This is a genomic window from Allobosea sp. GW822-FHT03F07 (assembly GCF_058801345.1).
On sequence record NZ_JBXAND010000001.1, the window covers coordinates 1451372 to 1562439 of the forward strand.

Sequence of the window (111068 nt, forward strand, 5' to 3'; positions counted from 1 at the left end):
TCAAGATCAATGAGTTCCTGAGCGCAGGCGGGGAGGGCACGCCGGCGATAATCAAGGCAAGCTTTTGACTGCCAAGCGGCGCCGTTCATAATCCCAAGGTATTCACCGACGGCCCGGCGCAATCAATAGCCGGCGACACTGGAGGATCCCGGAACCACTCAGATTGCTCGCTGCCGGCACCCGCGTTCGATGCTGGTTTGGAGGACGAGCGACGCCCGGTGGTGCCGAGCGTCGCCTATCTGATTGCGGACCTCGACCGACAATCGCGGCAATACTATGCCTCTCTCTTCATGAGGTTAGTTTGCATATTCAATGGCACCCGATTTCCTGTCAGCAACCTTTTGCACTTTGAACCTGTACCAAGACGCCGATTGCTCAATTTCATGTCGATTCTGTAGGATCTGAGGCGTGGTGAGGATAATCCGGGCTTGCACACAAGGCTTGCCCGGCTACAGCGCTATTGGGCGCGCCGGGCAAGCCTTGTGCACAAGCCCCAGTCGTCGTGTAAGCGAAAGCTGCAGTCAAAGCGCTTCCGAATTACTCACCCCAAAGGGAGACGCAGCCATCATAGCGATTCGGAGCAAAACAGGGTTGGCCGGAAAACCGTTCAACATCGCGAACTATGCGCTGGTGGCGCAGGTGATGGGGCTTGCCGTCGGCGAGTTCGTGCATTCCTTCGGCGACATGCATCTCCATGTGAACCATCTCGACCAGGCGAAGCTGCTGCTTGCGCGCGAGTTGCGGCCGCTGCCGACGCTGACGCTGACGCTGAATCCGGATATGACGCGGCTGGAGGATTTCAACTTCGCCGACGTGACGATCGAGGGCTATGACCCGCATCCGGCGATCAGGGCGCCGATTGCGGTATGAGCCTCGTTATACGTTCCGCGCGACCGGGCGAGGCCGGGCTCGTCCTCGGGTTCATCAAGGCGCTCGCCGACTACGAGCGGCTGGCGCATGAGGTCGTTGCCACAGAGGCCGAGATCACCGAGGCGATCTTCGGCGCGAACCCGCGCGCCTTTTGCGACATTGCCGAATGGGATGGCGAGCCGGCCGGCTTCTCGGTGTGGTTCTACACCTACTCGACCTTCAGCGGCCGGCACGGCATCTGGCTGGAGGATCTGTTCGTGCACCCGCATCTGCGCGGCAAGGGCATCGGCAAGGCGCTGATCGCGGCGCTGGCGAAGCGCTGCGTCGCCGAGGGGCTGCCGCGCCTCGCCTGGTGGGTGCTGAACTGGAACGAGCCCTCGCGCGTGTTCTACCGCTCGATCGGCGCGAAGGCGCAGGACGAGTGGACCGTGAAGCGGCTCGATGGCGAGGCGCTGGCGCGGCTGGCGGGCGAGGGTTGAACGATGACGCAGCTTCCCGTCGTCCTGATCGCGGCGATCGCCGATAACGGCGTCATCGGCGACGACAACCGCCTGATCTGGCGGTTGAAGACTGACCTCAGGCGCTTCCGCCACCTGACTACGGGCTGTCCGATCATCATGGGACGCAAGACGTTCCATTCGATCGGCAAGCCGTTGCCCGGGCGCGAGACGGTGGTCCTGACGCGCGACACGCATTTCAGCGCGGAAGGCGTTCACGTCGCGCATTCTCTCGAGGCGGCCATGGCCAAGGCGCAAGTGCTGGGGCAGGCGATGAGCGCGCATTCCGTCATCATTGGCGGCGGCACCGAGATTTATGCCCAGGCGCTGCCTTTGGCCGATCGGCTGGAGCTGACGCTGGTCCATGCGACGCCGGAAGGCGACGCGCTGTTTCCCGAATGGGACCGTTCGGCCTTCGCTGCCGAGGGGCGCGAAAGCCACCCGGCCGGCCCCGAAGACGAGCATCCGTTTACCTTCGCGACGTTTCGCCGCCGGGCCTGAACGGGTTTGCGTTGATGATGAATGCCTTGCGTCGTTGACGAATCCATGGCCCATGCCCAATTCAGCCCAGCACGCTCCGGCTGTGGGCGCTGACAAACGACCGCCATTCGCCTATTGCAGGGCGGTCGGCTGAGAAAGGGAACGGCGCGAGTATGCCTTGGAGCAACCAGAGCGGCGGCGGCAACAACGGGGGCGGACCCTGGGGCCAGCGCGGGGGAAGCGGCGGCGGCGGAGGCGGTCCCTGGGGCGGCGGCTCCGGCGGCGGCAATAGCGGCCCGCCCGATCTGGAGGACATCCTGCGCCGCAGCCAGGATCGGCTGAGGAACATGATGCCGGGCGGCAATCTCGGCAGCCGCGGCCTCATCTTCGGCATTCTCGCCCTGATCGCGGTCTGGCTGCTGACGGGCTGGTACATCGTCCGCCCGAACGAGGTCGGCCTCAACCTGCGTTTCGGCCGTTTCATCGGCAAGACCGGCGAAGGCCTGAACTATAACTGGCCCTATCCGATCGGCAGCGTGATCAAGCCGCAGGTGACGAACGTCATCACCACCGAGGTCGGTTTCCGGACCGTCGAATCCGTGCGCGCCTCGCGCCAGTCCGACGTGATCGAGGAAAGCCTGATGCTCACCGGCGACGAAAACATCGTCGACATCGACGTGATCGTGCAGTGGCAGATCGATCCGGCCGCGCCGGAGAACTACGTCTTCAACATCCAGGATCCGCCGGGGACCGTGAAGGCCGTGGCCGAGAGCGCGATGCGCGAGATCATCGGCCGGCGCAACATTCAGCCGGTGCTGACGACGGACCGCGCCGCGATCGAGACCGAGGTGCGCCAGCTCATGCAGGAGACCCTGAACAGCTACAATGCGGGCGTGCAGATCCGCCTCGTGCAGCTCCAGAAGGTCGATCCGCCGCAACAGGTCATCGACGCCTTCCGCGACGTCCAGGCGGCGCGAGCAGACCAGGAGCGGCTGCGCAACGAGGCGCAGACCTATGCCAACCGCGTCGTGCCGGAATCGCGTGGTCGCGCGGCCCAGCTCGTCCAGGCGGCCGAAGCTTTCAAGGAGCAGACGGTCGCTGAGGCGCTCGGACAGGCGAGCCGCTTCAATGCGGTCTATCAGCAGTACAAGAAGGCTCCGGCCGTGACCCGCGAACGTCTCTTCCTCGAGACGATGGAGCGCGTCCTCGGCGGCACCGACAAGGTCATCCTCGACAATTCGGGCAGCGGGCAGGGCGTCGTCCCTTATTTGCCGCTCGACCAGTTGCAGCAGCGGCGCCCCGCTCCTGGCGCCCCCCAGACGGGAGCTGTCCGATGAACGGCGGCATCATCCGCATCGGCCTGCTCGTCGTCCTCGCGATCGTGGCCGTCGTCTTCTACGCCATGACCTTCGTGGTCCAGCAGACGCAGTCGGCGCTCGTGCTGCGCTTCGGCGCGGTGCGCAGCGTCGTCACAGAGCCCGGCCTCTATTTCAAGCTGCCGGCGCCGTTCGAGCAGGTGACCCTGCTCGACAACCGCATCCTCGATCTCGACCTGCCGGCACAGGAAATCATCGCCTCCGACCAGAAGCGCCTGGTGGTCGATGCCTTCACGCGCTATCGCATCTCCGATCCGCTGAAGTTCTACCAGGCGGTCAACAACATCCCGCGTGCGAACTCGCAGCTCGCCTCGATCGTGAACGGCAATGTCCGCAGCGTCCTGGCGGAGGCGAGTTTCACCTCGATGGTCCGCAACGATCGGGCACGCCTGATGAACCGCATCCGCGACGAGGTGAACCGTGAGGCGGCCCGCTTCGGCATGACGGTCGTCGATGTCCGCCTGCGCCGCGTCGATCTGCCGGCGGCGAACTCGGCGGCGGTGTTCCAGCGCATGCAGACGGAACGCCAGCGCGAGGCGGCCGAAGCCCGTGCGCTCGGCGCCCAGCAGGCGCAGGAGATCCGGGCGAGAGCCGACAGGGAGTCCACCGTGATCGTCGCCGAGGCGCAGCGCCGCTCCGACGAGATCCGCGGCGAGGGCGAGGGCGAGCGCAACCGCGTCTTCGCCGAAGCCTTCGGACAGGACGAGGAGTTCTTCACCTTCTATCGCTCGATGCAGGCCTATGAGGCCAGCATCAAGCCGGGCGATACCAAGATGGTGCTGTCTCCCGATTCGCCGTTCTTCCGGTTCTTCAACGGCCCCAATGCGCCCCGGCGTGATGCGGCTCCAGCCACGCCGGCGACGCCGGCGCCGGCACGGCCCTGATTCCACCATAGGCGTCGCGTATGTTCGATTTCATCGCGGCGCTGGGCCTGGTTTTCGCGATTGAAGGCATCCTGTTCGCAGCGGTGCCGAACCTCGCCAAGGATGCGCTTCGCAGCGCCGCCGAGACGCCGCCGGAACGCATGAGACTGATCGGCCTCGGTTCGGCGGTGCTCGGCGTCCTGCTGGTCTGGTTCGCCCGGGGCTGAAGCCGCGACGGGCGCACGCGATCGTGTTCGATAGCATGCTCGTGTGTCGACCTTCCGCCGCAATTCGGGGTTCAATCTAGGTTAGCGCTTCATTTTAGGTTAGCTTTTCGCGCCGAGCGGCTCGCCCGAATTTTCTTTCACGAGGACACTGATGGCAAATTATCTCGCCTCTGCTTCCGGCTCTCCGGCTTCGGCCTCGCCCTCCCTGGCGTCCCGCGCGCGCCGGGCCATGCTGGTGGCGAGCGTTGGGGGACTTTCCCTGCTCGCGGCCCCGGTGATGGCCCCGGCCCAGACGGCGTCGGCGCCGATCCTCGAGGGACGGGTGTCGCTTGCCGATCTCGCCGAACGGGTGATGCCGGCAGTGGTCAACATCGCGGCGGTGACGACGAGCGATACGCGCGGCCGGACCCTGCCGCAGATTCCGCAGCTCGGCCCCGACACGCCTTTCGGCGATCTGTTCGAGGAATTCTTCAACCGTCGTGGACAGGGGCAGCAGGGCCAGCAAGGCCAGGGCCAGGCGCCTCAGCAGCGCCGTTCGCAGTCGGCCGGTTCAGGCTTCGTGATCGACGCGTCCGGCATCGTCGTCACGAACAACCATGTCATCGGCGACGCCAACGAGATCACCGTGATCTTCAACAGTGGCCTGCGCCTCAAGGCCGAGGTGATCGGCAAGGACGCGAAGGTCGATCTCGCGGTACTCAGGGTGAAGCACGACAAGCCGCTGCCGGCGGTGAAGTTCGGCGATTCCGACAAGATGCGGATCGGCGATCCCGTCATGGCGATCGGCAACCCGTTCGGGCTGGGCGGCTCGGTCTCGTCGGGTATCGTCTCGGCGCGCAATCGCGACATCCAGCAGGGTCCCTACGACACCTATATCCAGACCGATGCTGCCATCAACAAGGGCAATTCGGGTGGGCCGCTGTTCAACATGGCGGGTGAGGTGATCGGCATCAACACGGCGATCCTGTCGCCCACCGGCGGTTCGGTCGGCATCGGCTTTGCCGTGCCGTCGGCCTTGGCCAGCAACATCGTCGACCAGCTCAAGGAATTCGGCGAGACCCGTCGCGGCTGGCTCGGCGTGCGTATCCAGAGCGTCGACGACGCGACCGCCGAGGCGCTGGGCCTGGGCACGGCGCGGGGCGCCCTCGTCGCCGGCATCGACGACAAGGGCCCGGCCAAGCCGGCCGGCCTGGAGGTCGGCGACGTCGTGACCAAGTTCGACGGCAAGGAGGTCAAGGATTCCCGCGACCTGCCGCGCATCGTCGCCGCGACGCCGGTCGGCAAGGACGTGCCGATCACGATCATGCGCAAGGGCAAGGAAGAGGTGAAGACGGTCAAGCTCGGCCGTCTGGAGGACGGCGAGAAGGTCCAGCCGGCTTCGGCCCGGACGCCGGCCGAACCCGCGAAGCCCGCCGTCACCACCGCGCTCGGGCTCGAATTCTCGCCGCAGACCGAGGAGCTCCGCAAGCGCTACTCGATCAAGGACGGCGTCAAGGGCGTGATCATCACCAAGGTCGATCCCAACTCCAACGCCGCCGACAAGCGTGTGCTGGTCGGGGAGCTGGTCGTCGAGATCGGTCAGGAAGCGGTGAATTCGCCCGAGGACGTGACCAAGCGGCTCGATGCGCTCAAGAAGGAGGGCAAGAAGTCGGCCCTGCTCCTGGTCGCGAACGCCCAGGGCGAAGTCCGTTTCGTCGCCGTGTCGATGAACTGACCGAATTCGGTCATTCCTGTTTGGAGAGGCGCCCTGCTGCAGGGCGCCTTTCTTTTTGCGCGCCGCGGTTGCAATCGGGGCTGATGGATGCTTAATTCGGGTTATGATGACGGTAGGTCAGACGGCATGGCTGCCGGCACCGACCAGTCTCGCATCGTGGCCGCACTGGATCGCCCTACATGCCGCTCGGGATCGACTGGCGGGGATGGATCGACCGCTTCAAGGCGGCCGTCGGTCGCTTTTTGACCTGGGCGAGAGGCGGGAGCGTCCGCTATTACCGCCACGCCTTCCTCATCCTCGCGCTGGCCCTGCTGCTCGTCGTCGCCTTTCGAGTCCTGAGCAAGCGCAGCCTCGACCTCGAGCAAACCGAACTCGCAGAGGTCTGGAATACGAGCATCGCAAGGCTGGGCATCACGCCTGTGTTTCCCCCGGCGGAGGACATCAGGGTCGGCGATGTGTGGGCCGTTGTCGCCGGTGCCGAGGAGAGGCCGTTGCTCGGGCGCGGCGTCCGGATCGGCCATATCAATCTGCGCCCCGACATGGTGGCGGAGGCTGCCGGGCGGCCGGTCTTTGCCGCCACGGCGGAACTGAAGCCGGGGCAATCGGCACGTGGCCTGATGGAAACCGAGGAGGGGGGCGACAAGCCGAACGATCGGATACGGTTGTCGCTCGCGGCCTTTCCGGGCGTCACGATCACGCGGACCCTGCAGGGCGGCGGCCAGTTCTCCGCGTTCTGGACCGCTCTCGGCTTCGCCGAAAGCCAGTCCGATGTCGAGGAACTGCGCATCCCGGTGGCCGAAACCTATGGCGTCTCAGCGCCGGTGGCCGCAGGCAGGCTCGATGAATGGTGCGCAGCGGAGGAGACACAACTCTACTGTCGCGACGAGTTCCTGCGCCGGGTGATGGCGTTTGCCGTTGGCGACGTCGTCCTTGCCACGCGCAATGGCGGCTATCAGGTCAAACTACAATTGCGGCTGATCAGCCACGTCTTCATGACACGGGAGATCAAGCAGCGGCGCGGACGGGACGCGCTGCAGGCGGTTGCGGTCGGTCAAGCCGCGAGCCGGCCCGCGGGAGAGGCCGGCGCGGTTCCTTCCGTTGGCTACGGACGCGGCAGTGGCGAGACGGCTCAGCTGGATCAGGTCTTCAACCGGCCCGTGGTCTTCGGATTTCGCGCCATCTCGGCGGCGGTGAAGCCATCGCAGCCGCAGAAGGAGGCCCTGCAATGAAATGCGCCGCTCTCGCTGTCTTGTGCTGCCTCGCTTTGGCTTCGCCCGGCCGGGCCCAGCAGGCGCCTACGCAGCCACCCGCCGATCAGGCCAATCCTCCGGCGGCGGCCGAACCGCCGATCTGCAAGCCTTATCCGGCCTGCCGGACTTCCATGTCGCCGCTTGTTCCGAGCGCGCCTCCCGGCGCGCTGGTAACTCAAGGTCGGCGGCCCGATGATCTGCTATTCAAGGAATGGGCGGGACGCCTGCAAGTCGACCCGCATTCATTCAGGCTCCCGTCCCGAACGGAAACCTGATCGGGCCTCGACGTTCGATCTTTCCGTCACTCGGCGCCATGCAGGGATGACGGCGATGCGCTTCTGTTCCGCTCGCGTCGGTGGCAAAGTCGCGTGATGGCGGCCCGCCGGCGGAGCGTTTCCATGCGAATCAGCGACATTCCCTTCGTCACGACCGACTGGTCGACGATTCCCGCCGAGCGGCATGCGGGCGAGGTCGGCGAAGCGATCTGGCGCACCCAGTATTTCGGGCCGGAGGAGAACCGGATCCGGGTCCGGATGGTCGAATACACACCGGGCTACGTCGCCGATCACTGGTGCTCGAAGGGCCATATCATCCTGTGCCTCGAAGGCGCGATGGAGACGACGCTGGAGGACGGGCGGGTGATGCCGCTCAGGGCGGGCATGACCTATCAGGTCGCCGACGGCGCCGAGGCGCATCGCTCCAGCACTGCGACCGGCGCGAAGCTGTTCATCGTCGACTGATCAGCGGACGATCTGCGCGCCCGTATAGCCCTGGGCGTAGAGCAGGGCGGTGAGATCGGCATGGTCGAGCCGGGCATCGGCGGCGGCGGCGACCGCCGGCTTGGCGCGGAAGGCGACGCCGAGGCCGGCCTCGCCGAGCATGGCCAGATCATTGGCGCCGTCGCCGACGGCCAGCGTCTGTGCGGGAGCAAGGCCCCGTTGGGCGCGCAGTTCGACGAGGGCATCGAGCTTGGCTTGCTTGCCGAGGATCGGATCGGCGACCTCGCCGCGCAGGATGCCGTCATCGGCCAGCAGGATATTGGAGCGATGCTCGTCGAAGCCGATCGTCGCGCCGATCGGGCCGGTGAAGACGGTGAAACCGCCCGAGACGAGGGCCGTATAGGCCCCGTTGGCACGCATCGTCATGACGAGCTCGCGCCCGCCGGGCGTCAGCGTGATGCGCTGCGCGATGATCTCGTCGACCACGCCGAGCGGCACCCCCTTGAGCAACGCGACACGCTCGCGCAGCGCCGGCTCGAAGGCGATCTCGCCGCGCATGGCGCGCTCGGTGATGCCGGAGACCTTCTCCTTCAGCCCGACATAGGCGGCGAGTTCGTCGATGCACTCCTGGCCGATCATGGTCGAGTCCATATCGGCGAGGAACAGGGCCTTGTGCCGCGTGGCGGCCGGCTGGACGATGATGTCGATCGCGGCCTCGCCAAGCAGCACGCGCAGATCAGCTTCGAGCTTGCGCGCGTCGCCGGCTTCCGCGAAGAGATCGGCGGCGATCTCGCCGTCGAGGCGGTGGCTGCGCAAGGCGCCGGGCAGGGCGCTCTCGACATGCTTCAGCAGCGCATTGTCGATCAGAGCCTGTCCATGGGCGGAAACCAGTGTCGCGACGAACATGTGAAGGGCCGGGGCAAGGTGACAATGGAACGGGCGGGGATCAGGGCGGTGCTCATCGCAGGTCCGACCGCGAGCGGCAAGTCCGCTTTGGCGATCGAGATCGCCCGAGGACTGGGCGGCACGGTGGTCAACGCCGATTCCATGCAAGTCTATGCCGATCTGCGCACCCTCACGGCGCGGCCGACATCAGAGGAGGAGGCGCGTGCTCCGCACCGGCTCTACGGCCATGTCGATGGTGCAATCAACTATTCGGCGATGCGTTATGCGGAGGATGTCGCGACAGTGCTCGCGCAGCTTCGCGAAATCGGGTCTCTGCCGATCCTGGTCGGCGGAACGGGTCTCTATTTCAAGGCGCTGACCGAAGGGTTCTCGGCAATTCCGCCCGTGCCAGAGGCTGTGCGGAGCGCCTTCCGCGCCCGCGTCGCCGAGCAGGAGACGAGCCTTCTGCATGCCGAACTCGGCCGTCTCGATCCGGTCATGGCGGAGCGGCTCAAGCCCACGGACCGGATGCGCGTCATGCGGGCGCTGGAAGTCCATCTCGCGACCGGGCGGTCGATCGCCAGCTTCCAAGGCGAGCGCCATCCCGGGCCTCTGGACGGCGTGCCGATGCTGAAGCTCTTCATCCACCCGGAGCGCGAGGAGGTGCGCCGGCGCATCGACCGGCGCTTCGAGCAGATGATCGCGCAAGGCGCGCTGGACGAGGTCGCGGCCTTGCGGGAGCGCCGGCTCGATCCGCTGCTGCCGGTCATGCGCGCCCATGGCGTTCCGGGCCTGATCGCCCATCTCGACGGGACGATCAGCCTCGACGAGGCCATTGCGCGCGGCCAGGGGGATACGCGCGCCTATGCCAAGCGGCAGGTCACCTGGTTCCGGCATCAGATGGCGGGTTGGCAGTCGGTTTCCCCCGACGTCGCGCCCGAGGTCGCGTTGCGTGCCCTCACGGACGGGGCCTGAGAGATCAGGCCGCGGCCGAGACGCCCGGATCGGAGATGCGGATGCAGCCTCGGCCTTCGTTCTTCGCACGATAGAGGGCGCGGTCGGCGCGCTCGATCAGAGTCGCCAGCGTCTCCGGGCTCGACCGTGTCGCGATACCGAGGCTGGCGGAAACCTGCAGCGCCAGTGTTTCGGAAACTGGCAGGCTGCGGGAGGCGAGTTCGTCCTCGATGCGCATCGCGATGCGCAGCGCGGCGTCGAGATCGGCGCCGGGCAAGAGGATGGCGAACTCCTCGCCGCCAAAGCGGCCGACGAGATCGCGATCGGTTCGGACGAGGCCGAGCAGCACATCGGCGAAGGCCCGGATCACGGCGTCCCCGGCCGGGTGGCCATAGCTGTCATTCACCGACTTGAAGTGGTCGAGATCGACCACGATCAGCGAGATCTCGGTTCCGGTATCCTCGGAATCGAGGATTGCAGCATTGCCCTTCTCGGTGAAGGAGCGGCGATTGAGCAATGCCGTCAGCGGATCGGTCTCCGCCAGGCGGCGCAGTTCCTTTTCCCGCGCCTCGCGCTGCTCGATGTCCTGCGATAGGGCGCGGCGGGTGGCGCGCTCGCGGCCGATTTCCAGCGCGAGCGTCGCGGCGCGGCTCTGCAAGGTCTGGTTGGCTACGATAAGGTCGGTGACATCGGTGATCGTCAGGACGAGCCCGTCGCCGAGCGGCGCGACCGCGATCTGCAGCCAGGCTGTTCGGCCATTGTTCGAAAGGCAGGTCTCGATCATGTCGGGGCGGCGCAGGTCGAGCGCATAGAGACAGCGCCGCCAGACCATGGGATCGGCAAGGAAGGGCAGGCTGGCCTGGGCGTCCTGGTCGAGCAGATCGTCATCGGGACGTCCCGCGATCGCGGCGGCGCGGCGGTTGACGGTGATGATCATGGTCCGTTCGACATGGCCGTCGGCGTCGCGGACGGCGCGCAACGCGACGATGCCGGAGGGCGATGTCTCGAGAACCGTCGTCAGCAACTCCTCATGGAACTGCAGCGGACGGCTGAACGCGATCAGGTAGCGGCTGCCGTCGGCCGAGGTGGCTGGCATGAGGAGGCGCTCCCAAAGCGCGACCCGGACGGTCGCCTTCGAGCGATGCACGGTGTAGGTCGGCTTGCCGCTGGCCAGGGCCTGGTCGCAGCAAGCGATGGTGAAGCGCGCCACCTGCGGCGTCATCGCCGATACGCGTTGCCGGAGGCGGTTGCCGCCGACATAGCGGATGATCTCGCGGCCGTAATGGATGAAGGCATAGTCGCCGTCGTCGGTCGGCGCCAGGATCATCAGGTCGGCACCGAACCGGGGCATGACCTCGTCGAAAAAGCTCTCATAGGGAACGCCGGCCGAGCCGTTGACGCTGAGCAGGAAGCGCTGCAGGAGCTCCGCCACCTCCGGCGCATGGGCGCGGGCAGCGATGTTGTCGGTATGAACTTCCTGATACATGGCCGTCCTGTCGAGAGTGTCAGGAGGCTAGCAACCCCGGGTTGAAAAAGTGTTCCGTTGCGGCATCGGATTCGCCGCAGCGCGCCCGAATGCCCTGTGCCAGCGCCGTCCGGGTTTGCGCTTGACCGGCGCGCCTGCGTCGATTAGCGTCCCGCAACATCTGCAAAGGGTCGTGGCGCGATGCGCAAGCTTATTATCGTACGGGTGCGCTGGTAGGGGCCGGTTCTGAAACGAACCGCGTCAACCCCGACGCCAGCGCACGCCCAGGCCCCTTCGAGGGCCTTTTTTATTGCCCGCTTTCCGACCTCGATCTCAACCGAACTGCCGCAGGAGACCGTTATGAGCGAGATGATGACCGGCGCCGAGATGGTCGTCCGCGCGCTTCAGGACCAGGGCGTCGAACACCTGTTCGGCTATCCCGGTGGCGCCGTGCTGCCGATCTACGACGCGCTGTTCCAGCAGGACAAGGTCAAGCATGTCCTCGTCCGCCACGAGCAGGGCGCGGTCCATGCCGCCGAGGGCTATGCCCGCTCGAGCGCCGGCAAGGTCGGCTGCGTCCTCGTGACCTCGGGGCCCGGCGCGACCAACGCCGTCACCGGCCTGACCGACGCGCTGCTCGACTCGATCCCGCTCGTCGTCATCACCGGCCAGGTTCCGACGCATCTGATCGGCTCCGACGCCTTCCAGGAATGCGACACGGTCGGCATCACGCGCTCCTGCACCAAGCACAACTATCTGGTGAAGAGCATCAGTGATCTGCCGCGCATCCTGCACGAGGCCTTCTATGTCGCGGCCAATGGCCGGCCCGGGCCGGTCGTCGTCGACATCCCCAAGGACATCCAGTTCGCCAGCGGTATCTACAGCCGCCCGCGGGACAACCAGCACAAGACCTATCGGCCGACGGTCAAGGGCGATCTCGGCGCGATCAAGGCGGCAGTCGCGCTGATGGCGAGCGCGAAGAAGCCGGTTTTCTACACCGGCGGTGGCGTCATCAATGCCGGTCCGCATGCATCCGCGCTGCTGCGCGAGCTCGCTCGGCTGACCGGCTTCCCGGTCACCTCGACGCTGATGGGGCTCGGCGCCTTCCCGGCGGCGGACAGGCAGTGGCTCGGCATGCTCGGCATGCACGGCACCTACGAGGCCAACCTCGCGATGCATGACTGCGACGTCATGATCAATATCGGCGCGCGCTTCGACGACCGCATCACCGGCCGGATCGACGCCTTCTCGCCGCGCTCGAAGAAGATCCATATCGATATCGACCCGTCCTCGATCAACAAGAACGTCAAGATCGATATCGGCATTGTCGGCGACTGCGCCCATGTGCTGGAAGATATGGTCCGCATCTGGCGCGAGACCTCGCCGCAGATCGACAAGACGGCGCTGACGGCGTGGTGGACGCAGATCGATGGCTGGCGGGCCCGCAAGAGCCTCGCCTACAAGAAGTCGGATTCGGTCATCAAGCCGCAATACGCGCTGGAGCGGCTGCATGCGCTGACCAAGGACCGCGACACCTACATCACGACCGAGGTCGGCCAGCACCAGATGTGGGCGGCGCAGTATCTCCAGTTCCAGGAGCCGAACCGCTGGATGACCTCGGGGGGCCTGGGCACCATGGGCTATGGCCTGCCGGCGGCGATCGGCGTGCAGATGAAGCATCCCAAGGCGCTGGTCATCGACGTCGCCGGCGAGGCCTCGATCCTGATGAACATGCAGGAGATGTCGACGGCGGTGCAGTACCGCCTGCCGGTCAAGATCTTCATCCTGAACAACGAATACATGGGCATGGTGCGCCAGTGGCAGGAACTGCTGCATGGCGGCCGCTATTCGGAGAGCTATTCGCAGTCGCTGCCCGATTTCGTGAAGCTGGCCGAGGCCTATGGCGGCCACGGCATCCGCTGCGACGACCCGGCCAAGCTGGATGAGGCGATCATGGAGATGATCGAGACGCCGAAGCCCGTGATCTTCGACTGCCTCGTCGCCAAGGAAGAGAACTGCTTCCCGATGATCCCGTCCGGCAAGGCCCATAACGAGATGATCCTCCCCGATTTCGAGGGCGACACCGGCGAGATCATCGACGCCAAGGGCAAGCAGCTCGTCTGAAGTCAAGTCCTGTAACAGTCATCCCGGACAAGCGGCGAAGCCGCGCCGATCCGGGGTCCATTCCTGAACCGTTCCGGAATGGATCCCGGGTCTGCGCTTCGCTCCGCCCGGGATGACCTCGAGAAGTGAATTGGGACAGAGCATGACCACGATTGGCCTGATCGGCGGAATGAGCTGGGAGTCGACGGCGGTCTATTACCGCCTGCTCAACGAGGGCGTGCGGGCGCGCCGGGGCGGGCTGCACTCGGCCGATGTCCTGCTGCATTCGCTCGACTTCTCGCCGATCGCGGAGATGCAGGCGAAAGGCGCCTGGGATGCCGCCGGCGATGTGCTGGCCGAGAGCGCGCTGCGTCTCGAGCGGGCGGGGGCGGGCTGCATCGTCCTCTGCACCAACACCATGCACAAGCTGGCGGAGCGGATCACGGCCGCGACCCGCGTTCCCTTCCTCCATCTGGCGGATGTGACTGCCAAGGCGGTTCGGCAGAGAGCGTCGCGGCGTCCGCTCCTGCTGGCGACGCGCTTCACGATGGAGCAGCGCTTCTATCTCGGCCGGCTCGCCGCCTTCGGCATCGAGGCGGTCGTCCCCGGGGAGGCCGAGCGCGGAGAGGTTCACCGCATCATCTATGAGGAACTCTGCCGCGGCCGGATCGAGGCTTCGTCGAAGGCGCGCTATCTGTCGATTATCGCCGAGGCCGCCGCGCAGGGAGCGGATGGCGTCATCCTCGGCTGCACCGAGATCGGCCTGCTGATCTCCCAGGCGGATACGGCGCTGCCGGTGTTCGACACGACCGCGCTGCATGTCGAGGCCGCGCTCGATTTCGCCCTCGCCTTTGAAAGCCAGGCCGCATGAAACTCGTCATAGCGAACAAGAACTATTCCTCCTGGTCGCTGCGTCCCTGGCTGCTGCTGACCGAGTTCGGGATCCCGTTCGAAGAGACCCTGGTGCCGTTCGGCAAGACTTTCGACGATCCCGACTGGAAGCGCGCGATCTCCGCCTTCACGCCGGCCGGCAAGGTTCCGGCGCTGATCGACGGCGAGATCAGGGTGTGGGAGTCGCTGGCGATCATGGACCATGTCGCCGATACGAGGCCGGACCTCGCGATCTGGCCGCGGGAGCCGGCCGCGCGGGCCATGGCGCGCTCGATCGCAGCCGAGATGCATGCCGGTTTCCAGGCCTTGCGCGGCGCCTGCCCGATGAATCTCGCCTGGGTCCATCCGGAGCGTGACCGCGGCCCGAAGGTCGCCGCCGACGTGGCGCGGATCAGCGCGATCTGGCGGGAGGCGCGCGAACGCTTCGGCGCGGGCGGGCCGTTCCTGTTCGGAGCCTTCACCGCGGCCGACGCCATGTTCGCGCCGGTGACGGCACGCTTCACCGGCTACGGGATCGCCCCCGATCCCGTCAGCACCGCCTATTGCGAAGCCGTCCAGGCAACGCGGGGCTTCCAGTCCTGGCGGCTGGGCGCTCTCGCCGAACCCTGGATCATTGCCGAGGATGAGGTCGACGAGCCCGTCCTGACCGATTTCCGCCCTTCTCTCAGCCGCAGCCGAGCCTCCTCATGAACACCTCGACGCACTACCCGAATGCCCCCGTCGCGCAGCCTGTCGCCCGCCACACGCTGGCGGTCATCGTCGACAACGAGCCGGGCGTGCTGGCTCGCATCGCCGGTCTGTTCTCCGGCCGCGGCTACAACATTGAGAGCCTGACCGTCTCCGAGACCGAGCATGAGAAGCACATCTCGCGCATCACGGTCGTGACCTCGGGCACGGCCAACGTCATCGACCAGATCAAGGCGCATCTCGACCGGCTGGTGCCGGTTCACCGCGTCGTCGACCTAACGCTGCAGGGCGAGGCGCTCGAGCGCGAACTCGCTCTGGTGAAGGTCGTCGGCAAGGGCGAGCACCGGGTCGAGGCGATGCGGCTGGCCGCTGCCTTCGGCGCGCGCACGCTCGACGCCTCGCTGACCTCCTTCGTCTTCGAGTTGACCGGCTCGACCGAGGAGATCGAGCGCTTCATCAAGCTGATGACCGTAGTCGGGCTGACGGAGGTCTCGCGCACCGGCATCGCCGCGATGGGGCGCGGCCCGGACGCGATGTGATTGGCGGCCGATGACTCCCGAGACCCTCAACATGGTTGCGCTTGGTCTGGGCATCGTCGGCTTCGGCTGCTTTGCCTGGCCGATCGTGCAACGCCTTACCGGTAAAGCGCCGCCGGAAGTGCCCGGCAGCGGCAAGAGCCTGCGCTCTCCGCTCTGGTGGGCAGGTTTCGTGCTGACGATCGCGGCGATTTTCCTGCAGCGTATGGCGGCCCAGCAGGCGGCGGGGCTGTAGCGGCAGCTCTTCGCCGGGGGCCGATCGCAAAGATCGCGCGGGCGACGACGACCTCCCTTGCGAAGGCGAGCGCGCTGCGCTAGAGAGCCGAACCGTAACGTACGGTACGGCGATTTTACCGGTTCCAGACGATCATGGCGGCAACGCGAAGCACAGCGGAGACGGAAGAGCCGACGGCCCGCCAACAGGCCGTGCTCGACGCCGTTCTGTCGCTGATGGTGGAGGAGGGCGACCAGCTCACCATGACCGCCGTGGCGCGCCGGGCGAGCTGCTCCAAGGAAACGCTGTACAAGTGGTTCGGTGATCGCGACGGGCTGCTGACGGCGACCGTGCGCTGGCAGGCCGCCCGTGTTCGCGCAGGCCGCTATGATCGCCCGACGCTCGACATCGCGACGTTGCGCGATAGCCTCAAGGGCTTCGCCGCGACCTGGCTCGCCGTCATCTCCAGCCCGACCTCGATCGCGCTGAACCGTCTCGCCATCGGCCATGCCGCCTCGCGCAAGAGCAATCTCGGTGGCATCGTTCTTGAGAACGGGCGCTTCGCCATCGCCGAGCGGCTTCGGCCGGTGCTGGAGGCTGGGCGCGAGGCGGGGTTGCTCGACTTCGACGCGTCCGAGACGGCGTTCCGCACCTTCTTCGGCCTGGTGGGGCGCGACGTGCAGATCCGGCTCCTGCTCGGTGACGCCCTGACGCTTGCTCCAGACGAAATCGAGCGCGACGCCGCCCGGGCCACCGACCAGTTCCTCGCACTTTACGGGCGGACGACCTCCGCACGGCAAGCCTGAAGAAACCACCCAGACGATCCAAGGAAGGACTTTTTGATATGCGCGTTTATTATGATCGTGATGCCGACATCAACCTGATCAAGGGCAAGAAGGTCTGCATCGTCGGCTACGGCAGCCAGGGCCATGCCCATGCGCTCAACCTGCGCGATTCCGGCGTCAAGGACGTCGTCATCGCGCTCAAGGCCGGTTCGCCGACCCGCAAGAAGGCCGAGGAGGCCGGCTTCAAGGTGATGACCCCGTCCGAGGCCGCCAAGGTCTCCGATATCATGATGATGCTCACCCCCGACGAGCTGCAGGGCGACATCTATCGCGACGAACTGCATGGCAACATGAAGCAGGGCGCGGCGCTGCTCTTCGCCCACGGCCTCAACGTGCATTTCAACCTGATCGAGCCGCGCAAGGACCTCGACGTGTTGATGGTCGCCCCGAAGGGCCCGGGCCACACCGTGCGCTCCGAGTATCAGCGCGGCGGCGGCGTGCCGACCCTGATCGCGATCCACCAGGATGCAACCGGCAACGCGCATGACCTCGGCCTGTCCTATGCCTCGGCCAATGGCGGCGGTCGCGCCGGCATCATCGAGACGACCTTCAAGGAAGAGTGCGAGACCGATCTCTTCGGCGAGCAGGTCGTGCTCTGCGGCGGTCTGGTTGAGCTGATCAAGGCCGGCTACGAGACACTGACCGAGGCCGGCTACGCGCCCGAGATGGCCTATTTCGAGTGCCTGCACGAAGTGAAGCTGATCGTCGACCTGATCTATGAGGGCGGCATCGCGAACATGAACTACTCGATCTCGAACACGGCCGAATATGGCGAGTACGTCACCGGCCCGCGCATCATCACGGCCGAGACCAAGGCCGAGATGAAGCGCGTCCTGAACGACATCCAGTCGGGCAAGTTCACCCGCGACTGGATGCTCGAAAACAAGGTCAACCAGACCTCGTTCAAGGCGACCCGCGCGCGCTATGCCGCTCATCCGATCGAGGAAGTCGGCGCCAAGCTGCGCGACATGATGCCCTGGATCAAGGCCAAGGCGCTGGTCGACAAGTCGAAGAACTGAGGCTCGATCCACGGCCGCCCGGCTGCGCGACGGCCCGGCTTGCCGCCGGGCCTTTGGGATCAAGGCCAAGGCGCTGGTCGACAAGTCGAAGAACTAAGCCAAGCTCTTCGGCGACGGCCGGTTCGCAGATTGAATCAGCTCCTTGCGGGACTGATTCAATCGCCGGGTGCAAGTGTTTGTAATATCGTCGTCTTTTCAGGCGGTGCCCAGGCGGGTGCAGAAATGCGCCCGCCTTTTTGCGTTGGGACAGCTCTGCGCCTGCGATCTTGCGGGAACCGATCCTGCAGCGGCGCGTTTTCCTTGCCAGACAGGGCAATCGGGAGCGGAGCTCATGACGCGGGATGACGAGGCGGCCAACCAACGGCATCGCAGTGAGATCGACCGGATGGTCCGGCCTCGTGTGAAGGTCGCCCAGCAGGATGAAGTCGAGGATTGGCCGTTGCTGAGCGCTCTCCTGGGCGGACTGGCATTGGCCCTGCTCTTCAACACCTTCGTCGGCCTGATGCCGGGTTGAGCCGCCCGGCGACAAGCGGAGGAACGACCATGACCATTGAGGCGGAAGACCGCGCCAGGGCACAAGCCGAGGGCTTGGCAGGTGGAGACAAGCTCCCGCCGATGCGGGCAGACGATCACAGCGATGCCGACCCAGCAGTCGAAACGCCGGTCGAGGCGCGGCAGGGTTTCCTGGGCGCGCCGGTGCTGATGGTTCTGATCGGCGGTTTGGCGCTGGCGGTGGTGGCGTGGATCGCCGTGGAACTGCTCACCTACTGAGATCGCAGCACCTACTGAGATCGCAGAGAGAATACGCCCCGACCGAAGCGACGAGGGCTACGCATATCGAGACGACACGCATTCGGGTTGCCAATCAGAAATGGGAGGTCGAGATGCAGATGTTGAAGATGATCGAAGGGCCGGTCGCGGCGGGCATGGGCCTCGCCTTTTCGTTGGCGCTGCTGCTGGCGGTGATCCTCGGCCTCGCCTGAGGCGAACCTGGCCTAGCGCGGCAGCATCCCGCCCTGGGTCGCCATCTCGGCGAGACGGCCGGCGCCGTAGAGCAGGGCGAAACCCCAGACTGTCGAGGCGGCCCAGTTGGCGATCTGGAACGGCCAGAACGGCATCTGGACGATGCCGGCGACGATCGCGATGACCGCACGCAGCGGCCCGAAGAAGTGGCCGATGAGAATACTGGCGATCCCCCATTTCTCGAAGAAGACGTGTCCGCGCGTCAGCAGTTCGGGGTTTTTGTTGAAGGGCCAGTGGTGATCGACGCGGGGTCCCAGGAGCAGGCCGGCCCAGTACGAGATCCAGAAGCCGAAGCCCGAACCGGCGGCAGCGGCGAAGGCCAACGGCACGAGGTTGAGGCCGGACGCGCCTGCAACGGCGCCGAACGCCGTGAAGAACACGGTCGCGGGCACGAGCCAGGAGAGGATCGCCACGCACTCGCAGAACGCGATCAGGAAGACGATCGGGATCGCCCACTCCTGATTGGCGCGCATGAACTCGACGAGCGCCTGCATCCAGAGTTCGAGTTGGGCCATCTTCGTCCTGGTCGCTCGAGCGGGAGGCTGGGGGGCTTATCGCCTCGCCGCCCCTTCAATGCAACGGCAGCGTCGTCGCAGGCCGGTACCTTCGCGGCGTAAGCGGAAGGACGGCTTTGCCTTATCCCGTCGATAGCTTAGTCTCGCCCGGAACGACGAACGCAAGGTTCGGCTGGCGCCATCAAGAGCGCCCGACGCCGACGGGGAAACGGGTTTCATGGAGTTGCAACAGCGCCCGCATCGCGATGCGGGAGCGATGGATTTGCCGTCGCAGTCTTCGCCCTCGCACCCTGCCGCGGTCGCGCTCGGCGGGCTCGACATCACCTTCCATCTCGATAGCGGCAACCGCTACAAGGCGGTGACGGGCGTCGATCTCAGCGTGTCCGCCGGCGAGTTCGTCTCGGTCGTCGGGCCGACCGGGTGCGGCAAGTCGACCCTGCTCAACGCCGCGGCGGGACTGCTGGTGCCCTCCGCCGGAACAGTGACGATCTTCGGCAAGCCGCTCTCGGGGCTGAACCGCCGCGCCGGCTACCTCTTCCAGGCCGATGCGCTGATGCCGTGGAAGACGGCGCTCGACAACGTCAAGGTCGCGCTCGAGCCGATGGGCGTCTCCGATGCAGAGGCGGAAAAGCGGGCGCGCGACTGGCTCGCCCGGGTCGGCTTGCGCGCCTTCGTCGACCGCTATCCCCACATGCTTTCAGGCGGCCAGCGCAAGCGCGTGGCGCTGGCGCAGATGCTGATCCGCGACCCCGAAATCCTGCTGATGGACGAGCCTTTCGGGCCGCTCGACGCCCAGACGCGGCAGATCATGGGCAATCTCCTGCTCGATCTCTGGTCGAAGGACCGCAAGGCGCTGATCTTCGTGACGCATGACCTCGAAGAGGCGATCGCTCTCTCCGACCGGGTGGTGGTGATGTCGGCAGGCCCCGCCGCCGGCATTGTCGCGGATTACCGTGTGCCGCTGCCGCGCCCGCGCGACATCGCTGAAATCAGGCTGGAGAAGGCCTTCCACGAGATCCACCGCGACATCTGGGCCTCGCTGCGCGTCGAGGTGCAGAAGGCCTATGCGATGGGCGAGGGGCGCGAATTGGTCGAGGGAGCGGCGTCATGAACCGCGTCAAGCTTCTCGTCTTGCAGGCGCTGGTGATGGTTGTCGCCCTGGCGATCTGGCACCTCGTCACCACGACGGGCCTGTTCGGCGACGTCAAGACGACGCAGTTCTTCTTTTCGACGCCGGGCGACGTCCTGGCTCGGACCTGGAAGCAGCTCACCGGCACCGACATCTACTGGCATCTCGGCATCACCCTGACCGAGACCGTGCTGGCCTTCGTCATCGGCTCGGCCGCCGGCATCCTGTTCGGCTTCGCCTTCGCGCGAAACGAGCTGCTGGCGGCGGTGTTCGATCCCTATATCAAGGCCGCCAACGCCCTGCCGCGGGTGGTGCTGGCGCCGATCTTCGCGCTCTGGTTCGGGCTGGGCATCTGGTCGAAGGTGGCGCTCGGCTTCACGCTGGTCTTCTTCATCGTCTTCTTCAACGTCTACCAGGGCGTGCGCGAGGTCTCGCCGACGGTGCTGGCCAATGCCCGCATGCTCGGCATGAACGAGCGCCAGCTCTTCCGGCATGTCTACTGGCCGTCGGCGCTGACCTGGATGTTCTCGAGCTTGCACACCTCGGTCGGCTTCGCGCTGGTCGGCGCCGTGGTCGGCGAATATCTCGGTTCGTCGGCCGGGCTCGGCTACAAGATCCACGAGGCGGAAAGCGTCTTCGACGTGACCGGGGTGTTCTCGGGCATGCTGATCCTGGCGATCTTCGTGATCCTGATCGATTCCGTGGTGACCATGGTCGAGAAGAAGCTGCTGGTCTGGCGGCCGGGGCAGAGTTCGACGACGACGTAGCCCCTGCCGGCACGAGGCAGCTCATCGGCTCATTTCGAGCACGGCCCTTTGCAGGGGCGCGGGCGAGACCTGGATCGGTCCCTCGAAGGGCGCATCCATGTCGACGATCAGGTAGATTGCCCCGCCGATGAGGGCGGAGGCTGCGACGAATGCGCCGACGATCACGGCGTTCCTCGGGGCCCGGAAGCCGAAGCTCGCGAAGATCAGGACGAGCCAGGCGACAAGCATCAGCACGAGTGGACGCGGGATCGAGCCCTCGGCCTGTTCTACCAGGCTCCAGCGCAGTTCCAGCACCTTGCGATACTGGTCGCGGATGTCGTTCCAGATCGAGAGCTGCGGCTCCCTGCTCGGCGCCAGAGTCCGCAATCCGGTTCCGACATCCTCGATCAACCGCTCGTTGGTCATGTCGGAATGTCCCCCTGCGGCCGTCCAGTGGCCGGCGGCGGCGCGCTCGGTGTAGGATCGGAGATCGCGGCGGGCTGCGTTCGCCTCGGGCCCGTAGAGGAGCAGCATCCTGTCGAGCAGGATCAGTTCGGTGGCGTAGCTGTGCACGTCGCGGTTGACCGCGTCGAACCTGCCCTTGGCGGAGGAGATCATCAGACCGAGCACGAGCGAGGTCATCACGACGAAGATGTTGGCGATGAGTCGGACCACGGCATGGGTGTCGTCCTGCCGCTGATGTGGCGGAAGCCGTTCATAGGAGAACAACGCGCCCAGCGACGCTGTCGCGAGGCAAAAGAATACGAAGATAGCTATCCGCACTTCATTCATGGCCAGACCTCGTCTTGCCGCCGTCATGATGGGCATGGGCGATGCGCCGGGAGACGGCGTCGCCCATCGACTGGATCAGGATTCTTGCTCGCGCTGTTCGATCTCGCCTATGCTCGTCGTGAATGCGCTCCCAAGAGGCGCAAATCAGCTCAATCGGAGGAATACCCATGATCTTTACACGCCGTGCGGCGCTGGCTGCGCTCGCCATCACGACCTCGCTGGGCCTCACGCCCTATGGCGCGCTCGCGCAGAACGCGGAGAAACCCAAGCTGACGCTCGGCGTCGGAGGCAAGCAGCTACTCTACTATCTGCCGCTGACGGTGGCTGAGAAGAAGGGTTTCTTCAAGGATCAGGGGCTCGACGTCGAGATCAACGATTTCGGCGGCGGGGCGAAGTCGCTGCAGGCGCTGGTCGGCGGCTCCGTCGATGTCGTGACGGGCGCCTATGAGCACACGATCCGCATGCAGGCCAAGGGCCAGGACATTCGCGCCGTGGTCGAGCTCGGGCGCTTCCCCGGCATCACCATCGCGGTGCGCAAGGACCTCGCCGACAAGGTCAAGTCGGCCGCCGATTTCAAGGGGCTGAAGATCGGCGTCACGGCGCCGGGCTCCTCCACTGCGCTGACAGCGCAATACGCCATGGTCAAGGCCGGGCTGAAGGCGACGGATGCCCCGATCATCGGTATTGGCGCTGGTGCCAGCGCGGTCGCGGCGATCAAGCAGAAGCAGGTCGATATCATCTCGCATCTCGACCCCGTGACCTCGAAGCTGGAGCAGGACGGCGACATCGTCTCGGTGATCGACACCCGCACGGAGGCCGGCACCAAGGCGCTCTTCGGCGGCTCGAATCCGGCTGCCGTGCTCTATCTCAAGAACGATTTCGCCGAGAAGAACCCGGTCACGACGCAGAAGCTGGTCAACGCCTTCGTCAAGGCGTTGAAATGGCTCGAAACCGCGAAGCCCGAGGATGTCGCCGAGCTCGTACCGGCCGAGTATCACCTCGGTGACAAGCCGCTCTACCTGCAGGCCGTCAAAAACTCGCAGGAGAGCTATTCGCGCACCGGCATCTCCACGCCCGACGCAATGAAGAGCATGTATGACGCGCTCAAGCTGCTCGACCCCGAGCTGGCCTCGTCCAATGTCGACCTGGGCAGGACCTTCATCGACTCGTTCGCCAAGAAGGCGGCTGCCGGTTCGTAACATCTCGACTTCCCGCGGTGCCTCGGTCAAACTCGGCCTCCTTACCCAAGGGAATCCTGCCCAAGGAGAGCCGAGATGATCGAGCGCGTTGCGATCGAGACCTTGCTCAGGGACGCCTATGCGGCGCGGGTGCAAGGCGACCTCGACAAGGTGATGTCCTATTTCCATCCCGAGTGCCGCTTCCATCTGATGGGGGCGCCGGATGTCGGGCCGGCTTGTACCCCGCAGAACGGCTGCGACGCGGTTCGCGAGCACATGGCGGGGCTGATCAACACCTTCGCGTTTTCGAAGTTCGAGACGCTCGGCCTCATCGTCGAAGGGGAGCGCGCCGCCCATCACTGGCGCGCCGACGTCACCTTCGTCCCGACGGGGAAGACCGAGAATTTCGAGGCCCTCGACATGGTCACCTTCTCGGACGGAAAGGTGCGGGACATCACGCAGTTCACCGACACGGCGAGCGTGATGCGCCTGGGCTCCGCGTGATCCGCACTCGTCATCGCCTGCATCAGCGCTTAAGATTGGCGTGCGACGCGGCAACCGTTAGGTTCGCCGCGTCGTTTCGTTGAAGGTTGCTGCTGCCCGCCATGAACATCCTCTCCATCCAGTCGCATGTCGCCTTCGGGCATGTCGGCAATGCTTCCGCCGTCTTCCCGATGCAGCGTCTCGGCGTCCAGGTCTGGCCGATCCATACGGTGCAGTTCTCGAATCACACCGGCTATGGCGCCTGGAAGGGCCGCGTCTTCGACGGCGGCATGATCGAGGAGGTCATGGAGGGCATTGCGGAGCGCGGCGTGCTGCCTTCCTGCGATGGCGTGCTGTCGGGCTATATGGGTTCGGCCGATATCGGCCATGCGATCCTGCACTCGGTCGAGCGGGTCCGCGCCGCCAATCCGAAGGCCCTGTATTGCTGCGATCCGGTGATCGGCGATGTCGGGCGTGGCGTCTTCGTTCGTCCCGGTATCCCGGAGTTCATGCGTGAGCAGGCGGTCCCTGCCGCCGACATCGTGACGCCGAACCAGTTCGAACTCGAACTGCTCACAGATATCGAAATCAGGACGATCGCGGATGCTCATCGCGCGATCGAGACGCTGCGCGATGCAGGCCCAAAGGTTGTGCTCGTGACGTCGCTCTCGACGGATGATACGCCAGATGACGCGATCGACCTGATGGCTGCCGATGCGCGCGGCGCGTTCCGGGTCCGGACGCCCAAGCTCGACGTCAACGTCAATGGGGCTGGCGACGCGATCGCGGCGCTGTTCTTCGTCCATTACATGCGCGAAGATTCGGCCGCCGCTGCGCTCGCCAAGGCCTCGGCTTCGATCTATGGGCTGCTGAAGCGGACCAAGGAGGCCGGCTCGCGCGAGATCCTGACCGTCGCAGCGCAGGACGAGTTCGTGACGCCGACGCATCAGTTCCTGCCCGAGCAGTTGTGAGGGCATGCTGACTATTCTCGGAACCACATCGTCATCCCGGGCTTGCCCCGGGATCCATCGGAGGGCTCCGGAGCTCTACGATGGATCCCTGAGCCGCGCAGCTTCGCAGCTTGTCCGGGATGACGCCGCGGTTCATTGCCAGATCGGAATGGTCTAGCGACATGAAGCTGCGCGTCGGCACCTTCAATGTCGAGAACCTGCTGACGCGCCATCGCTTCTCCTCGGGCGAGCGGGGCGACACGATGGCCGCGATGTCACTGTTTCATTTCCCGCGCGCGGACGAGCGCGATGCCGTCGAGCGTTCGCTGGCGGTCGCGCTGGAAGACGACAAGCGCCAGATGACGGCGCTCGCCCTCGCCGAGGCCCAGGCCGATCTCTGGATGCTGCAGGAGGTCGACTCGCTGGCGAGCCTACAGGCCTTTTTCGCCAACTACGTCCACCGCATCGCCGACCATCGCTATGGCCATTTCACGCTGATCGACGGCAATGACCGCCGCAACATCGATATCGGCTTCGCCGCCCGGCGCGATCTGCTGGCGCCTCGGCAGGTCGCGGTACGATCCTACAAGGATCTCAGCTTCGCCGAGGCCGGCGTGCATGACCGGGACCTCGCGACGCTCGGTATCGACCGCAGCGGCAAGGTCTTCGCGCGCGATTGCCTGCAGATCGATCTCGATTTCGGCGACCGCAGCCTGACCCTCTTCGGCTGCCACCTCAAATCGATGAATAACGGGCGTGACGACGGACGCCAGGCGACGCTGCCGGTGCGCCGCGCTGAGGCGAGGGCGGTGAAACACCTCGTCAGGCAGCGCTTCGGCGAAGGCTGGCGCGAGGCGAACTGGATCATTCTCGGCGATCTCAACGCCTATCGTTTCGGCCTCGGCCCGCTGGCCGAGCGGATCGACGAGGGCGACAGCGGGATCGAGCCGCTGCTCGACGATTTCGCGGTCGACCCGATGGAGAGCCTGCCGCCGCATGAGCGCTGGACGCATTTCCGGCGGTACTGGTCGGAGGAGCGCGAGCAACTGGTCGAGACGCATATGCCGCTCGATCATATCCTGCTATCGCCCGCGCTCGCTGCGGCGAACCCGCAGCCGGCAATGCAGATGATCCGCCGGGGCCTGCCCTATCGCGTGCCGCTCGATCCGCGCGAGGCGGACCGCTCGATGGCGCGGCTCGCGACCTGCGCGGATCGCTATCCGCGTGTCGGCTGGGACAGGCCGAAAGCCTCCGACCATTGTCCAATCACCATCGATCTCACGATACCGCAGGAATGACCGGCATGGCCCGACGCTTCTTCACACTCGACGTCTTCACCACGATGCCGCATGCGGGCAATCCGCTGGCCGTCGTGCTGGACAGCGAGGGGCTGGATACGGCCGCGATGCAGGCGATCGCGCAGGAGTTCAACCTCTCAGAGACGGTGTTCGTCTCAGCCGCGGCCGCGCCGGCGCATCGGGCCGGCTTGCGCATCTTCACGCCGGGCCGGGAACTACCCTTCGCCGGGCACCCAACCGTCGGCACGGCCGTTCTGCTCGCGCTGCGCGATGCCGCCGAGGGCAGGGGTAGCGATGTCATCGTGCTGGAGGAGCAGGTCGGCCTCGTGCCCTGCGCGGTTTCGGTCACGAGCCCGCGCGTCGGCCATGCGGTCTTCACCTTGCCGCGCCTGCCGCAGGAGCTGGAGCCCGCTGCCGGGCTGCCGTTGATCGCCGGGGCGCTCGGGCTCGACCGCCGCGAGATTGGCTTCGACCGGCACGTTCCGAGCGTGGTCTCGGCCGGCGTCGCCTTCACCTTCGTGCCCGTGTCGAGCCTCGAGGCGCTGGAGCGCGTACACCTCGACACGACATTGTGGTCGCAGGCGATCAAGCCGGCGGACCAGCCCAATGCCTACGCCTATTGCCGGCAGGTCAGCGATGCCGGCCACCACTTCCATGCCCGGATGTTCGCGCCGGCCATGGGGGTGAGGGAGGATCCGGCGACGGGATCGGCCGTCGCCGCCTTCGCCGATGTGATCATGCGCTTCGAACGGCCTGACGACGGCGACCACCGCTTCGCGATCGAGCAGGGTTACGAGATGGGCCGGCCTTCGCAGATCATGCTGGAGATGAGCATCAGGAACGGCGCGCTGGTCTCGGCGCGGATCGGCGGCTCGGCGGTGGTCGTCAGCGAGGGCGTGCTGCTGTGAGCGTCAACGGAGTACCGATGAACGAGTTTGCGGATGGCCGGATCGTGCCGCTGCGGCACATCGAGGCGCGGGTGGAACCCTATGACTGGGCCTTCGCTCGCGAGAACGATGCGGCCATTGCGGGCCATTGGGCGAAGGTCAGCGACGGCAAGCCCGCCATGTTCAACGGACGCATCCTGCTCCAGCATCGGGCCTCCATAGCCGATGGCGTGTTCAGGGCCGGCTATTTCGAGACGGATTATGCCGCCTTCATGGCCTGGCGCGATTTCGGCCTGCCGGGTCCGACCATCCGCAACGGCTTCGCGATGGGAGCTCTGCGTGCCGCCGATGGCGCCTTCCTGTGCGGGCGCATGGGCGGGCATACGGCGAATGCCGGGATGGTCTATTTTGCGGCCGGCACGCCCGACCGCAGCGACGTCCGCGAGGACGGCTCGGTCGATCTCGCCGGCAGCGTCGTGCGCGAGCTCTGGGAGGAAACCGGCCTGACCGAGGACGAGATCACGGTCGGAGAGGGCTGGGACGCCGTCTTCACGGCCGGGCGCATCGCCTTCATGCGTCCTGTCGCCGTGCCGTTGCCGGCGGCGGAGGCTCGGGCCCTGATGATGTCGCGGATCGCGACACAGGAGGAGCAGGAGCTCGACGACATCGTGATCCTGCGCAGCCCCGCCGATTGCGACCACCACAGGATGGCGCCCTTCATGAAGCCCTATCTCGCCCATATCTACGGTCGCGATTGATCCGTCCCGCCGCCCGCCAGCCGAAAGCGACGCCATGACCGCGCCCGAATCCCTGCCGCTTCCCTCCGAGAATCCATTCGCCGAGATCTGGGCGACGCCGTTCGGCCTGCCGCCCTTTGCGGGGATCAGGCCGGAGCACATCCGCGCGGCTTTCGATGCGGCGCTCGCCAAGCATAAGGACGAGATCGCGGCGATCACGGCCGATCCGGCCGTGCCCGATTTTGCCAACACGATCGAGGCTCTGGAGCGGGCGGGCCGGGCGATGTCCCGAGTCGGCGGCGTCTTCTACAATCTGACGGGCGCCGACACGAACGAGGCGCTGCAGGCGATCGAGCGCGAGATGTCGCCGATCACCTCGCGGCACTGGTCGGCGATCATGATGGATCCGGCGCTGTTTGCCCGCGTCGATGCGGTCTTCGCGAAGCGCGATGCGCTCGGGCTCGACGCCGAGCAATTGCGGCTGCTGGAGCGCACGCATCGCGGCTTCGTCCGCTCGGGCGCACAGCTCGGCCCCGACGACAAGGCGCGGTTGGCCTCTATCAACGAGCGCCTCGCCGGCCTCGGCACGCAGTTCAGCCAGAACGTGCTGAAGGACGAATCCTCCTGGGCCCTGATCATCGAGGACGAAGGCGGGCTCGCGGGCCTTCCGGATTTCCTGCTGGCGGCGATGGCGCGCGCTGCCGCCGATCGCGGCCATCAGGGCAAGCATGCGGTGACGCTGTCGCGCTCGATCATCGAGCCCTTCCTGACCTTTTCGACGCGCCGCGACCTGCGCGAGGAGGCCTTTGCGGCCTGGAGCAAGCGCGGCGAGAACGGCAATGAGAGCGACAACCGCGCGATCGTCGCCGAGATGGTGAAGCTGCGTGCGCAGAAGGCGAGGCTTCTGGGCTTTGCGACGTTCGCGCATTTCAAGCTCGACGACACCATGGCGAAGACGCCGGAAAACGTGCGCGACCTGCTTGAACTGGTCTGGACGCCGGCCAAGGCGCGCGCCGCGCGGGAGGCGGAGGACCTCGCCGCGCTGGCGCAGGCGGAGGGCGAGAACGGCCCGATCCGGCCCTCGGACTGGCGCCATTATGCCGAGAAGATGCGGCAGCAGACCTATGCGCTCGATGAAGCGGTGCTGAAGCCCTATCTCCAGCTCGATCGCATCATCCAGGCCGCATTCGACGTCGCCGGCAAGCTGTTCGGGCTCGCCTTCGAGGCGAAGCCAGACCTCGCAGGCTACCACCCGGATGTCCGGATCTGGGAGGTGAGAGAAGCGGGGAGCGGCCGGCATATCGGGCTGTTCATCGGCGATTATTTCGCGCGCGCCTCGAAGCGCTCGGGCGCTTGGATGAGCGCCTTCCGCGGCCAGCGCAATTTCGACGGCGAGGTCCGGCCGATCATCGTCAATGTCTGCAATTTCGCGAAGCCGGCCGAGGGCAAGCCGGCGCTGCTCTCGATTGACGATGCGCGCACGCTGTTCCACGAGTTCGGCCATGCGCTGCACGGGCTGCTCTCGGATGTGCGCTACGGCTCTCTCGCCGGCACCTCCGTCTCGCGCGATTTCGTCGAACTGCCGTCGCAGCTCTACGAGCACTGGTTCCTGACGCCCGAGGTCATGAAGACCTATTGCCTGCATGCCGAGACGGGCGAGCCGATCCCCGATGCGCTGATCGAGAAGATCAAGCGGGCCCAGACCTTCAACCAGGGCTTCGCCACGGTCGAGTATACCTCCTCGGCGCTGGTCGACCTCGCCTTCCACTCGCTGGAGGAGCCGGGCGAGATCGATCCGCTCGCTTTCGAGGCGGCGGAGCTTTCGCGGCTCGGCATGCCCGCCGAGATCACGATGCGCCACCGCACGCCGCATTTCAGCCATGTCTTCTCGGGCGACGGCTATTCGGCCGGCTATTACAGCTATCTCTGGTCGGAGGTGATGGATGCGGATGCCTTCAACGCCTTCCTGGAGGCCGGCGACGTGTTCGCGCCGGAGCTCGCCGGCAAGCTGAAGCGCTTCATCTATTCGGCCGGCGATACGCGCGATGCGGCCGAGGCCTACACGCTGTTCCGCGGCCGTCTGCCGACGCCGGATGCGCTGCTGGAGAAGCGCGGGCTGGCGGCGTAGCGGCCCGTCATGGTCATGGTCGGCCTGTCCCGGCCATCCACCTCGTCGCTGGTCGAGAGCAGTGTTCAAGGTGAGGACGCTCACCACAAGGGCGAGCGTGATGGCTCTGCAGCGGCGCCGTGTTCATGCGGCGGGTTTGTTCGTTGCGCGAAGACTCGGACAAGCTGTCTCCGTGCAAGACCGTCTCATGCCATGCGCAGGTGACGTCGTGGACGCCGATCGCGATGCCTCGTATATTGCGGGCCGGGGGTTCGCATGGCTGCCACGAGCATCAAGCCCGGCTTCGTCGAGCTCTACACCCCCAAGCTGCTGACCGTCCTGCGCGAGGGCTACGGCCTGCCCGGCCTCAAGGCCGATGCGATCGCCGGGCTGACGGTCGCGATCGTCGCCCTGCCGCTCTCCATGGCAATCGCCATCGCCTCCGGGGTCACGCCCGACCGGGGGCTCTATACCTCCATCATCGGCGGCTTCATCGTCTCGGCGCTGGGCGGCAGCCGCTTCCAGATCGGCGGGCCGGCCGGCGCCTTCATCGTGCTCGTCGCGGTCTGCGTGGCCGAGCATGGGGTTGACGGGCTGCTGCTCGCCACCTTCCTCTCCGGGCTCATGCTGGCGGCGGTCGGCCTGCTCGGTCTCGGTACCTTCATCAAATACATTCCCTATCCGGTCACGGTCGGTTTCACGGCCGGCATCGCCGTCATCATCTTCGCCAGCCAGGTCAAGGACCTGCTCGGACTTCCGCTCGCCAGCGAGCCGGGGCCGCTCCTGCCGAAGCTTGCCGTGCTCGCCGGTGCGCTGCCGAGCGCGAGCCCCGCCGCGATCGTCGTCACCGCCGTCACCATTGGCCACATCCTGGCCCTGCGCCGTCTGCGTCCGCACTGGCCGGCCTTCATCATCGCCGTGGCAGTCGCGGCGTCAGGGGCAGCGCTGGTCGGAGCGCCGGTCGAGACCATCGGGTCGCGCTTCGGCGGCATCCCGCAGACCCTGCCGCTGCCGCAACTGCCGGAGTTTTCCTTTGCCAAGGTGCAGGCGGTTCTGCCGAACGCGCTGTCCTTCACGCTGCTCGGCAGCATCGAGAGCCTGCTTTCGGCGGTGGTCGCGGATTCGATGACGGGGCGGCGGCATCGCTCCAATTGCGAACTGATGGCGCAGGGCCTCGCCAACATGGTCTCGCCGCTGTTCGGCGGCTTCTGCGTCACCGGCAACATCGCGCGCACCGCCACCAATGTCCGCGCCGGCGCCCGCGGCCCGGTCGCGGGCATGCTGCATGCGGTCTTCCTGCTGCTGTTCATGCTGGTTGCGGCGCCGCTCGCCTCCTACATCCCGCTCGCGGCGCTCGCCGGGGTGCTGGCGGTGGTGGCCTGGAACATGGCCGAGAAGCACGAATTCGCGACGCTGATCCGCGCCTCGCGCGGCGACGCCGTGGTGCTGCTTCTGACGTTTCTGCTGGTGATCTTCGTCGATCTGACGACGGGCATCGTCGCCGGCTTCGTCGTCAGCGCGCTGCTGTTCCTGCATCGCATGGCGCAGTCCGTCGCCGTCGAGAACGGCATGCCGATGGTGGAGGAAGACAGGGCTGATACCGTCGATGGCAACGGAAACGTGCCCTATGACTCCGTGCCGGCGACCGATCCGAACGTCGTGGTGGTGCGGATTTCGGGTGCCTTCTTCTTCGGTGCGGCTGCGGCGGTGGGCGCCGCGCTCGACCGGATCGGTGAGGCACCGAAAACCTATGTCGTCGATCTCTCGGCGGTTTCCCTGCTGGACTCGACCGGCGCGGCGACGCTCGAAGGCTTCGTGCGCAAGGCCAATCGCCAGCGCGCGGTCGTCTATATCGCGGGCGCGACGCGGGTGGTGCGCCGCACGCTTCTCATCCACGGCATCAGGCGCTCGCGGGTGCGCTTCGTTCAATCGGTGAGCGATGCCATCGCCACGGACCATGCGCGGCCTGAAGGCCCGGCCTGAGCTGCGTCACCTTCGGCAGGAGATGTACAGGTCGAGCCCGATATGACGGAGCGGTTACCCCGGATAGCCGAACTTTGCCTTGGTCGAGCGGATCTGCGCGATGGCGCCACCGTCATTGCCGGCCGCGCAGGTCGAGCGGGCCGTCGCGATCTCCGATGAGACGCGAGCGTGCACGCCCTTGGTGGTGTGGCCGGTGGCGAGGTCGTTGTCGATCACCGCCTGGAAGCGATCGACCTCGCCCGAACAGCCCGAGCCGGTGGGCATGCGGAAGGTGTTCGGCGTGACGCCTGTCGCGGCCTGCTCGGGCGGTGGGGCCGGCGGCGTGCCGCCGGACGGGGTCTGGCAGGCCGAGAGCGAAAGCCCGCAGCCGAGCGCGAGCAGGGGCAGAAGGCGGGAAGGGATCGGCATCGAGAGGCTCCGCGGCGAAACGGGCGCGACGATGCCTGATTCTCGGGCAGCGCGAAACCGCGCGGCTTCACGGCATGACGACGTTGAAATAGGGCGATGTCGGCTTTTCGTTCGGGCCGACGGGCATCGGAACCGCGTTCTTGACCGGCTTGAGGCTCTTGAGATAGCCGGCGAGCGCGGCGGCGTCGGCATCGGTCAGCTTGCCGTAGTTCTCATAGGGCATCGCGGGAGCGAGCATGCGCCCGTCCGGCCGCACGCCGGTGCGAACCGCCTTGACGATGTCGGCCTGCGACCAGTCGCCGAGGCCGGTCTCGCGATCCGGTGTGAGGTTGGGCGGATAGAAGATGCCGAGGCCCGGAATCCGGAAACCCACTTCCGAGCCGCCGAAGGCGCGGCTGAAATCCGGCTTGCCGAGGAACTTGCCCGGCGTGTGGCAGCCGGCGCAATCCATGATGGTGGCGAGATATTCGCCGCGCTTCAGCGCGTCGCCGGAGGCCTGCGCCTGCGCCGGGGCGGGCGAGAGCGCGATCAGGGCGAGCATCAGCAAAGTCGTCGCGACAGGCAGGCGCATCATTGTCCCCCTTCGTCATAGCCATGCCTCGCGGGGACATGGCCGAGCACAATGTCGAGATGACGTTAGGGTAGATCGATGTGAAGCGGTTCACCAGACTCGAATTCGAGGAAATCTAATCGCGTCAGTCTTCGCGGAGCAGGAAGGCGGCGGCAACCGTCATCGCGCAGGATGCGGCCGCAGCCAGCCAGATCGCGTCGAGGCCGACCAGCCGGTGGGCCGCTGCTCCGGCGATTGCGCCCCCAAGCAGACCGAGCCAAAGCAGGAAATGGCGCAGGAAGGCGAGCGGCGGGCCGCCGAGCATGGCGGCGGCGATGCGCTGGCCCATCTTCACCAGCGTCCCGGTCATGTAGGTCAGGCCGATGGTCACCTCGCCGTCGCGCTGGAAGACGGCGTTCTCCGAGCCCATCGCCACCGCGAGCAGGCAGACGGCCGCCATGGTGAAGCCGCTGTTGTCGAGCCCGGCCGAGACGACGAGGCAGAGCGTCACGAAGGCCAGCACGGCCATGGGGCGGCGGCGGCGCGCGAAATGGCCGACCAGCGTGCCCAGCACCACCCCGCCGACGAAGAGGGCGAGGATGGCCCCCGCCAGCAGGATGCCGCCGCCATGCCCGCCCGCCAGCTCGATGCCGAGCCGCGTCGTGTTGCCGGTCATGAAGGAGACGAAGAAGCCGCCGAGCGTGATGAAGCCGAGCGCGTCGATATAGCCGGCGAGGCCGGAAAAGCAGGCGGCGAGGATGATCGCCCGGCGGTCGTAACGCATCATCGGCGGCTGGTCCGGCGCTGGCCGGAGGGAAGGGCGGGCGCACTCCCGGGCCTTGAGTCGCGCCGCCGGCAGCATAGGATTTCCGTGCCGGTCTTCATAATTCGTCGGTGCGCGCGGACATATGCTTGCGCCGCAGGGGCGGTTTCGGTTACATCGTGGCGAGCCCCGTAAAGGATTGCCCGTGGTTTCGACCGCCGCCCATGTCCGGATGAACGCCCGCGCCGCTGCGCGGACCGTCCGCATGCGCGCCTCCTCGACCCCGGTCCTTGGTCTCCTTCTTCTCCTTAGCCGCCCCTGAGGGCCGGCCGGGCATGCATGCCTGGGCGCTCAGGGGAGTGACGAGAACGACCTTCCAGACATAAGCGCCCCGCATCCGACGAGAGCGGCGCCAAGGCTTTCAGGAACAAGACCATGACCGAACCGACCCGCGCCAACCACGCCGGCAAATCCTCTACCAAAGACCGCGTCCTGATCTTCGACACCACGCTGCGCGACGGCGAGCAGTGCCCCGGCGCGACCATGACCTTCGAGGAGAAGCTCGAGATCGCCGAGATGCTGGACGCGATGGGCGTCGACATCATCGAGGCCGGCTTCCCGATCGCCTCCGACGGCGATTTCGAGGCGGTGTCCGAGATCGCGCGCCGCAGCAAGCGCTCGACGATCGCCGGGCTGGCGCGCGCCATCACCGCCGACATCGCCCGCGCCGGCGAGGCGGTGCGGCATGCCGGCAAGCCACGCATCCACACCTTCGTCTCGACCTCGCCGATCCATCTGGAGCACCAGATGCGCAAGAGCGAGGAAGAGGTGCTGGAGATCATCACCCGCACCGTCGCGCAGGCGCGCAACCTGGTCGAGGATGTCGAGTGGTCGGCGATGGACGCCACGCGCACGCCGATCGAGTATCTGTGCCGGGCCGTCGACGCCGCGATCAAGGCCGGCGCGACGACGATCAACCTGCCCGATACCGTCGGCTATGCGACGCCCGACGAATACCGGACGATGTTCGCCTCGGTCCGCGAGCGCGTACCCAATGCCGACAAGGCGATCTTCTCCGTGCATTGCCACAATGATCTGGGGCTGGCGGTCGCCAATTCGCTGGCCGGCATCGAAGGCGGCGCGCGCCAGGTCGAATGCACGCTGAACGGCATCGGCGAGCGCGCCGGCAATGCCGCGCTGGAAGAGGTGGTGATGGCGCTGCGCGTGCGCGGCGACGTGCTGCCCTACGACACCGGCATCGACGCGACCATGCTGATGCGGGCGTCGAAGACCGTCTCGAACGCCTGCTCCTTCCCGGTGCAGTACAACAAGGCGATCGTCGGTCGGAACGCCTTCGCGCATGAGAGCGGCATCCACCAGGACGGCATGCTGAAGAACAACACCACCTATGAGATCATGACACCGGCCTCGGTCGGCGTGACCAAGACCTCGCTGGTGATGGGCAAGCATTCCGGCCGCGCCGCCTTCCGCTCCAAGCTGAAGGAGATGGGCTACGATCTCGGCGACAACCAGCTGGAGGATGCCTTCACCCGCTTCAAGGCGCTCGCAGACCGCAAGAAGCATGTCTATGACGAGGATATCGAGGCGCTGGTCGATGACAACATCGCGACCGCGCATGATCGGGTGAAGCTCGATTCGCTGACGGTGATCGCCGGTACCCGCGGCCCGCAGCGCGCGACGATGCGGCTGGATGTCGAGGGGCGCCTGGTGACCGAGGAGGTCGAGGGCAACGGGCCGATCGACGCGATCTTCAATGCGATCAAGACGATCGTGCCGCATGAGGCGGTGCTGGAGCTCTACGACGTCCATGCCGTCACCGAGGGCACCGATGCCCAGGCCGAGGTCACCGTCCGGCTGACGCATGAGGGTTTCTCGGTGACCGGCCGCGGCGCCGACCCGGATACGCTGGTCTCCTCGGCCAAGGCCTATCTGGTCGCGCTCAACAAGCTGATGGCCAAGGGCGTGCGCCTGCACGCGCAGGCCGCGGCGGAGTAGGCGGGCGGGTGCGCCTTTGCGTTGCCGATCGATCATCCTCGCCGTCATCCCGGACAAGCGGCGTAGCCGCGCCGCTCCGGGATGACGGACCGGGGCAGGGCTCGGCTGACTGCAATCCCGCCTGATTCCAGTGGATGACCGCGCCTTCATCTGGCGCGGGTCCGGAACTTGCCTGCATCCTCTCCGCGAGCGGCGGCCGCCCGGCCGCCGCGGGCATGGCGGGGAGCGACTGGCGATGGCAGGCTATTTTCCGAACTGGACCTTGAAGACCTCCGGCGCGGTGATGCCGGATGAGCGGCTGCCCGTCGCGCAGACCTTCATCGCCGGCTTGCAGCATGTCGTCGCCATGTTCGGCGCGACCGCGCTGGCGCCGATCCTGATGGGGTTCGACCCCAATGTGGCGATCTTCTTCTCCGGCGTCGCGACGCTGCTGTTCTTCATCATCACGCGCGGGCAGTTGCCGAGCTATCTCGGCTCGTCCTTCGCCTTCATCGGCGTTGTCATCGCGGCGACCGGCTATGCCGGCTCCGGCCCCAATGCCAATATCGGCATTGCGCTCGGCGGCATCATCGCCTGCGGCGCGCTCTATGCTGCGATCGGCGTGCTGGTGCAGGCGGTCGGCACGGCATGGATCGAGAAGCTGCTGCCGCCGGTGGTGACTGGTGCGGTCGTCGCCGCGATCGGTCTCAATCTCACCGCCGTCGCGATGAACATGATCTCAGCCAGCGCCTACACCAAATGGATCGCGCTGTTCACGGTCGTCTCCGTTGCGCTCGTCGCAGTCTATGGCCGCGGGCTCGCACAGCGCCTGCCGGTGCTGATCGGCGGTCTTGCGGCCTATATCGTCTATGCCGCCACCGCGCCGAGCTTCGGGGCGCCGGCCGTCGATTTCGGGCGCATCGGCGCCGCCGCCTGGTTCGGGCTGCCGAACTTCGTCGCGCCGGTCTTCGAGGCCAAGGCGATGGCCCTGATCGCGCCGGTCGCGATCATCCTGGTCGCGGAGAATCTCGGGCACATCAAAGGCATCGCGGTGATGACCGGGCGCAATCTCGACCATCTGATCGGGCGCGGCTTCATCGCCGACGGCGTCGCGACCATGATCGCGGGCTCGGGCGGCGGCACCGGCGTCACGACTTACGCCGAGAACATGGGCGTGATGGCGGTAACTCGGGTCTATTCGACGCTGGTCTTCGTCGCAGCCGGCCTCATCGCGCTGGTACTCGGCTTCTCACCGAAATTCGGAGCTGTGATCGGGACGATTCCCGTGGCCGTGCTCGGCGGGCTCGCGGTCGTCGTGTTCGGACTGATCGCCGCCACGGCCGGGCGAATCTGGGTCGAGAACAAGGTCGATTTCTCCGAGCCGAAGAACCTGCTGACGGTTGCGACCGCGCTGATTCTCGGGGCCGGCGACCTGAAGCTGCCGATCTTCGGCTTCGAACTCGGCGGCATCGGCACCGCGACCTTCGGTGCGATCGCGCTCTACCACCTGCTGAACCGCAAGACGGCCTGACGGAAGCGGCCCGCCGAAATGTTTTCGGCGGGCCTCACATATTTCTGTCGCAGATGGGTGGACAGGCCGGGGTCGCTTTGCTACATCGCCGGCCTGCCTGACGCGGCCACGAGCTGCGGAACGGCTTGCGCTTCGTGGCGTATGGGTGATTAGCTCAGTTGGTAGAGCAGCTGACTCTTAATCAGCGGGTCGTAGGTTCGAGCCCTACATCACCCACCACGGAACCCCTTGAAATCCTTGATATTGCCCTTCGGGGCCTCCGGTACGGAACCGGAACATGCGAGGCGTTCTAGCCTTCGCACGGTTCGCACGTTCGCAAAACGTTCGATCCGCTGATTCAGTGATCGCCGTGAGCGATATCGCATCAGTGACGTTCGTGTGATCTACGCCAGCGAGGTTGCCACCGCCAGACGACGTTACCTCGGATGTATTACCCTGAGGACGCGGCGGCGTTAGTCCGCCGTCCTACCGCCACATGATATGTCGGCGTTCCGAGGACCGCGAACAATCGCACACGGACGGCGACAATTGATGGATCAATATTGCCGTCTGTCGCCATCTCAACGGTATGCAGGTGCGCGGCAGGTGCTTCATCTCCTTCGCCTCCGCCGATAAATTCCGCGCGGTTCGACAAGTCCTTGTTGCGGATAACGTCGCAAAGGAACGGCTCGAAGGCGTGCGATCCCAACTCGGCCACTGCGAACGAATGCGCCACCTTTACGATGGTCAAGCAAAACGGTTCGGTCTTCAGCGTGGCGGTAGGCATCACTTCGACCGCCCCGAGCTGCTCGCATAGCCATTGAAGGTGCGCGTCTCGGTCTGGCCAGAAACCTCCGCCACGTATCCAAAGCTTCGTTGTCGCTGCTGATCTGTTCCCGGCTGTGATCCCGCCGGTTAGTGCGTCCGGCAAAGCATAAAGCGGCATGGTGATCAAAAACGGACATATGCTGCGATCGACGTATGCGATTTCCCAATCGATACTGTCTGGATACTTTACCTTCAGCGGAAGGTGGGCTGGACGGTCCGCCGGTCGCCGCGTTGGCATGTCATAGAGCATGCGTAGCGGACCAAGGATCGTCCGTGAAAACTCTCCTTCAAATGCCCCGGTAATCTTCGCGCAGTTTAGGCAGCTCGCCTTCGGAATCGTCCAATTCCCTCCCAGCGAATATGGAACGATGTGCTCTTTGGTCAGCCGGTCGATAGCGCCACAATAGATGCATGTTCCAATGGGTAGAAATTGTCTTGTCGGGTGCAAAGGCAGCTTCGGCCTTGTCGGTCTATTCATGCCGCGCCCTCATTTCGCTCCCATTGCGCGTGGCATTTTCTCATTCACTAGTTCATTAAAGGCCGCGAACGCAGCCTTCAAGTCATCAAGGGTTGTTCCACCCTCCATGGGCAGGCAATGGCTTTGGGCGCTTCTAGAGACGGAGAGTTGCCGGTGGATAAAAATTTCATAGCAACTCAGGCTCTGAGAGCGATCGCCTGTTCGCATTTTTTGCGGCGATGAAGCCGTTTCAAATGTCACAAATCCCGGCATATGGCCGAATGGATGAGACGCCTGGCCGCTTGTGCAGGGCATAGCCTTCCTATAACCGAAATCCAAACCGGGCCTGACCGAGAACGAGGTCCGACGAGGGATTGGGGAGCACCAACGTGCAGGGTTTACTCCGAGTCAGCCGTGTCATCGACACGATCAATGAGCAGATCGGCAAGAAAATCGCCTGGCTGATCCTGCTGGCGGTGATCGTCGCGACGGTGAACGCGATCATCCGCAAGGTCTTCAACATCTCGTCAAATGCCTGGCTCGAACTGCAGTGGATGCTGTTCGGCGCGGTCTTCCTGATGTGCGCGGCCTGGACGCTGAAGGTGAAGGAGCATATCCGCATCGACATCGTGAACAGCATGCTGCCCAAGAGCGTGCAGCGCTGGATCGACCTGATCGGCCACACGCTGTTCCTGATGCCGTTCTGCCTGCTGATGATCTACCACTCCTGGCCGTTCTTCATGCGCTCCTATGCGATCAACGAGCAGTCGCTCTCGGCCGGCGGCCTGCCGCAATGGCCCGCCAAGGGCCTCGTCATCATCGGCTTCGTGATGCTGGCGTTCCAGGGCGTTTCCGAGATCATCAAGCAGATCGCGATCATGCGCGGCGATCTCGAGGACGACGAAACGCTGCGCGGGCACGCTGCCGCCGCGGAAGCCGAGGCCCATCGCCTGCTCGAACAGGCCAAGGAACAGGGGCTGGCCTCGTGAGCAATTCCAAGGACGTCCGGACCCCCGCCATGACCGCCAACCGCCTGCCGCGCCTTGCCGGCCTTCTGCTTGCGCTCTCGCTGGTCGCCTTCTTCGGCCTCCATACCGGCGACGCCCATGCCGCCGGCTTCGGCGACTTCCTGCGCGTCAACATGGCGCCGGTGATGTTCGCCGCGCTCGTCGTCTTCCTGCTGCTGGGCTACCCGGTCGCCTTCGCGCTGGCCGCGAACGGACTGCTCTTCGCGATCGTCGGCATCGAGCTCGGCCTGTTCCAGGAGAACTTCCTGCAGGCGCTGCCCGAACGCATCTACGGCACGATGAACAACGACGTGCTGCTGGCGATTCCGTTCTTCACCTTCATGGGGCTCATCCTCGAGCGCTCCGGCATGGCGGAAGATCTGCTCGACACGATAGGCCAGCTCTTCGGCCCGATCCGCGGCGGTCTCGCCTATGCCGTCATCTTCGTCGGCGCGCTGCTGGCCGCAACGACCGGCGTCGTCGCTGCCTCGGTGATCTCGATGGGCCTGATCTCGCTGCCGATCATGCTGCGCTATGGCTATGACCGGCGTCTCGCCACGGGCGTCATCGCAGCGTCCGGCACATTGGCGCAGATCATCCCGCCCTCGCTCGTGCTGATCGTGCTCGCCGACCAGCTCGGCCGCTCGGTCGGCGACATGTATGAGGGCGCCTTCATTCCCGGCCTCGTCCTGGCAGGCATGTATGCGGGCTACGTCTTCCTCGTCACGATGGTCTATCCCAAGCGCGCGCCCGGCCTGCCGCCGGAGGCGCAGACCCTGCGCGATGCCGACGGCCAGACACGGCGGCTCTCGCTGCTGGTCATCACGATCATCGCCTTCGGCTTCGCCTATGCCTGCATGAAGCTGTTCACGAATGTGAAGGCGGGTGCGGATTTCGTCATCCTGACGATGTCGATCGCGGTCGGCGCGTCCTTCGTCATCGCCATCCTGAACAAGGCGCTGGGTCTCAAGCTGCTCTCGCGCATGGCCGAGCAGGTCGTGTTCGTGATGGTGCCGCCGCTGGCGCTGATCTTCCTCGTGCTCGGCACGATCTTCATCGGCGTCGCGACGCCGACGGAGGGTGGCGCGATGGGCGCAGCCGGCGCGATCCTGCTCGCCTATGGCAAGAAGCGCATGACCTTCGACCTGCTCAAGCAGGCGACGGAATCGACGGCCAAGCTCTCGGCCTTCGTGCTGTTCATCCTGGTCGGCGCTCGCGTGTTCTCGCTGACCTTCTACGGCGTCAACGGCCATATCTGGGTCGAGCATCTGTTGGTCGGGCTGCCGGGCGGCGCGACGGGCTTCCTGATCGTCGTCAACGTGATGGTGTTCCTGCTCGCCTTCTTCCTCGACTTCTTCGAGCTGGCCTTCATCATCGTGCCGCTGCTCGGGCCCGCCGCGGACAAGCTCGGCATCGACCTGATCTGGTTCGGCGTCATCCTCGGCGTGAACATGCAGACCTCGTTCATGCACCCGCCCTTCGGCTTCGCGCTGTTCTTCCTGCGTTCGGTCGCGCCGAAGGACAGCTATCGCGACAAGATCACCGGCAAGATGATGGAGCCGGTCACGACCGCCCAGATCTACTGGGGCGCCGTGCCCTTCGTGGTGATCCAGTGCATCATGGTGGCGCTGGTGGTGATCTTCCCACAGATGGTGATGCACTATAAGGCGTCGGCCGTTCAGCTCGACCAGAAGTCGATCGACAAGCAGTTCGACTCGATCCAGATCCCGGGCATGGGCGGTGGGGGCGGTCTGCCGGGGCTGGACCTGAACGCACCGCCGACTTTCAAATAGGCAACCAACCCCTTCCAACGCATGCGACGCCGGCCTTTGGGCCGGCGTCGTCGTTTGCGGCCTGCTCTGGCTCAGCGAACCTTTCGGCGCGTCGGCGCGTTGTTCTCGAAAGAGGATATGCCTGATGACATCGACCATCGAAGCCGCCGACCCCGGCACGCCCGCGATTCCGACGCCGCCGCCCGAGGCGCCGCCGCTGACGCCGGGAGAGGTGCCGCCGGCGCCGCCGGTCGAATCGCCTCCGGGCGAGGAGCCGCAGGGCATCCCGACCGAACCGCCGCCGGAACTGCCGCCCGAGACGCCGCCGCAAGCGCCGCCTGCGACGCCCTTCGACCTGCCGCCCGACCGTGGTCCGCGGCTGCCTATGGAGTAGTGGTTAGACCGGCGGAGCGTCGCCCGAGCCGATGTCCCAATAGAGCCCGGCCATCAGGCCGAGCGCCTCGCGGGCGATGGCGATGGGCAGATGCTCATCGGGGGCGTGCTGCGAGCAGCCGGGATAGGAGTGCGGCACCCAGATCGTGCGCAGGCCGAGAACCTCCGCGAAGATGTCGTTGGGCAGCGAGCCGCCGAGATTGGGCAGCAAGGCCGGCTTCTTGCCGGTGCTGGCGGCGATCGAGGCGATCGTGAAAGTCACCCAGGGATCCTCGGGGTCGAGGCGGGTTGCGCCGAAGCGCTCGGTGCCGGGCATGATGATCTCGACCATGCCGAAGCCGTGGCGATCGAGGTGGCGGCGCATGGCCGGGACGACGTCTTTCGGATCAATGCCGACGACGAATCGCAGCGCGACGCGGGCCCAGGCGCTCGGCGGCACGGCGTTGACCGGCGTCTCCGGCACGCCGGACTTCATCGCCAGCACGTCGAAGGAGCACCAGCCGAAGACCTGCTCGGCCGGCGACAGGCCGGGCTCGCCCCAATCCGGGTCGATCTGCGGGCCATCGGGGCCGCCATCGATGACGCAGTCGGCGACGGCCTCGCGCACGGCACGGGGCAGTTCCTTGGGCACCCATTCATGGATGTGGATCTGGCCGGTGGGGGAGGTGATCGAGGCGATGGCGTGAGCGAGCTGGATCGCGGGATCGGAGAGGATGCCGCCCCAGTTGCCGGAATGATGTCCGCCCTCGCGCGCCACGATCTGGAGGTCGAAGGTGATGACGCCGCGGGCGCCGAGGAAGACGGTCGGCCGTTCCGCATTCAGGCGCGGGCCGTCGGAGGCGATCAGCACGTCGGAGCGGAACAGCTCGGCCTCGTCGGCGCAGAGTTCGCGAAGGCCCGGCGAACCCGATTCCTCGCCCATTTCGATCAGGTATTTGGCGTTGAAGCCGAGCTTCCCGCGTGATTCAAGAACTGCGCGCAACGCATTGATGTTGATGACGTGCTGGCCCTTGTTGTCGACGACGCCGCGGCCATACCAGCGGTCGCCGCGCTCCGTCAGCGTCCAGGGCGAAAGGCCCTCGCTCCATTGCGAATCGAGACCTCGGATGACGTCGCCATGGCCATAGCCGAAGATCGTCGGGAGGCTCGGATCCTCGATGCGCTGGGCGAAGAGGAAGGGGCCCTTGGCTTTCGGATGGGTGAGGATACGGCATTCGAAGCCGAGCCCTTCGAAGAGCGGGCGCATCTCGTTTTCGAGATAATCGGTCAGGACCGGAGCGCGGTCGGGGTTCTGGCTTTCGGTCGGCATCGCGATGAGCCGTGCGAGATCGCGCTTGAAGGCGCCGGTGTCGAAATAGTCCTGGGCGTGCGCGATGGCTTGGGCGCGGGTCATGGAAGCTCGCTGTCTCTTGGTCGAACGGAATCGAGGCGATCGTTGCCGATGCTGCCGGGCGTTGATACTGGCATGACCATGCAGGGATCGACCACGGGATATGTCGGGCAGGGGATGCGCGCCTGATGAAGGGCGAGCCCGCTATGATGGTGCCCCATCCGCATCAGCTCGTGGCGCGAGACGCCATCCTGGCCGCCCGCGCGCGCGGCGCTCCCGGCTTCCTGCTCGGGGACCTGACCGGGCTCGGCAAGACGCTCTCGGCCTGGCTGGCGCTGGCCGCGATGCCGGAGCAGGACATTCTGGTGATCTGTCCGAAGGGTGCGATCCCGCAATGGCGGCGCACGATGGCGCTGTCCGGCCTGCCGGCGAAGCGCGTCACGCTGATGAATTTCGAGAAGACCAAGTCGCTGCTGGCGCCGCCTGCCGAGTCGAAGAAGCGCTCCGTTCGAGCGAAGAACAACGAGTTGGCCAAGCTTGGCACGCCGAAGCGGGTCTGGCCGCTCGTCGTGATCGACGAGGCGCACCGCATCCGCAACCCGAACTCGCAGCAGGGGCTTGTCTGCCGGCAGATGGCGGCCGCTGCCGGCTTCACGATCTATATGAGCGCGACGGCGGGCCAGTCGCCACATGAATTGTCCTATCTCGGGCCTTTGCTGGCTCGGGCAGCGGGCATGCCGAGCGCCGATCTCGACGGCTTTCGCGCCCTGATGAAACGGCTGAAGATCGGCCGTGCCAAGGGGCGCTGGAAGAACTGGAGTTGGGAGCCGAACGAGGCGGATCGCAGGATCATGGCCGATCTGCTCTATCGCGGCGCCAATGCCATCGGCCTGCGTCGGCGCCCGGAGGAAATCGCCGGCTGGCCCGAGGTGCAGCGCGAGTTGGCCCCGGTCGCGCTCGATACGGCCGCCCGCAAGCTCTACGAGGCGACCTGGCGCGAGTTCCGTCGGGAACTCGGCCTCGCCGGCGGCTCGACGCGCAAGTCGCAGGGCTGGGCGGCCGATCTGCGCTTCCGCCAGAAGGCCAGCCTGCTGCGGATTCCCGGCACGGTCGATTTCTGCGACGATCTGCTGGGGAATGACGAGCAGGTCGCGATTTCAGTCGCCTTCCTCGAGACCAGCGCGATGCTGGCCGAGGCCCTGCGCGGTCATGGCTGGCGGGTGGGCGAGATCAATGGCGAGCGCTCGGGCGTCGCCAATGAGGAGACGCGCCTCGCCTTCCAGACCGGTCAGCTCGACGCCGTCATCTTCACCGTGACGGAATCGATCTCGCTGCATCGTGGCGAGATGCCGGGGGGTGAGCGCGAGCGCTCGCTCGTGATCCACGACATGCGCCACAGCGCGATCCAGCTCCAGCAGATCGAGGGGCGCTGCCATCGCGACGGCCAGCACGCGACGATCTTCTATGCCTATGCCGAAGATACGGTGGAAGAGGCGGTGGCCGGCACTGTCATCCAGCGCATGGCGGCAATGGAAGGCCTTGCCGGCGACGATACCCGCCTGCTCGAGGCGATCGCGGGTATCGTCGAGGCGCGCGCGGCAGCGTGAGCGCGGCCTATTGCTTGATGGTGCCCGTTTCCTCGCGCACGTTCTGGCCGAGCTGTTTGGCGCTGGTGACGGCGGAATCGGTCAGGCCGACGACACCCGTCCAGATGTTGCGCGTGTAGAGGCCGTGATGGACAACGGCGTCGTAGCCGATCGCGATGACCGCGATGATCAGCAGGATTCGAAACATCTATCCCTCCCCTTGGTAGCTGGAATGGAAACGCCGGTGCCTGCCGGCGAGTTCCGTGCAGACAGTGACGCGGACAGGCTGGTTGGTTGACCTGCCTGCCGCGCCAGTGTCCCCTCCGGTCGAAGGAACATGAGGCAGCGATGTTCGAGGATCTGAAGGGCAAGCGCGTGCTTGTCACCGGCGCGTCGTCGGGGCTGGGCGCGCATTTCGTGCGGCTGCTGGCGGGGCAGGGCGCGCATGTCGCGGCGGCGGCGCGGCGGCTGGATCGGCTGGAGGCGCTCGCGGAGAGTTGCGCCGCGCTGCCCGGCAAGGTTGTGCCGGTAATGCTGGATGTCGCGTCGGTCGCCGCCCTCCAGGCGGGCGTGGCGGAGGCGGCCGGTCTGCTCGGCGGGCTCGATGTGCTCGTCAACAATGCCGGCACCGGCGAGACCGAAGCTGCGCTCTCGGTCACCGAGGCTCAGTGGGACGAGCAGATCGATGTCAACCTCAAGGGGTGCTTCTTCGCCGCGCAGGCGGCGGCCCGCATCATGATGGGGCAGCCCGGCGGTGGCGCGATCGTCAACATCGCCTCAATCCTGGGCGAGCGGGTGATGACACGGGTCGCGCCCTACGCCATCTCCAAGGCCGGGCTGATCCAGATGACCAAGGCTCTGGCGCTGGAATGGGCGCGGTACGGCATTCGGCTGAACGCGCTGGCGCCTGGTTATGTCATCACCGACATCAACCGCGACTTCTTCGCCAGCGAGGCGGGCGAGGCGCTGACGAAGCGCGTTCCTACCCGCCGCATCGGCGATCCCGAGGATCTCGACGGGCCGTTCCTGCTGCTCTGCTCGGAGGCAGGACGCCACATGACCGGGGCGGTCGTCGCCGTCGACGGCGGGCATCTGGTCAGTGGGTTGTGACGACGTCCGCTACCGCATGATCTCCTTCAGCCGCAGCAGCGAGATCTTCTCGACCTGTCCCAGCGCCGTCTCGAACTCCACCTCCGGCGTGCTCTTCAGCCGCGTCTCGAAGGCTTCGAGGATCGCGTCCTTGCTCGCGCCTGCGACCGCCATGATGAAGGGGATGCCGAAGCGGGCCTTGTAGGCTTCGTTCAGCGCGGTGAAGCGGACGCGCTCGTCCGATGTCAGCCGATCGAGGCCGGCGGAAGCCTGTTCGCCGATCGATTCCTCGGTCATCTCGCCAGCGGCGGCGAGCTTGCCGGCGAGATCGGGATGGCCGAGCAGCAGGTCCTTGAGGCGCTCACGCGAGTTGGCGCGCATCGCCTTGACCATGGCGGCGTGCAGCGTCGCCGCGTCGTCATGGGCTGCGGTGATGCCGACCTCCCAGGTCGCCTCGGCGATCCAGGGCGCGTTCTCCCAGATGCGGCCGAAGACCTCGACGAAGAGCGCCTTGGGCACCGCGGAAGGTCGATAGCCGCCGGCCGGAGGGTGATGCCGAATCCAGTGCCGGGCGATGTCGAGGCGGGTCGCGACCCAGACCGCGTCATGGCTCTTCACGTAGTCGAGGAAGCGGGCGAGCGCGGCGGCGCGGCCAGGCCGGCCGACGAGCCGGCAATGCAGGCCGACCGACATCATCTTCGGGGCCGTCTCGCCCTCGGCATAGAGCGTGTCGAACGAGTCCTTCAGATAGGCGAAGAACTGGTCGCCGCTGTTGAAGCCCTGCGGCGTCGCGAAGCGCATGTCGTTGGCATCGAGCGTGTAGGGCACGGCGAGCTGCGGGCCCTTGGGGCCGGAGAGCCAGTAGGGCAGCTCGTCGCTGTAGACGTCTGCCGTGTACAGGAACCCGCCTTCGGCCATCATCAGCGGCGTCGTGTTCTGCGAGGTGCGGCCCTGGTAGAAGCCGAGCGGGCGCTCGCCGGTGATCTCGCGCTGGATGCGGATCGCCTCGAGGATGTCGGCGCGCTCCTTCTCGGCAGGCACGTCGCGGTAGTCGATCCATTTCAGGCCATGGGTCGCGATTTCCCAGCCGGCCTCCTGCATCGAGGCGGCGATCTCGGGATAGCGCTGGAGCGCGCTCGCCACGGCGAAGACGGTGACCGGCATGTCGCGTTGCGTGAACATCCGCCAGAGCCGCCAATAGCCGGCGCGGGAGCCGTATTCGTAGATCGACTCCATGTTCATGTGGCGCTGGCCGGGCCAGGGCGCGGCGCCGACGATCTCGGACAGGAAGGCTTCGGAGGCGGCGTCGCCATGCAGGATGTTGTTCTCGCCGCCTTCCTCGTAATTGATCACGAACTGCACCGCGATCCGCGCCTTGCCCGGCCAATGCGGGTGCGGCGGATTGCGGCCATAGCCCTTGAGATCGCGCGGATAGGCAGTGTCGGTCATGGCGTGCGGCGCTCGCAGATTGATTCAGGTGAGCATCCTAAGTCGCTGCCGCGACTTGTGAAGTCTTCGGGAGCATGGGATCCGAACTTGAACTGTCATCCGGGGCGACCGCAGGGAGACCCGGGATCCATTCCGGGACCTTTCAGGCAAACGCTCGGAATGGATCCCGGATCTGCCCTTCGCTGCGTCCGGGACGACCGCGCGGCTGAGGAGCGCCGGGAGCCCTCAACTGCCCCGATAGGTGGTGTAGCCATAGGGCGAGCAGTTGAGCGGCACATGCCAATGCCGGGTCGTGTCTGCAATGCCGAAACGCACCGTCACCACGTCGAGGAAGGCGGGCTCCGGCAGGGAGACGCCGCGGCCGCGAAAATAGGGGCCGATGGCGAAGTCGATCTCGTAGATTCCGGGCTGCGTCGCTTCCGGCGTCAGCAAGGGTGCGTCGGTGCGGCCGTCGGCATTGGTCACGGTCTCGACCAGCGTCTCGGGCTTGCCGTCCGAGACGCGGCGCAGCGTGATCGCCACGCCCGCGGCCGGGACACCGCCATGGGTGTCGAGGATATGCGTCGTCAACCCGGCCATGCGCCGATCCTTCTCGTCGAGAGGGGAGCTGAACGAGGCGAGGGGTGCTTGCCTCCGCAGCCGGCGCCACGCTTGCGTGCCACCTTCCCGCAACCGTAACCTGCATGCCAGCGAAGTCCATCACCGCCGTTGCCGCCGAAAGGAACCATTGCCGCGATGCTCGACGCCTATCTGATGGAATGGGGAGGCATGCTGCTGCGCTGGCTGCATGTGATCACGGCGATCGCCTGGATCGGCTCGTCCTTCTTCTTCATCCATCTCGACGCATCGCTCCGGCCGGCGGCCGACATCCCGCCGGGCACGGGCGGGCGCGCCTGGCAGGTCCATGGCGGCGGCTTCTACGAGATGCGCAAATACATGGTCGCGCCGGCGGTGATGCCGGCCGAGCTGACCTGGCACAAATGGCAGAGCTACTGGACCTGGATCTCGGGCTTCTTCCTGCTGGTCTGGGTCTATTACGCGCAGTCGGAGCTCTACCTGATCGATCCGGCGGTGATGGCGCTGTCGCCGCTGGCGGCGGGCGCGATCGGGATCGCCGCGCTAGTCCTGGGCTGGCTGTTCTATGACTGGCTCTGCCGCTCGCCGCTCGGCCGCAACGACGTCGTGCTGGGCATGCTCGGCTTTTCCTATGTCGTTGCCGCGAGCTGGGCCTTCGCCTCGGTGTTCTCGGGGCGCGGCGCGCTGATCCATACCGGCGCGCTGATGGCGACGATCATGACCGCGAACGTCTTCTTCAACATCATGCCGGGCCAGCGGAAGGTCATTGCGGCGCTGACGGCCGGCGAGACGCCCGATCCGAAATACGGCAAGGCGGCGAAGCAGCGCTCGACGCACAACAACTACATCACCCTGCCGGTGCTGTTCCTGATGCTGTCGAACCACTACCCCGTCACCTACGCCAATTCGGCGGTGATACCGGCGCTGGTGGCGCTGATCATCATGGCGGGCGCGCTGATCCGGCACTTCTTCAACATCCGCCACGCCGACCATGCGAAGTCGCCCTGGTGGTGCTGGGCCGTGGCGATCGTCGCGCTCTGGCTCGCCTTCTGGCTGGCGATGGCATCCTCGCCCGGAGGCCGCGAGCGGCTGGGGCTGGCGCCCTTGCCCACCGTCAAGCCGGTCCTGCTGGCGGGGACGGCGCTGCCACCGGCCGAGGTCGCCGACATCGTCACCGGGCGCTGCGCCATGTGCCATGCGCCCGAGCCGTCCTGGCCGGGCATCCAGATTCCGCCCAAGGGCGTGCTGCTGCACGAGCCCGAACACATCGCGGCGCAGGCCCGCGCGATCCGCACGCAAGCCGTGATGACCCACGCCATGCCGCCCAACAACCTGTCGGGGATGACGCCGCAGGAGCGCCGCATCCTGGCGGCCTGGCTGGCGCCGGGACGATGATGTCGGCTATCATCGTTACCGCTTCTTGACCCTGTCGCGGCGAAGCTGAACGACCCGGCGATTCCATTCAGTTTCGGTTCACCTGCCGGGCGCCATGGTCCGTGCACTGACAGGCTGGAGGCTGGCTCCACTATCCGGAGCCGTCCAGCCCTGAAAGGGGACCGGGGGGTCCGTTGAGCGCGTTTTTGAGGAAGGGCGCCGGCTATCCGCTGGCGGCTGGTGGATTTCTTTGTGTCTGGGCGGTCCTGTGCTGGCCCTGGCTGTCGGGCGCGGTGACCATTCCGTTCGACGCCAAGGCCCATTTTCAGGCACAGATCCAGTTCCTGGCGCAGGCGCTGCACTCGGGGCAGTCGCCGTTCTGGACGCATAACGTCTTCGGCGGCTCGCCGCAGGTGGCCGACCCCCAGTCGCTGATCTTCTCGCCGGCGCTCATCCTCGCGCTGCTGACGCCTTCGCCGAGCTTCCGCGCGGTCGATGCCTATGTTCTGGCGCATCTTCTGGCGGGCGGGCTGGCGCTGATGATGTTCTTCCGCGACCGCAACTGGCATCCCGCCGGCGCGCTGCTGGCGGCGCTGGTCTTCGCCTTCGGCGCCTCTGCCGCCTGGCGCGTGCAGCATGTCGGCCAGATCGCAAGCCTTGCCTTCTTCGCGCTCTCGTTCTGGCTGACGGCGCGCATGCTGCAGCGCTCGTCGATGCTGACGGGGGCCTTTGCGGGCTTCGCGGCCGGGCTGATGGTTCTGGAGCCGGACCAGGTGGCGCTGCTCGGTGCCTACATTCTGATCGGCATGGTCGTCGGACATTGGCTCTCGGGCGGCTGGGCCGCCCTGCGTGCGAGCCTGCCTGCGATCGGCGTGGCGAGTGTTGTGGGCGCTGCGACCATTGCCCTGCCGCTGATCTGGACCTGGCTTTTCGCGGAGGCGACGACGCGACCGGCGATCGACCTCACTGAGGCGGGCCGCGGCTCGCTGCATCCTGCGTCGCTGCTGACCGCCTTCTTCGGCGACCTCTTCGGCGCGCAGGACCCCAAGGTCGATTTCTGGGGGCCCTACAACAATCCGAACTGGGCCAAGGAGCTGTTCCTGTCACAGAACATGGGGCAGGTCTATTTCGGGGCGCTGCCGGTGCTGCTGCTGATCGCGCCCGGCCTGACTCGCGGCTGGCTCTGGGACAGGGCGGTGCGGCCACTGACGTTGCTTTTCGCCTTCATGGTGCTGTTCGCGCTCGGTCGCTATACGCCCGTCTTCGACCTCGCCTATGACTACCTTCCCGGGGTCAAGGTCTTCCGGCGTCCGGCCGACGCGACCTTTCTAGTCGGGGCCCTCGGCGCGCTCCTGTCCGGTTATGTGCTGCATCGCATCCTGACGGCGGAGCCGGGCGTCTCGTTCCGGCGCGATCTGCTGGTGGGCGCCGTCGCCGTTCTGCTGATCGCGGGCGTAGCGCTTCTGGTCTCGCAGGGCGCGGGCCATCTCGGTGATGCCGGAAAGCCGGTCGCGTTGGCGCTGGGCTGGTTCCTCGCAGCCGGTGCCGTCGTGCTCGTGCTGCAGCGCTGGCGGGGTGCGATCGGGCCGGTCGCTGCCGCCATTCTCGTCACCGGCGTCGTTGCCGCCGATCTCGGCGTGAACAACGGCCCCAATGATTCAACCGCCTTGCCGCCGCAGCTCTATGACGTGCTCCGCCCGGAGACGCATAACGAGACGGTGGCCGTGCTGAAGCGGTTGACCGCCCAGCCGGCGGGCTCGCCGCGTCGCGACCGTATCGAACTGCTCGGCATGGGCTTCGAGTGGCCCAATGCCGCGATGGTCCACGGCTTCGACCATACGCTTGGCTACAACCCCCTCCGCCTGGCCGATTTCTCGGAGGCCGTGGGTACGCGCGACGGCATCGCCTCGCCCTCCGAGCGCAAGTTCACGCCGCTGTTCTCGTCCTATCGTTGTCGCCTAGCCAATGTGCTGGGGCTGCGCTACATCGCCTCGCCCGTGCCGATCGAGCAGGTCGATCACGCGTTGCGCGATGGCGACCTCAGGCTGATCGCGCGGACGAAGGACGGCTATGTCTACGAGAACCCACGCGCCCTGCCGCGCGTGCAGTTCGTCGGTGGCTGGGAACTCGCCGATTTCGACGGCATGAAGCAGAGCGGCAGCTGGCCGGAGGTCGATCCGCGGCAGGCCGTGCTGCTCGAGGTCGAGCCGCCGCTGGCGACGCCCGAGGGGCCGGTCGCAGCGAAGGCCGACGTGAAGCTGAGCCGCTACGAGAACACCGAGGTCGAGATCGAGGTCACGGCGGCGGCCGCCGGCTTCGTCGTGCTCAACGACACCTGGCATCCCTGGTGGCGGGCCGAGGTCGACGGCGTGGAAGCCGAAATCCTGAAGGCCAATGTGCTGTTCCGCGCCGTGCAGGTGCCAGCCGGCACCCACAAGATCCGCTTCAGCTTCCATCCGATCGCAGGCGCGCTGGCCGAATTGCGCGAGCGGGTCAGCCCGGCGCCGGTCGAGGAGGATGAGCCGCTTCCGCTGCCGCCGCTGCCTGAGGAGCCGCTGGTCGCGCAGACGGGCACGCTGCTGCCTTCCATGCTGGCCGGGCCGTCGCAGGCGGTGCGGGATTCCCTGCGCCTCGGCCCGGCGCCTGCGGTTGCGATCCGCGACGTGATGTCCTCGGCGCAGGTTCACTGACCGCACCGGCCTCTGACCTGGGCGGGAGGCCGGGCGTTCTTGTCGCTCAGGCGCCCGTCTCGGCGACGAGGCCGGCCGCCGCGATCCCTGCCAGAGCTGCCGCCTCGTCATTGTCGGAGGTGTCGCCGGAGATGCCGATCGCGCCGAGGACGGCGCCGCCGGTATCGCGGATCAGCACGCCGCCCGGAACGGGCACCAGCGAGCCGCCGACGGCATGGGTCGCGGCCTCGATGAAGTAAGGCCGCTCGAGCGCCATCTTGTGCAGCGCGCGCGAGCCGACGCCGAGCGCGACCACGCCATGGGCCTTGCCGAGCGCAATCTCGGCGCGCTTCAGGCTGGTGCCGTCCTGCGCAACCAGGAGTTTCTGCGCGCCACGCGTATCGAGAATGGCGACGGCCAGCGGCTTGAAGCCGGCGTTGTCGGCATGGGCGAGGGTGGCGGACATGATGGCTTGGGCCTGGGCGAGTGTCAGCATGGTGCGCTCCGGTTGATCTGCGGTCAGAGCTTGTGCCAGCCCGCGCGCTGCGGCGAAAGGCGGCCGTCGCAGAAGGAGTTTACGCGAATCTGCACAATGGCCTCCGCGCCGATGCCAAAATTCGATCGATCACGTTTCATGTCTTGCGCTTGTCGTTGCGACAGGGGTTGATGGGCATCCCAACGGATGGAGGAAACGCCATGGGTCTGTTCAGTTTCATCAAGGAAGCCGGGGCCAAGATCTTCGGCTCGAGCTCGGCCAAGGCCGCGACCGCGGATGAGTTGCAGAAGGAATTGGCCGGCCATGGCCTTCCGTCCGACGTTTCGATCTCGGTCGACGGCGACAAGGTGAAGGTCTCCGGGAAGGCGATGTCCACCGAAGAGGCCGAGAAGATCATCCTGGCGCTGGGTAATACGGCTGGTGTCGCCTCGGTCGAGTCCGAACTGGCCGTCACCAAGGAGGTCCCGGCCGCCGTATTCTATACCGTGAAGAAGGGCGATACGCTCTGGAAGATCGCGGAAGAGCATTATGGCAAGGGCCAGGGCGCGAAATACACCGAGATCGTCAAGGCCAATACGCCGCCGGTGAAGAACCCCGACCTGATCCAGCCCGGCTGGGTGCTGCGGATTCCGCCGAAGGTCTGAGCCGACGGGCATCGAGCTCAGCGCAGTGAGACAGCCGCGTCCTTCGGGGCGCGGTTTTTTCTGGAGGAGGGCCGGCTCACGCCAAGGGTGTCGCCGGCGGGGCCTTGACGATAATGGTTGCCTCGGCAACTATCTGACTCGACCGTCGGTGAAAAGAAGCGAGCATGAATGTCCGTGGCGGAACTCCGCCGCCCGTCATGCTATCGTTCGCAATGCGGCGGAGCAGCCTTTCCCCGGTGGGGCAGGCGTTCAAAGAATCGCGCAGGCGAGATCCTCGGGAGGGAAGCCATGACATTCGATCGTCGTCGATTTCTGACATGTGCCGGTTCGGCTGTCGCCGCACCGGCCGTGATGCGCGTGACGCGCGCTAATGCGCAGGAGGTGACGCTCAGGATGCATCACTTTCTGCCGCCGGTCGCGGTCGGCCATGCCAAGTTCCTCAAGCCTTGGGCCGACAAGGTCGCGGCCGAGTCGAATGGCCGCATCAAGATCGACATCTTCCCTTCGATGCAGCTCGGCGGCACGCCGCCGCAGCTTTTCGACCAGGCCCGTGATGGCGTCGCCGATCTGGTCTGGACGCTGCCGGGCTATACGCCGGGGCGGTTCCCTGGCCTCGAGGCGTTCGAGTTGCCCTTCGTCGCCAATAAGCGGGCGTTGCCGAATTCGCTGGCCCTGACCGACTACGCCCAGCAGAATTTGAAGGACGAGCTCAAGGATGTGCAGCCGATCTGCCTGTGGGCGCATGATCACGGCCTGATTCATGCCAACAAGCAGGTGAAGACGATGGAGGACCTCAAGGGTCTGAAGCTGCGCTTCCCGACGCGGCTCGCCGGGGAGGCGCTAAAAGCGCTCGGCGCCAATGCGATCGGCATGCCGGTGCCGCAGGTGCCGGAATCGCTCGCCCAGCGCGTCATCGACGGCTGCGTCGTACCTTGGGAGGTCGTGCCGTCGATCAAGGTCCAGGAGCTGGTGAAGTATCACACCGAGATCCCGGGATCGCCGACCTTCTATGTCGCGACCTTCGTGCTGGCGATGAACAAGGCCAAATACGAGGCGCTGGCGCCCGACCTGAAGGCCGTTATCGATCGCAACTCGGGAGCGACCGCTGCCGCCATGGCAGGCAAGGTCTGGGACGAGCAGGCTGTCATCGTGTCCGACATGGTGCGCAAGCGTGGCAACACGATCACCGTGATCGAGGAGGCGGAAGCCGCGCGCTGGCGCAAGACCACCGAGCCGGTGATCGAGAGCTGGCTGAAGACGACAAAGGAGAAGGGGCTCGACGGCGAGAAGCTGCTCGCCAGCGCGAAGGCTGCGCTCGCCAAGCATGAGAAGGCGGCCTGACCGACAAGATGGCAAGCACAGGGGAGGAGATCGCACCGTCCGGCTTCGACCGGGCGGTGAAGGGGGTGGCGCTGCTCGGCGGCGCGCTGCTGATCGCATTGTCGGCGGCGGTGGTGGTCAGCGTGACGCTGCGTAGCGACCTCGTCGGCAGCGCCGGGGTTCCCGGCGATTTCGAGCTGGTGCAGATGGCGACCGCCATCGCCGCCTTCTGCTTCCTGCCCTGGTGCCAGCTCAAGCGCGGCAACATCTTCGTGGACACCTTCACGCTGAAGCTGCCGCAGCGCTGGCAGCACCGCATCGATGCCACCTGGGACATCGTCTACGGGCTGGTGATGGTGCTGATCTCCTGGCGGCTCGCGGTCGGAGCGCGTGCGGCCTATGCCACGGGCGAGAACAGCATGGTCCTGCAGGTGCCGAGCTATCTGCCGATCGCGCTCTGCTCGGCTCTCGCCGCGCTCGTCGCTGCGGCGGCGGCCGTCAGTGCGCTGCGCCTGCTGAGGGCATCGGCATGAGCGGTTTCTCCATGGCCATTGCGGGCTTTGTGGTGATGCTCGCGCTGATGGCGCTGCGCCTGCCGATCGGCCTCGCCATGATGCTGGTCGGCGGCGTCGGCTACGTCCAGCTCAACGGGCTCGACCCGTTCTTGAACTACATCCGCACCACGCCCTACCAGATCTTCGCCAACTACACGCTCTCGGTGATCCCGCTCTTCGTGCTGATGGGCGCCTTCGCCGAGCGCTCGGGGCTCGCGGGCGACCTGTTCAAGGCGGCGTCCGCCGTCGTCGGGCATCGGCGCGGTGGGCTCGCCATGGCGGTGATCGGGGCCTGCACCGGCTTCGGCGCGATCTGCGGCTCGGCAGTCGCGACGACGGCGACCTTCGCCCGCGCCGCGCTGCCGGAGCTGCGACGCTACCGCTACGATCCGGGCTTTTCCTGCGGCGTGGTGGCGGTCGGCGGCACGCTGGGCATCCTGATCCCGCCCTCGGTCATCCTCGTGGTCTATGCGATCTCGACCGAGCAGAACATCGCCAAGCTGTTCAAGGCGGCGCTGATCCCCGGCCTGATGGCGGCGGCCTTCTACTGCATCACGATCGCGCTGATGACGCAGCGCGATCCGGAACTCGGGCCGGCGCAGCCGCGCGTCGCCTGGCGGGAGCGTGTGCGGCCGCTGCTCGGCATCATCCCGGCCATGGCGGTGGCCTTCGTCGTCGTCGGCGGCATCTATGGCGGCGTGTTCACGCCGACGGAGGGGGCTTCGGTCGGCGCCTTCGTGATGCTGCTGATCGGCGTGCTGCGCGGCACGCTCGGCGCCTCCGGGATCGGCCAGGCGATCCTGCAGACGGCTGAGACCTCGGCGATGATCTTCGCCATCCTGCTCGGCGCGGAGGTGTTCAACGCGTTCCTGGCGCTGACGCAGGTGCCGACCGCCGCGGCCGAGATGATCGCCGCCGCGGGCTGGGCGCCCCATACGGTGCTGGTAGGGCTCCTGCTGTTCTACATCGTGCTCGGCGGCGTCATGGACGAGCTCGCCATGATCCTGCTGACGCTGCCCGTGTTCTTCCCGATCGTGACCGCGCTCGATTTCGGGATGCCGCCGGACGACGTCGCGATCTGGTTCGGCATCCTCGTGCTGATCGTCGTCGGCATCGGCATGACCTGCCCGCCGATCGGGCTCAACGTCTTCGTCGTGTCGTCGCTGGCGCGCGACGTGCCGGTGACCCGGATCTATCGCGGCGTTCTGCCTTTCGTTCTGTCGGATGTCGTCCGTCTTGGCATCGTGGTGGCGTTTCCGGCCCTCACGCTCTATCTGGTAAAGCTGCTGGACTGAGAGCGCTGGAGCTGCCGCATTGACCGTGAACGATCTCAACATCGAAGCCGTCAAGGCCGGGCTTTCAGACGGCTCCATCCTCATCGTAGACGTCCGCGAGCCGCATGAGTTCGCGGCCGGCCATATTCCGGGCTCCGTTTCGCGCCCGCTCTCGCGCTTCGACCCCGCCGACCTTCCCAATGAGCCCGGCAAGCGGATCGTGATGTCCTGCGCCGCCGGCGTGCGCTCGCTGCGGGCGCTCGAATTCGCGCAGTCGGCCGGTCTCGACATCGACAGCCACTATCTCGGCGGCTTCCGCGACTGGGTGATGCAAGGCGAGCCGGTCGAGCACTGACGATTCCCTTATCGTCTCTCCGCCTTGCGTAGGGCGCATCGCGGCACGCCGCTTGCCGGGGCTGACGCGACCTTGATCCTGATCCAGTCTTTCATTCGAGCTATCTGAAGGAAACGCGACCATGCGCCCCATGAAATTCGGATTTGGACAGCCGGTGCGCCGGGTTGAGGACCATCGCCTGACCACCGGAACGGGCCGCTATACGGACGATACCGCCGTCGAAGGCGCGCTGCACGGCTTCGTGCTGCGCTCGCAATATGCCCATGCGACCTTCAAGATCCGCGACAAGGACACCGCCCGCGGCATGAAGGGCGTCAAGCTGATCCTGACCGGCGAGGATGTCGCCCATCTCGGCGACCTGCCCTGCAAGGGGCTGATCAAGACGGTTTCCGGCGAGATGGTGAAGCCACTGCCCGTGCCGGTTCTGCCGACCGACACGGTTCGCCATGTCGGCGAGGCCGTCGCCTTCATCGTCGCCGAGACGCTGGCTCAGGCGCGCGACGCGGCCGAGGCGATCGACATCGAATGGACGGCGCTGCCCTCCGTCACCGGCATCGAGGAGGCGCTCGACCCGAAGGCGCCGCAGGTCTGGCCCGACCGGCCAGGCAATGTCGCCTTCGAGGCGGAGCAGGGCGACAAGGCCAGGACCGAGGCCGCCTTCGCCAAGGCCGACCGCACGGTTTCGGTGACGATCGTCAACAACCGCCTCGCCTCCAACTACATGGAGACGCGCGCCTGCATCGCCGAATACGACAAGGCCGAGAAGCGTTGGACGCTGACGCTCGGCAGCCAGGGCAGCCACGGCACGCGCGACCTGCTCGCCAACTACGTCCTCAAGGTCGATCCCAAGCGCATCCGCGTGGTCACGCCCGATGTCGGCGGTGGCTTCGGCACCAAGATCTTCCTGTATCGCGAATATCCGCTGACCATGGTCGCGGCCGAGAAGCTGAAGCGGCCGGTGCGCTGGGTCGCGGACCGCACCGAGCATTTCCTCGCCGACACCCATGGCCGCGCCAACCTCGCCACCGCGACGATGGCGCTCGACAAGCGCGGCAAGTTCGTCGGCCTCAAGGTCGATCTTGCGGCCGAGATGGGCGCCTATCTCTCGCAGTATGGGCCCTTCATCCCCTGGGTCGGCACCACGATGACGCCGGGCTGCTACAACATCCCGGCGGTGCATGTGCGCTTCCGCGGCATCCTGACCAACACCATGGCGGTCGACGCCTATCGCGGCGCCGGCCGGCCCGAGGCGGCCTATCTGATCGAGCGGCTGGTCGACGCCATCGCGCGCGATACGGGCAAGACGCCCGATGCCGTGCGCGCGCTGAACTTCGTCAAGCCGGGCGAGATGCCGCACAAGACGCAGACAGGGCCGGTCTATGATTCCGGCGAGTTCGAGGGGCATATGCGCCGCGCCATGGACGTGGCCGACTGGAAGGGCTTCAAGACCCGTCTGAAGGCCGCCAACAAGGCCGGCAAGATCCGTGGCATCGGTATGGCCAGCTATATCGAGGCCTGCGGCGGCGGCGGCCCCGAAAGCTCGACGGTGATCCTCGAAAAGGACGGCATGGTCACCGTGCTGATCGGCACGCAGTCGAACGGGCAGGGGCATGAGACGGCTTATTCGCAGCTCGTCTCGCAGCATCTGGACATCCCGATGGACCGCATCCGGGTCGTCCAGGGCGATACCGACAAGGTCGAGACCGGCTCGGGCACCGGCGGCTCGCGCTCGATTCCGGTCGGCGGCGCGGCGCTCGACAAGGCGACCTCGATCCTTTCCGACAACCTGAAGCAGCTCGCCTCCGAGAAGCTGGAAGCGGGCGTCGGCGACCTCGAGATCGCCGATGGGGCCGTGCGCGTCGTCGGCACCGACAAGGCGCTGGACCTCGCCGCGATCGCGGCGCTGCCGGGCGCGACGCCTGCCATGCTCAAGGTGCATCAGAGCTGGCAGCCGCCGGAGGCGACCTATCCGAACGGCACCCATATCTGCGAGCTGGAGATCGATCCGCAGACCGGCGGTACCGAGATCGTCAACTATGTCGTGGTCGATGATTTCGGCATGACGCTGAACCCGATCATGCTGCAGGGGCAGGTCCATGGCGGCGCGGCGCAGGGCATCGGCCAGGCGCTGATGGAGGAGATCAAGTTCGATTCCTCCGGCCAGATGCTGACGGCGACCTTCATGGACTATGCGCTGCCGCGCGCCGTCGACGTGCCGAACTTCCATTTCGAAACGCGCAATGTCCGCTGCGTCACCAACGCTCTCGGCGTGAAGGGTGCGGGCGAGGCGGGGGCGATCGGCGCCTGTCCGGCGGTCATGAACGCGATGGTCGATGCGCTCGACCGCGCCGCCGGCATCAAGGCGATCGACATGCCGGCGACGCCATTGAAGGTGTTCAACGCTCTCAAAGAGGCCGGGTATCAGCTTTGATGCAAGATTGGATTTGCTCCAATGCAAATCTCAATCGCGTGAGGATGGCTTGGCAGTCGTGTGAAGCTGTTGTGATCTGGAACGGTTCCAAAAGGGGCCGTTCCGCGCCCCGATTCCCTAGGGGTGATTGAATGAAGCGCACCGCTTTCGTGCTTGCCGGCCTCGTGCTCGGTCTATCCGCTGTTGTGGTCCAGGCCGATCAGATCGACGATCGAAAGGCCGCGATGAAGACGATCGGCGGTGCGACCGGACTCGGCGCCAAGATCGCCAAGGGTGAGGAAGCCTTCGAGCCAGCCAAGGTGCAGGGCATCTTCAAGACCTATGTCGAGGCGAGCAAGAAGTTCGAAGGCCTGTTCCCGGCCAGCGCCAAGACGGGCGACACCACCGCCTCGCCGAAGATCTGGGAGGACCAGGCCGGCTTCAAGGCGGCGCTCGCCAAGTTCGAGAGCGATGCGACCGCAGGCGCGACAGCTGCGACCGATCTCGCCTCGTTCCGCACCGCCTTCGGCAATGTGACCAAGAATTGCGGGGGCTGCCACGAGACCTATCGCATCAAGAAGTGACTTCGGCGCGGGTTCGCCCGTTGCCTGATCGTGACGGGAAGCGGGCGCCAGCAATGGCCGCCCGCTTTGTCGTGGACGGGAGCTTTCAGGCTCGCTTCGCGTTATCAAGAAACCTCGTGCCCGCAAGTCGGCGCCGAGCGGGTGAGATCGGGAGAAAATCGACATGCTGCGCCTGCGCCGTCTGCTGGTCACTCTGGTCCTGCTGGCGGCCGTGGGATTCGGGGGCTTCTATGTCCTGACCGATCCGCGCATCGTCTCGCCTTCTCCGGAGATCGGCGCGCTCGCCGCTCCCGACATCGAGAACGGCCGGCTGCTCTTCGCGGCCGGCGGCTGCGCTTCCTGCCACGCCACGCCGGGCCAGGACGACAAGCTCAGGCTCGGCGGCGGGCTGGCGCTCGGCTCGCCATTCGGCACCTTCCATGCGCCCAACATCTCGCCCCATACCCGCGACGGCATCGGCAATTGGGGCGTGCAGGATTTCGTCGATGCGATGGCGGCGGGCGTCTCGCCGAAGGGGCAGCACTATTATCCGGCGTTTCCCTACACATCTTACCGGCTGATGCCGCCCACGGCACTGGCCGATCTCTTCGCCTATATCCGTACGCTGGCGCCGGTCGAGGGGCGTGCTCCGGCGCATGAGTTGCCGTTCCCCTTCAACATCCGCCGCGTCGTCGGCGGCTGGAAGCTGCTCTTCTTCCAGGGGGCCTCCTTCGTGCCCGATCCGAGCAAGAGCGAGGCCTGGAACCGCGGCGCCTATCTGGTCAATGGTCCCGGCCATTGCGCCGAATGCCACTCCAGCCGCAATGAGCTCGGCGCTATCGTCCAGGCGACGCGGTTTGCCGGCGGGCCTGATCCGGAGGGCAAGGGCTGGGTTCCGAACATCACGCAAGCTCCAGATGCGCTCGGGAAATGGTCGAAGGAGGAGATCGCGGAACTGCTGAAGACCGGCTTCACGCCGGGCTTCGACAGCGTCGGCGGTACGATGGCGGCGGTGGTGCGCAATATGGCGCAGCTTCCCGATGCCGACCGGCTGGCGATGGCGGAGTATCTGAAGTCGCTGCCGGTGGTGCAGGGGCCGGCGCGCCCGGCGAAGACCGGGGGCTAGGGCGATGGCCCGATCGCAGCCTCGCGGTGGCGCTTGAATCCTTGCAGGGCGGTTGCTTGCGGGGCGGTTCCTTGTCGGCCCAACTCCTCACGCCTTCGCTCTGTGAGCTATCTCACATTCCTTGCGGGCGGGAACGCATATGGCTCACGCGCTGGCGAAGCGAGGAGAGCGCAATATGGCACTGTCATATGAGGAGAGGGTCGAGCATTTCCGGCGCAGGGAGGTGGAGCGAGCGCGGCGTGCCGGCATGTCCGCCTACATCCTCAACGAGGACGGCAGCGTGATCCGGGTTTCGCCGGATGGACAAAGGGATCTGATTGTCGTGCGAGGCGGACGCCGGCAGATCAAGCCGATCGAGTGCGCAGCGTCGGGATTGTAGATGTGTCGGGCTGCGCCGTGGACCGGGCTCCCTGAACTGCGTCGGAGCCGGCTACCGGCCCCCGCGGCCTATTCCATCACCGCCGCCTTGAGGATGCAGACCATCAGCGCGGTTCCGGGCTGTTCGCCGACGCAGCGGACGACATGGCGGCGGTCGCAGCGGTAGCGCAGGGTCTCGCCCGCCTTGGCGCGCTGGATGATGTCGCCGACCTCGACCTCGAATTCGCCGGAGGTGACGGAGAGGGATTCGATCGAACCGCGCTGGTGCCCCTCGGAATCGAGCTCGCCGCCCGGCTCCGACTGGACATCGTACCATTGCAGCCATTCGACCGTCTTGATCCAGCCGACGATGGCGAGGCGGAGCTTGCCGTCCTCGGAGACGAGGATGGGGGTATCGGCGCGGGCGGTCTTCTCGATGAAGGGCTCTTCCTCGCCGCTGGAGAGCACGCGCTCGATCGAGATGTCGAGGGCCTGCGACAGGCGCCAGATCGTCGCCAGCGTCGGATTGGTCTCGTTGCGCTCGATCTGGCTGATGATCGACTTGGCGACGCCGGACTGCTCGGCAAGCTCCGAGAGCGAGAAATTATAGGCCTTGCGCAGGCGTTGGATCGTCTTGCCGAGCTGGCCCGAGATGACCTGAGCCCCGGATTCGAGCTCGCGCCCGCCACGCTCTTTCGTCTCGATACCCATTCTGCCCAGCCTGCCTCACATGCGATGTCGTTTGCGTTAGCGAACGATCGTTTGTCTCACCGGACAATGCGCTTTCCGCGGCTCCGGAGCAAGCCGCGACTGTTGCAGTGCGCACAAGACGGAGGGCCGTCGGCGACCTTCAAGTGGCGCGGGTCGAGCCGACTTCACGCTGCTCACGCTTGAGCAGGCCGAGGCGATGCTCGCGCAGGATGACATAGATGCCCGAGGTGATGACGATCGTGGCGCCGATCAGGATCGTGCTCGCCGGCCATTCGCCGAACAGGAACCAGCCGATGATGACCGCCCAGATCATTGTCGAGTATTCGAAGGGCGCGATCAGCGAGGCGTCGCCGAAGCGATAGGCCTGGACGAGCAGGATCTGGCCGAGGCCGCCGAGGATGCCGATTGTGACCAGCAGGGCCGCGTCCTGAAGATCGGGCATGCGCCAGCCGAAGGCGATGGTGGCGAGGCCGAGCGCGCTGGTCAGCAGCATGAAGTAGAAGACGATGGCGCCGGTCGGCTCGGTCTTGGTCAGCAGGCGCACCTCGATCGAGGCGAAGGCCGAACAGACGGCGCCGGCCAAGCCGAATGCGGCGCCGAGCGCCGGCCCTGTCTGGAGCCCGCGCGCGAGAGTGCCTCCCGTCAGATGCGGCGAGAGCATGATCAGGACGCCGATGAAGCCGATCGTCACGGCGCTCCAGCGATAGATCCGCACGCGCTCCTTGAGCACGAGCGCCGCCAGCACGACGACCGCGAGCGGCGCGGTGTAGCCGAGCGCCACGGCATCGGAGAGCGGCAGGAACTGAAGCGCGGCGAAGCTGAAGAACATGCCTCCCGAGCCGATCACGCCGCGCTTCATATGGCCGCGCAGATTGCTCGTCTTGAGCGCGCCCGGCAGTTCGGAACGCCAGGCCAGCCAGATCAGCAGCGGAATCAGCGCGAAGAAGGAGCGGAAGAAGACGAGCTCGCCCGTCGGATAGCGCGCCGCGATCGACTTGATCCCGGCAGCCATCAGCGTGAAGGCCAGCGCCGAGATCAGTTTCAGGCTGATGCCAAGAAGAGGGGACAACGGACCGGCGCGGTGGGAGGACGAGGCGACGACCGTCGTCGCGAAAGGGCGGTCGTTAGAACACGTCCAGTCGCGCTCTCAAAGCGTGAAGGGTGCAACCCCGATAGGCGGCCCGCGGGAGGCGGGCCGCCTATCGGAAACCGGCTCAGAAATTGCCGCGGAACGCCCCGCCGTCGATCAGGAAGTTCTGCCCGGTGATGTAGCCGGCATGGGCGCTGGCGATGAAGGCGCAGAGCTTGCCGAACTCGTCGGCCTCGCCGAATCGTCCGGCCGGGACATCGGCGCGGCGCGCCTTCGCGATCTCCTCCACGGTCATACCCTTGATCGCGGCCATCTTGGTCAGCCCGCCCTTCAGCCTGTCGGTGTCGAACATGCCGGGCAGGATGTTGTTGATGGTGACGTTGGCGTGGGCGACCTCGCGCGCCACGCCGGAAAGAAAGGCGGTGAGCCCGGCGCGGGCGGCCGAGGAGACATCGAGGCCCGTCAGCGGCGTCAGGACGCTGGCCGAGGTGATGTTGACGATCCGCCCGAAGCGCCTGGCGATCATGCCGTCGACGACGCGCTGCACCAGTTCGAGCGGCGTCGCCATGTTCTGGACCACGCCTTCCAGCAGCGCTTCGCGGGATACATCGCGAAACGGTTTCGGCGGAGGCCCGCCATTGTTGTTGACCAGGATGTCGGGCTCGGGGGCTGCCGCGAGCAGGGCGTCCTGCCCGGCGCGGGTCGAAACGTCGGCAACGACGGTGAGAACCGTCGCGCCGGTGCTGGCACGAATCTGGCTCGCGGTCGCCTCGAGAGTCGCGCCGTCGCGTCCGTTGATGACGACGGTGCAGCCGGCTTCGGCCAGCGCCTGTGCGCAGCCGCGGCCAAGACCCTTGCTGGAGGCGCAGATAATGGCCGTGCGGCCGGAAATTCCCAGATCCATGGCTTTTCTCCAAAGGCTTCGCGCCTTGAACCGCAGACAGACCACGGATCGCTGGTTCCGTCATCAAAGCGCAACGCAAATCAGACACATGCCGGACGCATCGCAACAGGACGGGCGGGCTGGCATGGGCGACGAGGACGACGCGAAGCAGGTTCGCAGCATCTTCATCTCGGATCTCCATCTCGGCACGCGCGGGGCGCAGGCGGATCTCGTCCTGGAATTCCTGCGCGCCTACGACGCGCCGCAGATCTACCTGGTCGGCGACATCATCGACGGCTGGCGGCTGAAGAGCGGCTGGTACTTCCCGCAGACGCATAACGACGTCATCCAGAAGCTGCTGCGCAAGGTCCGCAAGGGCTCGAAGCTGATCTACGTGACCGGCAATCACGACGACTTCCTGCGCGACTTCACCGGCCTGCAGTTCGGCGGGATCACGCTGGTCGACGAGGTCATCCACGAGACGGCGGACGGCAAGCGCCTGCTCGTCATCCATGGCGACCTGTTCGATCTCGTGGTGCGCAATGCCAAATGGCTCGCCCTGCTCGGCGACTGGGCCTACACAATCGCACTGGCCTCCAACACGGTGGTCAACAAGGTGCGCCGGCTGCTCAACCTGCCGCACTGGTCGCTCTCGGCCTGGGCGAAGAACAAGGTCAAGAACGCGGTCAACTATATCGGCGAGTTCGAGACCTGCCTCGCCGCCGAGGCGCGCCGCCACGAGGCGGACGGCGTCGTCTGCGGCCACATCCACCATGCCGCCTTCCGCGAGATCGACGGGCTGACCTACATCAATACCGGCGACTGGGTCGAAAGCTGCACCGCCTTCGTCGAGCACCATGACGGGCGCTTCGAGCTGATCCGCTGGCCGCAGGGTCGTCTCAAGGGCGAGGCCCCCGTTCCCGTCGTCGTCCCGGCGCGGCCCGTGCCCGTGCCGGCGCTGGTCGAGGCCGCCTGATGCGCGTGATGATCGCGACGGATGCCTGGCGTCCGCAGATCAACGGCGTCGTGCGCTCGCTGGAGCGGATGGCGGAAGCCGGGCCCGATTTCGGGGTCACACCCAGAATGCTGACGCCGGAAGGGTTCGCGCAGGTCGGCCTGCCGAGCTATCCGGACATCCGTATCGCCTTGACGACGCAGCGCGCCTTGGCCGAGCGGGTCGCCGATTTCGGGCCGGACCATATCCATATCGCGACCGAGGGGCCGATCGGCTGGCTGACGCGGGCGGTCTGCCTCGCCCAGAAGCGACCGTTTACGACGAGCTATCACACCCGCTTCCCGCAATATGTCGCGGCGCGCTGGCCGATTCCGGAAAGCTGGAGCTACGGCTTCCTGCGCCGCTTCCATGGACCTGCCGCGGCCGTGATGGTCTCCACCGCCTCCGTCGAGGCGGAACTGCGCCAGCACGGTTTCGAGAAGATCGTGCGCTGGGGGCGCGGCGTGGATCTCTCGCTGTTCCATCCGCGGCCGCAGAGCGTGCTCGACCTGCCGCGCCCGATCTTCCTCAGCGTCGGCCGCGTCGCTGTCGAGAAGAACCTCGATGCTTTCCTGTCGCTGCGGCTGCCGGGCAGCAAGGTCGTGGTCGGGGACGGGCCGGCGCGGGCCGATCTGCAGCGCGCCTTTCCCGATGTCACCTTCCTCGGCACGCGCGAGGGCGAGGATCTGGCGGCGATCTATGCGTCCTCGGACGTCTTTGTCTTCCCGAGCCTGACCGACACCTTCGGCATCGTCCTGCTGGAGGCGGCGGCGAGCGGGCTGCCGGTGGCGGCCTTTCCGGTGCAGGGGCCGAGCGACGTCTTCGCGGGCAGCGGGGCTGCGGTGCTGAACGAGGATCTGCGGACCGCCGCGCTCCAGGCGCTGCGCGTCCCGCGCGAGATCTGCCTCGAGCTTGCGGCCAGCCATAGCTGGCGGCGCAGCGCGGCTCAGTTCTACGGCCATATCCGGCAGGTCGTCAGCCAGCATGCGGGCCGGATGCCGCGCAACGGGGCGGCCGTGGCGCCGCCGCCCGGCGTCACAGCCTTCGCGAACGCGCGTGTCGCGGAAGAGCCGGGGCCGAGGCATCTGCCGGCTTGAGCTCGGCGCGGAAGGCATCGCGTCGTTCATGCACCGAGGCGATGACGAAACCCATCGGCACGCCGAGCCCGACGAGCGCCGCTTCCGATAGCTGCAGGCTCGCCTCGATGGTCTCGGGCACGGCGTCGTTGACGCCGATCTTGTAGAGATGGCGTGCGTGGGATGCGTCCCGCGCACGCGCGACGATGACGAGATCGGGGCGCAGGGTGCGCGCCGCCAGCACGGTGGCGTCCACCGCGCGCTGGTTGTCGATCGTCACGATCAGCGCCGTCGCCTCGTCGAGGCCGCATAGCCGCAGGAAATCCAGCTTGGTGGCGTCGCCATAGAAGGCCGGCCGCCCGGCCCGGCGCTGGGCCGAGATCAGCGAGGCGTCGGAATCGATCACGATATAGGGCTTGCCGTGCTCCTCCAGCATGCTGCCGACGAGCTGGCCGACACGGCCGCCGCCGACGACGATGGCGCGGGCGGAATGATCGTCCGGCGGCAGCACCTTGGCCTCGTCGGGCAGCATGATTGGCACGGTGAGCTTCAATGTCAGAGCGCGGGCCATGCGTGCCAGCAGGGGGAGCGCCACCATGGTCAGCGAGACGGCGGCGAGGACGAGGCTCGCGGGCTCCTGTGCGAGCAATTTCGCTGCGACGGCGCCATTGAGCAGCACGAAGGCGAACTCGCCACCGGGGCCGAGCATGATAGCGGTTTCGAGCGCGGTCGCCTTGGACAGGCGGAAGAGGCGGGCGAGCCCGAAGACGAGCAGCGATTTCGCCGCGAACAGGCCGACCGCGATGCCCAGGATGGCGAAGGGATGGGCGGCGAGCTGCGCCGGATCGACGCTCATCCCGACGGTGAGGAAGAAGACGCCGATGAGGAGGGACTTGAACGGCTCGATCGTCACCTCGATGGCGCGCCGATACTCCGTCTCGGCCAGCAGCAAGCCGGCGATGAAGGCGCCCAGGCCCATGGATAGGCCGGCCGCCGCCGCGATCATCCCCGTGCCGAGCGCGATCAGCAGCGTCGCGGCCATGAAGCTCTCGGAGGAATCGGTCGAGGCGACCAGGCGGAACAGCGGCCGCAGCGCCCGCCCGCCGACCAGCACGATCGCGGCGATGGCGGCGAAGGCCTGCATCAGGGCCTGGGCGAGGCCGGCCAGCAGCGAGCCTCCGCCATTTTGCGCGCCGAGCACGCTGACGAGGAAGAGCAGCGGGACGACCGCGATGTCCTGGCAGATCAGGACGGCGAAGCTTGCGCGCCCGGCGGAGGAGGTCATGCGCTTCTTGGCGGAGAGAAGCTCGACCACCATCGCCGTGGACGACAGGGCGAGGCCGAAGCCGATGATCAGGGAAGCGGCGGCCGGTTGGCCCAGCGCATAGGCGACGCCGCCGATGGCGCCCGCCGACAGCGCGACCTGGCCAAGCCCCAACCCGAAGACCAGGCGGCGCATCGTCACGAGGCGCTCGAAGGAGAGTTCGAGCCCGATCACGAAGAGCAGGAAGGCGACACCCAGCTCGGCCGGGCCCGCAAGAGCCTCTCGGCTGGAAACGGTGATCGTGCTGAGCAGCGGGACGGAGGAGACGAGGCCGCCGAGCCCGAACGGGCCGAGAGCCGCGCCGCAGGCCATGAAGGCGACGACCGAGTTGATCCTGAGGCTCTTGGCGAAAGGCACGATCACGCCCGCCGTCGCGAGCACCACGGCAGCGTCCTTGTAGACGGAAGGGTCGACGGTTCCGGCCAAGGCGGCGCCTTACGATTCGAGAGGATGAAGGATTCGGCGACTGTGCGGTTTCGCTCGCGTCAACACAACCTTCGTCGTGCCTGCCGCGTCGAAATTCGCCTTTCGTCCTGAGACGTTAGCCGGGTCGGCTTGCGCCGGGCTCGCTGATCGGAGGTTTCCTGATGCGGGCATCCTGGGCTAGCCTTTCGCGATATTCGTCAGAAGGCTTCCGCATGCGCTTTTCCGGTACCGAAAACTACGTCGCCACCGAGGACCTGACGGTCGCGGTCAATGCCGCGATCCGGCTGGAGCGGCCGCTCCTGGTCAAGGGCGAGCCCGGCACCGGCAAGACCGTGCTGGCCGAGGAGATCGCGGCGGCTCTGGCTGCGCCGCTGATCACCTGGCATGTCAAATCGACGACCAAGGCGCAGCAGGGCCTCTATGAGTACGATGCGGTGAGCCGCCTGCGCGACAGCCAGCTCGGCGACCCGCGTGTCTCGGACATCGGCAACTACATCAAGCGCGGCAAGCTCTGGGAGGCGTTCATATCGAGCGAGCGCCCGGTGCTGCTGATCGACGAGATCGACAAGGCGGATATCGAGTTCCCCAATGACCTCCTGCTCGAGCTCGACCGCATGGAGTTCCATGTCTACGAGACCGGGGAGACGATCAGGGCGGCGCGGCGGCCCGTGATGATCATCACCTCGAACAACGAGAAGGAACTGCCCGACGCCTTCCTACGCCGCTGCTTCTTCCACTACATCCGCTTCCCCGACGCGGAGACGATGCAGGCGATCGTCGAGGTGCATTTCCCCGGCATCAAGAAGCGATTGATGGAAGAGGCGCTGAAGCTGTTCTTCGAGGTGCGCGAGGTACCCGGCATCAAGAAGAAGCCCTCGACCTCGGAACTGCTCGACTGGCTGAAGCTGCTCGTCGCCGAGGATATCGGCCCGGAGGTGCTGCGCGAACGCGATCCACGCAAGCTGATCCCGCCGCTGCACGGCGCGCTGCTGAAGAACGAGCAGGATGTGTCGCTGTTCGAGAAGCTGGCGTTCATGGTGAGGCGGGACGGACGGTAACAGGTCTCTGCTTGCAATGTCTCTCGATGCGCGACGGAGCGTGCAATTGATCGACCAGCCTATGGACGAAACGGACGCTGAACTGCGCGCTCGCCTGCTAGGCACCGCTTTGCCCGATATCTCGCTCGCCTCCACCCATGGCGGCCGGATCAGGCTCGGAGCGCTGACCGCATCCCGCACCGTGATCTACTGCTATCCGCGCACCAGCGAGCCCGGCAAACCTGCGCCTGCAGGCTGGGACATCATTCCCGGCGCGCGCGGCTGTACGCCCCAAGCCTGCACCTTCCGTGATCACCACGGGGAGCTGGCCGCTCAAGGGGCTGCGGTGTTCGGGTTGAGCACGCAGTCCACGGCCTATCAGAGAGAGATGGCGGAGCGTCTGCACCTGCCGTTCGCTGTGCTGAGCGACGAGGATTTTGCCTTCACGGATGGGCTCGGGCTGCCGACTTTCGAGGCGGATGGAATGCGCTTGGTGAGGCGGCTGACATTGGTCCTGCGCGAGCAGCGCATCGAAGCGGTGTTCTACCCGGTTTCGCAGCCCGAGCGGAGCGCTGAAGATGTGCTGGGCTGGCTCAGGCAGCATCCACTAGAAGGCTCGTAGGATTCCTCCGGCCAACGACTCGGTTTGACCCTCGCAAAATTCGGCTGCCATCATTAGGTTCGAACCATGCGACGCCTCATGCTTCTACGCCACGCGAAGTCGAACCGCCCCGAAGGCGTGGCCGACCGGGAGCGCCCGCTTGCGACGCGGGGCCGCGAGGCCGCTCCCGTCATGGGGCGCTATCTTGCAGATGAATTGCTGCTGCCGGATCTCGTGCTGATCTCCTCGGCGCGGCGCACTCTCGAAACCTGGGAGCTGGTGGCGCCGATGCTGCCGGAGAAGCCCGCGACCCATGTCGAGCCGCGCATCTACGAGGCCAAGGCCGAGCGCCTGCTCCATGTCGTGCAGGAGGTCGAGCCGCAGGTGAAGACGCTGCTGATGGTCGGCCACAACCCCGGCTTCGAGGATCTCGCGGCGATGCTGACTGGCCATGGCGACCGGTACGCCGCGGCGCGGATGAACCAGAAATTTCCGACCTGCGGGCTCGCGGTGATCGATTTCGCGATCGAGGACTGGCGAGACCTCGCGCCGCGCGGCGGCCGCCTCGACCGTTTCGTCACGCCGGCTTCGCTCGGGGAAGGGCCGGACGATTGATCCGGGCGGCGTGCCCGTGAGCCAGGGTTCCTATCTCGACGACGCCCGCAACGCCGCGCTCGCCTTCGGCGACAGCCTGCTCGGCATGGCGCGACCGCGCCTGCGGCTCGGCGTCACCGGCCTGTCGCGCTCGGGCAAGACCGTCTTCACCACGGCGCTGATCCAGAACCTGATCGAGGGCGCGAAGCTGCCGGTGCTGAAGGCGGCGACGGAGGGCCGGATCTCGCGGGTGCGCCTCGTGCCGCAGCCCGATCCGGACATCCCGCGCTTTCCGTATGAGGCGCATCGCGCCGCGCTGAACGGGCCTGAGCGGCGCTGGCCGGACTCGACGCGGCGGATCTCGGAATTGCGCGTCGAGATCGACTACGAGCGCGCCGCCGGCTGGTTCAAGGGGCCGGCGACGCTGACGCTCGACATCGTCGACTATCCCGGCGAATGGCTGCTGGATCTCGCCTTGATCGGGCAGGACTACAAGAGTTGGTCGCGCCAGGCGGTCGGGGATGCGCGCAAGGCGCATCGGCAGGCCGCTGCGGCGGAATGGCTCGCCGATCTGCCGCTGCGCGATCCGGCCGGTCCGCCCGACGAAATGGCGGCGGAGGCCGCGAGCAACCAGTTCAAGGCCTATCTCGCGCGGCTGCGCGCCGATCCCGAGGCGGTGGCGGTGACGCCGCCCGGTCGCTTCCTGATGCCGGGCGATCTCGAAGGCTCGCCGGCGCTGACCTTCGCACCGCTCGATCTCGGCCATGATGCGGAGCCGAAGCCGGACACGCTCGCGGGCCTGATGGCTGACCGCTTCGAGGCCTATAAGCGCGTCGTCGTGGCGCCGTTCTTCCGCGATCATTTCGCCCGGCTCGACCGGCAGATCGTGCTGGTCGATGTGCTCGCGGCGCTCGATGCCGGCGCGCCGGCCCTGGCCGATCTCGAGATCGCGCTCGGCCAAGCGCTTGCCGCCTTCCAGGTCGGGCGCAATTCCTGGCTTTCGAGCCTGTTCGCGCCGCGCATCGAGCGCGTGCTCTTCGCCGCGACCAAGGCCGACCATGTCCATCATTCCAGCCATGACCGGTTGGCGGCGGTCATGTCCCATCTTGTTGCGCGGGCTGCGTCGCGTGCGCAGGGCGCGGGGGCAAAAGTGGAGGCCATGGCGCTCGCCGCCGTGCGGGCGACGCGTGAGGTCCGCATCAAGCAGGGGCGCGAGGAACTGCCAGCCATAGCGGGCGTGCCCGAAGCGGGCGAGGCGATCGATGGCGAGGTCTTCGACGGCACCGCGGAGGCTGCGATCTTTCCGGGCGAATTGCCGGAGCGGCCTGAAGCCGTGTTCGATCCGCAGGCGCGCTGGCAGATCCGGGCGCCGCGCTTCCGGCCGCCACTGGTCGTGTCGGATGCGGGCGGCCGCACCCGGCCGCCGCCACAGATCCGGCTGGACCGTGCGCTCGAATTCCTGATCGGGGACAGGCTGGCATGAGCAAGGCTCCGCGCGCCATCAGGCTGGATCCGGCGAGTCCGGACGGCGCCATCGAGGACACCGCCCGCGGTGGCGGCGTCGCGATCTTGCCGGAAAGCGAGCCGATCGACGTCGCCGAGAGCGCGGCCGTCCCCGTGGCGCAACGCCGCTGGTCCTGGGGCGGGCTGTTCGTCGCCGGTCTCTCAGGCTTCCTGACGCTCTCGCTCGGCGTCTGGGCCGAGCGCACCATCAATTCGCTGATGAACCAGAGCCCGGTGCTGGGCTATGCAGCGCTGGCCAGCGCTGCCGTGGCTGCGCTGGCGCTGCTGGTCATGATCCTGAAGGTGGTCAGAGACATCCTGAGGGAGCGCAAAGTCGAGGCGCTGCGCCTGCGCGCGACTGCTGCCCTCGCCGAGAGCAGCGTGACGGATGCGCGGGCGGTGAGCGACGAACTCATGCGGCTCTACGCGTCGCGGGCCGACACGGCGAAGGGGCGGGCGGAGCTCGCCGACAGCCTGCCGCAGCTCTTCGCAGCCCACGACGTGCTGACGGTCGTCGAGCGCAGCCTGATGGCGCCGCTCGATGCCGCGGCCCAGGCGCAGATCGCGATCGCCGCGCGACGCGTTTCGCTCGTCACGGCGGTCAGCCCGCGCGCGCTGGTGGATGTGGTCTTCGTGCTAATCGCCTGTGCGCGGCTGCTGCGTTCCATCGCCGGCATCTATGCGGGCAGGCCCGGCACGCTCGGCCTGCTCCGGCTGGCGCGGCAGGTCCTGAACCATCTTGTCCTGACCGGCGGCATTGCGGCGGGCGATGCCGTGATCCAGCAGGTGGTAGGGCAGGGGCTGGCGGCGCGGCTCTCGGCCAAGCTCGGCGAGGGCGTGATCAACGGCATGCTGACCGCACGCATCGGGCTTGCGGCGCTCAGCGTTTGCCGGCCGCTGCCCTTCGTCGAGGCGACGCCGCCGACATTGGCCGATGTCGCGGGAGATCTGACGTCCTGGCGCGGTTCGCCGGAGCAGACCGCGCCCTGACGCGGCCGCTGCCGGGCAGAATCTGCCGGGGCAGGCCGAATCTGCCCGGCCGAATCCGCCGTTAAACGCCTTCTAAACCATTCAAGTCATTGGAATCTAATGGCCTTCAGCATGGCACGGGCCGTGCAATCTATGCCTCGAAGTTGTGGCCGCCCTTGGGGGGCGCCAGTCGAGGTGAGGGTTTCATGGGTGTCTTCAGCGCGTTGACGACAGCGGTTTCGGGGATGCAGGCGCAGTCCTACGCGCTGGAAAACATCTCCGGTAACATCGCCAACTCCCGCACGGCGGGCTTCAAGCGGGTCGATACGACCTTCTCCGACCTCGTGCCGGACTCGGCGCTCAATCGGCAGATCGCGGGGTCGGTCGCGGCCTTCAGCCAGGCGACGAACTCGATCCAGGGCGATCTCAGTGCGACCCGCATCGAAACCAATGCCGCAATCAATGGCGACGGCTTCTTCGTCGTCGACCAGCGCCTGAACGGCCTCGGCTCCAACACGCAATTTTCGAACAGCAACCTCTATACGCGTCGTGGCGATTTCGACTTCGACGCCAACGGCTACCTCGTCAATGGCGCCGGCTACTACCTCAAGGGTCTGAAGATCGACACGGTGACGGGCTCACTGATCGGCACCCAGCCCGAGGTCCTGCGCATCACCAAGGAGCAGTTCCCGGCGAAGGCGACGACCTCGATCGAGTACCGCGCCAACATCCCGGCCTTCCCCGGTACGAACAACGCGGTCGCGACCACCCCCGGCTCGGAGTTGCTCAGCCCGGCCGGCTTCACCAGCAACCCGCTCTCGACCACACAGGGCGGCACGGGCATCGTGATCGGCAGCGAAATCACCAGTTTCCTCAACCAGTCGATCCCCGGCGGTTCGGTCACCGTCTATGATTCGCTCGGCAAGGCGACGAGCGTCGAGCTGCGCTGGGCCAAGACCACCAACGCCTCGGCGGGTCCGCCGGCCACGGTCGATACCTGGAACCTGTTCGTGGCCGAGAACACCGCGGCGACTGGTGGCGCCACCGCCTATCGCAACGCCAATACCAGCATCACCTTCGGGCCCACAGGGCAGTTGACGGCGCCCGCCACCGGCAACATCGCACTGCCGACGATGACCATCGCAGGCACGACGATCACCGGTATCAACGTCACGACGGGCGGCAACGGCCTGACCCAGAACGGCGACGTCAGCGGCCAGATCGACGCCCGCTCGATCCGGCAGGACGGCTACACGGCCGGCACGCTCGACCGCACGTCGATCTCGGCCGAAGGCCAGGTGATCGGCACCTTCAGCAACGGCCAGGTCGTCGCGCTGGCGCAGCTCTCGGTCGCCCGCTTCAACGCCGACAACGCGCTGAAGCGCCTCGACGGCGGCGCCTTCGAGGAGACGATCGAATCCGGCCCGCCGATCATCGGTCTGGGCACTTCGCAGCTCATCGGCGGCAATGTCGAGCAGTCCAACACCGACATCGCCGACGAGTTCTCGAAGATGATCGTCACCCAGCAGGCCTATTCGGCCAACACCAAGGTCATCACCACGGCGCAGGAGATGCTGCGCGACGTCTTCAGCATCATCCGCTGATTTTTTCGATGCGCGGCTTGGTGCGGTCCAGAAGGGCCGCTGGTAGCGACAGGAGCTGACGATGGGTCTCAGCACGTCCCTCAATACGGCCATCGCAGGGCTGAACGCCACGCAGGTCGGCATCGGCGTCGTCTCGCAGAACGTCTCCAATGCGGGGACGACGGGCTATGTCCGCCGCACCGTCTCGACTGCGGACAGCCTGAGCGGCCTGACCGTCGGGACGCAGAGCACGCAGGTCCAGCGCCTGCTCGACAAGATCGTCCAGCACCAGCTCTGGCAGGAATCAGCCGGAGCCGCCTACACCTCGACGCGTGCCGACATGATGTCCAGCGTCGACAAGCTCTACGGCGGGCCCGGCAGCAGCACCGCGCTGGATACCGTCTATAACGGCTTCACTTCCGCGCTCCAGGCGCTGAAGAACGACCCTTCATCCTACAGCCTGCGCACGGCCGTGCTGGATTCGGCCGGCCAACTGGCGACCCGGCTCAACACCCTGTCCGAAGGCGTGCAGGCGCTGCGCACGCAGGCGGAGAGCGGGATCGCGAGTGCGGTCACGCAGGTCAACAACCTGCTCGGCGCCCTGACGAATGTGAACGCCCGCATCGTCGGAAGCCCGAACGATACGGCCGTCGCCGGCCTGAAGGACCAGCGCGACCTGATCCTGTCCGAGCTGTCCCAGTATATGGACATCAAGACCAGCGAGGATGCGCGCGGTTCCGTCAGCGTCGTCACCGGCTCGGGCACGCAGATCTTCGACGGCCGACCGGCAGTCACCTTCGCCTTCGACGAGCATTCCGGCCTCGGGGCGGACGACCAGTGGAGCGCCGACCCGACCCAGCGCGGCGTCGGCACGATCACCATGACCACCAGTTCCGGTGGGGTGATCGACGCGATCGCCAATAAGACCTTCCGCTCGGGCGAAATCGCCGCGCTCGTCGAGATGCGCGACAAGACGCTCGTCCAGTCGCAGGCCCAGCTCGACGAGATCGCGGCGCAGATGTCGCGGGCGCTGTCCGACCGCGAGATTGCCGGCACGGCGGTGACGGCGGGTGCGGCGACCGGCTTCGATGTCGATCTGGCCGGGCTGCAGTCGGGCAATACGGTCACGCTCGACTATGCGGTGACGCCGGGTGGCCAGACGCAGCGCTTCACCTTCGTGCGCGTCGAGTCCGCGGCCTCGCTGCCGCTGCCTACCTCGGCCAGCGGCGACGCCAACAACCGCGTCATCGGCATCGACTTCTCGGGAGGCCCGGCCTCGGTCGCCGCGCAGATGCAGGCCGCCATCGGCGGCGGCTTCACCGTCTCCAACACCGGCTCGGTGCTACGGATCGTCGATGATGGCGCAGCGGGAACGCGCGACGTCAAGGCGCTGACTTCCCGCCCGACCGCAACCACCCTGTCCTCTGCCGGCGGCAGCGCCGAGCTGCCCTTCTTCGTCGATGGCGGAGCGGCCGGGGCCGCCTATACCGGTTCCTACGAGAACGGCTCGCAGCTCGTCGGCTTCGCCGGGCGGATCACTGTCAACCAGGCGCTGATCGCCGACCGCTCCAAACTCGTCACCTTCGACACGACGACGGCGCAGGGCGACGTGACGCGCCCGCAACTGATGCTGGACCGGCTGACCCAGAGCCAGCGCGCCCTCACCAACCGCACGGGCATCGATGGCTCGACGGCGACGACGACCACCACCGTCTCGAACCTGGTCCAGCGCGTCGTCTCCTCGCAGGGACAGGCGGTGGAGACCGCGAAGCGGCTCGACGAGGGCCAGCAGGTCGCGCTGGCCGCGGTCCAGAGCCGCTTCCAGGAAACCTCGCAGGTCAATGTCGACCAGGAGATGTCGACGCTGATCGAGCTTCAGACCGCCTATGCCGCCAACGCCCGCATCATCTCGACCGTCAAGGAGATGATGGACGTCCTGATGAGAGTGTGAGCGCGCCATGACCATCACAGCCTATGGCACTGGGGCCTATCGCGCCGCCAAGCCCAACAGCTTCGTCTCCAACCGGGCCGAGCTGACCGATCTCGAGCGCCAGCTCGCGACGCAGCAGAAGGCCGAGAGTTATGGCGATCTCGGCATGGACCGGCGCACCAGCCTCGACCTCAACGCCAAGGTCTCGACGCTCGATTCCTGGCTCGGCGGCATCGCGCTGGCGGACGTCAACCTCAAGCTCTCGACGCAGGCCGTCGAGAGCTTCGCCAAGCTCACCAGCGAGACCGTCAACGACACGCGCTCCAACAGTTATGTCCCCAGTTCGACCGGCCGTTCCGCGCCGCAGGTGCTGGCCGAGGAGAAGTTCAAGCAGACGCTCGACATGCTGAACTCCTCGGTGAACGGGCGCTACCTGTTCTCGGGGAAGACCTCCGACATCCAGCCGACGGTCAGCTATTCCGAGATGATCGAGGGCGACGGCGCCGGGCGCGCCGGCCTCCGGCAATTGATCTCGGAGCGGCGACAGGCCGATCTCGGCGTCGCCGGGCTCGGGCGCCTGACGACGGGTGGCGCGGCGGCAACGGCGACCATCGCGGAGGAAGCGCCGGCCCATAGCTACGGCTTCAAGCTCGCCGGCGCCGCCAGCAGTTCGGCCGCCATGACGCCGACCTACACGGCCGGCCCACCCGCCGACATCTCGGTGACCGTAGCGAGCCTGCCGACGGCGGGCGACACGCTGCGCATCACGCTCGACCTGCCGGACGGATCGCAGGAGGAGGTCGTTCTGACGGCGCGCGCGCCGGGGACCGACGGTTCCGACGCCACGACCTTCGAAATCGGGGTGGACGTCAACACCACCGCCGCCAATCTGCGCACCTCGATCAACGCCGCCCTGACCAAGGAGGCGGCGACGACGCTGTCGGCCGCGTCCTCGCAGGTCGCCGCGGCGAATTTCTTCGCGGGCAGCGCGAGCAACCCGCCGCTGCGGGTGCCGGGCCCGCCCTACGACACCGCCACGGCAGCGCCCGCTCCGGGAACCGCCGCCAACACCGTGATCTGGTATCAGGGCGATGACGGCAGCGACCCCGCCCGCTCGACCGCGACCGTTCAGGTCGACAAGGGACAGACCGTCGGCACCGGAGCGCGCGCCAATGAGGAGGCGTTCCGCGTCGGGCTGGCGCAGTTCGCGGTGATGGCGATCGAGAATTTCCCGGCCGGCGACGCCAATTCGCAGGCCCGCTACGAGGCGATGACCTCGCGCGTCGGCGAGAAGCTGGGCTTCGGCGGCGGAGTCCAGAAGCCGGCGGAGATCATCACCGAGTTCGGCTCGGCCCAGACCGCGATGGCCCGCGCCAAGGAGCGGCACCAGAGTACCAAGAACTACCTCACGACGACGCTCGCGGGAGTGGAAAACGTCACGACCGAGGAAGTCGCGGTGCAGATCCTGGCGCTGCAGACGCGGTTGCAGGCGAGCTACCAGACCACCTCGATCCTCTCGCAGCTCTCGCTGACGAACTATCTCTGATCAGATCGCCACGCCAAAAAGCGAAAGGAGCGTCGCCGGCAGCCGGCGACGCTCCTTTCGCTTTGATGGGATGTGCGGAATTCGCTCAGCGTCCGCGCAGGCCGGCGGCGATATCGCGGTTGATGCCGATCAGCGCGCGCAGGCTCTCGGGCGCGGGGCTCGCGGCGATGCGGAAGGTCTGGTTGAAGATGAAGTTGGCGAGGCTGAGGATATTGGTCTTGATGCCGACCGGCAACGGATTGTCCTCGGCGACGACCGCAGAGACGAGCAGCGTCCAGAGCTTGCGGTTGTAGTTCAGCGCCTCGTCGAGATCGCGTTCCGCGAGGGACCAATCGTCGGAGACGGCCTGGAGCCGGGCGGCGGCCTTGATCAGCAGGGAGGCTTCGAGTTCGCGGGGGGAGACGACCGCCTGATTGGCGCGGGCGGCGGAGGCGTAGGCGTTAAACCCGTGTTGCATTCTCGATGAGTTCCGCTTCGTAAGCGATCAGCTTCTTGGCTGCCTTCAGAGCTTTGTAGAGATCGCCACTTAAGATGCGGTTATTAATGTCGTGAATATGCGGCAGGGCGCTCGGAGCGGCCTGGACGAAATCGCGGACGAGCTCGAAATAGACCTCGTGCTGATGCATCGGGTCCTGGGCCAGATACATGAGCTGGATGGCGAGATAGATCTTCCTGGCCGGCGAGTCGGCGCTGGCAGGGGTGAGGATGTCCTTCTCGCGCAGGATCGGGGCGTCGCCCTCGATGAAGAACCGTGTCCGCTGCTCGTCGTTGCGGATCACCACCTGGCCGATGATGATGCGCTCGCGGGGCTTGAGTTCGACCTTGAGAGCCATGTTTGTCTGAGCCTTCTGGCTGGGGGAGGGGCGTGAGCGTGTCGTCTTCGGCGGGATCAGCCGAAGAGCCTGAGCACGCCCTGATCGGCCTGGTTGGCGAGCGAGAGGGCGGTCTGCGAGAGCTGCTGGCGCGTGTTGAGCGCAAGCAGGCTGGCGCCTTCGGCGTTCGGATCGGCCAGCACCAGGTTGTCAGCGCCCGAGGTCAGGACGTTAGCCAGTTCCTTGGTGAAGTCCTGGCGGGTCTGCGCGACCGAAAGGTTTGAACCGAGGGTCGAGGCGAGGGACTTGAGCGAGGTCAGCGAGCCCGTCAGCGCTGCCGTCGCCTTGTCGAGATCGAGATCGTTCTGGAAGTTGAAGAAGCCGGCGAGCTGCGTGTTGGTCGCCTGGACGATGCCGAGATTGTCCGAGGTCAGGGTCGAGCCCTGGATGTCGAGCTTGGTCTGGTTGGTACCGGTCTTCTCGTTGAAGACGATCGAGAGACGGTCACCAGCGAGCAGGTTGATGCCGTTGAAGCTCGAATCCTTGGCCAGCTTGTCGATCTGGTCGCGCAGGTCGTTGAACTGCTGGATGAGGTTCGAGCGCACGGCCGAGGTGATGTTCGACGAGGTCAGCGTCGAGGTGCCGACGGCGCCGTCATTCGCGGCGAAGCCGAGGGCGGCGTTATTGTTCGTGCCCACGGCGCCGGCATCCGCAATCGCGAGCGGACCAGTGGTGGAGGAGCCGAAGCCGAAGGCGACCGTTTCGGAGCCGGTGCCCTTGACGTTGAGCTGGCCCTTCTCGTCGACGAAGGCCGTGGCGATGCCCGATTTGTTGATCTCGTTGACGACGTCGCGAACAGTGGCGTTGGCGCTGCTGAACGAGGCGGTATAGGTCGTCGTGCCAGCCGTGATCGAAAGACCGAGGAAGGTGTCGGTATTGATGATGCCGAGGTCGCCGGAGGTTGACGCAGTGGCAGGCGTCGGCAGTGCGTCTGCGCCGACGATGGCCTTGTCGAGTGCGATATCCTTCAGGCTCTTGCTGGTAACGGCCGCTTCAGTCGCGGAGGACAGCGCGGTGCCGGCCTTGGTCGGGCGGTTCTGGGCCGCGTCGGCCTGGGCCTGTTTGACCGTGGACTGGAGCGACTGGACCAGCTTGGTGATGCCGTCGATGCCCTTGGAAGCGGCCTGGATGGTCTGGATGCCGTTGGAGATGCCATCGAGCAGGCCGGTGAGCTGGGTCGACCTGTCGTTCAACGACTGCGAGGTGAAGTAGTTGACGGGGTTGTCGATGGCCGAGTTGACGCGCTTGCCCGTCGCCAGCCTGTTCTGGATGACGCTCTGCTGGGCCGAAGTCTGCTGCAGTGTGAGCAGGTTGTTGCGGACGCCACTCGAGAGAATTGTGTTGGCCATCGTCGGTCCCCTGGAAGCGCGATTCGCACGCCTGTCCGGATTGATCTGGACCGATAATCACTTGTTAGGGATAACAATTGGTTAATGCGTCTTGACGCTCCTGGCCCGCAACGTCTGGGCGGGGAGGGCTCTCCATGCAGAAAGGCGGCGGAGCTTGCGCTCCGCCGCCTTCTTGTCTTCGGCCCACATCCTGTGGGCTTGCCCGCTTCTGCGGACGAAGGATCAGAACAGACGCAGGACGGCCTGGTCGGCCTGCGACGACAGGGATAGGGCGGTCTGCGAGAGCTGCTGACGGGTCTGCAGCGAGAGCAGGTTGGCGGCCTCTTCGTTGGCGTCGGCATTGACCAGGTTGCTGGCGCCGGTCGTCAGCACGTCGGCCAGGCCCTTGGTGAAGTCCTGGCGGGTCTGGGCGACCGAGAGGTTCGAGCCGAAGGTCGAGGAGAGCGACTTCAGCGACGTCAGCGCGCCATTGAGCTGCTCGGTGGCCTTTTCCAGATCGAGGTCGTTCTGGAAGTTGGTGAAGCCGTTCAGCTGGGTGTTGATCGCCTGGGTGATGCCGAGATTGTCCGACGTCAGGTTCGTGCCCTGAATGTCGAGCTTGTTCTGGTTGGTGCCGGTCTTCTCGTTGAAGACGAGCGAGACCTGGTCGCCGGCCAGCAGGTTGACGCCGTTGAAGCCGGAATCCTTGGCGAGTTCGTCGATCTGCGTGCGCAGCGTGTTGTACTGCTCGATCAGGTTCGAGCGGGTCGACGAGGTCACGCCGCTGGAGACTACGCCGGTGGTGAAGTCAGCGTCAGTGATGCCGAAGGATTCGTTGGCGTTGGTGGCGACAGCAGAGGCGTTGGTGAGAGCGGCACCGGCGGTCGCGCCGGCACCGATACCGACGCTGAGCGTCTGCGAGCCGGTGCCCTTGATGTTGAGCTTGCCCTGCTCGTCGACGACGGCGGTTGCCACGCCCGAGCCGTTGATGCTGTTCACCACGTCGCGCAGCGTCGAGTTGGCGTCGATCGTCAAGGCGAGATTGGTGACCGTCTCGTCGGCGCCGCCGGGGCTCAACGTGATCTCGATATTGAGCGCGGTCGAGGCAGTGGCGAGGCCGATATTGCCGGAGGAGCCCGCAGTCGCCGCGTTGTTGGTGCCGACTGCGTCGTCGTCGATCAGCTTCTTGTCGAGCGCGATGTCCTTCAGGCTCTTGCTGGTAGCCGCAGTTTCCGCAGCGGTGGCGAGGGCAGTACCGGTGATGGTCGGGCGGTTCTGGGCGGCGTCGGCCTGGGCCTGCTTCACCGTGGACTGGAGCGACTGGACCAGCTTGGTGATGCCGTCGATGCCCTTGGAGGCAGCCTGGATGGTCTGGATGCCGTTCGACATGCCGTCGAGCAGGCCCTTGAGCTGGTCCGAGCGGTTGTTCAGCGAAGCGGCGGTGAAGAAGTTGACCGGATTGTCGACCGCGGAGTTGACGCGCTTGCCGGTGGCAAGGCGGCTCTGGACGGCGGCGGCCTGGGCGGTGATGTCCTGGACGGAGGCCAGGGAATTGCGAACGCCCGAAGAAAGCGAGATAGCCATGATAGTATACCCTTCTGGTATGATGCCTTCTGGCAGTCGCGATCATTCTGGCCGCGACCCGAGGACCATTGGTCGCCAGCCCGTAACAGGAGGTAAATTTCGGAGGTCGAATCCGGCGCTTCGGCGGCCGGCTCGGAGCGTGGTTAACGAGACGACAACGACCGCGCGGAGAGCGCGAACGCAGAACGCCCGCGCGAGGCGGGCGTTCTGGCATCACGTGCGAGAGCGGGTGAGGGCTCCTCAGGCGAGCCGCTCGATCAGGTGCTCGAAATCCTCCGCCTCGCGGGCGCGCTCGGTCAGCTCGCGCGAGTAGATGCGCAGCTTGAGCAGCGTCTCGTCGGGAAGCTGGAAGACCGTCTCGCCGGTTTCGCGATCCCTCTTCTGGAGGACGACGGCGCGCGTGCTCGGCTCGATGATGAGGCGGCGTTCGAAGACATCGCCGATTTCCTCGTCTCGCTGGCTCTGCTGCTGCTGCCTTGCGGCGGTGCGATCCTCGAATGTCAGGCGGCTGCGGGCGTCGCGGGCGCGGGCGTCACGGTCCTGGGCCCGGACATCGAGCTTCACCGCTTCGCCGGCCTGGGCCGACTGCACCGTCTTTTCGGGCGCCAACTCGACACCGACGCTGCCATGCGTTGCCACCACGTCGGCGCGGCTGACGAGGGGAAGGCCTCCTATCGGCGCCGCCTTGGGCGCATTGCCGAAATCCATGGTTCACTCCTTCTGGAGCCTGGCACAGCGGCAGGGGCCGCTGCTTGCCGTTCGGATCGGGCCGGGCGGACCTCTCCGAACCTGACCATGGTGTCAGGAAAGATTGAACATGACGTAAGGGAATTAGGTAAATATTGACGGATGGTCCCGCGCGCTCACAGGCGCCGGGACACCATCAGCGGCCCCGCATTCGGCCTCGCGAAGGCGCCGGCGCCCACCGTCGCCGCCGGCCCGTAGCCCGCCGCCTTCGACGGGCGGTTCGCATCGGCGGCGAGATCGCGGATGATCGACTCCGAAACCGCCCGCGCGGTCGCCAGCACGATCTGGTTGGTCTCGATCAGCGTCTGGAACGAGAGATGCGCCGCCTTCAGGCGCTGGACCTGCTCGGGGACGAAGCGGGCGAGCGCGACGGCGTTGAGTTTCACCTGCTCGACGCCGCGCATATAGATGCCGGCGAGTTCGGTCTTGCGCGGCTCGCGCGTCAGTGCCTCGGGCAGGCGGCCGGCCCGCACCAGCTCGGTTTCCTCGCCGACGAGGTGGGACAGCGCCGACAGCGCCTCCAGCACCCCCTCGACCAGCGCCCGGGCCTCGAGCGCGCTGGCGATGCGCGGCCGCTCGTCGAGAACGCGTCTGGCAACCGACATGCTACGCTCCGACGCCCTGTGCCGTACCGCCCGACTGCTCCTGCACGCGCAGGAGGTCGCGGAGAATGGTATCCGACAGGCCGATGCCGCCGGCCTTCTGGATCTGCTTGGCGTATTCCTGGGTGAGCTGCGACTTGTAGATGTCGCCGCCGAGGCCGTTTTCGCCGAGCGGGCCCTCGCTGCCCTGCGGCGAGGCCATGATCTGCTGGGTAAACTGTTCGAGGAACATGGTCTCGAAGTCGTCGGCCTGCTTCTTGGCCTTGGCCTGAGCGGGATCTAGCGCCTTGGCGAGGCCGCCGACCAGGCTGCTGGCGGCGTTGAGGGCCATCTTCGCAGCCGGCAGGGCCAGCTTGGCGGCCGGCAGGGCCAGGGTTGGGCTCATCACATCACCTCGATTTCGGCCTGCAGGGCGCCGGACGCCTTGATGGCCTGGAGAATGGAGATCAGGTCGCGGGGCCCGATGCCGAGCGCGTTCAGGCCGTCGACGAGCTGGGCGAGCGTGACGCTTTCCTTGACCAGAGCGAGCTTGTTGCCGCCCTCGGTGTCGACCTTGACGTTGGTGCGGGGCGTCACGACGGTTCTGCCGCCAGAGAACTCGTTGGGCTGGCTGACCTGCGGATCCTCGGTGATCGTGACGGTCAAGTTGCCCTGCGCGACCGCGACCGTGGATACCCGCACATCCTTGCCCATGACGATGATGCCGGAGCGTTCGTCGATGACGATGCGGGCAAGCTGGTCGGGCTCGATCCTGAGCTGCTCGATATCGGTGAGCATGCGGATCATGTTGCCCTGAAAACGCTGCGGGATCTGCAGGACGACGGTCGAGGGGTCGGTCGGCTCGGCTGCGTCGCCGCCGAGGAAGTCGTTGATCGCGGCGGCCATGCGGCGCGCGGTCGTGAAATCGGGGTTGCGCAGCGAGAGGCGCAGCGTCTTCAGCTTGTTCAGCGCGAAGTCGATCTCGCGCTCGACCAGCCCGCCATTGGCGATACGCCCGACCGTCGGGACGCCGCGGGTGATCTTGCTGGCCTCGCCCTCGGCCGAGAAGCCGGCGATGGCGACCGGGCCCTGCGAGACGGCGTAGACCTCGCCATCGGCGCCGAGCAGCGGCGTCACCAGAAGCGTGCCGCCCTGCAGCGACTTGGCGTCGCCGAGCGCGGATACCGTGACGTCGAGCCGCGTGCCCTGCGTCGCGAAGGGCGGCAGGTTCGCCGTCACCATCACGGCGGCGACGTTGGCGGTGCGCATGTTGGCGCCGCGGGTGTTGACGCCGAGGCGCTCGAGCATCGCCGTCAGCGACTGCTTGGTGAAGGGCGCGTTGTTCAGCGTGTCGCCGGTGCCGTTGAGGCCAACGACGATGCCGTAGCCGAGGATCTGGTTCGAGCGCACGCCCTCGACGGAGGCGAGGTCCTTGATGCGGGACAAGGCCTGCGCCGGGCTGGCAGCCATGGCGAGGCCGAGCGCCAGCAGAGCGGCCAACGGCGTCACCAGGGATTTCAGGACGGGCATGCGGAACATGGTCTCACCGGCAGGAGGAAACGGTCGCAAGTTCCCCTGCGATCCCCGTGCCAGTCGTGGAAAAATTGAAAACGCTGATTTATCAGTTGTTTGGAAATTCGGAGCAGGTTCTGCTGCGGCCCATCCCGGCTGCCGATAATGCCGGGGCGGCAGTTTGTGCCGGGTGGTTTACCGGCTGTTAACCATGCCGGCGCGAGGGTTCGATGACCGAATACGCGAGGCGACCATGATCAGGATCGACCAGCGCACGCCCATCTCCAACGCCGGCCCGGCAGGTTCCGCGAGGCGCGCGGGGGGCGCCGCGTTCACATTGCCGACCGAGGAAGGCGCGACAGCGACGCGCAGCGCCGGCGTCGGCGCGTCGGGTCCGCTCGACACGCTTCTGGCCGTCCAGGCCTATGAGGAGCCGGAGGAGCGCAAGAAGCGCCAGGCCAAGCGCGGATACGATCTGCTCGACGGGCTCGACCGGCTGAAGGCGGCGCTGCTGTCGGGATCGGTCCAGGTGTCCGAACTCGAGCGGCTGAAGACCATGCTCGCGCTACGGCGCGAGACGACCGACGATCCGCGCCTCGACGACGTGCTCGCCCATATCGAACTGCGCGCGGCGGTGGAGCTGGCGAAACTGGGGCGGTGACTTCGCGGCGTCATGGTCGGGCTTGACCCGACCATCTCGTGATAAGAGGGCCTTGCAGCCCTTTCCGGCAGGAGATTCTCGGGTCTGCGCTTCGCTCCGCCCGAGAATGACGCCAGACACGACGCATCTGCCATTCTGCGCGATAGCAGCCATTTCCTCTCGATGCGGCTTGCCTTAGACGGGTGCTGATCAGGCCCGAAAAAGGCTGCCAGTCAGAGGCGTCGCATATGACCTGGTCGATTATCGCGCGAGACCCCGTATCGGGCTCTATGGGGCTCGCTTGTGCTTCCCGTGCGCTTGCCGTCGGATCGATCGTGCCCCACGGGGCCGGGCGCGTCGGGGCGATCGCCACCCAGGCCTTTGCAAATCCGTTCTATGGCATCGATGGCCTGACCCTGCTGCGCGAAGGCTGTTCGGCGGCTGAAGCGGTTGCGAATCTGACGGCGATGGATGAGGGACGGGACCATCGTCAGCTTCACATCATCGACCGCGCTGGAGAAACAGCTTGCTTTACGGGCGCGGCTTGTCTGGCCTGGTCGGGTTCGGTGAATGGTCCCCAGGTTTCGGTTGCCGGAAACATGCTCGCCGGCCCCGAAGTGTTGGAGGCGACCTTGGCTGCGTATCTGGGTGCTTCGGCGCTTGATTTCGACGAGCGCCTGCTTGCCGCGCTGGACGCCGGAGAGCGAGCGGGTGGCGACAAGCGCGGTCGTCAATCCTGTGCGATCAGGATTTGGTCCGAAGGACCCGTCGCGTCGTTCGACTTGCGTGTCGACGATCATGCGGAGCCGCTTCGTGAATTGCGCAGGCTTTGGCGATTGGCGCATCAGGGCTATGTGCCGTTCCAGGCGTTTCTCCCGTCACGCCGGCGCCCGGCCGGCATGACGGATCGAGAGATCGCCTATCGCGCATGCGACGAATACGCGACGCAGTGGAACGCCAGGCACCCGGTCTAGCTAGCGTATGAACTGCTCGACGTAATCCGCGCCGAGGCCATTTCCGGCATAATGCGCCCGGCATTTTTCCAGCCGGGTGAAGACGTCGTCATAGCCCAGGCATTTGCCGTCCGGATCGACATAGATCATCGCGCCATTGACCTGGAACATGGTGATCATCTCCTCGACATCGGGATCGACCACCAGCGTATGCGTCTCGCCCGGCGCCTCGTAGACATAGGCGCCTTCTGTCGCGACCCAGTCATGTTCGAGATAGCGCCACTTGCCTTTCAGCACATAGCCATGGACCGGGAGGGGATGGCGATGGCGCGAGAGCACGCCCGACTTGCGGACCTTGAGCAGGTTCATCCAGTAGCCGCGCGTCACGCAGAACAACAGCGGCCGGAACCAGACATTGTCGTCAACGGGGACCCAAACCCGCTCATCCTCCGGGATGACGTTGGGCACGACGAGTTCCGGCGGCGAATGCTGCGGCTGGGGGTGGCGGTAGGGGGTCCAGCGCTCTTCCTTCGTGGCCTCGACGGGCATCGGGTTGGCGGAACCGACAGTGGTGGAGTTCATGGCACGTCCTCTCCGGTCTGGTTCTTCGCGAGCCGTTTCAGGGCGTTCGCAGATTGATTCAGTCTCTCGAGCCAAGCCACTGGCACGGAATCGCTTTCAGACGGCGAGGTAGCCGCCGTCGACCGGCAGGATCGTGCCGGTGATGAAGGCCGCTGCGTCCGAGAGCAGGAAGGCGATCGCCCCGCCGACATCGCCGGGCTCGCCCCAGCGGCCCATCGGGGTTCGCGCCAGGATCGGGGCGGAGCGCTGTGCATCCTCGACGAGAGGCTTCGTCAGTTCGGTCGCGATCCAGCCCGGCGCCACGGCGTTGACGCGGATGCCGTCGCTCGCCCAGGCGGCGGCGAGCGATTTGGTGAGCTGGCCGATCGCGCCCTTGGAGGCGGCATAGCCCGGCGCGAAGGGCGAGCCGTGGAAGGTCAGCATCGAGGCGATGTTGACGATCGCGCCGCCAGCCTTGCCCTCGGCCTTGGCCGCCAGCTTGTCCTTGGCCGCGAGGCACATCCGCATCGTGCCGTTGAGGTTGACCTCGATGGTCAGCCGGAAGGCGTCGATCTCGAACTCCTTGCCGCCGCGCTGGATCATGCCGGCGCAGTTCACCAGCGCATCGATGCGCGGGCAGGCGGCGACGACGCCTGCGACCTCATCGTCGCTCGTCACATCGAGCCGGGCATGCCGGATTGCGGGATGGGGTGGGGCGGCTGCGACTTCCTCGACCGTCAAGCCGGTGGCGAGGACGTCATAGCCTGCCTTGGCGAGTGCGAGCGCGGCGCCCTGGCCGATGCCGCGGGTACCGCCGGTTATGAGGGCAAAGCGGGGGGAGGCAGTGGTCATGACGCGAGACTATCGACGCGCCGATCGGACGGGAAGAGTGATCGCCCTGCGTTTCAGGGCGTCGGCAGTTCCAGCCGCAGCAAGGCAGCTGCGTTGGTCTGGAAGCTGTTGCCGATGATCGGCACCTGCCGGCCGAGATTGAGGTCGAGCGTGGTGCGCCAGGGCATGGCGAGCGGTTGCGTCAGGTCGGCGACGACCTTCACGCGCGGGGTCATGCTGGTGGCAAGGCCGTTCTCGACGGCGAAGGTGTAGTTGCCGGCGAGGGCGACTTCCGTCGTCAGCGTGACGATGTCGAGCGGCTGGAGCCGGTAGCCCAGCACGGCCTCGGCATTCTGTCCGGCGCTGCCGGAGGCCTGGAGATTGCCGCCGGTCGCAGCACTCCAGCGCAAACTGCTGCCGGAGCCGGAGCCGCGGGTGACGTTCCAGTCGAAGCGGGTGTCGTTGCGCTGCCAGCCGCCCTGGCCGGTGACGATAGCGGTCGAGACGGAGAGGCTGTCGGCGCCAAGCTTCATGCCGACGGCCCGCTCGCTGACGGAGGGCAGCGGGGATGCAGCCGGGCCGAGACCGCGTCGGATCGGCGTGGCGTCGATCTCCGGGCGGGCGAGGCCATTGCGCTCGGCCCGCTGGCGCGCGGCATCCTGCTTGTTCAGGGTCGGAGCGAGGAAGCTCGGCGTCGCCAGGACAGGATCGGCCGGCAGCGGCGGGGCTTCCCAGCGCGGGATCGGCGCGAAAAGGCGAATGTCGCTGTCGTCGTAAGCCGTCAGGTCCGGCCGATCTGCCGGTACTGGCAGAACCTGCTCGGCGCGCGCGACCGCCAACGGCGCGGCGACGAGCATCAGGATGAGGCCGGCCTGTCTCAGGGAGCAGGCGGGCGCGGGCGAATGACAATGCGGCAAGGCGATCGTCCCGTTGCGACGGTGGCGAGCGATGCAGAGTGAACGCGCAAGCCGACGATTTTGCGGCAGCGCAGCATGAGCCTGCGCAAAGACCGCGGGTGTTGCCCAAAAGGGGCGCTTCCTTTGACGCACGGAACCCGCTGGATTGCCGGGCGAGTCGGCACTCGGTCCGGCAATCCAGCGGCCTTGCTTTTGCATCGGCTTGGCCGAAAACCGCATTTCACTTTTCGGGCCGATGCTTTAGGAAGCGCCCAACCGCCTGCGGCCCTGTCGCTGCAGGCCGGAACCGTTCCAGTCTGGCCAGAAGCAGGGGTCGTTTCACATGAGCAAGATCAAGGTCGCCAACCCGGTCGTCGACATGGACGGCGACGAGATGACCCGCATCATCTGGCAGAAGATCAAGGACACGCTGATCTTCCCCTATCTCGACCTCGAGCTCGACTATTACGACCTCTCCGTCGAGAACCGCGATGCGACCGACGACCAGGTCACGATCGACGCGGCCAACGCCACCAAGAAGCATGGCGTCGCGGTGAAGTGCGCGACCATCACGCCGGACGAGGCCCGCGTGAAGGAATTCAACCTCAAGTCGATGTGGAAGTCGCCGAACGGCACGATCCGCAACGTCCTCGGCGGCGTGATCTTCCGCGAGCCGATCATCTGCAAGAACGTGCCGCGCCTCGTGCCCGGCTGGACGCAGCCGATCGTGATCGGCCGCCATGCCTATGGCGACCAGTACCGCGCGACCGACTTCAAGTTTCCCGGCAAGGGCACGCTCTCGATCAAGTTCGTCGGCGAGGACGGCGCGGTGATCGAGAAGGAGGTCTTCAAGGCCCCGGACGCCGGCGTCGCGATGGCCATGTACAACCTCGACGAGTCGATCAAGGACTTCGCCCGGGCGTCGCTGAACTACGGCCTGATGCGCAAGTACCCGGTCTACCTCTCGACCAAGAACACGATCCTCAAGACCTATGACGGCCGCTTCAAGGACATCTTCCAGGAGATCTACGAGAAGGAGTTCAAGGCGGAGTTCGACAAGCTCGGCATCACCTATGAGCACCGCCTGATCGACGACATGGTGGCGTCGGCGATGAAGTGGTCGGGCGGCTATGTCTGGGCCTGCAAGAACTATGATGGCGACGTGCAGTCGGACACGGTGGCGCAGGGCTTCGGCTCGCTCGGCCTGATGACCTCGGTCCTGATGACGCCGGACGGCAAGACCGTCGAGGCCGAGGCCGCCCACGGCACGGTGACGCGCCATTATCGCGAGCACCAGAAGGGCAAGGAGACCTCGACGAACTCGATCGCCTCGATCTTCGCCTGGACGCGTGGTCTCGCGCACCGCGCCAAGCTCGACGGCAATGCCGAACTCGCCAAGTTCGCCTCGCTCCTGGAGAAGGTCACGGTCGACACGGTCGAGGCCGGCGACATGACCAAGGATCTCGCTTTGCTGGTCGGCGCCGAGCAAAAATGGCTCTCGACCACCGGCTTCCTTGAGAAGGTCAGCGAGAACATGCGCAAGGCGATGGCCGCCTGAGCCGCAGGCCGGCTGGCACGCCCGAACGGCATGGTTCTCCATGGACAGGACGCCCGGGAACGTTCCCGGGCGTTTTTCGTTTCGGTCTGACGAAAGGGACGGGCGATGGCGACGGACGGAGTGACGGGCGGATGCCAGTGCGGCGCGGTGCGCTACCGGATGACCGCGCCACCCGAGCGGACGGGCATCTGCTTCTGCCGGATGTGCCAGAAATCCTCCGGCAACTACTTCGCCGCCCATTCCTCGACGACCGAGGCCAACCTGACCTGGACAAAGGGCGAGATCGCTGTCTTTCGCTCCTCGGAGGCAGCCGAGCGGGGCTATTGCCGCGATTGCGGCACGCCCCTGACCTATGCGCTGCGCGGCTCGGGCCGGATCTCGGTGACATCGGGCAGCATCGACGACCCTTCGGCTTTCCCACCCAGCACGGCTTACGGCGTGGAAGGCCGGCCGGCATGGTTCGACGATGTGTGCCGCCTGGAAGGGCCGCGCACCGAGGACGACATTCCCGCAGCCGATCTGCCGCGCTTCCGCTCTCGCCAGCATCCCGATCACGATTGAAGGCATCTGGAGCGTCGCGCGGGGAACCCCTCCCCACGAGGGGGAGGCGTTCGCGTCGTGGTTCCGCGCACGCCAAATCCCCGCCCATGCTTCCGCGCGGCGGCATGCAAACGAGGGGCAGCGGAGCGCCGCGAGGCGCGAGGGGTAGAGGTCCGCATCCATTGAGCCAGGATGCGGCGCGGATGGATTGAGCCACCATCCGCACGCCCCGTGGCGCTCCGCTCGTCGGCGATTTCGGACTCCGGGCCGCGCTTATCGGGCCTTTGGCCATCCTCCGCCGCGAGCCGTTTCGACGCCAGTTCCCCTCATCGGGTTGTCGCGTCTATTCGGGCATGGAGCGAAGGCCTGATGCCGCCGACCGTTCCAGCGAGCTCCTCGCACAGGGACCGTAGTATCCCCAGGGCGGTGCCCCGAAGCCTCCCGGGAGTGGATCGTGACTCCACCCGCAGGCGCCGCCCCCATCCCGACCAACGGCACACCTCCGGATGGCTGCCCCTCGGGGATGAGGTGGTGGGATTATGGAGGTGGAGTGGAAGGCGGGGATTAGTTGTGTGTCGATAGGGCAGCCATGGGTCGACAGCGGACCTGCCGAACCCGGCCTATGGACCTCTCGGCGGACCAATGATGACATCGCAGCCATTTACGCCGCCCCATAGCCAGAGGCCCACGCTGCCCATGATCATCAGCAGGGGGTAGGCGAACCATTTCCGCATGCGAGGCGATAAGTGATGTCGGCCACTTTCATCGGTCATCTCGGAAGGCTGAAAGTTCGGCTCCCATCCGAGCTTGGCAAAAATGAAGCCGAGGCAATCAAGCCCCAAGGTCCCCCAGCCAAGAAAGACGAAGAAGACAGCGACGCCGTAAGCGCCCCATGAGTTGCCGCCTGCAAAGAACGGGGCATCTGCTGCACAGCCGTGTTTCGCGATGATGACCGCCGCAAGCAGCGCCGCTATGAGCCCTCCGAACACAATATAGTATCGTAAGCGGCGAGCACCCGGCACGGCGCATCTCCCATTAAGATCGCGAAATCCGAGCTGGAGGTAGCAGGTAGCGATAAAGGCCGCGTTATCGCGGCGGAGGGAAAGCCAACCAATACCTGCTATGGGTGGTAAGCGGACACTGGTCAGGGCGTCAAATCATCCTACTGCGGTGCACGCGTCCGACGCTTTAGCTCATCCATGATGTCTTTGATCTCGCAGTCCAAGACGTAGAGATCCCCGAGAGAGCGCCCATTCAGGGAGCGGCCGAACGGAAGGCCAAAGGCTCGATAGAAGATGCGGGCGTGCAAAGGGCCTCTGCCGAAGGGCGTGAACAAACCAATCTTGTACAGCCATCGGATTACCCAGTCCCCCGTCTGCGGGGCAAGCCACTCACGATAAGCCAGACACCGTTCGAGCTGCGAGGCAAGTTCATCGTCACCGAGCTTGGCGAGGTCGCCACGAAGATTGATGCCAAGTCTCAAGCGGCTCTCCGAGAGCTCAGACGAACGCCCCAACTAGACCGAAATTGGTCATTGAGCTTGGGTTGCTCTGCTCCGGCATTCCTGGAGGAAGGTGATCAGGTCGTCCAATTTTTCCGGGGCCAGAGCAATCGGGTTCGCAGTCCTTTGTTCTGCATCTTGAGGCAGTGCAAAGACCACCTTGAACTCGCCCTTGAGCCGCACCAATGAGATCGATAAAGCCTCTACTCCCGAATTGAGGAAATACCGCTTCAATATGGGCTCAGCGCTCCGCATTGGGTCGAGGAAATCGAGAAAGCGCTTGAGCATCGCCGACCCACGAAAACATTGGCGTTAGCCAGATAGTGCCCTCGCAAAGCATCGTCCGCAACGGGTCGGAAGCAGTCATCATCAGCGCGGCGAGACGAACCATTCCATAGGATCGTCGCCCCGCCGGTAACTCAATCCCGCCTTCTCAAGCGTTGCAGCTAGGTCGACTGAGCAGAGGCACAAATCAGGGTCGCGCCAATCCCTGCCCTCTGGCCAACGCAGGAAGGGGTTTTGACCTTGCCACACGAGCTTGTCCTCACCGCCAAGAAGTGCCGCCAACTTCCGAGGCGTATTGTACTCGCGCCCGTTCGCGATAACCGAGTTGCACACGCTCTTACCCCCGAGACCGAACGAGATGTGCCGGTTTGCGATCCGATGCGCAACGTCCGCAACGGGTCGATCAGAGACCTGATGATGTCGGGCGAGGCCCCTCTCAGACAGCCCAACATCGATTTTTCATGCGGCCTGCCGTATGCTCGGATGGGTCGGCTGGCGATGGAGCGTTCTATGCCAAATGCAGCCAATGAGAGCCGGGTGTCGATTTTGACGCCGTTGAGTTCGACAAGTGATCTTCGCGCCGAGAGTGCGCGGCGGCTGCCAGCGCTGGCTCAATATGGCGTCGCGCTGTTGCTGGTAGCGGTCGCGACCTTTTTTGCATTCGTCGCCGATCGTGTGGTCACCGCCCCCACGCTCACGCTCATCTTCGTCATTCCGGTCGTTATGGCGGCGACCAGCTTGGGCTGGGGACCGTCGGTGGTTACCGTCGTCGCGAGCGTTCTGGCATTCGATTTCTTCTTCACGCAGCCCTATTTCACCCTTCAGATGACCGAGCCGTCCGAGATTGGCGCGGCGCTGCTTCTGTTGGCGACCTCCGCCATCGTGAGCACCGTGGCGGCCGAGTCCAGGCGGCGGGCGCTCGACGCGCGTCGCGCGGCAGACCAGGCCCAGGCGCTCCAGGCCCTTGCCCATACAATCATTGAGGATCGGTCGCAGAAGGAGGTGGTCGAGGCGGCGGCGACTGCGCTGAGCCGCATCTTTGCAGCGCCTGCGGTGATCTTCTCGGAGACGGACGGCCGGCTCCGCCAGGAAGCCACGACCGGCGGTGCTGTGGTCTCCGAGGTTGAGGCCAAGGCGGCGGAGAACGCCTTGAATGCCCAGACGCATTTGCGGGGAGAGACCTACCCCAACGATGACTCGACGTTCGACTTCTGGCCCGTCGCCAACGGGGGCGCTCGTCGATATGTCATGGGCGTGGACTTCAAGAGCTCACACTTCGAGCGGCCTCCCGACCCAGAACGGTTCATCGAAATTGTGGGCGCCTACCTCGCGTCCTCCCGTCGGGTGATTCTGTGATCTTGCGGTAGATGATTGTGCGGACCACCCGACCCCTGTTGCCAGGCCACGGCCACTCCAGCATGCCTGCGGCTTGCAACTGCCTCGCCTAAGGGCTACGCCGATCTCGCGTTTGGAGGGGCCTGCCGATGCGACCCCGAACCGATGACTGCCCAATCCCGACGCCCGATCCGGGTCGGCGGTTGCAGTGCTGCGGTCGTTTCCAATACGACATTCTTATGCCGGCAAGCAGCATTCCCAATGGATAATTTATGGGCGTCGTCCCAAATCCTCTCGTGTAGCCGGTCATACCGACCAGGCCGCATCAGAGTGAAACACCATGTTGAGGATTTTTGCTGTCATCTTCTGCTGGGCGAAGCGGCTCGATGCCCGCCTCACCGGGGGCGTGGAGGCGCACGGTCGCTGCCTCTGCGGGCTCAACCGCACCCGGCTTGCGCGACGCGCCGCAGAGCGACGTCGTCGGCCAAGTGAGAGCCATTCCCTGACGCTCACGGTGCAGTAAGCCTTTGTATCACCCGCGGCGAGTAGCAGGGGCGATGGCGCCAGCGGAGCATCTCGATTATGGGTCGAAAGCAGTCGCTACCGATCCGCTGCGCGCGAGCCTGAGCCCGCTCACTCCACCACCACCGCCCGTGTCGCCAGAACACGCACTCCGCTGACCGGCGCTTCCATCACATAGCGCAGCTCGTAGGCGCCGGGGCGGTCGGGTGCTTCCAGCGTCGCCTCGATGTTCTCATGCGGCAGGAAGGATGGTCCTTGCGCATCCACTGCCGCGCCGGCGGGCACCAGCACGACCCGGTCGCGATCGCCATTGGGGCCGATGCCGCGGGCTGGGAAGTCGCGGCCTCGGGTGACGCGGTCGGGCGCGTGAAGGGTTGCCTCGGCCGGGGTGGTGACGAGCGGCTGGGCGAGCAGGACGATCGGCGCGCCGTCGCGGTCGCGCGTCAGCCGCAGCTCGTAAGTGCCCGGCTCGCCGGGCACGGGCAGGCTGACGGACGTCCTGCCGCCGATTTCCGCGACGACGATCGCTCTCTGCGGCGGATCGCTCGGCCTGGAGATGGCGAGCCGCGCGCCCGGCGGCGCCCTGCTGATCATGACGCTCAGCATCGAGCCGGCCATGACGCTGCGCGAGGCGGAGAGGGCGGGGCCGGCCGGTTGCGGCTGGGGCTGCGGGCGCGGCTGCGCCGGCGCGGGCAGGGGCGCGAACAGCAGCGGCGCGAGCGGCAGCACCAGCGCGACGAGGGCGCGCCGCCTCATCGCCGCGCCAGCGTCCGGATATGGGCGGCGAGCTTGGGGCTGCGTGCCGTCAGGGCGCGAAAATCGATCTGGTCGAGTACCAAGAGCTTGGTCGGCGCCGTAGCGACGGCCGCGTTCACGCAAGGCGAATGACTCTCGATGGCGAGATCGTCGAGCGTCAATGAGCCGAAGAAGTGCCCCTCGTCCAGCCGGGCCTTTTCGTTCGGCCGCGAAATCTCGACTTCGCCGCTCGCGACGAAATAGAAGGCCTGCACCGGGTCGCCTTCATGCGCGACGACGGCGCCGTTTCTGACTGTCCGGGCGCGCAGGAACTGCATGACCTCGGCGATCTCGGCGGCGTCGAGCTGGCCGAACAGAGGCACGCTCGCGATCATGCTCCAGGTCACGACGAATTCACGCCGGTGGATCTCCTGGGCGAAGGCTGTCGCGACGATGCCGACCGGCAGCGCCAGCATGACGAGGCCGAGCACGGCGGTGACCGCCGCGACCGCCTTGCCCGCCGCGGTGATCGGAAAGACGTCGCCATAGCCGACCGTGGTCAGGGTGATGATCGCCCACCACATCGCATCGGGGATCGTGCCGAACTTCTCGGGCTGGGCTTCGTGCTCGACGAGATGCATCACCGATGCCGCCATCAGCATTACGCCCATCAGCACGACGAAGCAGGCGAAGAGCGCCTTGCGCTCGGCCGTGAGGGCAGCCGCCAGCGAGGCCATGCCGGGCGAGTAGCGGCCGAGCTTGAAGAAGCGCAGCAGTCGCAGGAGCAGCAGCACCTTCAGATCGCCGAGCCCGAAGAATGCGAAGGCCAGGGGCAATGTCGCCAGCAGGTCGATGATCGCCGGCACCGACATGGCGTAAGTCAGCCGCGCCCGTGCCGGGGTCATCGACCGATAACGTGCGTGCTCGGGCGCGACCCAGAGGCGAACGGAATATTCCAGCGTGAAGATGACGAGCGAGGCCGTTTCCAGCATCTGGAAAGCCGGACCGAAACGCCGGGAGAGATCGGGAATCGATTCCAGCACGATCGCGACGACGTTGACGCAGATCAGCAGGACGAGGCCGTGGTGGATCCAGCGCGCGACGGCGTCGTCGCCGGCGCCATGGTCGATCCAGAGGTGAAGCCGGCGCCGCCATCCCTTGAGAGCGGCGGCGCCCATGCTCGTATCAGCCCATCGCCGCGGCGACAGCATCGAGCGCGGCCTGCGCCTTCGTGCCGTCGGGCCCACCGGCTTGCGCCATGTCGCGCCGCCCGCCGCCGCCCTTGCCGCCGAGCTGCTCGGAGCCGGCCCGGACGAGCGCGACCGCGTCGAAGCGCTCGGTCAGGTCGGGCGTGACGCCGACGACGATGCCGGCCTTGCCGTCCTCGGCGACGCCGACGATCGCGACCACGCCGGAGCCGACCCGCGCCTTGCCCTCGTCGACCAGGCTCTTGAGGTCCTTCATCTCGACGCCGGTGACGGCGCGGGCGAGCAGCTTAGCGCCGGCGATCTCCTGGACGGGATCCTCGGCCGCGCCGCCGCCGCCCATGGCGAGCTTCTTGCGGGCGTCGGACAGGTCGCGCTCGAGCTTGCGGCGCTCCTCGATCAGTGCGGAGAGGCGGTTGCCGGCCTCAGTGGCCGGAACCTTGAGCAAGCTCGCCAGCCCGTCGAGCAGGCGCGACTCGGCGTTGAGGCGCAGGCGCGCGCCATTGCCGGTCATCGCCTCGAGCCGGCGCACGCCGGCCGCGACCGCGCTCTCACCGACGACGCTGACGAGGCCGATATCGCCGGTGCGGCTGGCATGGGTGCCGCCGCAGAGCTCGACCGAATAGGCCCGGCCGGCCGGGTTCGTGCCCATCGAGACGACGCGGACCTCGTCGCCGTATTTCTCGCCGAAGAGGGCGCGCGCGCCCGAGGCGATCGCCTCGTCGACGCTCATCAGCCGGGTCGAGACCGGCTCGTTCCTGAGCACGATCGCGTTGGCGATCTCCTCGACCTCGCGCAGCTCCTCCTCGCTGATCGGCTTGGGATGCGAGAAGTCGAAGCGCAGCCGCTCGGGCGAGACCAGCGAGCCCTTCTGCGCGACATGGTCGCCGAGGACGAGCCGCAGCGCCTCATGCAGCAGATGCGTCGCCGAGTGGTTGGCGCGGATCGCGCTGCGGCGGTCATGGTCGACGATCAGCTCGACCGCGTGGCCGCGCTTTAGTTCGCCTTCCTTCACCGTCACCGCATGGGCGAAGACGTCGCCGAGCTTCTTCTGGACATCGCTGACCTCGGCGACCGCATCCGCGGCGCGGATCGTGCCGGCATCGCCGACCTGGCCGCCGGACTCGCCGTAGAAGGGCGTCTGGTTGACGATGACAAAGCCGCTCTCGCCGGCCTTCAGCGTCTCGACCTCGGCATTGTCGCGGATCAGGGCCGTGACCACGCCCTCGGCCGTTTCGGTGTCGTAGCCGAGGAATTCGGTCGCGCCGACGCGGTCCTTGAGCGGGAACCAGAGCTTTTCCGTCGCAGCCTCGCCGGTGCCCGCCCAGGCGGCGCGCGCCTTGGCCTTCTGCTGCTGCATCGCAGCGTCGAAGCCTTCGGTATCGACCGTGATGTTGCGGGCGCGCAGCGCATCCTGCGTCAGGTCGAGCGGGAAGCCATAGGTGTCATAGAGCGTGAAGGCGACATCGCCCTTCAGGCTCTGGCCGGCGACGAGATCCTTCGCCGCGTCGTCGAGCAGGCTGAGGCCGCGCGCCAACGTCGTGCGGAAGCGGGTTTCCTCGAGCTGCAGCGTCTCGGTGATCAGCGCCTCGGCGCGCAGCAATTCGGGATAGGCGCGGCCCATCTCGCGCGTCAGCACCGGCACCAGCCTGTGCAGCAGCGGCTCCTTGGCGCCGAGCAACTGCGCGTGGCGCATGCCGCGGCGCATGATCCGGCGCAGCACATAGCCGCGGCCCTCATTCGAGGGCAGCACGCCGTCGGCGATCAGGAAGGCCGAGCAGCGCAGATGGTCGGCGATGACGCGATGGCTCGCCTTCATCGGCCCGTCGGAGGCGACCGAGGTCATGTCGGCGATCGCCGCGATAAGCGCCGCGAACAGGTCGATCGCGTAATTGTCATGCGTGCCCTGGAGCACGGCGGCGATGCGCTCGAGGCCCATGCCGGTGTCGATCGAGGGGCGCGGCAGGTTGGTTCGGACGCCGCCCGCTGCCTCTTCATACTGCATGAAGACGAGATTCCAGATCTCGATGAAGCGGTCGCCGTCCTCGTCGGGCGAGCCTGGGGGGCCGCCGGGGATATGGTCGCCATGGTCGTAGAAGATCTCGGAGCAGGGGCCGCAGGGGCCGGTGTCGCCCATGCGCCAGAAATTGTCCGAGGTCGGGATGCGGATGATCCTGCTGTCGGAGAGGCCGGCGATCTTCTTCCAGAGGGCGTGCGCCTCGTCGTCCTCGGAATAGACCGTGACGGTCAGTTTTTCCTTCGGCAGGCCGTATTCGCGTGTGACCAGCGTCCAGGCGTGGGTGATCGCCTGTTCCTTGAAATAGTCGCCGAAGGAGAAGTTCCCCAGCATCTCGAAGAAGGTGTGGTGGCGCGCGGTGTAGCCGACATTGTCGAGGTCGTTGTGCTTGCCGCCGGCGCGCACGCATTTCTGCGCCGTGGTGGCGCGGTCATAGGGGCGCTTTTCCTGGCCGGTGAAGACGTTCTTGAACTGCACCATGCCCGAATTGGCGAACATCAGCGTCGGGTCGTTGCGTGGCACGAGCGGGCTCGACGGCACGATCTCGTGGCCATTTGACTTGAAGTAGTCGAGGAAGGTCGACCGGATATCGTTGACGCCGCTCATCGCTGTTTGCGCTCTGGTACTGGGCAAGAGGCCGGCTCGTCCGGCGGGAAAGATCGCTTCTAGTCAGGCCGCTTGCGCCTGTCCAGAAAGCCGGTGCCATGAGCCAGCGGCGACATGCAGAAGGGCGGCTCGAAAGCCGCCCCATCGCGCTGGTGCCGGAGATCGTGCAGTCATTCCAGCGGATCGCACGGTCATTCCGGACAAGCCGCGAAGCGGCGCCGCTCCGGAATCCATCGAAGGGAGACGCGCTCTACGATGGATTCCGGGTCTTCGCTTCGCTCGCCCGGAATGACGGCGAGGATGTGATCGCCGTCGGGGCTAAGGCTCAGGCCTCGCCCTCGTCGAGATCGTCATCGGTCGGCGTCGCCTGGTCGAGGATGCGGTCGGCCACGAGGCCGGAATTCTGCCGGATCGTCGCCTCGATCTTGGCGGCGATCTCCGGATTGGCCCTGAGGAAGGCCTTGGCGTTCTCGCGGCCCTGGCCGAGGCGCTGGCTGTCGAAGGAGAACCAGGCGCCGGACTTCTCGACCATGCCGGCCTTGACGCCGAGATCGACGAGTTCGCCGACCTTGGAGATGCCCTCGCCGAACATGATGTCGAACTCGACCTGCTTGAAGGGCGGCGCGACCTTGTTCTTGACGACCTTGACGCGGACCTGGTTGCCGGTGGCCTCGTCGCGCTCCTTCAGCGTCGAGACGCGGCGGATGTCGAGGCGCACGGAGGCGTAGAATTTCAGGGCGTTGCCGCCGGTCGTCGTCTCGGGCGAGCCGTACATCACGCCGATCTTCATTCGGATCTGGTTGATGAAGATGACCATGCAGTTCGAGCGCGAGATCGAGGCGGTCAGCTTGCGCAGGGCCTGGCTCATCAGCCGGGCCTGGAGGCCGGGCTGGACGTCGCCCATCTCGCCCTCGATCTCGGCGCGCGGCGTCAGCGCCGCGACCGAGTCGACCACCAGCACGTCGATCGCGCCGGAGCGGACCAGTGTGTCGGTAATCTCAAGCGCCTGCTCGCCGGTATCGGGCTGCGAGATCAGGAGATCGTCGAGATTGACGCCGAGCTTGCGGGCATAGACCGGATCGAGCGCATGCTCGGCATCGACGAAGGCGCAGACGCCGCCCTTCTTCTGGGCTTCGGCGATGGTGTGGAGCGCGAGCGTGGTCTTGCCGGAGGATTCAGGGCCGTAGATCTCGATGACGCGGCCGCGCGGCAGGCCGCCGACGCCGAGCGCGATGTCGAGACCGAGCGAGCCGGTCGAAATCGTCTCGATCTCGATCGCCTGCTGGTTCTTGCCCAGCCGCATGATCGAGCCCTTGCCGAAGGCGCGCTCGATCTGCGAGAGCGCCGCATCCAGCGCCTTGGCCTTGTCCATCGAGGAACCTTCCACCAGCTTGAGATTCGCCTGACTCACGACTTCGGCTCCTTATGGCAGGGGCGCGGGGACATCACAATCTGCGCCGGTGAGCAAGATTGGTCATGGTTTGTTCCCATTCGCAAGTTCTTTTTCTGTTCTCGTTTGCGGTGCCCTGACAGGAGATGTCAGGAGGGCTCCTCTTCATGCGCGTGGCGCCTCTGAGTGAAAATGGTCGCGTTCGATCATGCTTGTGGCGCATGTCGGCTTGGCTTCATGTCGTTAGTGCGCCGTTCCACATTCTGTTAATTGCGCGGCTTCTCCATTTGGTTTTGCGAAAGTTTCCACCGTGTCCTCCCCATCCTCGTCCGCCGCGCCGGCCAATTCGCCGCGCCGGGTGCTGTTCGCCAGCCTGATCGGCACCACGATCGAGTTCTTCGACTTCTACATCTACGCGACGGCGGCGGTGATCGTGTTCCCAAAGCTGTTCTTCCCGGCGAGCGATCCGACCTCGGCGATGCTGTCCTCTTTCGTGACCTTCGCCATCGCCTTCTTCGCGCGGCCGGTCGGGGCGGCGCTGTTCGGCCATTTCGGCGACCGCGTCGGGCGCAAGGCGACGCTGGTCGCCGCGCTGATGACGATGGGGCTGTCCACGGTCGCGATCGGGTTGTTGCCTACTTATGCGCATGTCGGCATTGCCGCGCCGCTGCTGCTGGCGCTGTGCCGGCTCGGTCAGGGGCTGGGCCTCGGCGGCGAATGGGGCGGGGCGGTGCTGCTCGCCACCGAGAATGCGCCGCCCGGCAAGGAAGCCTGGTATGGGATGTTCCCGCAGCTCGGCGCGCCGATCGGCTTCATCATGGCGACGGGGAGCTTCCTCCTGCTCGGCGATGTGCTGAGCGACGAGCAGTTCTTTTCCTTCGGCTGGCGCATTCCCTTCATCGCCAGCGCGCTGCTCGTCTTCATCGGTCTGTGGATGCGGCTGAAGATCAGCGAAACGCCGGCATTCAAGAAGGCGATGGACAAGCAGGAGCGCGTGAAGGTGCCGCTGGCGAGCATCTTCGCGCAGCACAAGCTGCCGCTGCTGATCGGCACCTTCGCGGCGCTGGCGACCTTCGTGCTGTTCTACATCATGACGGTGTTCTCGCTGAGCTGGGCCACGACTCGGCTGGGCTACAGCCGCAACCAGTTCCTGCCCGTGCAGATGGCCGGCGTCGTCTTCTTCGGGCTGATGATCCCGGTCTCGGCCGTGATCGCCGATCGCGTCGGCCGGCGGCGTGCGCTGATCGGCACCTCGCTCGGCATCGCGCTGTTCGGCTTCCTGGTCGGTCCGCTCTTCGTCGCGGGAAGCATTCCGAGCGTGCTGCTGTTCTCGGTGCTCGGCTTTGCGCTGATGGGCTTTACCTATGGTCCGATCGGCACGGCGCTGGCCGAGATCTTCCCGACCGCGGTGCGCTATACCGGCGCGTCGCTGACCTTCAATCTCGGCAGCATCGTCGGGGCGTCGCTCGCGCCCTTCATCGCGACCTGGCTGGCGAGCACCTACAGTCTCAGCTTTGTCGGCTACTACATGACGGCCGCCGCGCTGCTGACGATCGTCGCGCTGCTGGCGATGGGCCGGCCGGTGGAGGAGCGGGCTGGCCCGGCCCAGGTCGTGCCGGCGCAGTGAGGTCACCCGAGCTTCGGCGGCATCTGCAGGGCGCCGCCGAGCCGTTCGAGTTCGAGCGTGTAGCAATAGAGCGAGAACAGGATCGCGATCAGCAATCCGCCTCGCCAGGCGATGTCGGGCGGGGCGAGGGCGAGTTCCGGCGCGTGGCGCAGGAAGTAGAGCGAATACAGCGCACCGCCGAAGATGAAGCCGAGCCGGCTGGAAAAGCCGAGCAGATGCCCGAGCGGGACGTTCCGGTAGCCCGACGGCACCGGGACATTGCGCAGGCGATACCAGTAGCAGATCTGGCCGAGCGCGGCGGCGGCCAGGAGCTCGACCACGCCAGCGAGCGCGGGCGCGGCCGGCGTGCCGATGTTCTCGATCAGGAGGCGGAAGCCGGCATGGATGTTGGCGAGCACGACCGCCGCGCAGGCGGTCTGCGCGCCGAGCAGCAGGACGTAATGCAGAAGCTTGCGATCAGCCATGGCAGCGACACCCTGCCGACTTTGTTGTGAGATGCGCCGTCATCCCGGGCTTGACCCGGGATCCATGCCAGAACGCTTTCGATAGAGGTCCAGGCATGGATCCCGGATCTCCGCTTCGCTGCGTCCGGGATGACTGAGCCCCATTAGGGGGCGATCTGCCCCAGCCCATCTCCGGCGTGGTTCGCCTCGGCCCGACGCCAAGCTCACCCCATCGCCGCCTTCACCGTCTCCACGAGCTGCTTCATCGTGAAGGGCTTGGGCAGGAACTGGAACTCCTCGCCCTCGGGCAGGTTCTTGCGGAAGGCTTCCTCGGCATAGCCGGAGACGAAGACGACCTTGGTCGCCGGGTTGCGTTTGCGCAGCTCGCCGAGCAGCGTCGGGCCGTCCATTTCCGGCATCACCACGTCGGAAACGACGAGGTCGACCTTGCCGTCCTCGGCGAGGAAGAGGTCGAGCGCCTCGACGCCGGAGGCGGCCTCGTGGACGGTGTAGCCGCGCGAGACCAGCATGCGGGCGTTGAGGGCGCGCACCGCATCCTCGTCCTCGACCAGCAAGATGACGCCGGCGCCGGTATGGTCGGCGGCGATCTTCTTGGGGGCTTCCTTGATCGCGACCTCGGCGGCGATCTCTTCCTCGCTCGGGACATGGCGGGGCAGGAAGATGCGGAAAATCGTGCCGCGGCCGACGAGGGAGTCGCAGAAGACGAAGCCGCCGGTCTGCTTGACGATGCCGTAGACCATGGAGAGGCCGAGGCCCGTGCCCTTGCCGACCTCCTTGGTGGTGAAGAAGGGCTCGAAGATCTTGTCGAGATGCTCGGGCGCGATGCCGGTGCCGCTATCCTCGACCTCGAGCAGAACATAGTCGTCGGGCGGCAGGGCGGCGTGCCCGAAGCCGGCGCATTCGCTGCCTGCGACATTGCGGGTGCGCACCGTCAGCTTGCCGCCATCGGCCATGGCGTCGCGCGCATTGACCGCGAGGTTGACGATGACCTGTTCAAGCTGGCCGAGATCGGCCTTGACCGGCCAGAGGTCGCGGCCCTGGCGGACGTCGAGCGTGACCTTGTCGGCGACGACGCGCTTCAGCATCAGCGACAGGTCGGAGAGCACGTCGCCGAGCTCAAGCACCTGCGGACGCAGCGTCTGGCGCCGCGAGAAGGCGAGCAGCTGCCGCACCAGTGCGGCGGCGCGGTAGGCGTTCTGCTTGATCTGCATGATGTCGGGGAAGGAGGGATCCGTCGGCCGGTGGCTGGCGAGCAGGAACTCCGAGGCGTTGATGATGACCTGCAGCACGTTGTTGAAGTCGTGCGCGATGCCGCCGGCGAGCTGGCCGACGGCCTGCATTTTCTGGGCCTGGTCGATATTGTCCTTGAGCTTGCGCTCGGCGGTGGTCTCCAGCGCGTAGATGATGGCGCGCTCGCCGTCGCCATCCTCGCTGGCCGCGACCGGCGAGAGATAGAGCCTGGCGGAGCGGGCGTCGTCGGAGGCCAGCGTCAGGTCGAGCGGAGCGATGTCGGAGCGCCCGTCCATGGCCTCCGTCAAGGCGCGGTCGAGCCCGCCGCCGGGCGCGACGAGGTCATGGATCGTGCCGGGTTGCAGGCCGGGCTGCGGACCGACCTGGGTCAGGCGCGCGAAGGCGGCATTGGAGCGCAGGATGGTGCCGGCGCGGTCGACGGTGGCGATCGCCATCGGCGTCGAATGGAAGAAGCGGGCGAAGCGGATCTCGGCCTCGCTGCTGCCGTCGGAGCCGGCCTCGCCCGGTGCGCGGTTCAGCACCAGCGTGCGCGACGGCCCGGCGCGACCGTCACTGCCGAAGGCGACCTGGTGATGCAGGCGCACCGGCAGGGAGGCGCCGTTGCGGCGCTTCAGATCGACGTCGAGCACCTCGATGCGGACATCGCCGGGCTGGCCGCGGATCGCCTGGACAAGGGCGGCCGCGCCCGGCGTCGCGATGTCGTCGAGATGCAGCCCGCCGGAGCCGAAGCGGGCGAGGTCGAAATCGAGCCAGCCCGAGAGCGTGGCGTTGAGATAGGAGACCTCGCCATCGGCATCGATCGAGACGAAGCCGGCCGGGGCATGATCGAGGTAGTCGATCGCGTGCTGGAGTTCCTGGAAGGCGTTCTCCTGGCGCTCGCGCTCGGGCGTCACGTCGGACACCGCCCAGAGCGTGGCCGGCCGGCCGTCGCGGCGTACCGGAGAGACCTTGATCCGGTACCAGCCGACGGCGCCGCGGCCGCCCAGCGCTGGTTCGAGCCGGATCTCTTCGGCCAGCCGGCGGTTCTCGCGCGCGGCGGTGGCGAGGCGGTAGATCGCTTCCGAGACCTCGGCGCGGCCGGTGAAGAGGCTGCCGACAGGGCGCAGGTCGCTGGCGCCACGGGCTCCCGCCAGAGCGAGATAGGCCTCGTTGGCGTAGACGATGCCGCTCTCGCCCTCGGTCACGACGACGCCCTCGTCGGCGCTGTCCACGATCGTCTTGGTCAGGTCGTTGCGGGCGGCGCGGCCGGAGAACTGGATCACGCCGACGGCGAAGGCGAAGAGGCCGAAGACGCCGATGACCGAGAGCAGCGCCAGCAGCCCGAGGATCAGCGGCTGGGCCCATTCGTTGGCGATGAAGCCGAGCGCCACGGCGGCGCCGACGAGCAGCCCCGCGACGAGCAGGATGACGCCGATATGGCCCGGCTTGTCGGAGCGATCGATCGCAGTCGTGGTGCCGCCCATTGCGGTGTGGTCCGTCCCGTTGCCGCCGAGCCACCGCGATGGCGGGCTCGCGCGCATGGTCTGATGCATGATGTGGTCCGAAAACGGGTTCCCACTTCTCGGCATCATGCGGAAGCGAGTTAGGCGCGGCGGCCCTTCAGGCGCAAGACGTATCCGATCACTTCGGCCACTGCCTGGTAGTGTTCGACAGGAATTTCTTCGTCGATGTCCACTGTCGCGTAGAGCGCGCGCGCCAGGGGCACGTTCTCGACGATCGGGACGCTGTGTTCGCCGGCGACCTCGCGGATCTTCAGAGCGACCGCGTCGACGCCCTTGGCGAGGCAGAGCGGGGCGGCCATGCCGGGCTCGTATTGCAGCGCCACGGCGTAGTGGGTCGGGTTGGTGATGATCACGGTCGCCTTCGGCACGGCCGCCATCATGCGCCGGCGTGCGCGCTCGGAGCGTATCTGGCGCAGCTTCGCCTTGACCTCGGGATTGCCTTCCGAGTTCTTGTACTCGTCCTTCAATTCCTGCTTGGTCATCTTCTGGCGCTGGTACCAGGTGAAGCGCTGCCAGCCGAAATCGCCGATCGCGATGACGGCGAAGAGGGCGAGCGCGCTCGCCATCAGCTTGATCGCGAGAACGAGCGTCGCCGGTAGCAGCGCCGCTATGTTCATCTGCGCGAAGCCCTCGAGCCGGTCGTGCTCGGCCCAAAGCGTCGTCCACAGCACGGCTCCGACCAGCCCGGTCTTGGCGAGGCCCTTGGCGAAGTTGACCCAGGCTTCCTTGCCGAACATCCGCTTGGCGCCGCCCATCGGCGAGATGCGGCTGAATTTCGGCATCAGCGGCTCGAAGGTCCAGAGCGGCTTGTGCTGGATCATCGCGCCGGCCAGCGCGGCGCAGAGGATGAAGGCGAAGGGCAGGCCCAGCGCCGCGAAGCCTGCCATCACGCCCTGCTGGGCGACATTGGCGAAGGCCGATCCGTCGGAGGGCACCTGATGGGCGTTCATCAGGAAGGCGCGCAGCGAGAGCGCCGCATCGCGCGCCGACCAGCCGGCGCCGACCAGCAGCGCCATGGTGAAGCCGCAGAGCACGAAGAAGGTGCCGATCTCCTGCGATCTGGGAATGTCGCCTTTCTCGGTGGCCTGATCCAGCTTTCGCTGTGTCGGGTCCTCTGTTCTGTCCTCGTTGTCGGCATCCTCCGACATGACCGGTCAGTTTTCCGTGAACTGGCGCAGGAAGCCGCCGAGATCGTTGAGGAAGACGCTCATCATCACGCCGACGACCGCCAGCAGCACGAGCATGCCGCCGAGGATCGAGGCCGGCACCGCGAGGAAGAAGACCTGGAGCTGCGGCATCATGCGCGCGAGCACGCCGAGGCCGAGATTGAAGAGCAGGCCGAAGACGATGAAGGGCGCCGAGATCTGCACCGCGATCGCAAAGCCCTGCGACGCGGCGCGGATCGCCAGCGTGATGACGTCGCCCATGCCGGGAATGCCGCCGGGCGGCAGCACGCGATAGCTCTCATGGATCGCGACGATGGCGACATGGTGCAGGTCGCTGGTCAGCACGAGGGTGATGCCGAGCATGGTGAGGAGGTTGCCGATCGACGGGTTCTGGGTGCCGCCGGTCGGGTCGACCGTCATGGCGAAGCCAAGTCCCATGGTCTGCGCCACCAATGTGCCGGCCGTCTGCAGGGCAGCCATGACGAAGCGGGCACAGACGCCGATGACCAGGCCGATCAGGATCTCGCTGACGAGGAGCCCGACGATGCCGGTCGTGTCGGACGGGAGACGCAGCAGCGGCCGCGCCATCGGCACCATCATCAGCGCGATGAAAAAGGCCAGAGAGAGCCGGGCGCGCGAGAAGATGAAGCGTTCGCCGATGCCCGGCATCAGCATCACGAGCGTCCCGACGCGCGCGAAGACGAGCACGAAGACGGCGCTGATCTCGGGCAGGATCGCGATCTGCATCGTGCCGCCGACACTCCGCCGCCATTCCGGGCGCCGCAGGGCAGCGCCATCGACGATGGCGAAGGTCTGCTGCGGCAGGATCATTCGCCCGTGGCGATTCGGACGGCGACCCGCCCCATATAACCCGCCAGCGCGTCTCCCATGAACGGGAGAAAAAGCATCAGCGCGGCGAAGACGGCCAGGATCTTCGGCACGTAGACCAGGGTCTGTTCCTGGATCTGGGTCAGCGCCTGCACCAGCGAGACGGCGAGGCCGACGATGAGCGCGACCATCATCAGCGGGCCGCCGGCCTTGAGAAACACCATGATGCCGTCGCGGGCGACGTCGAGGATGGCTCCGGAGGTCATGATCTCGTCCTGAAAAGCGCGGTCAGATTAGATTTCTCGCATTGCTTCTGCGAAAAACCGGTTCCCACTTTTTCGCGCAATGCTTACACCGGCATCCGCATGATTTCTTCATAGGCGGCGATGACGCGGTCGCGCACGGCGACCAGCGTTTCGATTGCAGCCTCGCTCTCGGCCACGGCGGTGACGACGTCGACGACATCGGCGCGTCCGGTCGCGACCGACGCCGATTGGGCGTCGGCCTTGCGGCCGGCATCGGCTGTGGCCTCGAGCGCCTTGCCGATCAGGGCCGAGAAGTCGGCGCTGCCTGATTGGGTTCCGGTCGAGGAGACCGGCTTGCGGAGCAGGTTGCCCGCGCCCATGCCCTGGATCGATGCATAGGCGCCTGCGGCGAAGCTGGAGGTGGCCATGGCTCAGTCGTCCTCAGGCGCGCAGGATGTCGATGGTGCGCTGGATCATCCGGCGCGTCGACGAGACCAGGTTGAGGTTGGCCTCGTAGCTGCGCTGGGCCTCGCGCATGTCCATCGTCTCGATCAGCGAGTTGACGTTGGGCATTTTGACATTGCCGCTGGCGTCGGCCGTGGGGTTGCCGGGCTCGAACTTTACGCGGAAGGCGCTGTTGTCGCGCTGGACGCGGCCCATGTCGACGACCTGGGCATCGAGTTCGCGGTCGAAGCGTCGCTGGAAGGTGGGAATCTTGCGGCGATAGGGGTCGGCGCCGGCGCGGTCGGGCCCGGAATCGGCATTGGCCATGTTCTCGGCGATGACGCGCATGCGGCCGGACTGGCTGCGCAGGCCCGACGTCGCCACCGCGATGCTCTTGAGCAGATCCATCCTGCCTGTTCCTTTCAGAGAGAGCCGTCAGGCCCCGTCAGCGCCCCAAACCTGCTAGCGGCCCAGCCCGTCAGCGACCTTTGCCAATCGCGATCTTCATCAGGCCGAGCCCCTTGCTGTAGAGCGAGGCTGCGAGCTGATAGTCCGACTGGTTCTGGGCGACCTTCGTCATCTCGTCTTCGAGGTTGACCGCGTTGCCGTTGGGCGTGGTCTCGAATCGCTGGGCGCGGGCGCTGTCGAACGCGCCCCGCCCTCCGCTGAGATCCATATGCCCGGCGCTGGTCTGGACCAGCCCGACGCTCGCCTGGCCGACGGCGCCGATGGGGGGCTGCTTGACATCCATCGGGCGGAAGCCGGGGCTATCGGCGTTAGCGACGTTCTCGGCCAGCACCTTCTGGCGCGTCTGGTGCCATTGCATGCGCGTCTTCAGCGCCAGCATCAGGTTCCCGCCTGTACCCAGGGCAGTGTTCGCCATGACTGTCACCCTCCCGGTTCCGGCGCGACGCCGCAGCCCACTGGGTAAATATTGCCGGGCGCATGGTTAACGAGCGGTTAAGACGGGTCAGTTTCGAGAATCCGGTTAACCACACGTTCACCATGTTTCCTGAAAGCGCGGGCGCTATGCTATAGCCTGCGTGTTCAACGTCAGGTGGACTTATCGGCTGCCGGCGTCCGGCCCGCCGTCGCATATGAGGCAGACCTTGCAGAGCTTGTTTGGCTTCGATCTCCCCACCGCTCAGAAGTGGGTTATCGCTTTTGGCGTCATCCTCGTGCTGCTCGTGCTGCTCGGCCTGTTCGCGCGGCAGATCAAGGACGGCCGGCTGCGCATCAAGGGGCAGGGCGGCGGCCGCACCAGGCAGCCAAGGCTCGGCGTCGTCGACATCCACGATCTCGACCGACAGCGACAGCTCGTGCTGATCCGGCGCGACAATGTCGAGCATCTGATCATGATCGGCGGAGCATCCGACGTCGTCGTCGAGACCAATATCGTGCGTAGCGGCGCGCGTGCCGCCGTGCCGGCACAGGCCGAGATCGGCTTGCCCGAACGCCCATTGCCGTTCGACACGCTGGTGCCGCAGGAGCCGCTGCGCCCTGAACCGACGGAAGATCCGCGCCGCGCGCCCCCGCCGGCCCCTGTCGCGCTGGCTCCGTCGGGGGGCGAACCGCCGCTGCCACCGGTCCGGTCGCCCGTCCGTCCGACCCAGACCCTGACGCAGGCGGAAGCCGCTGTCGCCGCCGCGACGGCCGCGGGCGGCATCGCAGCCATCGGCGGCGCCGCGCTGTCGCGGGCGCAATCGACACCGGCTACGGCACCGCCCGCGCCGACTCCTGCAGTGCCGCCTCCGAACTTCACGCGCGACCACGCCCCGGCGCCTGCTGTCAGCGCGGGCGAACTCGACGATATGGCACGGCAACTCGACGAGGCGCTGAAGCGCCCGTTCTCGGCGGTGCGGCCGGCGGGCGCGCCCGCCAATATCGCTGCCGATCCCGGCCTCGCGGTTTCCCCGCCCGAGCCTGCTCCGCCGCCAGCCGAACCACAGCCGCAGCCGGCCCCGCCCGTGACCGTGCCGCCTGCTCCCGTCGTGACCGGCACGCGGGTCGTTCCTTTGGATGTCGAGGCGGAGCTCGAGATGGCGCTCGGCCTCAAGCCCGAGCGGATCACCCCGAAGCCGCCGATCTTTGCTGCGCCCGTCTTTCCACCGTCGACGGCGCCGAAGCCGTTCGAGCCCGCGCCGCCGCCCAAGCACGAGCCCGTGGTGGTTCGCGAGCCCGTCGCCGTGGAGCCGCCGCCCGAGCCGGAGCCCGAAATCGAGGTTGTTCCCGAACCCGCGACGGAACCGCAGATGGGCGAGGACGAGTCCGAGGCGATTCCCACCGAACAGCAGGCGGACGAGGCGGAGGCGAGCGAGGCCCCGGAAGAGCCTGCACCTGCGCCGGAGGAGCGCAAATCCGCTCCAGCACCTGAGCCGGAGCCCGAGCCCGAGCCGAAGGCGATCGACCCGTTCTCCGTCGACGCCATCGAGGCGGAGTTCGCGCGCCTGCTCGGCCGCGATCCCAAGTCTCGCTCCTGATCGGCCGGAACAACTGGATCGATCGACAGGACCGTCAACAGGATTCCTGCCTGCGCGGCCGGCTGACGCTGCCAAGCCGGTTGCCGCTCGGCGAAGGCCGGCCTTAGCCTCGCACGGCTCGATCGTCTGAGTCGGGCGCTATGACGGCTTTGCGCGTGACCAAGACCAGCACTCCTGCGAGATGGCGTCGCCGCGTGCGGAGCGTCTGGGCCCTTCCGGCGTGCCTGGCGCTTTGGGCTGCGCTGCTGAGCGTGCCGGCCGGGCCGGCGCTGGCGCAGACGCTGTCGCTCGATCTCGGGCAGGGCGGCGGCGTGGCCGAGCGCGCCCTGCAGTTGATCGCCGTTATCACGGTGCTTTCGCTGGCGCCGTCGATCCTGATCATGGTGACGTCGTTCACCCGCATCGCGGTGGTGCTGTCGCTGCTGCGCTCGGCGCTGGGCACGCAGACCGCTCCGCCGAATGCGGTGATCATCGGGCTGTCGATTTTCCTGACGGGCTTCGTGATGGCGCCGACCCTGCGCGAGGCCTATGCGAACGCGATCGCGCCGCTGGTCGCGGGGCAGATCCAGCCGGCCGAGGCCTATAATCGCGGCGTCGTGCCCTTCAAGACCTTCATGCTGCGGCATGTCCGCGAGAAGGATCTCGCGCTGTTCATGGAGATGTCGCGAGAGCCGCCGCCGGCGACGCCGCAGGAGGTGCAGATCCACGTGCTGGTGCCGGCCTTCATGATCTCGGAGCTGCGCCGGGCCTTCGAGATCGGCTTCCTGCTGTTCGTGCCCTTCCTGATCATCGACCTCGTTGTCGCGTCGATTCTGATGTCGGTGGGCATGATGATGCTGCCGCCGGTGACGGTGGCGCTGCCGTTCAAGCTGATCTTCTTCGTGCTGGTCGACGGCTGGGGGCTGGTCGCCGGATCGCTGGTCAAGAGCTACGGCGTCTGAGGACGCCCCCCGTATCAGCTTCTGCCAGGCGCGGCGGGGGCTGCCGGTGCGGCGCCGGCTGCGGCTGGTGTCGGAGCAGGCGTCTGCGGCGAGGCCTCGGGCGAGGGGGCAGCGGGCGCGTCCGGTTTCTTCTGGCGGGCTGCCGCCGAATAAGCCGGGTAGCGCTCGCGATAGGCCTGCATGAAGTCGGACAGGGTGTCGGCGCCGGCCGCGGCGGCGGCGCGGGCCATCTCGCGAATGTCGGCGGCGCGGGAGCGGTTTGCGCCGGTGACGAAGGCAAAGGTGCGCGCGTCACTGCTCTGCGCCATCTTGGTCGCGAACTTGCTGCGCAGCCGGTCCAGCGACAGGCCCTCATTGGCCATGACATAGGAGATCGCGGCCCGCATGACGTCGGCGCGCGCACCGTCGGCGAGCGGTTCCGAGCCGCGCCAGGCCTCGCCAAGGATGCGCTCATGCGCCTCGCCGGCGTCGCGCCAGCGCCGCCCGGTCCAGAAGATGTCGGCGCGCAGGCGATCGACCTCGCGGCCGCGCTCGCCTTCGAGCAGTTCGAGCGCCTGGTCGGTGCGCGACAGGTCCGACAGCGCCTTGACCTCGAGCAGGAGGCGGGCGCGCCTGACGTCGGAAGGGAGTTCGACCAACCGGGTCGTATTCAGGGCGCGCAGGGCCTCGGCCGGCTTGCCGTTCATCAGATCGACCATGGCGAGCCGCGCCGCGACGGTCGAGCGGGCCGCGCCGGTCAGGCGCCGTTCGATCTGATAGCGCAGGATGTCGCTGGCCTGGTCGAGCAGATCGAGACCGACGAGACGGTCGGCCAAGAGGCGGGTGATCTCGTCGCCGCGCCGGCCGATCGGCAGGAACTCCCTGAAGTCGTAGAACAGCGCTAGGGCTTCGATGCGCGGCAACTGGTCGAGTCCGCCGCCGCCAAACAGATCGGCGAAGCGCTGCGCGGTCTCATCCTGCAGGCGCCGCGTGACGGCATGCTCGGGATGCGTCTCGGTGGCGCGTCGCGCGATCTGGAAGGCGTCGCGCCAGCGCTGCTGGTCGGCATAGATGCGTCCGAGCTCGCCGAGAGCCTCGATCTCGAGATCGCCGCCGCGCCAGATGATCGAGACCGTCTCGAGCCGCGCCAGGGCCTCGTCTGCCGAAATGTCGGGGCGCTTCTCGGCCTGGACCAGCCTGACGGCCCGCAATTGCGCCTCCGCCGCCACCGGCCGGCTACGCGCCTCGAAGAGAGGCCGATACCCGGCGAGCGCGTTGTCCGGCCGGCCCGTGACGTCGTCGAGCATGGCGCGCAGCAGGGCGAGGTGTTCGCGGTCGACCGTTCCGGCCGGCAAGGCGTCGAGAGCGTCGATCTCGCGCTCGGCGATCGTCATGTC

General features: G+C 66.5%; 108 protein-coding genes, 1 tRNA gene and 1 pseudogene (1 of these 110 cut by a window edge). 66 read left to right on the plus strand and 44 right to left on the minus strand.

The window, feature by feature from the left end; all coding sequences use genetic code 11:
- Window positions 1-597: 597 nt before the first annotated feature.
- The 9 genes and pseudogenes from AC1RMY_RS06920 to AC1RMY_RS06960 form a co-directional block, all read left to right on the plus strand.
- Window positions 598-870: pseudogene (locus tag AC1RMY_RS06920) on the plus strand (thymidylate synthase); the annotation flags it as partial.
- Window positions 867-1349, plus strand: coding sequence for a GNAT family N-acetyltransferase (locus AC1RMY_RS06925; RefSeq protein ID WP_492863214.1), 483 nt, complete (start codon window positions 867-869; stop codon window positions 1347-1349). The pseudogene AC1RMY_RS06920 and the gene AC1RMY_RS06925, both read left to right, overlap by 4 nt.
- Before the next feature lie 3 nt (window positions 1350-1352).
- Window positions 1353-1868 carry a dihydrofolate reductase gene (locus AC1RMY_RS06930; RefSeq protein ID WP_492863215.1) on the plus strand — a complete coding sequence of 172 codons (516 nt, stop codon included), beginning with the start codon at window positions 1353-1355 and terminating at the stop codon, window positions 1866-1868.
- 152 nt (window positions 1869-2020) lie between these two features.
- Window positions 2021-3184, plus strand: a complete 1164-nt coding sequence (gene hflK / locus AC1RMY_RS06935; protein ID WP_492863216.1) for an FtsH protease activity modulator HflK — start codon at window positions 2021-2023, stop codon at window positions 3182-3184.
- A complete protein-coding gene (gene hflC / locus AC1RMY_RS06940; RefSeq protein WP_492863217.1) occupies window positions 3181-4107 on the plus strand; it encodes a protease modulator HflC in 927 nt (308 codons plus the stop codon). Before hflK ends, hflC begins: the two co-directional genes overlap by 4 nt.
- A 20-nt stretch (window positions 4108-4127) precedes the next feature.
- The gene (locus AC1RMY_RS06945) at window positions 4128-4313 is read left to right on the plus strand and encodes a DUF2065 domain-containing protein (protein ID WP_492863218.1); all 186 of its coding nucleotides are present in this window, start codon (window positions 4128-4130) and stop codon (window positions 4311-4313) included.
- Between the two features lie 151 nt (window positions 4314-4464).
- Window positions 4465-6027 carry a Do family serine endopeptidase gene (locus AC1RMY_RS06950; protein WP_492863219.1) on the plus strand — a complete coding sequence of 521 codons (1563 nt, stop codon included), beginning with the start codon at window positions 4465-4467 and terminating at the stop codon, window positions 6025-6027.
- A 179-nt stretch (window positions 6028-6206) separates the two neighbouring features.
- Window positions 6207-7256 carry a hypothetical protein gene (locus AC1RMY_RS06955; protein WP_492863220.1) on the plus strand — a complete coding sequence of 350 codons (1050 nt, stop codon included), beginning with the start codon at window positions 6207-6209 and terminating at the stop codon, window positions 7254-7256.
- A 419-nt stretch (window positions 7257-7675) separates the two neighbouring features.
- Window positions 7676-8017, plus strand: coding sequence for a DHCW motif cupin fold protein (locus AC1RMY_RS06960; protein ID WP_492863221.1), 342 nt, complete (start codon window positions 7676-7678; stop codon window positions 8015-8017).
- Here the strand turns inward: AC1RMY_RS06960 and serB are convergent, their stop codons facing one another.
- On the minus strand, window positions 8018-8902 hold the full coding sequence (gene serB / locus AC1RMY_RS06965; protein WP_492863222.1) for a phosphoserine phosphatase SerB: 885 nt from the start codon (window positions 8900-8902) through the stop codon (window positions 8018-8020). It abuts the gene before it with no gap.
- A 24-nt stretch (window positions 8903-8926) separates the two neighbouring features.
- Here serB and miaA point away from each other — a divergent pair, with 24 nt between their 5' ends.
- Window positions 8927-9856, plus strand: a complete 930-nt coding sequence (miaA, locus tag AC1RMY_RS06970) for a tRNA (adenosine(37)-N6)-dimethylallyltransferase MiaA (protein ID WP_492863223.1) — start codon at window positions 8927-8929, stop codon at window positions 9854-9856.
- A 4-nt stretch (window positions 9857-9860) separates the two neighbouring features.
- On the opposite strand, the gene AC1RMY_RS06975 is transcribed toward miaA, so the two are convergent.
- Entirely contained in the window at window positions 9861-11321 is a 1461-nt protein-coding gene (locus AC1RMY_RS06975) for a sensor domain-containing diguanylate cyclase (protein ID WP_492863224.1), read from the minus strand.
- Window positions 11322-11660: 339 nt separating this feature from the next.
- Between AC1RMY_RS06975 and AC1RMY_RS06980 the strand changes: the two genes are divergently transcribed.
- From AC1RMY_RS06980 to AC1RMY_RS07020, 9 genes are all read left to right on the plus strand, one after another.
- Window positions 11661-13424: an acetolactate synthase 3 large subunit gene (locus AC1RMY_RS06980; RefSeq protein WP_492863225.1), complete on the plus strand. Its 1764-nt coding sequence runs from the start codon at window positions 11661-11663 to the stop codon at window positions 13422-13424.
- A 142-nt stretch (window positions 13425-13566) separates the two neighbouring features.
- Window positions 13567-14274, plus strand: coding sequence for an aspartate/glutamate racemase family protein (locus tag AC1RMY_RS06985; RefSeq protein ID WP_492863226.1), 708 nt, complete (start codon window positions 13567-13569; stop codon window positions 14272-14274).
- On the plus strand, window positions 14271-14984 hold the full coding sequence (locus tag AC1RMY_RS06990) for a glutathione S-transferase family protein (RefSeq protein ID WP_492863227.1): 714 nt from the start codon (window positions 14271-14273) through the stop codon (window positions 14982-14984). The genes AC1RMY_RS06985 and AC1RMY_RS06990 overlap by 4 nt, the downstream gene beginning before the upstream one ends.
- The gene (ilvN, locus tag AC1RMY_RS06995) at window positions 14981-15520 is read left to right on the plus strand and encodes an acetolactate synthase small subunit (RefSeq protein WP_492863228.1); all 540 of its coding nucleotides are present in this window, start codon (window positions 14981-14983) and stop codon (window positions 15518-15520) included. The genes AC1RMY_RS06990 and ilvN overlap by 4 nt, the downstream gene beginning before the upstream one ends.
- Window positions 15521-15530: 10 nt before the next feature.
- Window positions 15531-15752, plus strand: coding sequence for a hypothetical protein (locus AC1RMY_RS07000; protein WP_492863229.1), 222 nt, complete (start codon window positions 15531-15533; stop codon window positions 15750-15752).
- A gap of 134 nt (window positions 15753-15886) precedes the next feature.
- Window positions 15887-16537 carry a TetR/AcrR family transcriptional regulator gene (locus tag AC1RMY_RS07005; protein WP_492863230.1) on the plus strand — a complete coding sequence of 217 codons (651 nt, stop codon included), beginning with the start codon at window positions 15887-15889 and terminating at the stop codon, window positions 16535-16537.
- 38 nt (window positions 16538-16575) lie between these two features.
- Complete coding sequence (ilvC, locus tag AC1RMY_RS07010) at window positions 16576-17595, plus strand: ketol-acid reductoisomerase (protein WP_492863231.1); 1020 nt, start codon at window positions 16576-16578, stop codon at window positions 17593-17595.
- 331 nt (window positions 17596-17926) lie between these two features.
- Window positions 17927-18109, plus strand: a complete 183-nt coding sequence (locus tag AC1RMY_RS07015; protein ID WP_492863232.1) for a hypothetical protein — start codon at window positions 17927-17929, stop codon at window positions 18107-18109.
- Between the two features lie 29 nt (window positions 18110-18138).
- Window positions 18139-18366: a hypothetical protein gene (locus tag AC1RMY_RS07020; RefSeq protein ID WP_492863233.1), complete on the plus strand. Its 228-nt coding sequence runs from the start codon at window positions 18139-18141 to the stop codon at window positions 18364-18366.
- 224 nt (window positions 18367-18590) lie between these two features.
- On the opposite strand, the gene AC1RMY_RS07025 is transcribed toward AC1RMY_RS07020, so the two are convergent.
- Entirely contained in the window at window positions 18591-19133 is a 543-nt protein-coding gene (locus tag AC1RMY_RS07025) for a DedA family protein (RefSeq protein ID WP_492863234.1), read from the minus strand.
- Between the two features lie 256 nt (window positions 19134-19389).
- Here AC1RMY_RS07025 and AC1RMY_RS07030 point away from each other — a divergent pair, with 256 nt between their 5' ends.
- Entirely contained in the window at window positions 19390-20244 is an 855-nt protein-coding gene (locus AC1RMY_RS07030) for an ABC transporter ATP-binding protein (RefSeq protein WP_492863572.1), read from the plus strand.
- Complete coding sequence (locus tag AC1RMY_RS07035) at window positions 20241-21029, plus strand: ABC transporter permease (protein ID WP_492863235.1); 789 nt, start codon at window positions 20241-20243, stop codon at window positions 21027-21029. The genes AC1RMY_RS07030 and AC1RMY_RS07035 overlap by 4 nt, the downstream gene beginning before the upstream one ends.
- A gap of 21 nt (window positions 21030-21050) precedes the next feature.
- On the opposite strand, the gene AC1RMY_RS07040 is transcribed toward AC1RMY_RS07035, so the two are convergent.
- Window positions 21051-21836: a bestrophin-like domain gene (locus AC1RMY_RS07040; RefSeq protein WP_492863236.1), complete on the minus strand. Its 786-nt coding sequence runs from the start codon at window positions 21834-21836 to the stop codon at window positions 21051-21053.
- Window positions 21837-21967: 131 nt separating this feature from the next.
- Between AC1RMY_RS07040 and AC1RMY_RS07045 the strand changes: the two genes are divergently transcribed.
- The 8 genes from AC1RMY_RS07045 (at window position 21968) to AC1RMY_RS07080 (ending at window position 31423) form a co-directional block, all read left to right on the plus strand.
- Window positions 21968-22999, plus strand: coding sequence for an ABC transporter substrate-binding protein (locus AC1RMY_RS07045; protein WP_492863237.1), 1032 nt, complete (start codon window positions 21968-21970; stop codon window positions 22997-22999).
- Window positions 23000-23074: 75 nt separating this feature from the next.
- Complete coding sequence (locus AC1RMY_RS07050) at window positions 23075-23482, plus strand: nuclear transport factor 2 family protein (RefSeq protein WP_492863238.1); 408 nt, start codon at window positions 23075-23077, stop codon at window positions 23480-23482.
- Between the two features lie 101 nt (window positions 23483-23583).
- Entirely contained in the window at window positions 23584-24432 is an 849-nt protein-coding gene (gene pdxY / locus AC1RMY_RS07055; RefSeq protein WP_492863239.1) for a pyridoxal kinase PdxY, read from the plus strand.
- A gap of 161 nt (window positions 24433-24593) precedes the next feature.
- The gene (locus tag AC1RMY_RS07060) at window positions 24594-25709 is read left to right on the plus strand and encodes an endonuclease/exonuclease/phosphatase family protein (protein WP_492863240.1); all 1116 of its coding nucleotides are present in this window, start codon (window positions 24594-24596) and stop codon (window positions 25707-25709) included.
- 5 nt (window positions 25710-25714) lie between these two features.
- Window positions 25715-26617, plus strand: coding sequence for a PhzF family phenazine biosynthesis protein (locus AC1RMY_RS07065; protein ID WP_492863241.1), 903 nt, complete (start codon window positions 25715-25717; stop codon window positions 26615-26617).
- 17 nt (window positions 26618-26634) lie between these two features.
- Window positions 26635-27354 carry an NUDIX hydrolase gene (locus AC1RMY_RS07070; protein ID WP_492863242.1) on the plus strand — a complete coding sequence of 240 codons (720 nt, stop codon included), beginning with the start codon at window positions 26635-26637 and terminating at the stop codon, window positions 27352-27354.
- A gap of 34 nt (window positions 27355-27388) precedes the next feature.
- Window positions 27389-29461 carry a M3 family metallopeptidase gene (locus AC1RMY_RS07075; RefSeq protein WP_492863243.1) on the plus strand — a complete coding sequence of 691 codons (2073 nt, stop codon included), beginning with the start codon at window positions 27389-27391 and terminating at the stop codon, window positions 29459-29461.
- Window positions 29462-29716: 255 nt separating this feature from the next.
- A complete protein-coding gene (locus AC1RMY_RS07080) occupies window positions 29717-31423 on the plus strand; it encodes a SulP family inorganic anion transporter (RefSeq protein WP_492863244.1) in 1707 nt (568 codons plus the stop codon).
- A gap of 54 nt (window positions 31424-31477) precedes the next feature.
- On the opposite strand, the gene AC1RMY_RS07085 is transcribed toward AC1RMY_RS07080, so the two are convergent.
- The 3 genes from AC1RMY_RS07085 to AC1RMY_RS07095 form a co-directional block, all read right to left on the minus strand.
- Window positions 31478-31831 (minus strand): hypothetical protein, encoded by a 354-nt coding sequence (locus AC1RMY_RS07085; protein WP_492863245.1) that lies wholly within the window; start codon window positions 31829-31831, stop codon window positions 31478-31480.
- A 67-nt stretch (window positions 31832-31898) separates the two neighbouring features.
- Complete coding sequence (locus tag AC1RMY_RS07090; protein ID WP_492863246.1) at window positions 31899-32405, minus strand: c-type cytochrome; 507 nt, start codon at window positions 32403-32405, stop codon at window positions 31899-31901.
- 121 nt (window positions 32406-32526) lie between these two features.
- Entirely contained in the window at window positions 32527-33168 is a 642-nt protein-coding gene (locus tag AC1RMY_RS07095) for a YoaK family protein (protein WP_492863247.1), read from the minus strand.
- A 411-nt stretch (window positions 33169-33579) separates the two neighbouring features.
- Between AC1RMY_RS07095 and AC1RMY_RS07100 the strand changes: the two genes are divergently transcribed.
- From AC1RMY_RS07100 to AC1RMY_RS07110, 3 genes are all read left to right on the plus strand, one after another.
- Window positions 33580-35160 carry a 2-isopropylmalate synthase gene (locus AC1RMY_RS07100; protein WP_492863248.1) on the plus strand — a complete coding sequence of 527 codons (1581 nt, stop codon included), beginning with the start codon at window positions 33580-33582 and terminating at the stop codon, window positions 35158-35160.
- Between the two features lie 235 nt (window positions 35161-35395).
- Window positions 35396-36670, plus strand: coding sequence for a solute carrier family 23 protein (locus tag AC1RMY_RS07105; RefSeq protein WP_492863249.1), 1275 nt, complete (start codon window positions 35396-35398; stop codon window positions 36668-36670).
- A 143-nt stretch (window positions 36671-36813) separates the two neighbouring features.
- A tRNA-Lys gene (locus tag AC1RMY_RS07110) sits at window positions 36814-36889 on the plus strand.
- Window positions 36890-37100: 211 nt separating this feature from the next.
- Here AC1RMY_RS07110 and AC1RMY_RS07115 read toward each other — a convergent pair.
- On the minus strand, window positions 37101-37955 hold the full coding sequence (locus tag AC1RMY_RS07115) for an HNH endonuclease (RefSeq protein ID WP_492863250.1): 855 nt from the start codon (window positions 37953-37955) through the stop codon (window positions 37101-37103).
- A 368-nt stretch (window positions 37956-38323) separates the two neighbouring features.
- On the opposite strand from AC1RMY_RS07115, the gene AC1RMY_RS07120 reads away from it, so the two are divergent.
- From AC1RMY_RS07120 to AC1RMY_RS07130, 3 genes are all read left to right on the plus strand, one after another.
- A complete protein-coding gene (locus AC1RMY_RS07120) occupies window positions 38324-38923 on the plus strand; it encodes a TRAP transporter small permease subunit (RefSeq protein WP_492863251.1) in 600 nt (199 codons plus the stop codon).
- A gap of 152 nt (window positions 38924-39075) precedes the next feature.
- The gene (locus tag AC1RMY_RS07125; protein ID WP_492863573.1) at window positions 39076-40734 is read left to right on the plus strand and encodes a TRAP transporter large permease; all 1659 of its coding nucleotides are present in this window, start codon (window positions 39076-39078) and stop codon (window positions 40732-40734) included.
- A 124-nt stretch (window positions 40735-40858) separates the two neighbouring features.
- Complete coding sequence (locus AC1RMY_RS07130; RefSeq protein WP_492863252.1) at window positions 40859-41107, plus strand: hypothetical protein; 249 nt, start codon at window positions 40859-40861, stop codon at window positions 41105-41107.
- A 3-nt stretch (window positions 41108-41110) separates the two neighbouring features.
- Here the strand turns inward: AC1RMY_RS07130 and AC1RMY_RS07135 are convergent, their stop codons facing one another.
- Window positions 41111-42499: a M20 family metallopeptidase gene (locus AC1RMY_RS07135; protein WP_492863253.1), complete on the minus strand. Its 1389-nt coding sequence runs from the start codon at window positions 42497-42499 to the stop codon at window positions 41111-41113.
- A gap of 125 nt (window positions 42500-42624) precedes the next feature.
- Here AC1RMY_RS07135 and AC1RMY_RS07140 point away from each other — a divergent pair, with 125 nt between their 5' ends.
- Window positions 42625-44043, plus strand: coding sequence for an SNF2-related protein (locus AC1RMY_RS07140; RefSeq protein ID WP_492863254.1), 1419 nt, complete (start codon window positions 42625-42627; stop codon window positions 44041-44043).
- Window positions 44044-44050: 7 nt separating this feature from the next.
- Here AC1RMY_RS07140 and AC1RMY_RS07145 read toward each other — a convergent pair whose 3' ends face one another.
- Complete coding sequence (locus AC1RMY_RS07145; protein ID WP_492863255.1) at window positions 44051-44230, minus strand: hypothetical protein; 180 nt, start codon at window positions 44228-44230, stop codon at window positions 44051-44053.
- A 140-nt stretch (window positions 44231-44370) separates the two neighbouring features.
- Here AC1RMY_RS07145 and AC1RMY_RS07150 point away from each other — a divergent pair, with 140 nt between their 5' ends.
- The gene (locus AC1RMY_RS07150; protein WP_492863256.1) at window positions 44371-45132 is read left to right on the plus strand and encodes an SDR family NAD(P)-dependent oxidoreductase; all 762 of its coding nucleotides are present in this window, start codon (window positions 44371-44373) and stop codon (window positions 45130-45132) included.
- A gap of 9 nt (window positions 45133-45141) precedes the next feature.
- Here AC1RMY_RS07150 and puuE read toward each other — a convergent pair whose 3' ends face one another.
- A complete protein-coding gene (puuE, locus tag AC1RMY_RS07155) occupies window positions 45142-46560 on the minus strand; it encodes an allantoinase PuuE (RefSeq protein WP_492863257.1) in 1419 nt (472 codons plus the stop codon).
- A gap of 225 nt (window positions 46561-46785) precedes the next feature.
- The gene (uraH, locus tag AC1RMY_RS07160) at window positions 46786-47139 is read right to left on the minus strand and encodes a hydroxyisourate hydrolase (RefSeq protein ID WP_492863258.1); all 354 of its coding nucleotides are present in this window, start codon (window positions 47137-47139) and stop codon (window positions 46786-46788) included.
- A gap of 156 nt (window positions 47140-47295) precedes the next feature.
- Here uraH and AC1RMY_RS07165 point away from each other — a divergent pair, with 156 nt between their 5' ends.
- Both AC1RMY_RS07165 and AC1RMY_RS07170 read left to right on the plus strand, forming a co-directional pair.
- On the plus strand, window positions 47296-48531 hold the full coding sequence (locus AC1RMY_RS07165; RefSeq protein WP_492863259.1) for a urate hydroxylase PuuD: 1236 nt from the start codon (window positions 47296-47298) through the stop codon (window positions 48529-48531).
- Window positions 48532-48704: 173 nt separating this feature from the next.
- A complete protein-coding gene (locus tag AC1RMY_RS07170; RefSeq protein WP_492863260.1) occupies window positions 48705-51200 on the plus strand; it encodes a hypothetical protein in 2496 nt (831 codons plus the stop codon).
- Between the two features lie 46 nt (window positions 51201-51246).
- Here the strand turns inward: AC1RMY_RS07170 and AC1RMY_RS07175 are convergent, their stop codons facing one another.
- The gene (locus AC1RMY_RS07175) at window positions 51247-51675 is read right to left on the minus strand and encodes a GlcG/HbpS family heme-binding protein (protein ID WP_492863261.1); all 429 of its coding nucleotides are present in this window, start codon (window positions 51673-51675) and stop codon (window positions 51247-51249) included.
- 200 nt (window positions 51676-51875) lie between these two features.
- Here AC1RMY_RS07175 and lysM point away from each other — a divergent pair, with 200 nt between their 5' ends.
- The 9 genes from lysM (at window position 51876) to AC1RMY_RS07220 (ending at window position 60300) form a co-directional block, all read left to right on the plus strand.
- Complete coding sequence (gene lysM, locus AC1RMY_RS07180) at window positions 51876-52319, plus strand: peptidoglycan-binding protein LysM (protein ID WP_492863262.1); 444 nt, start codon at window positions 51876-51878, stop codon at window positions 52317-52319.
- 393 nt (window positions 52320-52712) lie between these two features.
- The gene (locus AC1RMY_RS07185) at window positions 52713-53660 is read left to right on the plus strand and encodes a TRAP transporter substrate-binding protein (protein ID WP_492863263.1); all 948 of its coding nucleotides are present in this window, start codon (window positions 52713-52715) and stop codon (window positions 53658-53660) included.
- A gap of 8 nt (window positions 53661-53668) precedes the next feature.
- Window positions 53669-54172, plus strand: a complete 504-nt coding sequence (locus AC1RMY_RS07190; RefSeq protein WP_492863264.1) for a TRAP transporter small permease — start codon at window positions 53669-53671, stop codon at window positions 54170-54172.
- The gene (locus AC1RMY_RS07195) at window positions 54169-55488 is read left to right on the plus strand and encodes a TRAP transporter large permease (protein ID WP_492863265.1); all 1320 of its coding nucleotides are present in this window, start codon (window positions 54169-54171) and stop codon (window positions 55486-55488) included. The genes AC1RMY_RS07190 and AC1RMY_RS07195 overlap by 4 nt, the downstream gene beginning before the upstream one ends.
- A 19-nt stretch (window positions 55489-55507) precedes the next feature.
- Window positions 55508-55822 carry a rhodanese-like domain-containing protein gene (locus AC1RMY_RS07200; protein ID WP_492863266.1) on the plus strand — a complete coding sequence of 105 codons (315 nt, stop codon included), beginning with the start codon at window positions 55508-55510 and terminating at the stop codon, window positions 55820-55822.
- A gap of 121 nt (window positions 55823-55943) precedes the next feature.
- Complete coding sequence (locus tag AC1RMY_RS07205; RefSeq protein WP_492863267.1) at window positions 55944-58253, plus strand: xanthine dehydrogenase family protein molybdopterin-binding subunit; 2310 nt, start codon at window positions 55944-55946, stop codon at window positions 58251-58253.
- A gap of 131 nt (window positions 58254-58384) precedes the next feature.
- Complete coding sequence (locus tag AC1RMY_RS07210) at window positions 58385-58816, plus strand: c-type cytochrome (RefSeq protein WP_492863268.1); 432 nt, start codon at window positions 58385-58387, stop codon at window positions 58814-58816.
- 163 nt (window positions 58817-58979) lie between these two features.
- On the plus strand, window positions 58980-59921 hold the full coding sequence (locus AC1RMY_RS07215) for a c-type cytochrome (RefSeq protein WP_492863269.1): 942 nt from the start codon (window positions 58980-58982) through the stop codon (window positions 59919-59921).
- Window positions 59922-60096: 175 nt separating this feature from the next.
- Window positions 60097-60300 carry a hypothetical protein gene (locus AC1RMY_RS07220; RefSeq protein ID WP_492863270.1) on the plus strand — a complete coding sequence of 68 codons (204 nt, stop codon included), beginning with the start codon at window positions 60097-60099 and terminating at the stop codon, window positions 60298-60300.
- 68 nt (window positions 60301-60368) lie between these two features.
- Here the strand turns inward: AC1RMY_RS07220 and AC1RMY_RS07225 are convergent, their stop codons facing one another.
- The 3 genes from AC1RMY_RS07225 to AC1RMY_RS07235 all read right to left on the minus strand — a co-directional run bounded on the left by AC1RMY_RS07225 (window position 60369) and on the right by AC1RMY_RS07235 (window position 62983).
- Entirely contained in the window at window positions 60369-60989 is a 621-nt protein-coding gene (locus AC1RMY_RS07225) for a helix-turn-helix domain-containing protein (RefSeq protein WP_492863271.1), read from the minus strand.
- Window positions 60990-61128: 139 nt separating this feature from the next.
- On the minus strand, window positions 61129-62058 hold the full coding sequence (locus AC1RMY_RS07230; protein ID WP_492863272.1) for a DMT family transporter: 930 nt from the start codon (window positions 62056-62058) through the stop codon (window positions 61129-61131).
- A gap of 145 nt (window positions 62059-62203) precedes the next feature.
- Window positions 62204-62983: an SDR family oxidoreductase gene (locus AC1RMY_RS07235; protein ID WP_492863273.1), complete on the minus strand. Its 780-nt coding sequence runs from the start codon at window positions 62981-62983 to the stop codon at window positions 62204-62206.
- Between the two features lie 124 nt (window positions 62984-63107).
- On the opposite strand from AC1RMY_RS07235, the gene AC1RMY_RS07240 reads away from it, so the two are divergent.
- Both AC1RMY_RS07240 and AC1RMY_RS07245 read left to right on the plus strand, forming a co-directional pair.
- Window positions 63108-63938 (plus strand): UDP-2,3-diacylglucosamine diphosphatase, encoded by an 831-nt coding sequence (locus AC1RMY_RS07240; RefSeq protein WP_492863574.1) that lies wholly within the window; start codon window positions 63108-63110, stop codon window positions 63936-63938.
- Window positions 63938-65053, plus strand: coding sequence for a glycosyltransferase family 4 protein (locus tag AC1RMY_RS07245; RefSeq protein ID WP_492863274.1), 1116 nt, complete (start codon window positions 63938-63940; stop codon window positions 65051-65053). The genes AC1RMY_RS07240 and AC1RMY_RS07245 overlap by 1 nt, the downstream gene beginning before the upstream one ends.
- Here AC1RMY_RS07245 and AC1RMY_RS07250 read toward each other — a convergent pair.
- Complete coding sequence (locus AC1RMY_RS07250) at window positions 64992-66782, minus strand: cation:proton antiporter domain-containing protein (protein ID WP_492863275.1); 1791 nt, start codon at window positions 66780-66782, stop codon at window positions 64992-64994. The two genes, AC1RMY_RS07245 and AC1RMY_RS07250, sit on opposite strands and share 62 nt — an antisense overlap.
- A gap of 212 nt (window positions 66783-66994) precedes the next feature.
- Here AC1RMY_RS07250 and AC1RMY_RS07255 point away from each other — a divergent pair, with 212 nt between their 5' ends.
- The 8 genes from AC1RMY_RS07255 to AC1RMY_RS07290 all read left to right on the plus strand — a co-directional run bounded on the left by AC1RMY_RS07255 (window position 66995) and on the right by AC1RMY_RS07290 (window position 76545).
- Window positions 66995-67840, plus strand: coding sequence for an AAA family ATPase (locus AC1RMY_RS07255; RefSeq protein WP_492863276.1), 846 nt, complete (start codon window positions 66995-66997; stop codon window positions 67838-67840).
- Between the two features lie 46 nt (window positions 67841-67886).
- Window positions 67887-68441 (plus strand): peroxiredoxin, encoded by a 555-nt coding sequence (locus tag AC1RMY_RS07260; RefSeq protein ID WP_492863277.1) that lies wholly within the window; start codon window positions 67887-67889, stop codon window positions 68439-68441.
- Window positions 68442-68519: 78 nt separating this feature from the next.
- The gene (locus AC1RMY_RS07265) at window positions 68520-69035 is read left to right on the plus strand and encodes a SixA phosphatase family protein (RefSeq protein ID WP_492863278.1); all 516 of its coding nucleotides are present in this window, start codon (window positions 68520-68522) and stop codon (window positions 69033-69035) included.
- A gap of 16 nt (window positions 69036-69051) precedes the next feature.
- A complete protein-coding gene (locus AC1RMY_RS07270; RefSeq protein ID WP_492863279.1) occupies window positions 69052-70497 on the plus strand; it encodes a YcjX family GTP-binding protein in 1446 nt (481 codons plus the stop codon).
- The gene (locus AC1RMY_RS07275) at window positions 70494-71507 is read left to right on the plus strand and encodes a YcjF family protein (protein ID WP_492863280.1); all 1014 of its coding nucleotides are present in this window, start codon (window positions 70494-70496) and stop codon (window positions 71505-71507) included. The genes AC1RMY_RS07270 and AC1RMY_RS07275 overlap by 4 nt, the downstream gene beginning before the upstream one ends.
- Before the next feature lie 185 nt (window positions 71508-71692).
- Window positions 71693-73090 (plus strand): flagellar hook protein FlgE, encoded by a 1398-nt coding sequence (locus tag AC1RMY_RS07280; RefSeq protein WP_492863281.1) that lies wholly within the window; start codon window positions 71693-71695, stop codon window positions 73088-73090.
- 61 nt (window positions 73091-73151) lie between these two features.
- Window positions 73152-75020, plus strand: coding sequence for a flagellar hook-associated protein FlgK (gene flgK / locus AC1RMY_RS07285; RefSeq protein ID WP_492863282.1), 1869 nt, complete (start codon window positions 73152-73154; stop codon window positions 75018-75020).
- Between the two features lie 7 nt (window positions 75021-75027).
- Window positions 75028-76545, plus strand: coding sequence for a hypothetical protein (locus tag AC1RMY_RS07290; protein ID WP_492863283.1), 1518 nt, complete (start codon window positions 75028-75030; stop codon window positions 76543-76545).
- 85 nt (window positions 76546-76630) lie between these two features.
- On the opposite strand, the gene flaF is transcribed toward AC1RMY_RS07290, so the two are convergent.
- The 8 genes from flaF to AC1RMY_RS07330 all read right to left on the minus strand — a co-directional run bounded on the left by flaF (window position 76631) and on the right by AC1RMY_RS07330 (window position 83127).
- Entirely contained in the window at window positions 76631-77002 is a 372-nt protein-coding gene (gene flaF, locus AC1RMY_RS07295; RefSeq protein ID WP_492863284.1) for a flagellar biosynthesis regulator FlaF, read from the minus strand.
- Entirely contained in the window at window positions 76986-77378 is a 393-nt protein-coding gene (gene flbT, locus AC1RMY_RS07300; RefSeq protein ID WP_492863285.1) for a flagellar biosynthesis repressor FlbT, read from the minus strand. Before flbT ends, flaF begins: the two co-directional genes overlap by 17 nt.
- A 56-nt stretch (window positions 77379-77434) precedes the next feature.
- On the minus strand, window positions 77435-78766 hold the full coding sequence (locus AC1RMY_RS07305) for a flagellin N-terminal helical domain-containing protein (protein ID WP_492863286.1): 1332 nt from the start codon (window positions 78764-78766) through the stop codon (window positions 77435-77437).
- Window positions 78767-78988: 222 nt separating this feature from the next.
- Window positions 78989-80329 carry a flagellin N-terminal helical domain-containing protein gene (locus tag AC1RMY_RS07310; RefSeq protein ID WP_492863287.1) on the minus strand — a complete coding sequence of 447 codons (1341 nt, stop codon included), beginning with the start codon at window positions 80327-80329 and terminating at the stop codon, window positions 78989-78991.
- 240 nt (window positions 80330-80569) lie between these two features.
- Entirely contained in the window at window positions 80570-81037 is a 468-nt protein-coding gene (locus AC1RMY_RS07315) for a hypothetical protein (RefSeq protein WP_492863288.1), read from the minus strand.
- A gap of 155 nt (window positions 81038-81192) precedes the next feature.
- Window positions 81193-81681, minus strand: coding sequence for a hypothetical protein (locus tag AC1RMY_RS07320; RefSeq protein WP_492863289.1), 489 nt, complete (start codon window positions 81679-81681; stop codon window positions 81193-81195).
- 1 nt (window position 81682) lies between these two features.
- Window positions 81683-82063 carry a rod-binding protein gene (locus tag AC1RMY_RS07325; RefSeq protein WP_492863290.1) on the minus strand — a complete coding sequence of 127 codons (381 nt, stop codon included), beginning with the start codon at window positions 82061-82063 and terminating at the stop codon, window positions 81683-81685.
- A complete protein-coding gene (locus tag AC1RMY_RS07330) occupies window positions 82063-83127 on the minus strand; it encodes a flagellar basal body P-ring protein FlgI (RefSeq protein ID WP_492863575.1) in 1065 nt (354 codons plus the stop codon). Before AC1RMY_RS07330 ends, AC1RMY_RS07325 begins: the two co-directional genes overlap by 1 nt.
- A gap of 295 nt (window positions 83128-83422) precedes the next feature.
- On the opposite strand from AC1RMY_RS07330, the gene AC1RMY_RS07335 reads away from it, so the two are divergent.
- Together AC1RMY_RS07335 and AC1RMY_RS07340 are read left to right on the plus strand one after the other, a co-directional pair.
- Complete coding sequence (locus AC1RMY_RS07335; protein WP_492863291.1) at window positions 83423-83830, plus strand: flagellar assembly protein FliX; 408 nt, start codon at window positions 83423-83425, stop codon at window positions 83828-83830.
- Window positions 83831-84057: 227 nt separating this feature from the next.
- Window positions 84058-84783 (plus strand): DUF1028 domain-containing protein, encoded by a 726-nt coding sequence (locus AC1RMY_RS07340; protein ID WP_492863292.1) that lies wholly within the window; start codon window positions 84058-84060, stop codon window positions 84781-84783.
- Here the strand turns inward: AC1RMY_RS07340 and AC1RMY_RS07345 are convergent, their stop codons facing one another.
- From AC1RMY_RS07345 to AC1RMY_RS07355, 3 genes are all read right to left on the minus strand, one after another.
- Complete coding sequence (locus AC1RMY_RS07345) at window positions 84784-85311, minus strand: 2,4'-dihydroxyacetophenone dioxygenase family protein (protein ID WP_492863576.1); 528 nt, start codon at window positions 85309-85311, stop codon at window positions 84784-84786. It lies immediately after the preceding gene.
- Between the two features lie 129 nt (window positions 85312-85440).
- On the minus strand, window positions 85441-86175 hold the full coding sequence (locus tag AC1RMY_RS07350) for an SDR family NAD(P)-dependent oxidoreductase (RefSeq protein ID WP_492863293.1): 735 nt from the start codon (window positions 86173-86175) through the stop codon (window positions 85441-85443).
- A gap of 53 nt (window positions 86176-86228) precedes the next feature.
- On the minus strand, window positions 86229-87071 hold the full coding sequence (locus AC1RMY_RS07355) for a hypothetical protein (protein WP_492863294.1): 843 nt from the start codon (window positions 87069-87071) through the stop codon (window positions 86229-86231).
- A 322-nt stretch (window positions 87072-87393) separates the two neighbouring features.
- Between AC1RMY_RS07355 and AC1RMY_RS07360 the strand changes: the two genes are divergently transcribed.
- A complete protein-coding gene (locus tag AC1RMY_RS07360; protein ID WP_492863295.1) occupies window positions 87394-88608 on the plus strand; it encodes an NADP-dependent isocitrate dehydrogenase in 1215 nt (404 codons plus the stop codon).
- A gap of 105 nt (window positions 88609-88713) precedes the next feature.
- Window positions 88714-89169: a GFA family protein gene (locus AC1RMY_RS07365; RefSeq protein WP_492863296.1), complete on the plus strand. Its 456-nt coding sequence runs from the start codon at window positions 88714-88716 to the stop codon at window positions 89167-89169.
- Between the two features lie 599 nt (window positions 89170-89768).
- Here the strand turns inward: AC1RMY_RS07365 and AC1RMY_RS07370 are convergent.
- The 3 genes from AC1RMY_RS07370 to AC1RMY_RS07380 form a co-directional block, all read right to left on the minus strand.
- Window positions 89769-90170 (minus strand): hypothetical protein, encoded by a 402-nt coding sequence (locus AC1RMY_RS07370; protein WP_492863297.1) that lies wholly within the window; start codon window positions 90168-90170, stop codon window positions 89769-89771.
- Window positions 90171-90310: 140 nt separating this feature from the next.
- Window positions 90311-90631: a hypothetical protein gene (locus tag AC1RMY_RS07375; RefSeq protein WP_492863298.1), complete on the minus strand. Its 321-nt coding sequence runs from the start codon at window positions 90629-90631 to the stop codon at window positions 90311-90313.
- 48 nt (window positions 90632-90679) lie between these two features.
- Window positions 90680-90937 carry a hypothetical protein gene (locus tag AC1RMY_RS07380; protein ID WP_492863299.1) on the minus strand — a complete coding sequence of 86 codons (258 nt, stop codon included), beginning with the start codon at window positions 90935-90937 and terminating at the stop codon, window positions 90680-90682.
- A 375-nt stretch (window positions 90938-91312) separates the two neighbouring features.
- Here AC1RMY_RS07380 and AC1RMY_RS07385 point away from each other — a divergent pair, with 375 nt between their 5' ends.
- On the plus strand, window positions 91313-92290 hold the full coding sequence (locus AC1RMY_RS07385) for a DUF4118 domain-containing protein (protein WP_492863300.1): 978 nt from the start codon (window positions 91313-91315) through the stop codon (window positions 92288-92290).
- Between the two features lie 612 nt (window positions 92291-92902).
- Here the strand turns inward: AC1RMY_RS07385 and AC1RMY_RS07390 are convergent.
- The 4 genes from AC1RMY_RS07390 to recA form a co-directional block, all read right to left on the minus strand.
- On the minus strand, window positions 92903-93547 hold the full coding sequence (locus AC1RMY_RS07390) for a hypothetical protein (protein ID WP_492863301.1): 645 nt from the start codon (window positions 93545-93547) through the stop codon (window positions 92903-92905).
- Window positions 93544-94704: a cyclic nucleotide-gated ion channel gene (locus AC1RMY_RS07395; RefSeq protein ID WP_492863302.1), complete on the minus strand. Its 1161-nt coding sequence runs from the start codon at window positions 94702-94704 to the stop codon at window positions 93544-93546. The genes AC1RMY_RS07390 and AC1RMY_RS07395 overlap by 4 nt, the downstream gene beginning before the upstream one ends.
- A 7-nt stretch (window positions 94705-94711) precedes the next feature.
- Window positions 94712-97354 carry an alanine--tRNA ligase gene (gene alaS / locus AC1RMY_RS07400; protein ID WP_492863303.1) on the minus strand — a complete coding sequence of 881 codons (2643 nt, stop codon included), beginning with the start codon at window positions 97352-97354 and terminating at the stop codon, window positions 94712-94714.
- 325 nt (window positions 97355-97679) lie between these two features.
- A complete protein-coding gene (gene recA, locus AC1RMY_RS07405) occupies window positions 97680-98765 on the minus strand; it encodes a recombinase RecA (protein ID WP_492863304.1) in 1086 nt (361 codons plus the stop codon).
- A 289-nt stretch (window positions 98766-99054) separates the two neighbouring features.
- Here recA and AC1RMY_RS07410 point away from each other — a divergent pair, with 289 nt between their 5' ends.
- The gene (locus AC1RMY_RS07410) at window positions 99055-100371 is read left to right on the plus strand and encodes an MFS transporter (protein ID WP_492863305.1); all 1317 of its coding nucleotides are present in this window, start codon (window positions 99055-99057) and stop codon (window positions 100369-100371) included.
- 2 nt (window positions 100372-100373) lie between these two features.
- Here AC1RMY_RS07410 and AC1RMY_RS07415 read toward each other — a convergent pair whose 3' ends face one another.
- The 8 genes from AC1RMY_RS07415 to flgB all read right to left on the minus strand — a co-directional run bounded on the left by AC1RMY_RS07415 (window position 100374) and on the right by flgB (window position 107154).
- Window positions 100374-100835 carry a hypothetical protein gene (locus AC1RMY_RS07415; RefSeq protein ID WP_492863306.1) on the minus strand — a complete coding sequence of 154 codons (462 nt, stop codon included), beginning with the start codon at window positions 100833-100835 and terminating at the stop codon, window positions 100374-100376.
- A 203-nt stretch (window positions 100836-101038) separates the two neighbouring features.
- On the minus strand, window positions 101039-103549 hold the full coding sequence (cckA, locus tag AC1RMY_RS07420) for a cell cycle histidine kinase CckA (RefSeq protein ID WP_492863577.1): 2511 nt from the start codon (window positions 103547-103549) through the stop codon (window positions 101039-101041).
- 119 nt (window positions 103550-103668) lie between these two features.
- Complete coding sequence (gene flhB, locus AC1RMY_RS07425; protein WP_492863307.1) at window positions 103669-104736, minus strand: flagellar biosynthesis protein FlhB; 1068 nt, start codon at window positions 104734-104736, stop codon at window positions 103669-103671.
- Between the two features lie 6 nt (window positions 104737-104742).
- Window positions 104743-105501 carry a flagellar biosynthetic protein FliR gene (fliR, locus tag AC1RMY_RS07430; protein WP_492863578.1) on the minus strand — a complete coding sequence of 253 codons (759 nt, stop codon included), beginning with the start codon at window positions 105499-105501 and terminating at the stop codon, window positions 104743-104745.
- Between the two features lie 80 nt (window positions 105502-105581).
- Window positions 105582-105848, minus strand: a complete 267-nt coding sequence (gene fliQ, locus AC1RMY_RS07435) for a flagellar biosynthesis protein FliQ (protein ID WP_108048817.1) — start codon at window positions 105846-105848, stop codon at window positions 105582-105584.
- Between the two features lie 83 nt (window positions 105849-105931).
- Window positions 105932-106255, minus strand: a complete 324-nt coding sequence (gene fliE, locus AC1RMY_RS07440) for a flagellar hook-basal body complex protein FliE (protein WP_492863308.1) — start codon at window positions 106253-106255, stop codon at window positions 105932-105934.
- Window positions 106256-106268: 13 nt separating this feature from the next.
- Window positions 106269-106679, minus strand: a complete 411-nt coding sequence (flgC, locus tag AC1RMY_RS07445; protein ID WP_492863309.1) for a flagellar basal body rod protein FlgC — start codon at window positions 106677-106679, stop codon at window positions 106269-106271.
- Window positions 106680-106749: 70 nt separating this feature from the next.
- A complete protein-coding gene (gene flgB, locus AC1RMY_RS07450; RefSeq protein ID WP_492863310.1) occupies window positions 106750-107154 on the minus strand; it encodes a flagellar basal body rod protein FlgB in 405 nt (134 codons plus the stop codon).
- A gap of 226 nt (window positions 107155-107380) precedes the next feature.
- Here flgB and AC1RMY_RS07455 point away from each other — a divergent pair, with 226 nt between their 5' ends.
- Window positions 107381-108751, plus strand: coding sequence for a hypothetical protein (locus AC1RMY_RS07455; RefSeq protein WP_492863311.1), 1371 nt, complete (start codon window positions 107381-107383; stop codon window positions 108749-108751).
- A gap of 194 nt (window positions 108752-108945) precedes the next feature.
- Entirely contained in the window at window positions 108946-109692 is a 747-nt protein-coding gene (gene fliP / locus AC1RMY_RS07460) for a flagellar type III secretion system pore protein FliP (protein WP_492863312.1), read from the plus strand.
- A 14-nt stretch (window positions 109693-109706) separates the two neighbouring features.
- Here the strand turns inward: fliP and AC1RMY_RS07465 are convergent, their stop codons facing one another.
- Window positions 109707-111068 carry the end of a hypothetical protein gene (locus AC1RMY_RS07465; protein WP_492863313.1) on the minus strand. Its footprint extends 2115 nt past the window's final position, so only the last 1362 of its 3477 coding nucleotides appear in the window; its start codon lies beyond the right edge, outside the window — the gene reads right to left on this strand; its stop codon occupies window positions 109707-109709.

What these genes read in the sequence shown, in the direction of transcription:
- AC1RMY_RS07015 (WP_492863232.1), top strand. Translation starts at nt 17,927, where the DNA reads ATGACGCGGGATGACGAGGCGGCCAACCAACGGCATCGCAGTGAGATC.
- hflK (WP_492863216.1), top strand. Translation starts at nt 2,021, where the DNA reads ATGCCTTGGAGCAACCAGAGCGGCGGCGGCAACAACGGGGGCGGACCC.
- AC1RMY_RS07415 (WP_492863306.1), bottom strand. Translation starts at nt 100,835, where the DNA reads ATGGCTGATCGCAAGCTTCTGCATTACGTCCTGCTGCTCGGCGCGCAG.
- AC1RMY_RS07190 (WP_492863264.1), top strand. Translation starts at nt 53,669, where the DNA reads ATGGCAAGCACAGGGGAGGAGATCGCACCGTCCGGCTTCGACCGGGCG.
- fliE (WP_492863308.1), bottom strand. Translation starts at nt 106,255, where the DNA reads ATGGCCACCTCCAGCTTCGCCGCAGGCGCCTATGCATCGATCCAGGGC.
- AC1RMY_RS07390 (WP_492863301.1), bottom strand. Translation starts at nt 93,547, where the DNA reads ATGAGGCGGCGCGCCCTCGTCGCGCTGGTGCTGCCGCTCGCGCCGCTG.
- AC1RMY_RS07315 (WP_492863288.1), bottom strand. Translation starts at nt 81,037, where the DNA reads ATGGATTTCGGCAATGCGCCCAAGGCGGCGCCGATAGGAGGCCTTCCC.
- AC1RMY_RS06985 (WP_492863226.1), top strand. Translation starts at nt 13,567, where the DNA reads ATGACCACGATTGGCCTGATCGGCGGAATGAGCTGGGAGTCGACGGCG.
- serB (WP_492863222.1), bottom strand. Translation starts at nt 8,902, where the DNA reads ATGTTCGTCGCGACACTGGTTTCCGCCCATGGACAGGCTCTGATCGAC.
- AC1RMY_RS07080 (WP_492863244.1), top strand. Translation starts at nt 29,717, where the DNA reads ATGGCTGCCACGAGCATCAAGCCCGGCTTCGTCGAGCTCTACACCCCC.
- AC1RMY_RS07050 (WP_492863238.1), top strand. Translation starts at nt 23,075, where the DNA reads ATGATCGAGCGCGTTGCGATCGAGACCTTGCTCAGGGACGCCTATGCG.
- AC1RMY_RS07225 (WP_492863271.1), bottom strand. Translation starts at nt 60,989, where the DNA reads ATGGGTATCGAGACGAAAGAGCGTGGCGGGCGCGAGCTCGAATCCGGG.
- ilvC (WP_492863231.1), top strand. Translation starts at nt 16,576, where the DNA reads ATGCGCGTTTATTATGATCGTGATGCCGACATCAACCTGATCAAGGGC.
- AC1RMY_RS06930 (WP_492863215.1), top strand. Translation starts at nt 1,353, where the DNA reads ATGACGCAGCTTCCCGTCGTCCTGATCGCGGCGATCGCCGATAACGGC.
- AC1RMY_RS07290 (WP_492863283.1), top strand. Translation starts at nt 75,028, where the DNA reads ATGACCATCACAGCCTATGGCACTGGGGCCTATCGCGCCGCCAAGCCC.
- pdxY (WP_492863239.1), top strand. Translation starts at nt 23,584, where the DNA reads ATGAACATCCTCTCCATCCAGTCGCATGTCGCCTTCGGGCATGTCGGC.
- AC1RMY_RS06990 (WP_492863227.1), top strand. Translation starts at nt 14,271, where the DNA reads ATGAAACTCGTCATAGCGAACAAGAACTATTCCTCCTGGTCGCTGCGT.
- AC1RMY_RS07150 (WP_492863256.1), top strand. Translation starts at nt 44,371, where the DNA reads ATGTTCGAGGATCTGAAGGGCAAGCGCGTGCTTGTCACCGGCGCGTCG.
- uraH (WP_492863258.1), bottom strand. Translation starts at nt 47,139, where the DNA reads ATGGCCGGGTTGACGACGCATATCCTCGACACCCATGGCGGTGTCCCG.
- AC1RMY_RS07265 (WP_492863278.1), top strand. Translation starts at nt 68,520, where the DNA reads ATGCTTCTACGCCACGCGAAGTCGAACCGCCCCGAAGGCGTGGCCGAC.
- AC1RMY_RS07235 (WP_492863273.1), bottom strand. Translation starts at nt 62,983, where the DNA reads ATGGATCTGGGAATTTCCGGCCGCACGGCCATTATCTGCGCCTCCAGC.
- AC1RMY_RS06980 (WP_492863225.1), top strand. Translation starts at nt 11,661, where the DNA reads ATGAGCGAGATGATGACCGGCGCCGAGATGGTCGTCCGCGCGCTTCAG.
- alaS (WP_492863303.1), bottom strand. Translation starts at nt 97,354, where the DNA reads ATGAGCGGCGTCAACGATATCCGGTCGACCTTCCTCGACTACTTCAAG.
- AC1RMY_RS07175 (WP_492863261.1), bottom strand. Translation starts at nt 51,675, where the DNA reads ATGCTGACACTCGCCCAGGCCCAAGCCATCATGTCCGCCACCCTCGCC.
- AC1RMY_RS07060 (WP_492863240.1), top strand. Translation starts at nt 24,594, where the DNA reads ATGAAGCTGCGCGTCGGCACCTTCAATGTCGAGAACCTGCTGACGCGC.
- AC1RMY_RS07100 (WP_492863248.1), top strand. Translation starts at nt 33,580, where the DNA reads ATGACCGAACCGACCCGCGCCAACCACGCCGGCAAATCCTCTACCAAA.
- AC1RMY_RS07275 (WP_492863280.1), top strand. Translation starts at nt 70,494, where the DNA reads ATGAGCAAGGCTCCGCGCGCCATCAGGCTGGATCCGGCGAGTCCGGAC.
- AC1RMY_RS07030 (WP_492863572.1), top strand. Translation starts at nt 19,390, where the DNA reads ATGGATTTGCCGTCGCAGTCTTCGCCCTCGCACCCTGCCGCGGTCGCG.
- AC1RMY_RS07025 (WP_492863234.1), bottom strand. Translation starts at nt 19,133, where the DNA reads ATGGCCCAACTCGAACTCTGGATGCAGGCGCTCGTCGAGTTCATGCGC.
- AC1RMY_RS07090 (WP_492863246.1), bottom strand. Translation starts at nt 32,405, where the DNA reads ATGATGCGCCTGCCTGTCGCGACGACTTTGCTGATGCTCGCCCTGATC.
- AC1RMY_RS06925 (WP_492863214.1), top strand. Translation starts at nt 867, where the DNA reads ATGAGCCTCGTTATACGTTCCGCGCGACCGGGCGAGGCCGGGCTCGTC.
- AC1RMY_RS07385 (WP_492863300.1), top strand. Translation starts at nt 91,313, where the DNA reads ATGCGCAACGTCCGCAACGGGTCGATCAGAGACCTGATGATGTCGGGC.
- AC1RMY_RS07335 (WP_492863291.1), top strand. Translation starts at nt 83,423, where the DNA reads ATGATCAGGATCGACCAGCGCACGCCCATCTCCAACGCCGGCCCGGCA.
- AC1RMY_RS07185 (WP_492863263.1), top strand. Translation starts at nt 52,713, where the DNA reads ATGCATCACTTTCTGCCGCCGGTCGCGGTCGGCCATGCCAAGTTCCTC.
- lysM (WP_492863262.1), top strand. Translation starts at nt 51,876, where the DNA reads ATGGGTCTGTTCAGTTTCATCAAGGAAGCCGGGGCCAAGATCTTCGGC.
- AC1RMY_RS07360 (WP_492863295.1), top strand. Translation starts at nt 87,394, where the DNA reads ATGAGCAAGATCAAGGTCGCCAACCCGGTCGTCGACATGGACGGCGAC.
- AC1RMY_RS07095 (WP_492863247.1), bottom strand. Translation starts at nt 33,168, where the DNA reads ATGATGCGTTACGACCGCCGGGCGATCATCCTCGCCGCCTGCTTTTCC.
- AC1RMY_RS07310 (WP_492863287.1), bottom strand. Translation starts at nt 80,329, where the DNA reads ATGGCTATCTCGCTTTCTTCGGGCGTTCGCAATTCCCTGGCCTCCGTC.
- AC1RMY_RS06950 (WP_492863219.1), top strand. Translation starts at nt 4,465, where the DNA reads ATGGCAAATTATCTCGCCTCTGCTTCCGGCTCTCCGGCTTCGGCCTCG.
- AC1RMY_RS07165 (WP_492863259.1), top strand. Translation starts at nt 47,296, where the DNA reads ATGCTCGACGCCTATCTGATGGAATGGGGAGGCATGCTGCTGCGCTGG.
- AC1RMY_RS07065 (WP_492863241.1), top strand. Translation starts at nt 25,715, where the DNA reads ATGGCCCGACGCTTCTTCACACTCGACGTCTTCACCACGATGCCGCAT.
- AC1RMY_RS07070 (WP_492863242.1), top strand. Translation starts at nt 26,635, where the DNA reads ATGAACGAGTTTGCGGATGGCCGGATCGTGCCGCTGCGGCACATCGAG.
- fliR (WP_492863578.1), bottom strand. Translation starts at nt 105,501, where the DNA reads ATGCAGATCGCGATCCTGCCCGAGATCAGCGCCGTCTTCGTGCTCGTC.
- AC1RMY_RS07395 (WP_492863302.1), bottom strand. Translation starts at nt 94,704, where the DNA reads ATGGGCGCCGCCGCTCTCAAGGGATGGCGGCGCCGGCTTCACCTCTGG.
- AC1RMY_RS07245 (WP_492863274.1), top strand. Translation starts at nt 63,938, where the DNA reads ATGCGCGTGATGATCGCGACGGATGCCTGGCGTCCGCAGATCAACGGC.
- AC1RMY_RS07350 (WP_492863293.1), bottom strand. Translation starts at nt 86,175, where the DNA reads ATGACCACTGCCTCCCCCCGCTTTGCCCTCATAACCGGCGGTACCCGC.
- AC1RMY_RS07085 (WP_492863245.1), bottom strand. Translation starts at nt 31,831, where the DNA reads ATGCCGATCCCTTCCCGCCTTCTGCCCCTGCTCGCGCTCGGCTGCGGG.
- AC1RMY_RS06975 (WP_492863224.1), bottom strand. Translation starts at nt 11,321, where the DNA reads ATGTATCAGGAAGTTCATACCGACAACATCGCTGCCCGCGCCCATGCG.
- flgB (WP_492863310.1), bottom strand. Translation starts at nt 107,154, where the DNA reads ATGGCGAACACTGCCCTGGGTACAGGCGGGAACCTGATGCTGGCGCTG.
- AC1RMY_RS07035 (WP_492863235.1), top strand. Translation starts at nt 20,241, where the DNA reads ATGAACCGCGTCAAGCTTCTCGTCTTGCAGGCGCTGGTGATGGTTGTC.
- AC1RMY_RS07320 (WP_492863289.1), bottom strand. Translation starts at nt 81,681, where the DNA reads ATGTCGGTTGCCAGACGCGTTCTCGACGAGCGGCCGCGCATCGCCAGC.
- AC1RMY_RS07340 (WP_492863292.1), top strand. Translation starts at nt 84,058, where the DNA reads ATGACCTGGTCGATTATCGCGCGAGACCCCGTATCGGGCTCTATGGGG.
- AC1RMY_RS06960 (WP_492863221.1), top strand. Translation starts at nt 7,676, where the DNA reads ATGCGAATCAGCGACATTCCCTTCGTCACGACCGACTGGTCGACGATT.
- hflC (WP_492863217.1), top strand. Translation starts at nt 3,181, where the DNA reads ATGAACGGCGGCATCATCCGCATCGGCCTGCTCGTCGTCCTCGCGATC.
- AC1RMY_RS07330 (WP_492863575.1), bottom strand. Translation starts at nt 83,127, where the DNA reads ATGGCTGCCAGCCCGGCGCAGGCCTTGTCCCGCATCAAGGACCTCGCC.
- AC1RMY_RS07325 (WP_492863290.1), bottom strand. Translation starts at nt 82,063, where the DNA reads ATGAGCCCAACCCTGGCCCTGCCGGCCGCCAAGCTGGCCCTGCCGGCT.
- flgK (WP_492863282.1), top strand. Translation starts at nt 73,152, where the DNA reads ATGGGTCTCAGCACGTCCCTCAATACGGCCATCGCAGGGCTGAACGCC.
- AC1RMY_RS07005 (WP_492863230.1), top strand. Translation starts at nt 15,887, where the DNA reads ATGGCGGCAACGCGAAGCACAGCGGAGACGGAAGAGCCGACGGCCCGC.
- AC1RMY_RS07000 (WP_492863229.1), top strand. Translation starts at nt 15,531, where the DNA reads ATGACTCCCGAGACCCTCAACATGGTTGCGCTTGGTCTGGGCATCGTC.
- ilvN (WP_492863228.1), top strand. Translation starts at nt 14,981, where the DNA reads ATGAACACCTCGACGCACTACCCGAATGCCCCCGTCGCGCAGCCTGTC.
- fliQ (WP_108048817.1), bottom strand. Translation starts at nt 105,848, where the DNA reads ATGACCTCCGGAGCCATCCTCGACGTCGCCCGCGACGGCATCATGGTG.
- AC1RMY_RS07345 (WP_492863576.1), bottom strand. Translation starts at nt 85,311, where the DNA reads ATGCCCGTCGAGGCCACGAAGGAAGAGCGCTGGACCCCCTACCGCCAC.
- AC1RMY_RS07240 (WP_492863574.1), top strand. Translation starts at nt 63,108, where the DNA reads ATGGGCGACGAGGACGACGCGAAGCAGGTTCGCAGCATCTTCATCTCG.
- AC1RMY_RS07020 (WP_492863233.1), top strand. Translation starts at nt 18,139, where the DNA reads ATGACCATTGAGGCGGAAGACCGCGCCAGGGCACAAGCCGAGGGCTTG.
- AC1RMY_RS07210 (WP_492863268.1), top strand. Translation starts at nt 58,385, where the DNA reads ATGAAGCGCACCGCTTTCGTGCTTGCCGGCCTCGTGCTCGGTCTATCC.
- AC1RMY_RS07145 (WP_492863255.1), bottom strand. Translation starts at nt 44,230, where the DNA reads ATGTTTCGAATCCTGCTGATCATCGCGGTCATCGCGATCGGCTACGAC.
- AC1RMY_RS07255 (WP_492863276.1), top strand. Translation starts at nt 66,995, where the DNA reads ATGCGCTTTTCCGGTACCGAAAACTACGTCGCCACCGAGGACCTGACG.
- AC1RMY_RS07365 (WP_492863296.1), top strand. Translation starts at nt 88,714, where the DNA reads ATGGCGACGGACGGAGTGACGGGCGGATGCCAGTGCGGCGCGGTGCGC.
- flaF (WP_492863284.1), bottom strand. Translation starts at nt 77,002, where the DNA reads ATGCAACACGGGTTTAACGCCTACGCCTCCGCCGCCCGCGCCAATCAG.
- AC1RMY_RS07195 (WP_492863265.1), top strand. Translation starts at nt 54,169, where the DNA reads ATGAGCGGTTTCTCCATGGCCATTGCGGGCTTTGTGGTGATGCTCGCG.
- AC1RMY_RS07215 (WP_492863269.1), top strand. Translation starts at nt 58,980, where the DNA reads ATGCTGCGCCTGCGCCGTCTGCTGGTCACTCTGGTCCTGCTGGCGGCC.
- AC1RMY_RS07045 (WP_492863237.1), top strand. Translation starts at nt 21,968, where the DNA reads ATGATCTTTACACGCCGTGCGGCGCTGGCTGCGCTCGCCATCACGACC.
- flbT (WP_492863285.1), bottom strand. Translation starts at nt 77,378, where the DNA reads ATGGCTCTCAAGGTCGAACTCAAGCCCCGCGAGCGCATCATCATCGGC.
- cckA (WP_492863577.1), bottom strand. Translation starts at nt 103,549, where the DNA reads ATGGGCGGCACCACGACTGCGATCGATCGCTCCGACAAGCCGGGCCAT.
- puuE (WP_492863257.1), bottom strand. Translation starts at nt 46,560, where the DNA reads ATGACCGACACTGCCTATCCGCGCGATCTCAAGGGCTATGGCCGCAAT.
- flgC (WP_492863309.1), bottom strand. Translation starts at nt 106,679, where the DNA reads ATGGATCTGCTCAAGAGCATCGCGGTGGCGACGTCGGGCCTGCGCAGC.
- AC1RMY_RS07380 (WP_492863299.1), bottom strand. Translation starts at nt 90,937, where the DNA reads ATGCTCAAGCGCTTTCTCGATTTCCTCGACCCAATGCGGAGCGCTGAG.
- AC1RMY_RS07130 (WP_492863252.1), top strand. Translation starts at nt 40,859, where the DNA reads ATGACATCGACCATCGAAGCCGCCGACCCCGGCACGCCCGCGATTCCG.
- AC1RMY_RS07220 (WP_492863270.1), top strand. Translation starts at nt 60,097, where the DNA reads ATGGCACTGTCATATGAGGAGAGGGTCGAGCATTTCCGGCGCAGGGAG.
- AC1RMY_RS07305 (WP_492863286.1), bottom strand. Translation starts at nt 78,766, where the DNA reads ATGGCCAACACAATTCTCTCGAGTGGCGTCCGCAACAACCTGCTCACA.
- miaA (WP_492863223.1), top strand. Translation starts at nt 8,927, where the DNA reads ATGGAACGGGCGGGGATCAGGGCGGTGCTCATCGCAGGTCCGACCGCG.
- AC1RMY_RS07135 (WP_492863253.1), bottom strand. Translation starts at nt 42,499, where the DNA reads ATGACCCGCGCCCAAGCCATCGCGCACGCCCAGGACTATTTCGACACC.
- AC1RMY_RS07075 (WP_492863243.1), top strand. Translation starts at nt 27,389, where the DNA reads ATGACCGCGCCCGAATCCCTGCCGCTTCCCTCCGAGAATCCATTCGCC.
- AC1RMY_RS06945 (WP_492863218.1), top strand. Translation starts at nt 4,128, where the DNA reads ATGTTCGATTTCATCGCGGCGCTGGGCCTGGTTTTCGCGATTGAAGGC.
- AC1RMY_RS07280 (WP_492863281.1), top strand. Translation starts at nt 71,693, where the DNA reads ATGGGTGTCTTCAGCGCGTTGACGACAGCGGTTTCGGGGATGCAGGCG.
- AC1RMY_RS07205 (WP_492863267.1), top strand. Translation starts at nt 55,944, where the DNA reads ATGCGCCCCATGAAATTCGGATTTGGACAGCCGGTGCGCCGGGTTGAG.
- AC1RMY_RS07105 (WP_492863249.1), top strand. Translation starts at nt 35,396, where the DNA reads ATGGCAGGCTATTTTCCGAACTGGACCTTGAAGACCTCCGGCGCGGTG.
- AC1RMY_RS07140 (WP_492863254.1), top strand. Translation starts at nt 42,625, where the DNA reads ATGAAGGGCGAGCCCGCTATGATGGTGCCCCATCCGCATCAGCTCGTG.
- AC1RMY_RS07125 (WP_492863573.1), top strand. Translation starts at nt 39,076, where the DNA reads ATGGCGCCGGTGATGTTCGCCGCGCTCGTCGTCTTCCTGCTGCTGGGC.
- AC1RMY_RS06955 (WP_492863220.1), top strand. Translation starts at nt 6,207, where the DNA reads ATGCCGCTCGGGATCGACTGGCGGGGATGGATCGACCGCTTCAAGGCG.
- AC1RMY_RS07040 (WP_492863236.1), bottom strand. Translation starts at nt 21,836, where the DNA reads ATGCCCATCATGACGGCGGCAAGACGAGGTCTGGCCATGAATGAAGTG.
- flhB (WP_492863307.1), bottom strand. Translation starts at nt 104,736, where the DNA reads ATGTCGGAGGATGCCGACAACGAGGACAGAACAGAGGACCCGACACAG.
- AC1RMY_RS07115 (WP_492863250.1), bottom strand. Translation starts at nt 37,955, where the DNA reads ATGAATAGACCGACAAGGCCGAAGCTGCCTTTGCACCCGACAAGACAA.